The 106,333-nt window shown below is 33.6% G+C and carries 90 protein-coding genes, 2 tRNA genes and 2 pseudogenes; 37 read left to right on the top strand and 57 right to left on the bottom strand.

Annotated features, from left to right (window positions below):
* The 5 genes and pseudogenes from AST99_RS18715 to AST99_RS07380 all read left to right on the top strand — a co-directional run.
* Positions 1-942: pseudogene (locus tag AST99_RS18715) on the top strand (hypothetical protein); the annotation flags it as partial.
* Positions 943-1,126: 184 nt separating this feature from the next.
* The gene (locus tag AST99_RS07395; RefSeq protein ID WP_057780865.1) at positions 1,127-4,603 is read left to right on the top strand and encodes a hypothetical protein; all 3,477 of its coding nucleotides are present in this window, start codon (positions 1,127-1,129) and stop codon (positions 4,601-4,603) included.
* Between the two features lie 19 nt (positions 4,604-4,622).
* A complete protein-coding gene (locus AST99_RS07390) occupies positions 4,623-5,858 on the top strand; it encodes a T9SS type B sorting domain-containing protein (RefSeq protein WP_057780862.1) in 1,236 nt (411 codons plus the stop codon).
* A gap of 1 nt (position 5,859) precedes the next feature.
* A complete protein-coding gene (locus tag AST99_RS07385) occupies positions 5,860-6,804 on the top strand; it encodes a PorP/SprF family type IX secretion system membrane protein (RefSeq protein WP_057780857.1) in 945 nt (314 codons plus the stop codon).
* Between the two features lie 12 nt (positions 6,805-6,816).
* The gene (locus AST99_RS07380) at positions 6,817-8,760 is read left to right on the top strand and encodes an OmpA family protein (protein WP_057780854.1); all 1,944 of its coding nucleotides are present in this window, start codon (positions 6,817-6,819) and stop codon (positions 8,758-8,760) included.
* A gap of 129 nt (positions 8,761-8,889) precedes the next feature.
* Here AST99_RS07380 and AST99_RS07375 read toward each other — a convergent pair whose 3' ends face one another.
* Together AST99_RS07375 and AST99_RS07370 are read right to left on the bottom strand one after the other, a co-directional pair.
* Entirely contained in the window at positions 8,890-9,732 is an 843-nt protein-coding gene (locus AST99_RS07375) for an alpha/beta hydrolase family protein (protein WP_057780851.1), read from the bottom strand.
* 176 nt (positions 9,733-9,908) lie between these two features.
* On the bottom strand, positions 9,909-10,499 hold the full coding sequence (locus AST99_RS07370; protein WP_057780848.1) for a hypothetical protein: 591 nt from the start codon (positions 10,497-10,499) through the stop codon (positions 9,909-9,911).
* A 208-nt stretch (positions 10,500-10,707) separates the two neighbouring features.
* On the opposite strand from AST99_RS07370, the gene AST99_RS07365 reads away from it, so the two are divergent.
* A complete protein-coding gene (locus tag AST99_RS07365; protein ID WP_057780842.1) occupies positions 10,708-11,577 on the top strand; it encodes an AraC family transcriptional regulator in 870 nt (289 codons plus the stop codon).
* 81 nt (positions 11,578-11,658) lie between these two features.
* Here the strand turns inward: AST99_RS07365 and AST99_RS07360 are convergent, their stop codons facing one another.
* From AST99_RS07360 to AST99_RS07340, 5 genes are all read right to left on the bottom strand, one after another.
* Entirely contained in the window at positions 11,659-11,958 is a 300-nt protein-coding gene (locus AST99_RS07360) for an EF-hand domain-containing protein (protein ID WP_057780836.1), read from the bottom strand.
* Between the two features lie 131 nt (positions 11,959-12,089).
* Complete coding sequence (locus AST99_RS07355; protein WP_057780833.1) at positions 12,090-12,743, bottom strand: HD domain-containing protein; 654 nt, start codon at positions 12,741-12,743, stop codon at positions 12,090-12,092.
* Positions 12,744-12,810: 67 nt separating this feature from the next.
* The gene (locus tag AST99_RS07350; protein ID WP_057780830.1) at positions 12,811-13,797 is read right to left on the bottom strand and encodes an acyl-ACP desaturase; all 987 of its coding nucleotides are present in this window, start codon (positions 13,795-13,797) and stop codon (positions 12,811-12,813) included.
* Positions 13,798-13,808: 11 nt separating this feature from the next.
* On the bottom strand, positions 13,809-14,552 hold the full coding sequence (locus tag AST99_RS07345) for a lysophospholipid acyltransferase family protein (protein WP_057780827.1): 744 nt from the start codon (positions 14,550-14,552) through the stop codon (positions 13,809-13,811).
* 93 nt (positions 14,553-14,645) lie between these two features.
* Positions 14,646-15,056 carry a BrxA/BrxB family bacilliredoxin gene (locus AST99_RS07340; protein WP_057780824.1) on the bottom strand — a complete coding sequence of 137 codons (411 nt, stop codon included), beginning with the start codon at positions 15,054-15,056 and terminating at the stop codon, positions 14,646-14,648.
* A gap of 342 nt (positions 15,057-15,398) precedes the next feature.
* Between AST99_RS07340 and AST99_RS07335 the strand changes: the two genes are divergently transcribed.
* Positions 15,399-16,148 carry a DnaJ domain-containing protein gene (locus AST99_RS07335; RefSeq protein ID WP_057780821.1) on the top strand — a complete coding sequence of 250 codons (750 nt, stop codon included), beginning with the start codon at positions 15,399-15,401 and terminating at the stop codon, positions 16,146-16,148.
* Here the strand turns inward: AST99_RS07335 and AST99_RS07330 are convergent.
* Positions 16,141-18,390: a TonB-dependent receptor gene (locus AST99_RS07330; RefSeq protein WP_057780819.1), complete on the bottom strand. Its 2,250-nt coding sequence runs from the start codon at positions 18,388-18,390 to the stop codon at positions 16,141-16,143. The genes AST99_RS07335 and AST99_RS07330 overlap by 8 nt on opposite strands.
* Before the next feature lie 81 nt (positions 18,391-18,471).
* Between AST99_RS07330 and AST99_RS07325 the strand changes: the two genes are divergently transcribed.
* The 3 genes and pseudogenes from AST99_RS07325 (at position 18,472) to feoB (AST99_RS18435) (ending at position 22,370) form a co-directional block, all read left to right on the top strand.
* Entirely contained in the window at positions 18,472-19,143 is a 672-nt protein-coding gene (locus tag AST99_RS07325; protein WP_232301598.1) for a metal-dependent transcriptional regulator, read from the top strand.
* Between the two features lie 2 nt (positions 19,144-19,145).
* Positions 19,146-20,168, top strand: a complete 1,023-nt coding sequence (locus AST99_RS18565) for a metal-dependent transcriptional regulator (protein WP_057780816.1) — start codon at positions 19,146-19,148, stop codon at positions 20,166-20,168.
* Between the two features lie 3 nt (positions 20,169-20,171).
* A pseudogene (gene feoB / locus AST99_RS18435) lies at positions 20,172-22,370 on the top strand (ferrous iron transport protein B).
* 145 nt (positions 22,371-22,515) lie between these two features.
* Here feoB (AST99_RS18435) and AST99_RS18560 read toward each other — a convergent pair.
* The 4 genes from AST99_RS18560 to AST99_RS07295 all read right to left on the bottom strand — a co-directional run bounded on the left by AST99_RS18560 (position 22,516) and on the right by AST99_RS07295 (position 25,769).
* Complete coding sequence (locus AST99_RS18560) at positions 22,516-22,656, bottom strand: FeoB-associated Cys-rich membrane protein (protein WP_103191680.1); 141 nt, start codon at positions 22,654-22,656, stop codon at positions 22,516-22,518.
* 37 nt (positions 22,657-22,693) lie between these two features.
* A complete protein-coding gene (gene feoB / locus AST99_RS07305; RefSeq protein WP_057780806.1) occupies positions 22,694-24,793 on the bottom strand; it encodes a ferrous iron transport protein B in 2,100 nt (699 codons plus the stop codon).
* Positions 24,786-25,022 carry a FeoA family protein gene (locus AST99_RS07300; protein WP_057780803.1) on the bottom strand — a complete coding sequence of 79 codons (237 nt, stop codon included), beginning with the start codon at positions 25,020-25,022 and terminating at the stop codon, positions 24,786-24,788. Before AST99_RS07300 ends, feoB (AST99_RS07305) begins: the two co-directional genes overlap by 8 nt.
* Positions 25,023-25,094: 72 nt before the next feature.
* Positions 25,095-25,769 (bottom strand): SCO family protein, encoded by a 675-nt coding sequence (locus tag AST99_RS07295; RefSeq protein ID WP_057780800.1) that lies wholly within the window; start codon positions 25,767-25,769, stop codon positions 25,095-25,097.
* Positions 25,770-25,938: 169 nt separating this feature from the next.
* Between AST99_RS07295 and rseP the strand changes: the two genes are divergently transcribed.
* Together rseP and AST99_RS07285 are read left to right on the top strand one after the other, a co-directional pair.
* Positions 25,939-27,285, top strand: a complete 1,347-nt coding sequence (gene rseP, locus AST99_RS07290; protein WP_057780797.1) for an RIP metalloprotease RseP — start codon at positions 25,939-25,941, stop codon at positions 27,283-27,285.
* A 77-nt stretch (positions 27,286-27,362) separates the two neighbouring features.
* Positions 27,363-27,436, top strand: a tRNA-Asn gene (locus tag AST99_RS07285).
* 610 nt (positions 27,437-28,046) lie between these two features.
* Here AST99_RS07285 and AST99_RS07280 read toward each other — a convergent pair.
* From AST99_RS07280 to AST99_RS07240, 9 genes are all read right to left on the bottom strand, one after another.
* A complete protein-coding gene (locus tag AST99_RS07280) occupies positions 28,047-30,275 on the bottom strand; it encodes a TonB-dependent receptor (protein WP_057780793.1) in 2,229 nt (742 codons plus the stop codon).
* 161 nt (positions 30,276-30,436) lie between these two features.
* A complete protein-coding gene (locus tag AST99_RS07275) occupies positions 30,437-30,838 on the bottom strand; it encodes a hypothetical protein (RefSeq protein ID WP_157486320.1) in 402 nt (133 codons plus the stop codon).
* A 177-nt stretch (positions 30,839-31,015) separates the two neighbouring features.
* The gene (locus AST99_RS07270; protein WP_057780788.1) at positions 31,016-31,576 is read right to left on the bottom strand and encodes an HPP family protein; all 561 of its coding nucleotides are present in this window, start codon (positions 31,574-31,576) and stop codon (positions 31,016-31,018) included.
* A gap of 40 nt (positions 31,577-31,616) precedes the next feature.
* Positions 31,617-32,546, bottom strand: a complete 930-nt coding sequence (locus tag AST99_RS07265; protein ID WP_057780785.1) for a YeiH family protein — start codon at positions 32,544-32,546, stop codon at positions 31,617-31,619.
* A 75-nt stretch (positions 32,547-32,621) separates the two neighbouring features.
* On the bottom strand, positions 32,622-33,503 hold the full coding sequence (locus AST99_RS07260; protein WP_057780783.1) for a LysR family transcriptional regulator: 882 nt from the start codon (positions 33,501-33,503) through the stop codon (positions 32,622-32,624).
* Positions 33,504-33,635: 132 nt separating this feature from the next.
* Complete coding sequence (locus tag AST99_RS07255; protein WP_057780780.1) at positions 33,636-34,124, bottom strand: hypothetical protein; 489 nt, start codon at positions 34,122-34,124, stop codon at positions 33,636-33,638.
* Positions 34,125-34,272: 148 nt separating this feature from the next.
* Positions 34,273-36,012: a T9SS type A sorting domain-containing protein gene (locus AST99_RS07250; protein WP_057780777.1), complete on the bottom strand. Its 1,740-nt coding sequence runs from the start codon at positions 36,010-36,012 to the stop codon at positions 34,273-34,275.
* Positions 36,013-36,039: 27 nt separating this feature from the next.
* Entirely contained in the window at positions 36,040-36,735 is a 696-nt protein-coding gene (locus AST99_RS07245; protein WP_057780774.1) for a response regulator transcription factor, read from the bottom strand.
* The gene (locus AST99_RS07240) at positions 36,732-38,165 is read right to left on the bottom strand and encodes a sensor histidine kinase (protein ID WP_232301597.1); all 1,434 of its coding nucleotides are present in this window, start codon (positions 38,163-38,165) and stop codon (positions 36,732-36,734) included. The genes AST99_RS07245 and AST99_RS07240 overlap by 4 nt, the downstream gene beginning before the upstream one ends.
* Positions 38,166-38,549: 384 nt before the next feature.
* On the opposite strand from AST99_RS07240, the gene AST99_RS07235 reads away from it, so the two are divergent.
* From AST99_RS07235 to AST99_RS07225, 3 genes are all read left to right on the top strand, one after another.
* On the top strand, positions 38,550-39,065 hold the full coding sequence (locus AST99_RS07235; protein ID WP_057780771.1) for a hypothetical protein: 516 nt from the start codon (positions 38,550-38,552) through the stop codon (positions 39,063-39,065).
* Positions 39,062-39,568, top strand: a complete 507-nt coding sequence (locus AST99_RS07230; protein ID WP_083495623.1) for a nuclear transport factor 2 family protein — start codon at positions 39,062-39,064, stop codon at positions 39,566-39,568. The genes AST99_RS07235 and AST99_RS07230 overlap by 4 nt, the downstream gene beginning before the upstream one ends.
* Before the next feature lie 178 nt (positions 39,569-39,746).
* Positions 39,747-40,214 carry a CBS domain-containing protein gene (locus tag AST99_RS07225; RefSeq protein WP_057780769.1) on the top strand — a complete coding sequence of 156 codons (468 nt, stop codon included), beginning with the start codon at positions 39,747-39,749 and terminating at the stop codon, positions 40,212-40,214.
* 22 nt (positions 40,215-40,236) lie between these two features.
* Here the strand turns inward: AST99_RS07225 and AST99_RS07220 are convergent, their stop codons facing one another.
* Both AST99_RS07220 and AST99_RS07215 read right to left on the bottom strand, forming a co-directional pair.
* Positions 40,237-40,584: a hypothetical protein gene (locus AST99_RS07220; protein ID WP_057780766.1), complete on the bottom strand. Its 348-nt coding sequence runs from the start codon at positions 40,582-40,584 to the stop codon at positions 40,237-40,239.
* 1 nt (position 40,585) lies between these two features.
* Positions 40,586-41,158 carry a hypothetical protein gene (locus tag AST99_RS07215; protein ID WP_057780763.1) on the bottom strand — a complete coding sequence of 191 codons (573 nt, stop codon included), beginning with the start codon at positions 41,156-41,158 and terminating at the stop codon, positions 40,586-40,588.
* 241 nt (positions 41,159-41,399) lie between these two features.
* On the opposite strand from AST99_RS07215, the gene AST99_RS07210 reads away from it, so the two are divergent.
* Entirely contained in the window at positions 41,400-41,735 is a 336-nt protein-coding gene (locus AST99_RS07210; protein WP_057780760.1) for a single-stranded DNA-binding protein, read from the top strand.
* Positions 41,736-41,756: 21 nt separating this feature from the next.
* Here AST99_RS07210 and AST99_RS07205 read toward each other — a convergent pair whose 3' ends face one another.
* The gene (locus AST99_RS07205) at positions 41,757-41,981 is read right to left on the bottom strand and encodes a hypothetical protein (RefSeq protein WP_057780757.1); all 225 of its coding nucleotides are present in this window, start codon (positions 41,979-41,981) and stop codon (positions 41,757-41,759) included.
* 305 nt (positions 41,982-42,286) lie between these two features.
* Between AST99_RS07205 and AST99_RS07200 the strand changes: the two genes are divergently transcribed.
* Positions 42,287-44,872, top strand: coding sequence for a phosphoenolpyruvate carboxylase (locus AST99_RS07200; RefSeq protein WP_057780883.1), 2,586 nt, complete (start codon positions 42,287-42,289; stop codon positions 44,870-44,872).
* Positions 44,873-44,931: 59 nt separating this feature from the next.
* Here the strand turns inward: AST99_RS07200 and AST99_RS07195 are convergent, their stop codons facing one another.
* From AST99_RS07195 to metG, 7 genes are all read right to left on the bottom strand, one after another.
* On the bottom strand, positions 44,932-45,117 hold the full coding sequence (locus AST99_RS07195; protein ID WP_057780755.1) for a hypothetical protein: 186 nt from the start codon (positions 45,115-45,117) through the stop codon (positions 44,932-44,934).
* Between the two features lie 76 nt (positions 45,118-45,193).
* Positions 45,194-45,712, bottom strand: coding sequence for a ferritin (locus AST99_RS07190; protein ID WP_057780752.1), 519 nt, complete (start codon positions 45,710-45,712; stop codon positions 45,194-45,196).
* Between the two features lie 57 nt (positions 45,713-45,769).
* Positions 45,770-46,657: a DMT family transporter gene (locus AST99_RS07185; protein WP_057780749.1), complete on the bottom strand. Its 888-nt coding sequence runs from the start codon at positions 46,655-46,657 to the stop codon at positions 45,770-45,772.
* A 162-nt stretch (positions 46,658-46,819) separates the two neighbouring features.
* Positions 46,820-47,725 (bottom strand): histone deacetylase family protein, encoded by a 906-nt coding sequence (locus tag AST99_RS07180; protein WP_057780746.1) that lies wholly within the window; start codon positions 47,723-47,725, stop codon positions 46,820-46,822.
* A gap of 1 nt (position 47,726) precedes the next feature.
* Complete coding sequence (locus tag AST99_RS07175) at positions 47,727-49,850, bottom strand: Tex family protein (protein WP_057780743.1); 2,124 nt, start codon at positions 49,848-49,850, stop codon at positions 47,727-47,729.
* A 167-nt stretch (positions 49,851-50,017) separates the two neighbouring features.
* On the bottom strand, positions 50,018-50,776 hold the full coding sequence (locus AST99_RS07170; protein WP_057780740.1) for a copper resistance protein NlpE N-terminal domain-containing protein: 759 nt from the start codon (positions 50,774-50,776) through the stop codon (positions 50,018-50,020).
* Between the two features lie 36 nt (positions 50,777-50,812).
* Positions 50,813-52,900 (bottom strand): methionine--tRNA ligase, encoded by a 2,088-nt coding sequence (metG, locus tag AST99_RS07165; protein WP_083495624.1) that lies wholly within the window; start codon positions 52,898-52,900, stop codon positions 50,813-50,815.
* Between the two features lie 49 nt (positions 52,901-52,949).
* Here metG and AST99_RS07160 point away from each other — a divergent pair, with 49 nt between their 5' ends.
* Together AST99_RS07160 and AST99_RS07155 are read left to right on the top strand one after the other, a co-directional pair.
* Positions 52,950-53,978 (top strand): S66 peptidase family protein, encoded by a 1,029-nt coding sequence (locus AST99_RS07160; protein ID WP_083495622.1) that lies wholly within the window; start codon positions 52,950-52,952, stop codon positions 53,976-53,978.
* A 73-nt stretch (positions 53,979-54,051) separates the two neighbouring features.
* Complete coding sequence (locus AST99_RS07155) at positions 54,052-54,672, top strand: hypothetical protein (protein WP_057780734.1); 621 nt, start codon at positions 54,052-54,054, stop codon at positions 54,670-54,672.
* A gap of 70 nt (positions 54,673-54,742) precedes the next feature.
* On the opposite strand, the gene AST99_RS07150 is transcribed toward AST99_RS07155, so the two are convergent.
* The 3 genes from AST99_RS07150 to AST99_RS07140 all read right to left on the bottom strand — a co-directional run bounded on the left by AST99_RS07150 (position 54,743) and on the right by AST99_RS07140 (position 57,401).
* Complete coding sequence (locus AST99_RS07150) at positions 54,743-55,096, bottom strand: hypothetical protein (RefSeq protein WP_057780729.1); 354 nt, start codon at positions 55,094-55,096, stop codon at positions 54,743-54,745.
* Entirely contained in the window at positions 55,093-55,401 is a 309-nt protein-coding gene (locus AST99_RS07145) for a hypothetical protein (RefSeq protein WP_057780728.1), read from the bottom strand. Before AST99_RS07145 ends, AST99_RS07150 begins: the two co-directional genes overlap by 4 nt.
* Before the next feature lie 92 nt (positions 55,402-55,493).
* A complete protein-coding gene (locus tag AST99_RS07140; protein ID WP_057780725.1) occupies positions 55,494-57,401 on the bottom strand; it encodes a S9 family peptidase in 1,908 nt (635 codons plus the stop codon).
* 185 nt (positions 57,402-57,586) lie between these two features.
* Between AST99_RS07140 and AST99_RS07135 the strand changes: the two genes are divergently transcribed.
* The 9 genes from AST99_RS07135 (at position 57,587) to AST99_RS07095 (ending at position 70,247) form a co-directional block, all read left to right on the top strand.
* Positions 57,587-57,946, top strand: a complete 360-nt coding sequence (locus AST99_RS07135; protein WP_057780722.1) for a YraN family protein — start codon at positions 57,587-57,589, stop codon at positions 57,944-57,946.
* 54 nt (positions 57,947-58,000) lie between these two features.
* Positions 58,001-58,963: a D-2-hydroxyacid dehydrogenase gene (locus tag AST99_RS07130; protein WP_057780719.1), complete on the top strand. Its 963-nt coding sequence runs from the start codon at positions 58,001-58,003 to the stop codon at positions 58,961-58,963.
* Positions 58,964-59,398: 435 nt separating this feature from the next.
* Positions 59,399-60,289: a BPSS1187 family protein gene (locus AST99_RS07125; RefSeq protein WP_057780716.1), complete on the top strand. Its 891-nt coding sequence runs from the start codon at positions 59,399-59,401 to the stop codon at positions 60,287-60,289.
* Positions 60,290-60,479: 190 nt separating this feature from the next.
* Positions 60,480-61,853, top strand: coding sequence for a helix-turn-helix transcriptional regulator (locus AST99_RS07120; protein WP_232301596.1), 1,374 nt, complete (start codon positions 60,480-60,482; stop codon positions 61,851-61,853).
* A 323-nt stretch (positions 61,854-62,176) separates the two neighbouring features.
* A complete protein-coding gene (locus AST99_RS07115; RefSeq protein ID WP_057780710.1) occupies positions 62,177-65,332 on the top strand; it encodes a SusC/RagA family TonB-linked outer membrane protein in 3,156 nt (1,051 codons plus the stop codon).
* Between the two features lie 11 nt (positions 65,333-65,343).
* Complete coding sequence (locus AST99_RS07110) at positions 65,344-66,783, top strand: SusD/RagB family nutrient-binding outer membrane lipoprotein (RefSeq protein ID WP_057780707.1); 1,440 nt, start codon at positions 65,344-65,346, stop codon at positions 66,781-66,783.
* 224 nt (positions 66,784-67,007) lie between these two features.
* The gene (locus tag AST99_RS07105) at positions 67,008-68,573 is read left to right on the top strand and encodes a sulfatase (RefSeq protein WP_083495621.1); all 1,566 of its coding nucleotides are present in this window, start codon (positions 67,008-67,010) and stop codon (positions 68,571-68,573) included.
* Positions 68,574-68,586: 13 nt separating this feature from the next.
* Positions 68,587-69,390 (top strand): aspartate/glutamate racemase family protein, encoded by an 804-nt coding sequence (locus AST99_RS07100; protein WP_057780704.1) that lies wholly within the window; start codon positions 68,587-68,589, stop codon positions 69,388-69,390.
* 125 nt (positions 69,391-69,515) lie between these two features.
* Positions 69,516-70,247, top strand: a complete 732-nt coding sequence (locus AST99_RS07095; protein WP_232301595.1) for a GNAT family N-acetyltransferase — start codon at positions 69,516-69,518, stop codon at positions 70,245-70,247.
* Positions 70,248-70,340: 93 nt separating this feature from the next.
* Here AST99_RS07095 and AST99_RS07090 read toward each other — a convergent pair whose 3' ends face one another.
* Positions 70,341-71,642: a TlpA family protein disulfide reductase gene (locus tag AST99_RS07090; RefSeq protein ID WP_057780701.1), complete on the bottom strand. Its 1,302-nt coding sequence runs from the start codon at positions 71,640-71,642 to the stop codon at positions 70,341-70,343.
* 7 nt (positions 71,643-71,649) lie between these two features.
* Positions 71,650-74,997, bottom strand: coding sequence for a transcription-repair coupling factor (gene mfd / locus AST99_RS07085; RefSeq protein ID WP_057780698.1), 3,348 nt, complete (start codon positions 74,995-74,997; stop codon positions 71,650-71,652).
* Positions 74,998-75,173: 176 nt separating this feature from the next.
* Here mfd and AST99_RS07080 point away from each other — a divergent pair, with 176 nt between their 5' ends.
* Complete coding sequence (locus tag AST99_RS07080; protein WP_057780695.1) at positions 75,174-75,602, top strand: tellurite resistance TerB family protein; 429 nt, start codon at positions 75,174-75,176, stop codon at positions 75,600-75,602.
* A gap of 66 nt (positions 75,603-75,668) precedes the next feature.
* On the opposite strand, the gene fbp is transcribed toward AST99_RS07080, so the two are convergent.
* Entirely contained in the window at positions 75,669-76,679 is a 1,011-nt protein-coding gene (fbp, locus tag AST99_RS07075) for a class 1 fructose-bisphosphatase (protein ID WP_057780692.1), read from the bottom strand.
* Positions 76,680-76,792: 113 nt separating this feature from the next.
* Between fbp and AST99_RS07070 the strand changes: the two genes are divergently transcribed.
* The 4 genes from AST99_RS07070 to AST99_RS07055 all read left to right on the top strand — a co-directional run bounded on the left by AST99_RS07070 (position 76,793) and on the right by AST99_RS07055 (position 83,349).
* Positions 76,793-77,272 (top strand): GNAT family N-acetyltransferase, encoded by a 480-nt coding sequence (locus AST99_RS07070; protein WP_057780689.1) that lies wholly within the window; start codon positions 76,793-76,795, stop codon positions 77,270-77,272.
* Positions 77,273-78,520: an aspartate kinase gene (locus tag AST99_RS07065; protein WP_057780687.1), complete on the top strand. Its 1,248-nt coding sequence runs from the start codon at positions 77,273-77,275 to the stop codon at positions 78,518-78,520. It abuts the gene before it with no gap.
* Positions 78,521-78,542: 22 nt separating this feature from the next.
* A complete protein-coding gene (locus AST99_RS07060; protein WP_057780684.1) occupies positions 78,543-80,381 on the top strand; it encodes a GNAT family N-acyltransferase in 1,839 nt (612 codons plus the stop codon).
* Positions 80,382-80,676: 295 nt separating this feature from the next.
* Entirely contained in the window at positions 80,677-83,349 is a 2,673-nt protein-coding gene (locus AST99_RS07055) for an AsmA-like C-terminal region-containing protein (RefSeq protein ID WP_057780681.1), read from the top strand.
* Between the two features lie 107 nt (positions 83,350-83,456).
* On the opposite strand, the gene AST99_RS07050 is transcribed toward AST99_RS07055, so the two are convergent.
* The 6 genes from AST99_RS07050 to AST99_RS07025 form a co-directional block, all read right to left on the bottom strand.
* Complete coding sequence (locus AST99_RS07050) at positions 83,457-83,843, bottom strand: VOC family protein (RefSeq protein WP_057780677.1); 387 nt, start codon at positions 83,841-83,843, stop codon at positions 83,457-83,459.
* 58 nt (positions 83,844-83,901) lie between these two features.
* Complete coding sequence (locus AST99_RS07045; RefSeq protein WP_057780674.1) at positions 83,902-84,354, bottom strand: DUF1801 domain-containing protein; 453 nt, start codon at positions 84,352-84,354, stop codon at positions 83,902-83,904.
* Between the two features lie 37 nt (positions 84,355-84,391).
* Positions 84,392-85,330, bottom strand: a complete 939-nt coding sequence (locus AST99_RS07040) for a 2-hydroxyacid dehydrogenase (RefSeq protein WP_057780670.1) — start codon at positions 85,328-85,330, stop codon at positions 84,392-84,394.
* A gap of 97 nt (positions 85,331-85,427) precedes the next feature.
* Positions 85,428-86,801, bottom strand: a complete 1,374-nt coding sequence (mgtE, locus tag AST99_RS07035; protein WP_083495620.1) for a magnesium transporter — start codon at positions 86,799-86,801, stop codon at positions 85,428-85,430.
* Positions 86,801-87,586: a 16S rRNA (adenine(1518)-N(6)/adenine(1519)-N(6))-dimethyltransferase RsmA gene (gene rsmA / locus AST99_RS07030; RefSeq protein WP_057780667.1), complete on the bottom strand. Its 786-nt coding sequence runs from the start codon at positions 87,584-87,586 to the stop codon at positions 86,801-86,803. Before rsmA ends, mgtE begins: the two co-directional genes overlap by 1 nt.
* A gap of 5 nt (positions 87,587-87,591) precedes the next feature.
* Entirely contained in the window at positions 87,592-87,918 is a 327-nt protein-coding gene (locus AST99_RS07025) for a DUF4286 family protein (RefSeq protein ID WP_057780663.1), read from the bottom strand.
* Positions 87,919-88,189: 271 nt separating this feature from the next.
* On the opposite strand from AST99_RS07025, the gene AST99_RS18935 reads away from it, so the two are divergent.
* Together AST99_RS18935 and AST99_RS18930 are read left to right on the top strand one after the other, a co-directional pair.
* A complete protein-coding gene (locus AST99_RS18935) occupies positions 88,190-88,459 on the top strand; it encodes an RbsD/FucU family protein (protein WP_262487287.1) in 270 nt (89 codons plus the stop codon).
* Positions 88,441-88,620: an RbsD/FucU domain-containing protein gene (locus AST99_RS18930; protein WP_262487286.1), complete on the top strand. Its 180-nt coding sequence runs from the start codon at positions 88,441-88,443 to the stop codon at positions 88,618-88,620. The genes AST99_RS18935 and AST99_RS18930 overlap by 19 nt, the downstream gene beginning before the upstream one ends.
* Here the strand turns inward: AST99_RS18930 and AST99_RS07015 are convergent.
* From AST99_RS07015 to AST99_RS06995, 5 genes are all read right to left on the bottom strand, one after another.
* Entirely contained in the window at positions 88,617-89,138 is a 522-nt protein-coding gene (locus AST99_RS07015; protein WP_057780660.1) for a GNAT family N-acetyltransferase, read from the bottom strand. The two genes, AST99_RS18930 and AST99_RS07015, sit on opposite strands and share 4 nt — an antisense overlap.
* A gap of 3 nt (positions 89,139-89,141) precedes the next feature.
* Entirely contained in the window at positions 89,142-90,929 is a 1,788-nt protein-coding gene (locus AST99_RS07010; protein WP_057780657.1) for a tetratricopeptide repeat protein, read from the bottom strand.
* Positions 90,930-91,366: 437 nt separating this feature from the next.
* Positions 91,367-92,638 (bottom strand): serine--tRNA ligase, encoded by a 1,272-nt coding sequence (gene serS / locus AST99_RS07005; protein WP_057780654.1) that lies wholly within the window; start codon positions 92,636-92,638, stop codon positions 91,367-91,369.
* A gap of 237 nt (positions 92,639-92,875) precedes the next feature.
* The gene (locus AST99_RS07000) at positions 92,876-94,189 is read right to left on the bottom strand and encodes an HTTM domain-containing protein (protein ID WP_057780651.1); all 1,314 of its coding nucleotides are present in this window, start codon (positions 94,187-94,189) and stop codon (positions 92,876-92,878) included.
* Complete coding sequence (locus AST99_RS06995; protein ID WP_057780648.1) at positions 94,179-95,120, bottom strand: bifunctional riboflavin kinase/FAD synthetase; 942 nt, start codon at positions 95,118-95,120, stop codon at positions 94,179-94,181. Before AST99_RS06995 ends, AST99_RS07000 begins: the two co-directional genes overlap by 11 nt.
* 177 nt (positions 95,121-95,297) lie before the next feature.
* Between AST99_RS06995 and AST99_RS06990 the strand changes: the two genes are divergently transcribed.
* Positions 95,298-98,633, top strand: coding sequence for a reprolysin-like metallopeptidase (locus AST99_RS06990; protein ID WP_069727814.1), 3,336 nt, complete (start codon positions 95,298-95,300; stop codon positions 98,631-98,633).
* A gap of 269 nt (positions 98,634-98,902) precedes the next feature.
* Here AST99_RS06990 and AST99_RS06985 read toward each other — a convergent pair whose 3' ends face one another.
* From AST99_RS06985 to AST99_RS06970, 4 genes are all read right to left on the bottom strand, one after another.
* Positions 98,903-100,894 (bottom strand): T9SS type A sorting domain-containing protein, encoded by a 1,992-nt coding sequence (locus AST99_RS06985; RefSeq protein WP_057780641.1) that lies wholly within the window; start codon positions 100,892-100,894, stop codon positions 98,903-98,905.
* 105 nt (positions 100,895-100,999) lie between these two features.
* Positions 101,000-101,632: an aminoacyl-tRNA hydrolase gene (pth, locus tag AST99_RS06980; protein ID WP_057780638.1), complete on the bottom strand. Its 633-nt coding sequence runs from the start codon at positions 101,630-101,632 to the stop codon at positions 101,000-101,002.
* Positions 101,633-101,709: 77 nt separating this feature from the next.
* Positions 101,710-102,321: a 50S ribosomal protein L25/general stress protein Ctc gene (locus tag AST99_RS06975; protein WP_057780635.1), complete on the bottom strand. Its 612-nt coding sequence runs from the start codon at positions 102,319-102,321 to the stop codon at positions 101,710-101,712.
* Positions 102,322-102,350: 29 nt separating this feature from the next.
* Positions 102,351-103,286, bottom strand: coding sequence for a ribose-phosphate pyrophosphokinase (locus AST99_RS06970; RefSeq protein WP_057780868.1), 936 nt, complete (start codon positions 103,284-103,286; stop codon positions 102,351-102,353).
* Positions 103,287-103,452: 166 nt separating this feature from the next.
* Here AST99_RS06970 and AST99_RS06965 point away from each other — a divergent pair.
* A tRNA-Leu gene (locus AST99_RS06965) sits at positions 103,453-103,534 on the top strand.
* A 95-nt stretch (positions 103,535-103,629) separates the two neighbouring features.
* Here AST99_RS06965 and AST99_RS06960 read toward each other — a convergent pair.
* The 5 genes from AST99_RS06960 to AST99_RS18710 all read right to left on the bottom strand — a co-directional run.
* A complete protein-coding gene (locus AST99_RS06960; protein ID WP_057780632.1) occupies positions 103,630-103,926 on the bottom strand; it encodes a hypothetical protein in 297 nt (98 codons plus the stop codon).
* 1 nt (position 103,927) lies between these two features.
* Positions 103,928-104,215 (bottom strand): hypothetical protein, encoded by a 288-nt coding sequence (locus AST99_RS06955; RefSeq protein WP_057780630.1) that lies wholly within the window; start codon positions 104,213-104,215, stop codon positions 103,928-103,930.
* 56 nt (positions 104,216-104,271) lie between these two features.
* A complete protein-coding gene (locus tag AST99_RS06950) occupies positions 104,272-105,306 on the bottom strand; it encodes a hypothetical protein (RefSeq protein ID WP_057780627.1) in 1,035 nt (344 codons plus the stop codon).
* 481 nt (positions 105,307-105,787) lie between these two features.
* Complete coding sequence (locus AST99_RS06940) at positions 105,788-106,057, bottom strand: helix-turn-helix domain-containing protein (protein WP_057780620.1); 270 nt, start codon at positions 106,055-106,057, stop codon at positions 105,788-105,790.
* Positions 106,058-106,151: 94 nt separating this feature from the next.
* Positions 106,152-106,333 (bottom strand): hypothetical protein (locus AST99_RS18710; protein ID WP_198151422.1); only part of this gene is annotated, 182 nt, incomplete at its 5' end.

Genomic DNA, 106,333 nt, shown 5'->3' with positions numbered 1-106,333 from the left:
GCAGGAGAAAAAGGAGATACAGGAGCAGCTGGTCCACAAGGAATTCAAGGAATACAAGGGCCAGCGGGACAAGATGGTGTGGTAGATGCCAAAAATTTAACAGCATCTACAGGTGATAATTCAATAACAGTAACAGATGGAACAGGTGCTACACTAGTAGATACTAATATTAAAGTAACAGATGGCGGAATTATTACTGCGAAGTTAGCAGATGCTGCTGTTACTACTAGTAAAATTAATGATGGTGCGGTAACTGCTCCTAAATTAGATGCCGGTACAGGAGATGCTGGACGTGTAGGTGTAGCAGATGCTCAAGGAGACGTAACTTATCAAAACCTTGATGATTTAATTGATGAACCTTGGAGAAATACAGATGATACTCCTGCAACAGATAGCTCAACAGATATAAATTATATGGGAGGTCGTATAGGTATTGGTACTACTACTCCAACCAATCAATTACACATTGCACCAGCAACAGCAACAGAAGATCCAGTTAAACTAGAAGGATTACAAGCGAGTGCGGATAGTGCAGACAAAGTAATAGTTGCCACGGCAGATGGTGTTTTAAAAACGGTGACTAATAATACGCCTAAGTTTTTCTACATGCCAGCAGTAATCTTTGAAACGACTACAACGGGTACAGGTTTAACACGTAATTTATATGATGATTATAACAAGCAGTTCACAGGACAAGCCTTTGATGTGGCTCATGGTGCTCTAGGATCTTCAATCACGTATACAGGTGGTCTAGTAGGAAGTACAGGTGCTCCAGCAGCAATGGATGTTTATGCAAATACAGAGTTGTACTATTATATATCCTATTACGATCAATCTGTTTTTGCAAATGTATCTATTAGTGATACAGGAGTGTTAAGCTACGATATTATAAGTAGTGCAACATCAACTGCCTATATGAATATCATATTTGTAATTAAATAAAATAAATAGTCTAGACACTGCAATAGTGGTGTCTAGGTTAATTATAACGTGAAGTATAACTATTTAATTTAACCGTATAAAAGTATGTTGAAGTTTAAAATATTAAAACCAGAGGCTGTAAATATTTGCTCTTTAGCGTTTTGTTTTAAAAGTTCTAATGTGCTTGAATATATAAACATACAGCATGAAATTTAATACTACAATACATATTACTATTGGACACTTTAGTAAGCTCATGCTTATTATTGGGATGTTTTTATTAAGCGCACAATCTAAAACTTGGGCACAGACAAAGATGTATGCTGATAATGCAACAGAAGTAAGTACTGATGAAAGAGTTGTTTCTCTCACAGGATGCGGTTTAGCTGGAGCTTTCCCTTGTAATGGACCTACAGTTGTTAACTCAACGAATGCTGAAGGTAATACTACAGACTATTCAAGTTTGTATGCATATGGAGGTTTGGTTGCTGGAGCTGGCTCATACGAAGCAATCATTGAACTAGATTTTCCTACAACTGTATCAGCAAATACCTGGTCGTATGTACGTATAGATACAGATACAGGACTTTTAGATGGGCTTTTAGGTGGTAGTTTAGGTGGCTTGGTGACTGGACTATTAGACGCAACCTTATTAGGTAATCAAGAAATTGTTATTGATGCTCGTTTAAATAACTCATCTGTATTAAGTAGGTCTAGTGAAGCTGGTTTTGATACAAATACCGTAAGGCTAGTAGAAGATGCTAGTGGGTTTACTTATATTGCTATTCGCCCTAGCAGTACTTATAATAATATTCGGATTACACATAAGAAATCTGCATTAGTAGATCTAGGTGGCGAAAAAGAATTAAAAGTATATAACGCTTTTTATTTTGATAGCGTAGGAGGCGAGTGTGGTCGTCCGTTTGCAACTTCTTTTGATGGAGACGGCGGTATTGGTATAAGTTTATTAGATGTTCAAAATCAAAACTTAAATAATGCCATAGATACTGATCTTAATACATATTCTAGTTTACAATCTGGATCGATAGTCGATCTTAGTGTAGCATCTTCATTACAACAAAACTTTTATTTTTCATCTCCAGGTTCAGATGATAATACCTTAAATATTAAAATAGCTTTAGGGTCAAGTGGTCTTGCTAGCGTAGATTTAATAAGTGGTATACAAGTTTTACTTTATGATGAAGATGATGCTTTGATATATACACGTAGTTTACAAAGTGGCTTGCTTAATGATGCAGCTGCCTTAGGTTTATTAGATAATGGAGATCCAATAACAGTTACTTTTGCGCCGGGTATTGCATTTAGTCGTGCTGTGGTAAAATTAAACAGCCTTTTAGGTGTAGATGTAATAGGGGATGGAATAAAAATATATGATGTACAGCGCTATGATGAAGATGTCACCGGTTGCGACAATCCATTAATTGCAGCTTTACCTACTGCTACTACTGGTCCTTTAGAGACGCCTTCTTGTGCTGCTACTTTATTAGATTTTGAAAATGTAGATTTCCCTGGTTATGCTGTTGATGATAATAATGAAAGCTATGCCGTTTTAAATGCAGATGCAGGAAATCTTTTAACAAATAGCGCCTCTGCAGGATATGTAAAAATGGACTTAGGTAGTGTCGCAGCAGACCAAATAACTTACGTACGTATTGGTTATGATGAAGATGTGTTAGATCGTTTATTGGGGGGTACTTTAGGTCAGTTAGTTGGTGATTTGGCAAATGATTTATTATTAGGCAATCAATACATACAAGTACAAGCATATGATGCTGGAGGGACAGAAATATTAGACTTGAATAGTGGAGATTTCTTTGGTGGTGTTAATGGTAATGCTACAGGAAATGTAACCGTAGTTGAAGATAATATAGGGAGACCCTATTTAGCAATTAAACCAAGTGTTGCATATAGCAGTATTCAAATAACAAATCATGTAACAGCAGTATTGCCTACAGGTAAAGAAAGTGCTTTACATGTTTATAATGCTTGTTTTGAAACCGGAATAGATCCTTGTTTTGCTGCAAACTTTACATCGTACACTGGTTCAGGTGTAAGTCTATCTTTAGCAGAACTTTCTGCTGCAGGTGTTACTAATCCTTATAGAGCTATCAATGAAAATTCATCAGATTATTCAGAAATTAATTTAGGAGTAGCGGGGGTAGCTGCAACTGTATATCAATCGGTATACTTTTCACAACCTTCTCAAGCAGGAGATCATGTAAAAGTCAGAATGTCTTTAGAACCTACGTCCTTATTGTCATTAGATATTTTAGGTACTTATAAAATAAAATTCTACAATGGCATTACACAAGTAGGACCAGATTATAATCTGCAAAGTGGCTTAATAAACAACATAGACTTACTTGGTTTATTTGTTGCAGGAGGTAGTGTAACGTTAGATTTTGAGTCGCCAGGTATTTTCGATCGTATAGATGTAGGTTTAGAATCTTTAGTATCTGTAGGAACAACTGCGCCGCCAATGCGTCTGTATGAAGTAAGTCGTTATGGAGATGCATGTCCTATAGTAATTACGCCTTCACCTTTTGAAGAATCTTTATGTCTATCGAAGATAGTAGATTCACAAAATGCAAACGAACTTCAGAATTTAACAGATGAAGACTTTGATAGTTATGCGACGTTAAACTCGGGTGCTGGGTTCCTTTTCGGTTCTAATCAGTTTGAAGGTTTTGTAGAAATGGGGTATGATATAGCCGTTGATGCAGGTGTAACAAGTTACGTTCGTATTGATTTTGATACAACCATTCTTGATGGCTTATTAAGTGGAAGTTTGGGTAATGTGGTTTCGGGGCTATTAGATGGTCTTGTTTTGGGAGATCATTATTTTCAAGTAGATGTAAAAAATAATACGTATGATGGTAATGGAGATGTGACCTCGTCTACCACAATAGCTAGTGCTTCAAGTAATCAAGCAAGTGTTGGAGGGAACGATATGATACGTGTGGTGCAGGATGCCGTAGGTAGATATTATATTGCTGTCACTCCAAATCAGGCCTATAATGCCATTCGTATTACAGATATTACTAATAGTGCTTTGGGGCTTTTAATAGAACCTAATTCGATGAATGTATACGGTATGTGTACTGAAATTAGTGAAGATCGTTGTTTGGATGCTTTTGCAACTTCTTACGAGTATTCTGGGCTAAACTTAAGTGTTAATGATGTTTCTGGAGCAGGAGTCACTAACCCATCTTACGCTATAGACGATAATACACAGCATTACTCAGAGATTAGTAACGGAACTTTAGCAGTAGGAACATCTACCAAGCAATGGATCTTTTTTAATACCGTATCTAACACTACAGATATAGCAGTAATAAATTTCAAAACCGGTGGTGGTGTAATAGATTTAGATGTCCTAGGAGGGTTACAAATTAAAGCCTATTTAGGAAATACTGAGGTTGCCATGTTTGATTTTGGTGATGGAATTATAAATGGTTTAAACGTAATAAACTTACTAAATAATGGAAATACGGTGTCATTAAATTTTAGACCGGGTGTAGATTTTGATAGAATAAGTGTAGGTATTGAAACCTTAGTAGGTGTTTCTGTATTCCCACCAGTTCATCTTTATGGTGTTAATAAATTATGTAATAGCAGCTTTTTAATTACAAATCCGATGATTTACCAAAAAGTAGATTAATCTAATAAAAGGAATCTTTATGCAAAAACAGATATTTTATATAATAATACTTTTTTTTAATATGGGCTTGTTTGCGCAGACCTCAAATAAAGGAGTATTGTCAGTAAGTGAAAATACAACGTTTTCTATAGTAGAAGGCTTTGATAATTTATCGTCAGGTAAATTTTACAATGATGGAGACACCTTTGTGTACAGCGATCTTAATAACGATGGTGTTTTAGATTTTTATGAGAATACCGGTATTACACGATTTATAGGTTCTAGTATTCAGAATATTACAGGGACTGAGGTTAGTTATTTATACAATGTTGTTTTTAATAACAGTAGTAGTGCAGATCCCTTTCATGTGTCGGGCGAAATAAACATAAGTGGTATATCAGATTTTAATCAAGGTATAGTTGATAATGATAATTATGGTGGAGAAATTACATTTAACATTAATGGAAATCATATCAACACTTCAGATATTAGTTATGTAGATGGATTTGTGAACAAATTAGGAGATCAAGAATTTATGTTTCCTATTGGAGACCAAGGTCATTATAGGTTAGCTGGTATATCTGCGCCTGATGATTCAAATGATTTTTTTAGAACGAAATATTATTTTGAAAACTCGAATGATTTGTATTCACACGACTTAAAAGCTGAAAATATAAGAGAAATAGATCCTCTAGAATATTGGGATGTACATAATCTTACAGATAGTCCTGAGGGTTTAATGACGTTTTCCTGGAGAGAGTATTCCATGACAGGCGGTTTAATGCAAGCAGTAGAAAACAATGAGTTAACTATTGTAAGGTGGGATGAGTCTAGTAATATGTGGATAGATGAAGGAGGCGTTATCGATTTTGAAAATCAAACCATTACAACAGATGTGTCAGGTTACGGTATTTTTACTTTTGCCCGTTTAGAAGGAGAACGTGAATTGCCTTGTGCTTTGGTTGTTTATAATTATGTGTCGCCAAATGGTGATGGAAAAAATGACTTTTTCTTTATAGATAAAACGAGCGACGAATGTAATTTAAGTTTAACCGTTCAAGTGTTTAATCGTTGGGGAGTAAAAGTTTATGAAACTAACGATTACGGTGAAAATGGTAATGTTTTTGATGGCCGTTCTTCTGGCCGATTGACAGTAAAAGATTCAGACAAACTACCTGCAAGCACATATTTTTATGTTGTAAAATATAAGGATAGCGATGATGTAGATAGCCAGTCTTATAAACAATCAGGTTTTTTATACTTAACAGATAACTAATATGAACAAAATTATAACGACTTTAAAAAAATCAAAGATACTTACGTTAGTGTTATTATTGGGGCTGTTTTTTATGATGCCCGATATGAAAGCACAACAAGAATCGGAATATACACAATACATGTATAATACAATCTCTGTAAATCCCGCCTATGCAGGATCTAGAGAATCGTTAAGTATGTTGGGTATATATAGAAACCAGTGGGTAGGTTTAGATGGTGCTCCGGAGACTTTAAATTTTTCTGCTCATTCTTCTATAGGTGTTAAAGGTGTAGGTATGGGTTTAGGAGTTACGAGTGATAAAATAGGGCCTTCAACAGAAAGCCTTGTCGCTTTAGACTTTTCTTACACTATTAATTTGGGATACGATTTAAAATTAGCTTTAGGTGTAAAAGGAGGGATTTCTTTATGGGATTTAAATCCTAATAAATTAAATATCTATAATCCAGACGATGTGTCTTTAACAAAGGAAAATTATAGTTCTCCTATAATTGGTACAGGATTGTATTTGTATACAGAAAAATGGTATGTAGGATTGTCTTCTCCAAATTTTTTAGAAACAAAGCACTATGACGATATACAGGCTTCAACATTTACAGAAAAAGCACATTTATATTTAATAGGTGGATATGTTTTTGATGTTAATCCGAGCTTTAAATTAAAACCCGCTTTCTTAGTGAAATCTGTGGTAGGAGCTCCTTTAGCTGTAGACCTCTCTTTAAATACTCTAATTAATAATGGATTAACCCTAGGGTTGTCATACCGATTAGATGCTGCTGTAAGTGCGATGGCAGGCTTTCAAGTCTCAAAGTCTATCATGATTGGTTATGCATATGATTACGATACTACGGAATTAGGAAATTATAATAACGGATCTCATGAAATCCTTTTGCGATTTGAATTAGGTACAAGACGTAGATCTGTTGTGAACCCAAGATTCTTTTAAAAAATATACGCTATGAAAAATAAAATAACCCTATATAGTATTGTTTGGTTTTGCATAACCCTAATTACTATTTCAACTGTTCGCGGACAGGAAAAGAAGTTAATTCAGGCGAGTCAGGATTATGAAAAATTAGATTATGTTAATGCTCAGAAGATTTATTTGTCTGTAGCAGAAAACGGTTACAAGTCTGAAGAATTATACACTAAACTAGCTAACAGTTATTATTTTAATGCACAGTACGATCAGGCTGTAAAATGGTACGATAGTTTGTTTAATATGGTAGAAAAACCTAAAAATAACATTGTTTATTTACGCTATTCTCAGGCCTTAAAAGCAAAAGGACAAGCAGATAAAGCTATGATTTTTTACGATGCTTTTGTGACTGAAAATAATATAAAAGACACTCCGCTTCTGGCTAAAGATTATTTAGAATTAATTAAAAAAAATTCAGGCAGATACACTTTAAAACCGCTTGAGCAAATTTATGATGAAGACAGAATTTCTTTTGGTCATGTTGTGGTTAAGGATACGTTGTATTATGCTTCTACAAAAAAAGCCAAAACATTTCTAAATAAAAAAAGTGCTTGGGACGGTCTGAGTTATTTGTCACTTTATAAAATTAAAATAGATTCTGTTAATCAGGCAAACAGTAACCCTAAAATGCTAAAGGGGCATATTAATGGTAAATTTCATGAGAGTTCTCCCGTCTTTTCATCAGATAATAATACCATGTACTTTACAAGAAGTAATAAAACATTAGAAGCAGATGATGACGATTATAAATTAAAGATTTACCGGTCTGTAAAAGTTAATAACATATGGCAGGAATCTGTAGAGTTGTCTATAAATGATGACGATTTTTCAACTGCTCATCCGGCATTAAATTCAGATGGAACAAAATTATATTTTTCATCAGATAGACCTGGTGGCTATGGAGAATCCGATATTTATGTGTCTATAATTAGTTCGTCTGGTATTATAGGTGCGCCAAAAAATCTAGGACCAGAAATTAATACTAGTGGTAAAGAAACATTTCCTTTTGTTACTGCTAATAATGAACTCTATTTTTCTTCAGATGGTCATTTTGGGTTAGGTGGTTTAGATGTGTTTTATATAAAGATTATTGATAATCATTATGGAAATTTATTAAATATAGGAGAACCTTTAAATTCTTATGCAGACGATTTTGCTTTTGGAATAGATCCAATTTCACAACGTGGATTTATAAGCTCTAACCGTTCAGCTAAAACCGGTGAATTTGTATACGATAACATATTTGCATTTAAAGAAACGGCTCCTATAGTAGACTTATATTTTTCTGAAATAGAAGGAGTGGTAACAGATAAACAAACGGGCTTACCCATTTCTGGAGCTTCGGTAAGTTTAAGTAATCGGGATGGTGAATTTTTTGCTAAGGTATTTACAGACGATAAAGGTTTTTACAAAGTAGAAACTAAAAAATTTCAGTCTTATCTAATCAAGGCAGAAAAAGAACGGTACGATACCGATGAAAATATCTCAGAATCTAATCAAGATAGTCAAAATATAGATTTTCAGTTGCAGCAAAATATAGTAGATCTTGAGCCTGGTATGGATTTAGCCGATGTATTAAATATACCAATTATTTATTTCGATTACGATAAATCTAACATTCGTGAAGATGCAGAAGTTGAATTACAAAAAATACTAGTCGCATTACATGAGTATCCTAATTTAAAGCTAGAAATCCGATCGCATACAGATAGTCGTGGTAGTGATGCTTATAATTTGAAATTGTCTTCTAGTCGTGCGCAATCTACTTTAGAATATTTGGTAAGCAGAGATATAGATAAGGATAGATTACTCGCCAAAGGTTTTGGTGAAACTCAATTAGTAAATGGATGTTCTAATGGTGTAGATTGTTCAGAACCTGAACACGAAAACAATAGACGAAGTGAATTTATTATTATAGAATAATGTTTAATGGCCCTCTTTTATGTAATCTCACACGTATTTAGATAGATTAATAGCATAGAAAAATCTTCTTATATTTTGATAGATTAATAGCACTTAAAAGGGGGCTCATTAAAATATTATAAAGTAAATTTATTTGTTCAAGAATGTAATGATGCCCTCTATAACCTCTTGTAGTTCTTGAGATAATGTGTCTTTCTCCCAAGGGTGAACCGTTTCAAAAACATGGTTAGCACCTTTAATAATTTTTAATTCACTATTGGGGTTCCATTCGTGTAAATTATATGCTTCTTCAATACGTACACTTGTATCTGCATCTCCATGAATTATAAGATGTGGAATTTTTAAATGCTGTGCTGCACGTTTAATTGTTAAGCGATCTTCATTAGCTTTAAAGTCTTCAAAGAACTGATAATAATGCGGCATATCTTGTTTGGTTCTGCCATTAACAACATATTCTACACCGTTTGTTTTCCATAGTTCTAAAGCGTCTCCGCTAGACATTCTAGATGCATAATCGCTTACTCCTGCTAAACTGATTAATCTTGTAATTCTCGGATCTTCTTCTGCTTTTATAGTGACTATTCCGCCACCACGACTGTGACCAACTAAATTGATGTTTTGAATATCTGCTTCCGTTTTAAAGCTATTGTTTACGGTAACCCAATCAATCACATCTTTTAAGTCGTCCAATTCAATAGAATAATTGTTAGCTCCAAAAGCATCCAAATCAGGAAAATCTATGGGTTGATCTACTGTGCCGCCATTATGAGAGAAATTGAATTTAATAAAGAAAAATCCAGCATTAGCAAAATGCTCTGCCATCACATTCCATGCGCCCCAATCTTTAAAGCCTTTGTAGCCGTGGCAAAAGATAACTATAGGTTTTGGTGTGTTGTTTTCTGTGAAGAATATATCGGTAACAATAGGTTTGTTGTGTGTTCCAGGGATAAGAGTGTTTGTAATATGTTTCATAATTAGACTATACTTTTAGTTAAAGCTAAGGGTTATAAAATTAAAATTTTATAATTGCTTGTTAAAAGATTTACCTGAAAAAAGGGCATAAAAAAAGAGTGAGATAACCAGTCCCACTCTTACAAACAAACTAACTAATTGACATAGTTTAACTAACTATCTATTTAAAATTAAAACTATATTTTAAATTGCTCAACGTAATTTCTCCCGTTAGCATTTATAATAACTTTATAACTACCAGAACGTTTTTCAGCTAAGCTGTAAATACGGTTAATATCTGTAGTATTTGAAAATGTTTCAGAATGAATGATGTTAAAATCTGAGTTGTTAGACGTGTAATAAATTTTTACATCAACGTCTTCTTTGTTTAAGTCTAATTTAGAAACATAAATTTTGTTTTCTTTAAACTTAATTACTGGCTTAAAAATGCTTTTCTCTTCAGATTTATTGAAAGTAACATTTCCTAAAGACACGGTAAAAGGCATGATTTCAATTTCGAAACCTTTTTCATGTTCAAAAGAGTACTGACCATCAGGTAATGCTGTTAAATCGAATTTGTTATTGTAAAGACCAGTAGTCTTAATTGTAGTATTGTATAAAATAGAACCGTAAGCATCTTTAATTGCTAATTCTTGTCCTTCTTTGACATTGTTAAGCGTTAAAACAACTTCTGATTTGTTTTCTGCAACAATATCATTATTAGATGTGTTTGCAAAACCAGAGATTCCTGCTAACATGTAAATACTAAATACAAATACTTTTTTCATAACACCAAATTTTATAACTTGATTACATGACAAAGGTAGGCGGGTAGTATAATCTAGAAAACATCGATATTGGCTATTATATATGCTATATTAACTGTAAATAAATTGTTAAGGATGTCTTATGTTAAAATAACATACATTAGGGTTAATTATACACATGCTATACCATATACATTTTGTATTTTTGCCATATAAATGAAAACGTCTAATGAAGTTAAAACCAACTTACGAAAAGGTAACACCAAGTTTTGGAAGCTCGTTGGTGGTAAGGCAACATACGCAAGAAGCCCACAAGAGTAAGGCTTTTTGGCATTTTCATCCGGAATTAGAGTTAGTGTATGTTAATAAAGGACAAGGGAAAAGACATATTGGAAATCACTTATCTTACTTTAATAATAGCCAACTTATCCTTATAGGTTCTAATTTACCCCATAATGGGTTTGCAGATAGACTTACTGCAAGAGGTTCTGAAACCATTGTACAATTTTTACCTAATTTTTTAGGCGATACATTTCTTAAGCTTCCCGAAGTAGAACGTATTGCTATGCTTTTTGAGCGTGCTAAAAAAGGTGTGTTATTTAAACCTGAAACGAAATTAGTTGTTGGTCCTAAAATAGAATCTTTAATAGAATATCAGGGGTTTAACCGTGTTTTAAAATTGTTAGAAATTTTAAACGACTTAGCCATGTCTGAACATTACAGCTTGTTAAATGTAGATGGTGTAGCTTTTGAAACGGAACCGCAAGACAGTGCTAAGGTTGATGTTATTTTTAGATATATAAATAACAATTTTCAGAATCATATTAGTTTGGAAGAGATTGCAGATCAGGCAAACATGACGGTTCCTGCATTTTGTAGATTCTTTAAAAAAGCAACCGGAAAAACCTTTACTAAATTAGTAAATGAATACCGTGTAGTGCATGCGACTAAATTGCTGCAAGAAAGTGAAATGAGTATTACAGATATTTGTTTTGAATGTGGATTTAATAACTTTTCACATTTTAATAAATTCTTTAATGAAATTACCGGAACGAGTGCCTCTAAATATAGAAGTGAGATGACACGTATTATTCAATAAATTTAATAGATTATCACTATAAATAGGAAAACCTTCAAGCTAAAATAGTTTGAAGGTTTTTTTATGTTCAGGCAGACATGTTTATTCGTTCGTTTTGCCTTTTCTTTTTGGTTGATTTTTCAATTCCTCTAGTGTCAATTCACCATTAGAATCACTATCTATTTTTGCAAAGTTTGCTTCTAAAACTTCTGCATCCATTTCTTTTTTTCTTTTTACAGATTTAAACTCGTCTAAAGATATTGTGCCATTTTTATCTGTATCCATGCGCTCTAACATTTTTTCAGGATTTGGCTCTCTTTTTTTCTCTTGAGCTTGAACAGTAAATGATGCCATAAAAAAAGCTAAGCTTAGCATGGCGAATGTTAATGTTTTTAATTTCATCTTAAATGGTTTTAATTGTTGTTGATATTATACCTTAAGACCATAAAAAGCGAGAATAGTTTAACACGAAAATAAATATTTTTGAAGCTTATACCGTGTTGGAAATCTTTGGATTATATAGATGAACTAAATTATTTATCACCATTCCATTCGGCATAAAACTGATCTAAAAAACCGACCATATAATCGTGGCGTTGTGCAGCAATTTTTTTACCAGTTTCTGTATTTAATTTATCTTTTAAGAGCAGCAATTTTTCGTAAAAATGATTTATTGTTGGGGCTGTGGAAGCTTTATATTCTGCTTTAGTCATATTTAAATTTGGCGTGATTTCTGGATCGTAAATGGCACGATTTTTAAAGCCACCGTAATTAAAGGTTCTGGCAATACCAATAGCACCAATAGCGTCTAAACGGTCCGCGTCTTGAACAACATCTAATTCTGCCGATGAGAATGTCGCTTCAAAATGTCCGCCTTTAAACGAAATATTTTCAATAATACAAATAACATGCTCAATAGTAGCATGTTCTACCTGTATTTCTTTTAAAAATGTACTTGCAACTTTTGGTCCTACAGTTTCATCTCCATCATGAAATTTGCTGTCTGCTATATCGTGTAGTAAAGCGCCAAGCTCTACAACAAACATATCCACATTTTCTGTTTTAGCGATTAGTTTCGCGTTTTTGTAAACCCGTTCTATATGAAACCAATCGTGGCCACCTTCGGCACCTTCTAACTGTTGTTTTACAAAGTCTATTGTGGCTTGTATTTGTTGTTCTTTTGTCATGGCTATAAAAGTAAAAATTCCTAACTGAGACAGAAAGGAATTTTTATATTTTAAAATATGGTATGTGTTATAATTTTGCAGGTTCTACCCATTTAAATTCAAACGAATTTTCTGGCACTTTCATGCGTTCTGCAATACGTGTCATCCTACTTGGAAGTTTGATAAGGTAATCTCTTGCCTTTTCGGCTTCGTCTGTTAAACCTGTTACTTTTTCTATTTCCCAGCGTTTAAGTAGTTTCTGAAGAATTTCTATATAATCCATAGATGTGTAAACGCCAATACGTTGTGCTGTATTCGAAAATTCCTCAAAAGCAGAACTTATTTGTCCGCCAGATTCTCTTAAAAAATGAGCTGGCATTGTAATTTTTTGTTTCATCATATAGTGAAACGCCATCATCATTTGGCTAGGATCTACTTTAAAAATGCGTTCTACAAATTCGCTATAGGCATTGTGGTGTCTCATTTCGTCTCCAGAAATAATACGACACATTTTGCTTAATTGTTTGTTTCCGCGTTCTTTAGCGAGTTTAGCAACTCTGTTATGAGAAATGTAGGTTGCCAACTCTTGGAAACTTGTGTATACAAAGTTTTTGTATGGATCGCGATCTGTACCAATGTCAAAACCATCAGAAATTAAATACTGTGTAGTTTTTTCAATTTCACGCATATTTACACGTCCAGAAAGGTAAAGGTATTTGTTTAAAACATCTCCGTGTCTGTTTTCTTCTGCAGTCCAATGGCGCACCCATTTAGACCAACCGTTACGTTCTATTTGTCCAACACCTTCTACATCCATTAACCAGGATTCGTAGGTTGGTAAGGCTTCTTCAGTAATCATATCTCCAACTAAAACAACCCAGAAATCGTAAGGTAAATCTTTAGCTAATTCTCTTATTTCTTTAACTTCCTCAAAAAAGTTTGGACCTTCAGAATTTGGTAAAAAATCTGTAGGTTGCCATATGGTTTCTGTCGGAATTAAATATTTTTCTATTAAAGCGTCTACGTCTTTTTCTAAAAACTGCATCACTTCTAACCTTACATTTTTTAATGACATAATGTTAAGTTTTAATGGTTTATACTTTGTGTTACAGTGTGTTCAATTTCGTCAATTAAAGTGTCTGTAGTGCCCGTAAAGGTAGATAAATTTATGGGTTTATGAATAGTTAATGTAATATGAGCGCCTAATCCCATAGGGAATTTACCATATTTTAACGTTTTCCATGAGTTATTTATGGTTAATGGTATGACGGTTGCAGTCGGTATATTTTTTATTAAGGTTTGCAAGCCACGACGTTGAAACGGTTTAGGAACACCATCTTTACTTCGGGTGCCTTCAGGAAATATTACAGCCGCATATTTCTTTTCATTTATAAATTCTGAAAATTCATTGATTGCACGTATAGATTGTCTCGGGTTTTTACGATCTATTAAAGCAGAACCACCATGACGTAAATTATAAGATACACTTGGTATGCCTTTGCCTAATTCTATCTTACTAATAAATTTAGGGTGATACTCTCTCATGTACCAAAGTATTGGAGAAATATCGTACATGCTTTGGTGGTTAGAGACAATAATTAAAGGTTTGTCTTTAGGGATCTCGGCATCAAAAGTATTGGTATACGTAAAACGCGTGCCTAAAATATTTAAGCAACGCAATAATGTAAACTGTAATGCATTTACACTGTGTTGTAAGGCGCTGTAACCAAATACACGATGACTAATCCATAGTATCGGATGAAAAATACTTATGGATAATAAAAAAGCAAAAGCATATAATACAGTTAAAGGATACGCTAATAGTTTCATTAAATAGTTTTTGGACGGTTTGGATTTAGCAAAAATAAGATATAAAAAAAAACCACGCTAAAAGCGTGGTTTATATTTTTTACACAATATAATCTAGCAAACTTGGTTGTAAGCATCTTTAAGATTATCTGCAATCATTTCAGCAGGACGTCCCTCAATGTGGTGACGCTCTAACATGTGTACTAATTCACCGTCTTTAAATAAAGCAATAGAAGGAGAGCTTGGAGGAAAAGGAATCATATGTCCTCTTGCTGCGTCTACCGCATCTTTATCTACACCTGCAAAAACAGTAACTAAATGATCTGGTTTTTTATCGTTTTGTATGCTCATGCTTGCCCCTGGACGTGCATTTGCTGCAGCACAACCACAAACCGAATTTACAACCACTAAAGTTGTACCTTCCTTTGCTAAAGCTGCATCTACAGCCTCGGCAGTATGTAATTCTTCAAAACCAACTTTGGTTAAATCTTCGCGCATTGGTTTTACTAATTCTGCTGGATACATATTTTTTAAATTTTTTGTTTATTATATAAAGAGCAAATATACATAATAAAAAAAGAAATAATTACCACTTTAACGTAACCTAAAGAAGCTTAATGTTATCTTGTTTTTGGGCGTTTCCTTGCTTGGGCAAGGTCGGGCTATACGCTATATCTTTTTGTTTTTAAGGAAACAAAAAGGATGCCGCTGCTATCCCTAACGCAGAAATTAAGGTAGAATATTATTAAATAATTAGTTGTAGTTGTAATATGAGGTTGGGAATATCAATTTGTACAGAGGCTGATAAACTAAAAAGGCCACACTTAAAACTACAAGTAGTATATTTGCGCCAACAAAAATAAAAATATGGGTATTTCAAAATGGTTAGGAGCTACTTTAGGTATGTCGTTTGGCGGACCAATAGGAGCTATTCTAGGATTTGCATTAGGTAGTATGGTTGATGGCTTTTCTGACGGCAGTATTAAAGTTAATACGGGTTCTCCTTACGGTGCGCCTGCACCAACAAGAACAAAATCTAGCGAATTCGAAGTGAGTTTATTAATACTTGCTGCCATAGTTATAAAAGCCGACGGAATTAGCGATAAGCGGGAATTAGATTATGTACGTGCACAATTTGTAGGTATGTATGGTAAGGACCGTGCTAACGAAGCTTTTAAATTATTCAAAAATATAAGTCAACAAAAAGATATTCCTGTTCGCGACGTGTGTTTCCAGATAAAACAAATGATGGATCATCCGTCTCGTCTACAATTATTACATTTCTTATTCGGAATTGCTAAAGCAGATGGTAATGTTAGTCAGGTTGAAGTAGATACTATTTATACCATTTCTAACTATTTAGGTATTCGTGCAATAGATTTTGAAAGCATTAAGGCTATGTTTTACAACAGTAGCGATAATGCTTATAAAATTCTTGAAATTGAAAAATCTGCGACTAACGACGAGGTTAAAAAAGCCTATCGTAAAATGGCTAAAAAATACCATCCAGATAAAGTGCTTCATTTGGGAGAAGAATATCAGAAAGGTGCCGAAGAAAAATTCCGTCAGGTACAAGAAGCCTACGATCAGCTTCAGAAAGAACGTGGTTTTATCTAAGGTTGTATCGTAATCCTAGAAATAATCTACGCCCTTGATTAGGTGCGTATACATAGGTTGGATCAAATGTTAGTGCGTACGGATTGTCTGCTGTCGCAATAACATCTCCGTTGTTATCAAATTCAACATTCTTATCAAAAGGATCGTCTGCTCTTGCTATAATAAACGGGTTTCCTTTATTAGGCGTCCAATCTAGTATGTTTTTTACACCGCCATAAATTTCAAAATCTGCAAGGGTATAAGTTGCTTGAATGTTTTGTATGCTCCAAACTGGCGAGTATTCAGAACGCGGATCTAAATCACTTAACAGTGGTAAGCGCATGGGGCCGTAAATATTTCCCGTATAATCTAAAGCAATTTTAGGATTGTAAAAAGTATAGCTTACACCCCAAGTACCAGAAAAACTTTCGGTTAATATTTGTTTAGAGGTTTCTCCGTCTTCAGTTTGTGTTACATCCTGAAGCGTAGCGCCTACTAATACTTTTAATCCGTTGGTAAAACTAATATCTAAATTTGCGCTAACTCCTGTTGTAATGGCATGTCCGTCTAAATTATCGTAAATAATTTCATTCGGATTGGTGTCGTAATCTGGTAAAATAACATTCGTAAAATACGTGTACCAAGCCGACGCATCGATAGTGAAAATGTTATGGTTTTTGGTGTAAAAAGTTTTTAAGTAATTAAAGTTGATGTTGTAAGAACGTTCAGGTTCTAATTCTTCAGCAATAATAACATCTCTTGCTCCTGTTAATGCCGCGTGTTCTTCTGTAAATAAATTTACAACTCTAAACCCTGTTCCTGCATTAAAGCGTAAAATAGTTTCGTTATCAGATTTGTATTTATATGCTATTCGGGGCGTAAAAATAGAACCGTGGCGTTCGTCGTAATCGTAACGCGCTCCAAGAAGTAAGTTGCTTTTAGAATTAAATGCAATGTTGTCTTGTATAAATACAGAAGGAATCGTAACCTCGTCGGCCGTATCTGTAGCAGTTGTATTGTCGTTATAATAATTGTAGCGTGCTGCAGTACCTACTAGAATATCATGTTTATTATAGGTTTTATACCACGTTAGCTGTGTAAAACCAATGCGTTGTTGTGCTAAATATGGCGTGTCTCCGTATACCGAATTTTGATCGTGATCTGTATACGAAAATTGTAAAAACATATTTTCTTTTACTGGTAATTGGTAATTTCCTAGCAGTTCGTAACGTGTGGTGTAAATGCTTTCTCCGTACACTTCGTCTCCGCCACGGTAACTTTTGTTCCATTGCATTTCACCTCCCCAACGATCTTCATAAAAGAAACGTCCAGCAACATCGAACACTCGATTATTTTTTCGTTTATAATTCCATTTTTGAAATACAGAAATGCGATCCTGTAAGGTAAGATCTGTAAAATTGTCGTTATTATTGTCAATCGGATTGCTATAATTAAAGTAGTTAACGCCGACTAAAAGTGAGGTTTTGTCTGAGATATTGGCTTTAAAACCCAGATCTGCATTCACTTCTCCCCAAGAGGTTACAAAGCCGTCTGCAAAAATTTTTGAAGCTTTATCTGGACTTTTGGTAATCACATTTATTAAACCTCCAACAGCCTCACTACCGTATAAAGAAGATGCGGGACCTTTTACAATTTCAATTTGTTCTATAAGAGAATTGGGTATTCCAGAAAGACCGTAAACGGTAGATAAGCCACTAACAATGGGCATACCGTCTATTAAGACTAAAGTATATGGACCTTCTAAACCGTTAATATGAATGTCGCCAGTATTACACACATTACAATTAATTTGTGGTCTTACACCATTTACATTTTGCATGGCTTCAAATATACTGGGTGTTGGATTCTTTTTTAGGAATGTTGTCGAGTATACTTCAACAGGAACAGGGCTGTCTCGTCTGCTTATGGGTTTTAAGGTTCCAGAAATTACAATTTCATCTAGAGATTCGCTTTCATTTAAATCAAAATTTAAAACGGTGCTTGGTTTGGAGATAGTTAAACGCTGTTTTTTTGTTTTAAACCCAGTAAACGATGCGTAAATCGTATACGTGTCATAATTTAAGTCTGTTATGGTGTAATTTCCATTTTTATCTGTGGTCGATCCTTTGGTTGTATTGCCTAAGTATACGTTTACAAATGCTAAAGGTTCGCCTTCAGATGTTATTTTGCCAGTAATGCTGCCTTTGTTCTGAGCGTAAATGCTAGAAAGAGAAAATGTAAAGAGTAGAAATAGTAGTCTCATAAAAATAATTTTACGCAAATGTAAATAAATATTTAGTCTAACCTAAAAATTTATTTGTATTCAAGTAAATTGTGTATCTTTGTGATAAATACATATTTAGTGGTTACATTATCTGAAGAGAATTATTTAAAGGCAATCTATCATTTAGGAAAACAAGGATCGGTTGCGGTTAGTACAAATGCTATAGCAGAAAAAATAGAATCTAAGGCCTCATCTGTTACCGATATGGTTAAAAAATTAGCGGAAAAGGATTTGGCTAATTATGTGAAATACCAAGGTGTTACTTTAACAGAAAAAGGGCGCTTAATTGCTGCGTTGGTTATTAGAAAACACAGACTTTGGGAAGTATTTTTAGTAGAGAAATTAAATTTTACTTGGGACGAGGTGCATGATGTTGCAGAGCAATTAGAACATATAAAATCATTAAAGTTAGTTAACGAATTAGATCGGTTTTTAGGTTGTCCAACTCACGACCCTCATGGTGATCCCATTCCTGATAAAGATGGAAATTATGCGCCCATAAAAAGCGTGAATATTTTAGAGATAAAGAAGGGGGAACAAGGGGTTTTGGCCTTAGTAAAAAATTCGTCTGATGCGTTTTTAAAATATCTAAACAAAAACAATTTAGCGTTAGGAGATGTTATAAAGGTTGTAGATTTTGAGCCTTTTGATAAATCTTTAACCATAGAAACCGCTCATCAAAAAATGATAATTTCTAATGAAGTCGCTAAGAATTTATATTTAAGACTATAACCATGGAAACATACAGCCCAATATTTGCACTAGTCATATTCTTTATAGCGGTAGCGCTATTATATGTTTTATTTAGACCTGTAAAAGGGTGGTTTTGGATTATAAAAAAAGCATTTCATACCAACGAAAAAGTCATTATTGAAGATGTCTTAAAGCAACTTTATCATTTTGAGACTTCAAAAAATAAAGTTGATATGAAAACGTTGGTTCAGGTTTTAGATTTTAAACATGCAGATATTGTAGAGGCCATTAAAAAAATGACTATAAATGACTTAATCTATTCTGAATCTGATGTTTTAAAATTAACTGAAGAAGGTCGAGATTATGCATTGCGTATAGTGCGTGTTCACCGTTTATGGGAACGCTATTTAGCAGATAAAACAGGGATTCATAAAAAAGAATGGCACGATAGAGCAGAGTCTATGGAGCATCGCTTAAGTCATGATGAAGCTGAAGAGTTAGCAGCACATTTGGGGCACCCTAAATTCGATCCTCATGGCGATCCCATTCCTACAAAGACAGGGAAAATGGCTTCTGTACATGGAGTAGAATTACCACTTTTACCAATAGGGTCTGTTGGTAAAATTACGCATATTGAAGATGAGCCTGAAGTTATATATAAGCAAATTTTAGCCGAGCATATTTACATGGGCTCTATGCTTAAAGTTATAGAAAACAATGCTACGCGAATTGTATTTGAGTCTGAAGGCGAGGTGTTTAAATTAGCACCTATAGTGGCGGCGAATTTAACCGTTGCGCTGATAGAAAAAGAAGTAGTTTTAGAAGACAATGTAGCGCGCTTATCTAGTTTAAAAATCAATGAAACGGCAAAAATTTTAGGAATTTCTAGAGAAAATAGAGGAGAAAGTAGAAGGCGATTATTAGATCTTGGTTTTGTAAAAGGGTCTAGTGTTAGTATCGATTTGTTAAACCCGTTAGGGAATCCTAATGCCTATTTAATTAAAGGAACTTCTATTGCATTACGAAAAGATCAAGCGTCAAAAATCTTAATAAAAAAAGATTAAATTATGGAAACGAATGTTAAAAGTGCTTGTGAAACCTGTGGACTATACAACAAAGCGGGTTTAAAAAAGCTAGGTATACATACAGATAATTTTGATTTTGTTGTGGCCTTAGCAGGAAATCCAAATACTGGAAAAAGTACGGTTTTTAATGCCTTAACAGGATTAAAACAACATACAGGAAACTGGCCAGGAAAAACGGTAACGCGGGCAGAAGGTGGGTTTGAGTATAATACGCAAAAATATAAGTTGGTCGATTTGCCAGGAACATATTCCTTATTATCAACGTCTGAAGATGAGGAAACCGCACGAGATTTTATACTCTTCGGAAAACCAGATGTAACTGTTATCGTTGCTGATGCTAATCGATTAGAACGGAATTTAAATTTGGTACTTCAAATTCTAGAGATTACAGATAAAGCGGTTTTGTGTTTAAACTTAATGGATGAAGCTGAACGCAATAAAGTTGATATAGATATAAGAACACTGTCTCGTGATTTGGGAATTCCGGTAGTGCCAACAAGTGCTAGGTTTAATCGCGGTATTCCAGAATTAATACAAACAATTAGTGAAATTGCAAGTGGAAAAATTGTTTGTAAGCCGCATCGTATTAAAAATGTTCCGAAAAATATAGAAAAGGCCGTGAAAACCTTAACTGAAAATATTGAAAAAGAGTTTCCAAATATTCCTAATAGTCGTTGGATTGCATTTAGGTTGTTAGAAGGAGACAAACAAATTATTAACGCCCTAAGAACTGGAGAGTTTATATAAACGTTCAAGACAATGAAAGATAATAATATAGATCATATCATCGAGCTCTCTAATGAGTTACGTTGGCAAATAGGGGATGAGTTTCACGATAATCTTACCGAAAGTATTTATGCCGATGCCGCCGAGATTGTTAAGGATTCGGTTAAAACTCAAGACGGAGAAAAGCGCTTTCGTTTAGATGCTAAAATAGATAAAATTGTGACGAGTAAAACATGGGGATTTCCCATTATGTTTTTAATTCTCGGAACGGTCTTGTGGCTAACTATCGTTGGAGCTAATTATCCATCGTCTTTACTGGCTAGTTTGCTTTTAGATACGGTGCATCCTATTTTACGCAGTGGTGCAGATAGTGTGCAAATGCCTTGGTGGTTATCTGGGTTTTTAATAGATGGTGTGTATTTGGCTGTCGCATGGGTTATTGCGGTAATGTTGCCGCCTATGGCTATATTTTTTCCCATGTTTACACTTTTAGAAGATTTTGGTTACTTACCAAGAGTTGCCTTTAATTTAGATTCTCTATTTAATAAATCTGGAGCGCACGGTAAACAGGCGTTAACTATGAGTATGGGGTTTGGTTGTAATGCCGCCGGTGTGGTTGCTACTCGAATTATTGATAGTCCGCGAGAGCGTTTAATCGCTATCATAACAAATAATTTTTCCTTATGTAATGGGCGTTGGCCAACTCAGATATTAATAGCCACTATTTTTATAGGTGCAGTTGTGCCTAAATCACTTTCAAGTTTCGCGTCATTATTGGCGGTTATTGGGATTGCCGTATTGGGCATGGCATTTATGTTTGGTGTGTCTTGGGCTTTGTCTAAAACCGTATTAAGAGGAGAAGTCTCTACGTTTAATTTAGAGTTGCCACCTTATCGTCCGCCACGTTTTTGGAAAACCATTTACACGTCTTTAATAGATAGAACTGCTATTGTATTGTGGCGTGCTATTGTTTTTGCTGCGCCTGCAGGCGCTGTAATATGGTTAATTTCTAACATTCATGTAGGCGGAGATGAAACCATTGCCGCTTGGTTAATTAATGGTATGGATGGCTTTGGCTTTCTGTTAGGCTTAAATGGCGTTATTTTATTAGCATATATTGTGGCTATTCCAGCTAACGAAATTGTAATTCCAACTATTCTAATGCTTACTGTAATGGTAACAGGAATTGGTGGAGGTGCAGGAGCAGGAGTAATGTTTGAATTGGATTCGATTAATGCAACTGGAGATATTTTAAAAGCCGGAGGGTGGACTTTATTAACGGCTATAAATTTGATGCTATTTAGTTTGCTTCACAATCCGTGTAGTACAACAATATATACCATTTATAAAGAAACTAATAGTGTGAAGTGGACCACAGTTGCTTCTGTTATGCCCGTTATTTTAGGTTTTGTTGTGACGTTCTTGGTCGCACAAATCTGGAGACTTATATTTTAAAAACGCTACCGTATATTGTAGTGTAATTCATCATAGATTTTCTTGTTTAATATGATTGGTATCAAACAAGGAAATCTATGTGTTTTTTAAAGAAGATTGCTCTCTGTTGAAATGTAACAGAACAGTGTAGTGTAGTGTGTTTAATTTAAGCGCAGCCGCATCCGTTACCATCTGAACCACATGCTTTTTTAGATTTCCTTTTTTTCCAGAAAAACTTTTTTATCATGAATGCTACGGCAATACCTAAGGCTGAAAAAACTAATATGTTTTGTATGATGGTGTTCATAATTAACTAGTCGTTTTAATTTTGAAATCTTTCAGAATTATTTTAAAACCTGAAACGCAATTAATGCGGTTACATAAGCTAAGCCTGTCATAAAAAACAATTGTAAAGCAGGCCATTTCCAGCTGTTGGTTTCGCGTTTTACTATGGCCAAAGTACTCATACATTGCATGGCAAAGGCATAAAATAATAAAAGCGATATCCCAGATGCAAAGTTAAAAAGTGGTCCACCTAAAATAGGATTAACTTCTCCTGCCATTCTGTTTTTTATGGTTTCTTCTTGGTCGCTACCTACGCTATAAATAGTAGCTAAAGTACCTACAAATACTTCGCGTGCTGCGAACGAACTTACAATCGCGATTCCTATTTTCCAATCGTAACCAAGCGGGCTAATGACTGGTTCTATGGCGTGTCCAGCAATTCCGATATAAGAATGTTCTAATTTGTAAGAATCTATTTTATGATCTAAATCTTCTTGCGATAAGTTAACTGAAGCATATTTTTCAGTCATGATAGATTCTGCTTCATTAAAATGTTCACCTGGACCGTAAGAGGCTAAAAACCATAAAATAATTGAAATGGCAAGTATAATTTTACCAGCTCCAAATACAAACGATTTTGTTTTTTCAAGAACGGTTAAAGCTACGTTTTTAAATAAAGGCATTTTGTAATTCGGCATTTCGACTACAAAAAACGTTTTACTTTTAAGTTTCATTACGCGGTCTAAAACGTAAGCGGCGCAAATGGCTGTGGCAAACCCTAATAAGTATAACAGCATTAATGTAAGTGCTTGGTATCCTAGACCTAAAAAGGTGCCTTCAGGAATAACTAACGAAATAATAATAAGATATACTGGTAATCTCGCTGCACAGGTTGTAAATGGTGTAACAAGTATAGTGATTAGTCGTTCTTTCCAACTTTCAATATTTCTAGTCGCCATAATGGCTGGAATAGCACAAGCAGTACCCGAAATTAATGGGACAACACTTTTCCCGCTTAATCCAAATCGGCGCATAATGCGATCCATTAAAAAAACCACACGACTCATGTAACCGCTTTCTTCTAAAATAGAAATAAATAGAAATAGAAAGGCAATTTGTGGGATGAAAATAACGACACCACCTAAACCTGGAATAATGCCTTCGGCCAATAAGTTTGTGAATACTCCGGCAGGGAGTGAGTTTTTAACCCATTCGCCTAAAGACGCAAAAGACGAATCGATAAAATCCATTGGTATGCTAGACCAATCGTAAATCGCTTGAAAAATTAGTAATAATATGAAAAAGAATATCACATAACCCCAAACTTTATGCGTTAGTATACGATCTAATTTTGCTCTTAAATCTGTGGCTTGAGATGGGTCTATAGTTTGTCCTTTCTTAAGCGTATTGTTTATAAACTGATAGCGTTTTATGGTTTCTTTTTGTTGTAAACGCTTCAGGTCTGTCTTGCTCTTTGTTTTAAAATCTGCAACAGCATCAAATTCGTTTCTATCTGTTTTTCCAAAATTTGCATCTTGGGTAATAACTAACCACAGTTTATATAATAATTGATTTGGAAATACTTGTTGTAAGCGCTCAAAGTAAGCGCTGTCAATTTCTGATGCGTTTAAGCACGGTGTTGTAGATTGGTCTTTGTAGTTGGCAATAAGTTCTTTAATTTGTTCTATGCCTTCATTCTTACGTGTGCTAACTACTGCAATTTTTGTTTTTAATTCAGCTTCTAAAAAAGGGATATCTAAAGAGATGCCTTTTCTAGACATTCTGTCGGCCATATTAATAACCAAAATTGTTGGTATTTCAAGGTCTTTAATTTGCGTGAATAAAAGTAAATTTCGTTTCAAATTTTCAACATCACTAACTACAATAGCAATGTCTGGAAAATCTTTGCCCTTTTTATTTAGAAGAAGTTCTATAACAACATTTTCATCTAAAGATGAAGCGTTTAAACTATAGGTTCCAGGAAGATCTATAATATGGGCTTTTACACCACGTGGTAATTTGCAAATACCTTCTTTTTTTTCAACAGTAATACCGGGGTAATTACCTACTTTTTGATACAAACCTGTTAAGGCATTAAATACCGAAGTTTTACCCGTGTTTGGATTTCCTATTAAAGCAACATTAATTTGTTTACTCATGCGATAATTTTTCAATTAAAATATGGCTTGCAGTCTCTTTTCTAATTGCTAAATGCGATCCATTTATGTTTAAATAAATGGGGTCTTTAAACGGTGCAATTTGCACAAGTTCGACTTGATTGCCAGGAAGACAACCCATTTCCAATAATTTTAATGGAATTTGTGTAGATGAAACATCAGTAATAACAGCTGTTTCTCCGCGTTTTAGATGTGCTAAAGTTGTTTGCAAACTTATTTAGATTGATTTTAAAGAAGCAAAAGTAATGTAAAAAGTCATGGTAAAAAAAAATTAACAAGAAAACTACTTTTTATATTCTTTTTTTAAGGTTTTAATATCGCTTAATAACTGTTCGATGGCCTCTGGGTCTGTGCCGTCGTAATATCCGCGAATTTGTTTTTTCTTATCTATAAGCATGAAATTTTCGGTATGAATCATGTCGTACTCATCGCCATTTCCAACTGTTTTTACAGCCATATAACTTTTCCTTGCTAACTCATAGATCTGTTTTTTATCGCCTGTAACTAAATTCCATTTGGTATCATTTACACCTTTTTTTAAAGCATAACGCTTTAACTGTGCAACGGTGTCTATTTGTGGAGTAACAGAATGAGACAATAACATAACATCGTCATCATTTATAGTGGCTTTTTGGATTTTAGCCATATGGTCTGTCATTATCGGACAAATAGTTTGGCAGGTGGTAAAAAAGAAATCGGCTACGTAAATTTTGTCTTTATAATCGGCTTGAGTTATCGTTTTTCCGTTCTGATTGATGAGACTAAAATCGGCAATTTTATGATACTTTCTAACATCATAGAGTGTACTGTCTACTAACTCTTGGTCTACTTGTGCAGGTTGATAAATAGGAAGTGGTTTTTCGACATCTAAGATGTTGTAAATAATTGCAATAATAACCATGGATATTATGGCAAAAACAATGGCGAAATATCTGTAAGCCTTAAAAAATGATAACATGTTTTGATTGTAAATCGTGAGTTTAGCAAAAATACGAGTAAAATTAAGTTTAAAGAAGTCCTTTTTATAATAAAACCATGTTAAAAAAAGAAGGGTAAAGGGTGTTTATATTTTTTTACCACTTTAAAAAATGTATTTTTGCGCGTTAAAATATAACTGTATAAACTACATGGAGTTTCTAATTAAGATTTCTCAATTTTTATTAAGCCTTTCTTTACTTATTGTTTTACACGAGTTGGGTCATTTTATTCCTGCAAAACTATTTAAAACACGCGTTGAAAAATTCTACTTGTTTTTCGATGTTAAGTTTTCTCTATTTAAAAAGAAAATAGGAGATACTGTATACGGTATTGGATGGTTGCCTTTAGGTGGTTACGTTAAAATATCTGGAATGATAGACGAGAGTATGGATAAAGAGCAAATGGCTTTACCTCCACAACCTTGGGAATTTAGAAGCAAACCAGCATGGCAACGTTTAATTATTATGCTTGGAGGTGTAACGGTTAATTTTATTCTTGCTGCACTTATTTATATGGTTATGGCTTTTGCTTATGGAGAAACAGATATCGCTACAAGCAGTATTACAGACGGGTATTTGGTAACAAACCCTATTCTTGAAAACATGGGAGCTAAAACAGGAGATAACGTAATCGCTATTAATGGAGAAGCTGTTACGGGATATTCTAACATGAGATCTAAGTTAATTGAAGCTAAAACGATCACTATAGAGCGAAACGGCGAACAAAAGACATTAACAACTCCAGAAGATTTCTTAGGACAATTAAGTACTAGCGACGATAGAACATTTTTTGAATTACGTATGCCTTTTGTAGTGGCTCAAGTTCCAGATTCTTCTGCAAATAAAGGAGTAGACTTAAAACAGGGTGATATTATTACAGCTGTAAACAATACAAAATTGAAATATTTTGATGAGTTTGAACCTATTTTAGAAGCGTCTAAAGGCAAAACAGTAAACGTAGAAGTATTAAGAGATAAAGAAACATTTACGAGATCACTTAAAGTGAGTGAAGATGGTAAATTTGGTATCGCATATTACCCTACAGCTAGTGCAGAAACGTTAAAAGCATTAGGCTACTACGACATTGTAACTAAAACTTATGGTTTTGGAGAAAGTATTGGAGTAGGAGCATTAGAGTTTAAAAATCAAATTGTAGGCTATTGGGCGCAATTAGGAATGATTTTTAATCCAAATACAGGCGCATATAAGGGTGTAGGTGGCTTTAAAGCTATTTTTGATATATTTCCTAGTTCTTGGAGTTGGCAACAATTTTGGGGTATTACAGCATTTTTATCTGTAATGTTAGGGGTGTTAAACTTATTACCAATTCCTGCATTAGATGGTGGACATGTGATGTTTTTATTGTACGAAATGATCTCTGGGCGTAAGCCAAGCGATAAATTTTTAGAATATGCACAAATGGTTGGATTCTTCTTACTTATTGCTTTAGTGCTGTTTGCAAACGGAAATGACATCTTTAAAGCCTTGTTCAAATAAAAAAATAAAAAAAAACTTAAAAAAAGTTTGTGCAATTGATATAAAGCTCTATATTTGCACTCGCTAATGCAAAACACTCCTTCTTAGCTCAGTTGGTTAGAGCATCTGACTGTTAATCAGAGGGTCCTTGGTTCGAGCCCAAGAGAGGGAGCAAAGCTAGCTAAAAGCCTTACAGAAATGTAAGGCTTTTTTTATGCGTTATAGTTTCTGAGGGTTGTGAATGCAGGGACTATAAGGGATTGTAGCGGTTCTAACGTGAAATGTGTTGTTCTTTATATTGCACAACTTGTTAAGTTTTTATTTAAAAAAAAGGTGTCCTATTAGGTATCCATTAAAATTTCTGGGTATTCCTTTTTGAAACCTGAATTGTGAGCCAATTGTTTAACTAAATTCAATTGGAAATGAAATATCAAGGAGTTATACTTTTGTTCTGTACAACGAGACTATTTATAATAGCATGTGATTAATTGGTTTAAAAAGATTTTATTTGTTGAAAAAATTTGATCTTTTTATAAAAAAATCTCACAACCTGACAAACATCATATATTAAAGGAATTTTAGGTTGTATTTTTGAAATGTGTTTTTTAGGAAACGATTAGCCTGAAAAATTAACTGGCAAATTTTTTGATTATTATTTCTTTTAACCTTCAGCTTAATGGTATTGAGCTGAAGGTTTTTTATTAGATGCCAGTCTTTAAGTATAAAAAAAATGGCTACCTAAAACTAGGTAGCCATTGTAAATATATAGTCTTGTAAACGGTTTAAAACGTTAGTGCTATTTTACCACGAATATAGAAAGGTGTTCCTGGTGTAAAGTGAATTTCTTCAACAGATTCTGGTTCGTCAAACAATCTACTTTCTGTTGCAAATTGGGTTTCATTCCATTCGGTATCGAATACGTTTTCAACAATAACACTGTAGGTCCAATTCTTCCAAGTGTAGTTAATGTTAAGGTCGCTTACAAAATAGCCTTCAGCAACAATAGAGTTGTCTTCGTTTGCAGGTCTATCGTCTACGTATCTGTAATTAATACCTCCGGAAAAACGGCCAAGGTTTTCTATAGATATTCCACCGGCAGAGGTAAAGTCTGGCGCTAACGGGATGTAATTTTCACCCTCTGGATCGTCAATACTTCTTCCGTGAGAATAGTTAACATCTGCAAAAAGATACAGCCAATCTAAAGCTTGGTATCGTGCTCCAAAATCTACACCTAAACGTTCTGTTTTTCCGCTAGGTTCAACAATGGCTGCATCTCCAACATATACAAATTCCTGTTCTAAAAATAAATACCATAAGCTAGCATTTATTGCTAAACGATCTGTAGGTTTAAGAATAGTACCTAAATCTGCACCATATGCTGCAGGAAGTATAGATTTTCCGTTATTAGCAATTACTACTCTGGTGTCGTTAGAGTGAAAGCCCATTCCTGCTTTTAAGAATAATTGTGTGTTCTTGTTAAGCGAATATATGGTGTTTAATTTTGGACTTACACGCACCTTAGTTTCGGCTTCATCACTATAAGTTTCCGAAAGTTGATCTTCGTATTGAAATTTAAAATAATCTAATCTGGCAGAAGGGTTAAAAGTCCACTTTCCTGTTTTAAATTCAGTATTTAAAAAGGCATAAGTATTTACTTCGTCTACATCTCCTAAAGATTTGTATTCTAAAACAGTTTTTCTGTTTAAAGTATGCGATAATTCAACATCGTCTGCATTGTCGTATCTAAAACCAATTCCTGCTTGGTATTTAAACATGGTGTGGTCTCCTAATTCTATATTTCTATGTTCGTAAACCGTGTTTGCTCCTGTGGTTACTCTATTTTCAAATTGCTTAATCTGATCGCCATTAACGGGATCGTCTAAGAAAAAGGTAAAGTTAGAGTACAGCTCAAAGTTATATTGAGACACATAAGCAGAGGTTTTAAATGATTGATTGTCGTCTATCACTTTAACATGGTTTATTAATAGGTTTGTACGGCTTGTTTCTCCTCCTTCAGTATCGTCTATAGATCCAAATCTGTCAATACTACCATCGTCTATAGCGCGCTGCGGAATTTGCCCTGAAGCATCCCATTTACTTTGAAAATGAGAAGCTGTAAAAGTTAATTCCTGATCTCCTGCTAATTTGTAATTGTAACGTCCTAAAACATTAAAACGGCTAAAGTTTTGAGGAGAATCGAATGGGCCATCCGTTAACGATAGTTCTGAGGCGATATACGCATTGCTGGTCTCGTTGTTTAATACATTAAACATTCCCATAATACGGTTCGAATTAAACTGTCCTGCTTCTACAGACATGTAATTTTTGTCAATAGTCTTTTTCAGTCCTAAATTAACATATCCAGCGGTAGTGAAATTTCCTTTATCGGCGTAGTAAGGTCCTTTTCCAAAGTTAATATTGTCTATAGTTTCTGGAATTACAAAGTGCAAATCTGAGTATCCTTGCCCATGTGCATGCGATACCATGTTTACAGGTAACCCATCTACGGTTAGGTTAATATCTGTACCGTGATCAATATCGAAACCTCTTAAGAAAATTTGTTCTGCTTTTCCGCCACCTGCATGCTGACCAATAATAAGTCCAGGTACTTTTCTTAAAATGTCTTGAGATGATTTTACAGGATCTTTTTGTACATCTATGTTCACAAATTTACTTAAAGCATCTATTTCTGCTACCAACATAACCTGATCTAATGAGATGTTTGCAGGTGTTAGGGTAACCGAAATTGGTTGTTGTAAATCTGATGCTGTAACGCGTATAACTTTAGGTTCGTATCCCAAACGCGAAAGATATAATGTGTCGTTAACATTGGTTTTGGTTAGTGTAAACGCTCCAGTTTGCGAGCTGTGCGTGTGTATTTCGGTGGTTTTATTAAAAATACTCACTTCTTCTACGGGTTTGTTTTCGCCATTTACGATAGTTCCCGAGATTTGTTGTGCGTAAATTATACTAGTGAGCAGCAAGGTGCATGCTGTTAAAAAATGTTTCATTTTATTTCATAATTTGGTTGTCTTCTTTTTAAGGAAGAATTAATATGTGGTGGTTGTCAATGTATCGGTACTTTTAGGCAATTAAAAGTAGCCTGATTTTAGACGGTTTACGTATACTTACGAAAAACATCTAAACAGGGTTTTACATCAACTCAAATATGTTATGAAATATATTGTGGAGGTGGAGAAAGTGTAGGTAAATTTATAGTATACAAATGTAAGTAGGTGTACCAAGTGTGTTTTGAAACTGTACTAAACTCAATACTTTTAAAATTGAATTCTGATGTTAGTACGTGCTTGTCTATTTCTGTTTTATAAATCGATTTCTGATGCTCTTTTTGTTTGTCTGTAGATGATAAAATATCGTTTAAAACAGCAAGTAAATTGTGAGTGTGATTAGGAATTACTTTTCCAGTACTACTATGGGTGTGATTGGCTAAAGGAGGTGTTTTAGAGGTAATGTGTTTCCCGAAAGCATCATGATTATGAACGTTAGTAAGCACTGTAGTGTTTTTGTGTGAATGCATACGATCTTCGACATAATGCGATACGGTGTGAAGCATATTAAACACAGAATGTTTTAATGGAGAGATGATATAGCATATTGCCATGGCAAAAATGAAACAACGAAATGCCAGGACTTTTATATTTAACTGTGTTTTCAATAAAAAACAATAAAATTGAAGGGCGAAAATACATAATATTTTAAATCATAGACATAGGGCAATGTTTTATTTGCGTTATTGTTTGTAGGGGTATTGCCTATGTCTGGCAAATTTATTTGTAATATAAGCAGTTATAAATAAAATTAGTACACCAATACAAACAGGGTTAATAACATATAGAAAACCTAAATCTTTAATTTCAAGACTACCAATATTCGCTATTAAAGCAGTAGCTCCTCCTGGCGGATGCATTGTTTTTGTGATTTGCATAATTACAATTGCAACAGATACTGCCAACCCACAAGCGAGCCAATTTAATTCTGCATATGGAATTAATTTGGCTACAGTTACACCTACAATTGCACTTAGAAAATGACCACCAATTAAATTACGAGGCTGTGCTAATGCACTACTAGTTGCACCATAAATAAGTACTGCAGACGCTCCGAACGATCCAATTAAAAAGGTATTGTCTATAGATGTTAGCGTTATACTCTGCAAGCTTCCAATTAGAGAAATTCCTATAAACGCTCCAATAAATGTCCAAAGATGATCAATAGGATCTATTGCTGTTTGTTTTAAAACAATATGTCTTGCTTTGCGATATGTTTTGCGTTGATTTGTTTTATTAACCATAGTGATAAATGGATGTTATTAAAAAATATGATGTGCATGTTTAAGGTAAAATGAATAGTATATAGCCTAATGAGATTACAGAAACAAATATCCAAAGTGTAGTTGCAAAAAGTATAGGTTTCCAGCCTGTGGTTTTCAAATCTTTAATAGACATTGTGGTTCCTACTAAAAATAATGTCACTACAAGTAAATGCTTAGATATTAATACAAAAACATTTGTTATAGACTCAGGTAATAAATTGGCACTATGTACTAAAATGGCAGCTATAAACAGTAGAATAAATAATGGAAATTTTATTTTCTGACCACTATTTTTAAACAATAACATAGAAACAACAGACATTGGAATAATCCATAAGGTTCTAGATAGTTTTACTGTTGTAGCAATATTTAAAGCTTCCTCGCCATAACTTAATGCTGCGCCAACTACAGAACTTGTATCGTGAATAGCCACTGCACACCATAATCCAAACTGATGTTGGTTTAAACCAATTAGGTGTCCGAAAAAAGGAAAAACAATTAAAGCCACCGCATTTAAAAAGAAAACAACACCTAAAGCCATAGTAATGGTTTTGGTATCGGCTTTAATAATTGGTGAAATAGCGGCTATTGCACTACCACCGCAAATAGACGTTCCTGAGGTAATAAGATGTCCAAGAGATTTATCTAAATGTAAATAGCGCGATAATATTAAGCCAAAGCTAACAGTTAAAAAAACGCAGAATAATGTAAGTCCGAAACTAGAAATACTAGTCTGAATGGTTTCTACCAAGGCCATTCCAAAACCCAAACCAACTACGGCTATTTTTAAAAGGAAATGAATGCTTTTCTGACTTTTTTCTAAAAAGGGATGTTTAAAAAACAGTGTGAAAATAAATCCCAAAGCGAGTGCTATCGGACTTGAAATGTAACCTGCTAATGCAAGTGCAATAACAGCGAAAAAATATATTTTAGATAAGTGAGTTTGCATTGTATCTTATTTTTATACAAAGATACAGTGGTGTTATAATTAAAATGCAATGAAATAAGTTATAGGTAATAACCTTTAGTTATGGTTAAGTTTAACTAGTTTTTCGAAAAAATCTTTTGTTTTAGATTGGTAACCTTGTCTTGATACAAAATAGAACCAACGCTCAAAATTAAAATTTTGAATATCTATAACTTTAAGTTTATTGTTTAGTAAATCGTCGCTAACAGAATGTATAGAAAGTAAAGCGTAACTTCTGGAGTGATATAGGTAATTTTTAATGGCAATGGTACTTTGTAAGGTAACATTAGATTTTAAATGCTTAATGCCATATTCCTGAAGTTTTTTATAAATAATTTCTCTGGTTCCAGAACCGTATTCACGTTCTACTATAGGTAGATTTTCCAAATCACTTAGTTGTAAAACACCGGTTTTAAACTTCGGATTGTTAGCACTTGTAACCAAAACAATTTCGTCTTTTATAAATTTTTTATAATGTAATTGTTTGTTGTGGCTACTTCCTTCAATAATTCCAAAATCTAATTGCGAGCTGGTAATTAAATGTTCTATCTGCTCGGTGTTCCCGCTGACTAACTGAATGGTTGTATGTGGTGTATTTTTTTCAGATTTAGCTAATATTTGAGGCAGAATAAAATCGGCTAGAGTAGTACTCGCTCCAAACTTTATGTGTTTTTCTTCATCTTTATTTAAAGTTAGAAAATGATTGTCTAAATCGGCATGAAGAGCTAAAATTTTATCGACATATTCTAAAAAATCGAGGCCGTCTTCGGTGAGTTCTATATGATTTCCTAAACGTATAAAAAAAGTCTTTTTATAGGTATCTTCTAAGGTGCGAATGGTTTTAGAGACGGCAGGTTGGGACAAGTTTAAAACTTCTGCAGATTTTGTAAAGCTTAAGTGTGAAGCAACCTCTTTGAATATTTTAAATTTAATTTTCATAGGGAATAGTATGGGCAGAACAATTTACTAAATCGGATTCGGTTTTAAATGAAAAAACAAAATCGGTTTAGATGGAATCCAAACCGATTTTGTGAATTTTTATGGTTTCTAGCAGGCTAAAAACTCTACGATTTAAAGCGTTTCAAAATTATCTATATCTGTAGCCTGAATAATATCGTCGTAGTTTTCTATATCAAGCCCATTAATATAGTCTGCAGGGACAACCACTACTCTAAAAAATTGATTTTGCGTCCATACGTCGTCTAGTACTCCTAAGTCAAAAGTAGCATCTAAGAAGATTCTAAAATCAGTATCGGTAAAATCGTAATTATAGGTTAATACGCCACCATCATCAAAGAATTGAGTTTGTGGAACCAATCTCCAGATTTCTGTACCATCTACGGTTTCCCAAGACATGTAAACTAATACCACGTCTGATGGGACAATAGTAAAGCCGTAAGTTTGTGTAATTTCGTAATTGTTTGCCGCATTAAAATCCAGTTCAATTTCAAAAGCTGGAGCAACTTCTCCATCTACGCCGTCTACACCTGGAATTCCTTGATCTCCTTCGCAAGAGGTTAATGCTAATGCTAAGCAAAATAGTGCTATAATATGTTTCATGTTTTTAATTTTTGAACGATAAAGGTCGTTGTTTTATTTTAAAAATAAGATTATTTAACTGAAGCCGCAACTTTTTAATACTAGGATTACAATGCAAAACGGGGAAAACAACCGTTTTCCCCGCTACAATTAAACTTAAAAAATAATCTTATAATTTTACAAACTTTTTAGAGAACGATGCATTTCCATTAGAGAATGATGCCAAATACATTCCTGGTTTTAATTGAGAGACATCGATATTTCCATTACCAAAAGCTCCTGTTTTTATTAATTGCCCAGAGACTGAGTAGATTTTGTAAGTACTAATAACTGATGCGTTACTAGTGGTTACATTTAATATATTTCTTGCTGGGTTTGGGTAAATAGATGTGTTTACGCTTAACACATTATCTTTTACACTTAAAGTAGCTAAAGAAAAACGAGTAGTATACATGTCCATAAATCCGCCACCGTTATTAGTTGCTTCATCTTTACCTTCAAAAGGGTTAAGATCTATTGTAGAACTTGTAAAAGTTCCTGAAAGTAAAACTTCATTATTATTGTTAAAATTGATAAGTCCGCCAGCATCTGGTCCGTTTCCTCCAAATATATAGTGGCTTAAATAGTTTCCGTTAGAATCTAATTCTAATAAATAGTTGTCTGTGAAATAAAAAGAATTTCCTTGAGACACGCCTTCTCCATTATCAAAATCTACACTACCATTAAAATTTCCTGCAATGTAAATATTGTTATTGTGTGGGTTTACTTTAACGTCGTTCATATCTTCTATGCTACCAGATGTATAGTTGCTACCAATAGTGTAAGAAAACTGATATTCTCCACTAGCATTATATTTACTCATAAATCCAGCATAAATTCCATCAGGTGTTATAATGTCTGTACCTTCTCCAGGATTAAAATCTGTTGCGCTTGTAAAAAAACCAGTAATAAAAATATCGTCTGTATGAGAAACAAATAAACTTTTTGGATCGTCTATATCGTTACCTCCAAAGCTTTTTCCCCACACATAGTTTCCATCTTTAGTTAGTTTAGTTAAAAAGACATCACGTCCGCCATTAGATGTATAAGAAGCTGTACCAGTTTCACTAGGGTCTAAATCTACTGTACCTTCATAATAACCTGTTAATATGATGTTTTCATTCGAGTCGAATGATATTCCTGAAATACAATTGTGTCCGGTTGCAGGGATTGTTTTTACCCAAACAAAATCTCCGTTAGTATCAAGTTTTAATAAGTATCCGTCAAATTTAGCTCCCTCTGTACTAGAATACATAGTTAAATCTACGTCTGGAGATGGATCGAAATCTGCATATACAAATCGTCCGCCAACATATACATTGCCTTCGTTGTCTGATGTAATCGTGAAGGTGTCTTCATTAGCTAATCCTTCTGTGTTACTAATTTGTTTCGCCCAAATAAAGTCACCATCGTTAGTTAATTTAATAATAAACGTGTCTCGAGATAAAATTGCACTTGGTTGTTTTAATAAAAATACTCCTTCTCCCGGATCTGCATCAAAGGCATCTTCTCTATCTCCGCCTTGAAAATAACCAGTTATTAAAATGTTATCGTCTTTATCTATAGTAACGGCAAGTGTAACGTCATCTGCCCAACCTCCAAAATCTTTAGCCCAAACAGGTTCTCCGTTGCTGTTGTACTTTGTTAAGTAACCATCTGCATTACCTCCGGTAAAGCCTATGGTTGTTGTTCCAAAATCGAAACCGCTGCTATAAAAACCTACAGTGTATAAGTTGTCTTTACTGTCTTGAGCAGTTCTGTATTGGTTGTCTATATAATAGCCTCCAAAAGACGAGGCGTTTAAGAATTCTTGAGCCGTAATTATAGGACTTACGAATACGACACTTAGTAAAAGTAAAATTTTCTTCATATTTGTTCTTTTTGGTTGTTATTGGTGTTATTTGTCTATGTTAAATTCTAATCCAATGCCGCGTACACTTGTTATGGCAATGCTAGTATCATCTTTAAAAAGTTTTCTCACACGGCTAATAAAGACATCCATACTACGACCAGAAAAGAAATCGCTTTTGTTCCAAACTTTGGCTAAAATGAGATCTCTTGGGATTAATTGATTTTTGTGTTCGAAAAAGAATGCAATTAATTGAGCTTCTTTTTCTGTTAGTTTTACGGTGTCTTTGCCATATGTTAATTCTAAATTTTTAAAATCGAATTGATATTTTCCTATGGCAATTATTTCAGAATCAAAATTTTTGAACTCTAGTGTTTGTTGTTCTGTACGTTTGATGATATTTTTTATGCGCAGAATAAGTTCTTCTACCTCAAAGGGTTTAACGATATAGTCGTCTGCTCCCAGTTTCAAGCCTTTTAAACGGTCTTCTTTTGTTTTCCTTGCCGTTACAAAAAGAAATGGCGTTTTGCCATTAATGTTTTCCATTTTGTGTGCTAATGAGAAACCGTCAAGTACAGGCATCATAACATCTAAAATACATATATCGAATAGTTCAGTCTTAAATGCATTTAATGCTTCATCGCCATTTAGAGCCCATGTAACATGGAATTTGTTAAGCTCTAAATATTGCTTTAGGGTTGCGCCTAAATCAAAATCGTCTTCTGCTAATAAAATTCTTTTCATGGCTGTTGTGTTGGAATTTTAATGATAAATGTGGATCCTTCTTTTATTTTACTTTTTACACTTAATTCGCCTTTATGAACTTTTATAATTTGGTTACTGTAATAAAGTCCAAGGCCTAAACCTTTGTAATTGTGTCTGTCTTTTTCACTGATACGGTAGAATTTTTCGAATATCTGTTTTTTGTATTTAGAAGACATGCCTATACCATTGTCTTTAATGTAAATAATATGCAAACGACTTTCTTTATCGAATATATAAGTGAATTCTATTTTTTTACCTCCGTATTTTACGGCGTTATTTAAAATGTTTAATAGTGCTGTTCCTAAGTAAAATTTATCTGCTAAAATGGAGACTTCATTTTTTTCTATGTTCTTTATAAATTCAATGTCTGTTGCAGACGACATTTTAAAGTCTTCGACTAAGTTGTTTAGGAAATTATATGGGAAAAATTCCTCTTCATTCAGTTTAATATCTTCAGAACTTACACTGTTGCTTAAAAATTCATCTACTATGTTTTGAAGTCTTCTGTTTTGCCTATTTATAGTTTTTATAGTGTCTTCGGCAATGGCTTTATCATCTTGAGCAAATCTATTAGTAAGTGTCTTTGTAGCTATGGCTAAGGTAGAAAGTGGTGTTTTTAACTCGTGTGTAATGTTATTGATAAAATCAGTTTTTATTTCGGCGAGTTTTTTCTGTTTAAGAAGATTGTAAATAGAATAATACAATAAGCTGAGTACAAAAATGAAGAGTAAAACAGAGATGAATAATAAACCAGCCATCACTTTTAGAACATTCTGTTTCCAGTTCAGAATATTCATGTATATAGAGGTTTTAAAATTTAAACCAAAGGCATCTGGATTGCCTTCGTTTATAAAATCGTGGTCTTGTTGCCAAGTAGAATTATTAATTAAAATAGCCTCTGTAGAGTCAAAGTTTTCTCCTAAAAGAAAGATATTGTTATCTTTTTGTACAAAGTCGGTTTTTAAACCTAGACTATCTACTATCTGAATTTGTGTAACAATTATCTTGCATTTAATGTCTGCTTTTAAATTGTTTTTTTTAATTTCTTCATTATAAAAGTCATTAAACAAGACGTTTATAGGTTCTACTTTTTCTTTTAGATTTTCGAGTACTTGTGGTTTGGTGATTTGCCCTTTTTTATAAGATTCTAATTGCTTAAGAAAATCGTTTCTGTAATCCCACATTAAAGAGTCTACTTGCTTTTGGCCGTAGATTACTGCAATTGCATTTCTAGCATCTATAGTAAATGCGCTTTTTTTTAATTCGTAAGTATTGTAAATTAAATAGCCTTGTATAGCCGTAAGGGCTAACAAAGTTATAATGGCGCCAAGAATTAAAATTTTGGATTTCAATTGCATAGCGGTAAATTTATAGAAATAGATGCCAAGGGAGTCTTTTACGTTTTTCATTAACTTATTATTAACCTACATTTTTGTAGTTTTAAATATACAATTTTACGTCATATTACTCTAGATGTCAGTACGTTTTGAGCTTTAGTGGTTTAGGCTGTTTTAATAAGGATTGTATTGGTGTAAAATGGAAGTGTTTCAGTTTAAAAATACCCCATTTTTTTTGTAAATTTTTAAACAGATTTTAAGTTTAAACGGTATTACAGCCATTAACTAAAACAGCTTTTAAATTATTATAATTAATATCGTAGCAATACCGTCTGCATCATCATATATTTGTCTTAAGTAAATAATGCGTTTAAGTTTGTGTCTGCACAACTTTAAGAGATCGGATATTAAGCTATGTTCAATGTCCTTTTTTTAATAGTTTATAGAATTTTTAAAATGAAAAAAGTTAGTATTATATTTCTGTGCCTGTGCCTGTGCTTATGGGCATGTAATACAGAAGAGAAAAAAGAAAAAAAAGAAGTTGAGGTGCCTGTGTCTGCATTGGTTTTACAAGACGATATTGTGAAACTTGAATATGTAGATTACGGATTAGACGCTAAAGCAAAATCTGATATCGAATCTTTAGAAAGTTTTATGGAGTTAGAAACTATTATGGCAGAGCTTAAGTCTGGTAATTTGTCGTATTTTCAAGGACAATCTAAGCCTATAGTGTCATTAATGAAAGATTTAAGAGAAGGCATTCCTGATATTATAGATTCACCATCTATACAGGCGCGATTAATCTCTTTAGAAACAAAAATGCTAAAGTTACAGAGTGTTTTAAATTTACGTAATATCGAAAAAGACGTACAGTTAGAATATGTTAAAGAAGCTTTAGTGGCGTATTCAAATTTAAATCTTCAGATTAATAAAAAATATGAGAAAGACGCTCAGGAAATTGAAAAACCATGATGCATATCAAAAAAATATTAGTTTTAATATTACTGTGTATAGTTGGTGTAAATAGTATTCAGGCTCAGGATATTGATGCTGAAAAGCATATACGTCTAAATTTAGATACTTGGCACAAAGCTGCAGCAGAAGCACAGTTTGATGCTTATTTTAATTTAATGACCACAGATGCTGTGTTTGTAGGTACAGATGCTTCAGAGCATTGGGATCTTGAAGCTTTTAAAGCCTATAGTAAACCGCATTTTGATGCTGGTAAAGCTTGGAGTTTTTCTGCTTTAGAACGACATATATACCTTGCTAATGCAACTTTAGCTTGGTTTGACGAATTATTAACTACTCAAATGGGAGTATGTAGAGGATCTGGTGTCATGAAATTAGAAAACGGATCTTGGAAAGTGGCACATTATGTTTTATCTGCAACCATTCCTAATAATAAAATGAATGCTGTTTCTGCTCTAAAGTCTAAAGACGATTCAGATATTATCTCTGCTTTTTCTCGCTAGCAATTTATGTGTAATGGATTATTTAACATTCTTTACATGTCTGATAATATGTTAATTTTTGAATCAAATAATTGGTTAATTAATAAAATTTTAGTATTAAATTTAGTTAATACGTAAAAATGAGTTAGGTTAATTCGTTATTATTCAGTAGCTTTAGTTTTAATTTAAAAAAAACGATATGGCTATTAAAAGTTTTGTAGGATCCAGGAAGAAACAATTAAAGGAAGTAGATTATGTTCCAGTTCGGGTTAGTGATTATATGAGTCGAGAACTTATAACATTTAAACCAGAACAAATGGTGGAAGACGTTATCGATAAATTAATTAGTAATAAGATTTCTGGTGGTCCGGTAGTAAATGATAATTACGAGTTAATCGGAATTATTTCTGAAGGAGATTGTTTAAAGCAAATTAGTGATAGTAGATATTACAATATGCCAATGGAACAACATAAGGTAGAGACGCGCATGATGCGAAATGTTGAAACTATAGATGGTAATATGAATATATTTGATGCAGCAAATAAATTTTTAGAATCTAAAAGGCGTCGTTTTCCAATTGTTATAGAAGGTAAATTGGTAGGACAAATAAGCCAAAAAGATATATTAAAAGCAGCATTAACTTTAAAAGGGCACAATTGGAAATAGATCGTGAGCCTGTTCCGATTTGTTATTCTCGTTTCACTAAAGCATAGTAATCGCTCTCTAGTGGCAAGTAGCCTTGGTTATACACGAAATAATACGTTGTACCTGCTTTAGTGGTATATATACTTGTAAATAAACTAAAATCGAACCCTAAATTAAGCAGTTTTAATTTAGTGGTTTTTGTTTTTTGGTCTGGGTTTAAAGCTTCTAAAATCCTATAATTCTTACGTAATTTATTATTTGTATTCCGAATTAAGTTTTTACTATCCTTGTTTATTTGGTTGTTATAGGCGTTTCTGCAATAATCGTTACAAAATTTTTTGTCCGATCTGCCTATAATTTTTTCACCACATTCTAAACAAGTTTTAGTCATATTAAAATAATTTTGATACACCTAGTGCTAATACCCAAGAGTCGTAAGCATCAAAGCGAACGTCATAGCCTATAGCAGCTCCTAATTCAAAAGCTTTTGGTAATTCTAAACTATATTCTACTTCACCTCTTATAAGAAATAGATCTTCTTCTTTTGCAAATTCTTCTCCAACACCCAACATAAATGTAAAGTGTTCTCCTGGTTTATACGCAGCCATTAAAGCTGGTGCTATTGGCAATTCACGTTCTAAGATTTCAACTTCACCATCTTCACCTTCTTCATGCACTTCGTACGTCTCTAATATAAAATCTGTATGAAGTCCAACACCCCAAGTTTCGTTAATCCAATAATTATAATTTAAACTTACCATAGGTACAACTAACCAATCTTTGCCTTCAGCATGGTGGCCTTGATAAATGTGAGCATGGCCAATCATAGCTCCTATTTGATGGTGTTCAAAGGTTTCACTTTCTTCAAACTCCATTTCAGTATCTTGATTGTCTTCATGTTCTTGTGCGTAGGTGGAGTATGCTGCAAATTGAAGTAAAATAAAGAATAGTAATATGTTTTTCATGGTTGGTTGTTTTAAAAAATAAAGTTAAAGAATATTCGGTTTTCAGTTCCATAAAAGTTAAATATTTTTTTACTGAATAAAGGACTTATACTTTTAATCTTATGCGTTTACAAACGACTACAATCGGTTGTAAACGAGTTTAATTAGTTATTAACCGATTGCTTTTTGGTTTGTCATTCATCTTTGCAGTGTCTTAAAGTATTAAGATGGTATTAACTGTTTAACATTAAAATTTATAATTATGAGCACACTTAGAAACAAAGTACAGTTGATTGGTAATTTAGGAAACGATCCAGAAATTATTAATTTAGAATCAGGAAGCACATTAGCAAAATTCTCTATCGCTACTAACGAAAGTTATAAGAATAAATCTGGCGAAAAGGTAACCGATACACAATGGCATAACGTTGTCGCTTGGGGAGCAACCGCTAAATTGATAGAAAATTATTTAACGAAAGGGAAAGAGGTTGCTATAGAAGGCAAGTTAACTTCTAGAAGTTACGATACTAAAGACGGGGAAAAACGATTTGTAACCGAAGTGGTCTGCAATGAAATTATGATGTTGGGAAAACATTAAATAGTCTAAAGAGAGGATAATCTAAAGCGTTTGTCCTCTTTCTTTTTCCTTTTTCTTTTTTTTATCACGAAAAATTCTAAAAAGCATAAATATGGTAAATAGAATTAAAACAGGTAGAATGATCACTAAATCTATCCTTATATAAGCCGTGTCTTGTGCATTAGCCCAATTCATTACTATAATTTCCCAAATTATAAAGGCTAACCAACAAATACCTAATATGATTTTTGATTTTTTCTTGCGCATGTTTTAACTTTTTTTAGAAATGCATTTTACAAATAAAAAGGAATTTCAATTGAAGAGTATTTCACTCTACTTTACGCCATAATTATATGGTGCTGATATAAAAATATATCAATTTCTTTCATAATATTTTAAACTTTTGTTAAAAATTAATGAATATTAATAAATAATTACATTGAAATTGTCGTGTTTATTTATAATAATTAGGCTTACGGTTGGTATATCTTAAAATTACGTAAATTTTGTAATATATGATAGTCTTTCGGTTAACCTTTAGTATTTTTATGAAAAATAAAGAAGTTAAAACAATGTCTGTACAACCAAAATTAACCAGATTTAATCAGAATGTATTATCTAAGTATCAGATATACAATAGTATTTTCATGACGTTACCGTTTGACTCGATTACAAAAACGGGTGTTTTATTACCACTTTTTCATGAAACATGTGAAAAAGGGTTTAAAAATGGAGATAATCCCACAACGATTGTTGAGTCTTTTTTTGAGAAATATCAAGCGAGACGCTCAGATGAAAGTCAAATAAATTTATTATTCAGATTTATTCAATATATAGAAAGACAAGTCGTATTATTTGATGCTATTGAAGATGCTGCTTTCCCAGTTGTAAATAACATGGAAGGTATTGGTACATTGCGTAGTTTAAAAGAAACGGCGAGCTCTGAAAATAGAACAGAACTCTTAAAACAATATCTTGAAGAATTTAAAGTACGTATTGTACTTACAGCGCATCCAACGCAATTCTATCCAGGTTCTGTTTTAGGAATTATAACTGATTTAACAACGGCCATCCAAGAAAACGATTTGTTGTTAATAAACGATTTGTTAGCGCAATTAGGAAAAACACCTTTTTATAAGCATACAAAACCAACACCTTACGATGAGGCTATTAGTTTAATATGGTATCTAGAAAATGTGTTTTATTATTCGTTTGGATCTATATACGATTATATTCAACAAAATATATTTGATAATAAGGAAATAGATAATGATATTTTAAATATCGGATTCTGGCCAGGAGGAGACCGTGATGGAAACCCGTTCGTAACTCCAGAAATTACATTAAAAGTTGCCGATCGTTTAAAGCAAACTGTAATAAAAAACTACTATCGTGATTCACGCCGTTTAAAACGTAGATTAACATTTACAGGTGTAGAAGAGCGTATCTCTTTAATTGAAGAGAAGTTATACAAACAAATGATAGATGTTAAAGACAACTCTATTATTTCTTTACAAGAGTTAGAGTCGGAATTACATTTAATTAAAGAAACATTAATAGAAAAGCACCAATCACTTTACGTGACAGAAGTGCAAAGTTTTATTAATAAAATAAAATTATTCGGATTCCATTTTGCTGCTTTAGATATCAGACAAGATAGCCGTGCGCACGATCAGGTATTTACAGATATGGTGGATACATTGATTGCTTCTGGAAGTGATATTTTTCCAGCAAACTACAACAGTTTATCGCAAGAAGAACAAGTTGCTATTTTATCTAAAGTAGAAGGCGCTGTAGATATGTCAATTTTCGAAGGAGAAGATGTATTAAAGACCTTAAACTCTATGGTTGCGATTAAGCAAATCCAAGATCATAATGGTGAACAAGCTGCAAATAGATATATTATTAGTAACAACCAAACCACTTTAAACGTAATGCAGTTGTTTGCTATGTTGAAATTAGTAGCGTTCCATGATAAATTAACGGTAGATATTGGTCCGTTATTTGAAACGATTACCGATTTAAAAAATGCCCATTTAGTGATGGAGGAATTGTATACAAATCCTGCTTATAGTGCGCATTTAAAATCTAGAGGAAACAGACAAACCATAATGTTAGGATTCTCTGATGGTACAAAAGATGGAGGATACCTAATGGCAAACTGGGCAATCTTTAAAGCGAAAGAACGTTTAACAGAAATATCTAGAAAATATGATGTTACCGTGTTATTCTTCGATGGTCGTGGTGGACCTCCTGCACGTGGTGGAGGAAAAACACACCAATTCTATGCTTCTTTAGGACCTACAATTGAAGATAAAGAAGTGCAATTGACTATACAAGGACAAACCATTAGTTCTAATTTCGGAACTTTAGATTCGTCTCAATATAACTTAGAACAATTAATTAGTTCGGGAATTTATAACCGTTTAAACGATACGAATGCAGCCATGTCTGAAGACAATACTGTTGTAATGAATGATTTAGCCGAAATTAGTTTAAAAACATATGTCGACTTTAAAAATCACCCGATGTTTGTGCCGTATTTAGAGCGTATGAGTACGTTAAAATACTATGCTAAAACAAATATTGGTAGTCGTCCGTCTAAACGTGGTAAGTCTGATGCTTTAGTTTTTGAAGATTTAAGAGCCATTCCTTTTGTAGGGTCTTGGAGCCAATTAAAACAAAACGTACCAGGATTCTTTGGTGTAGGAACAGCATTAAAGAAATATGATGAAGCCGGAGAGTTTGATAAAGTTATAGCGCTTTACAAATCTTCTAGTTTCTTTAAAACGCTAATTGAAAACAGTATGATGTCGCTTTCTAAATCGTTCTTCGATTTAACTAAGTACATGGCAGATGATGCTGAGTTTGGCGATTTTTGGAGAATTATTCATGCAGAGTATGAGCTTACAAAAGGGTTACTTTTAAAACTTACAGGCTATGAAAAACTAATGGAAGATGAGCCTGCTGGTAAAGCGTCTATTGAAATTAGAGAAGCTATTGTTTTACCATTGTTAACCATTCAGCAATTTGCTTTAAGAAAGATTCAAGAATTAGAAAAAGCAGAAGTTAGAGACGAGGAGCAAATTAAAATTTATGAAGCCTTAGTCACACGTTCATTATTCGGAAATATTAATGCGAGTAGAAATTCGGCTTAATAGCAGAATGACATAAAAACAGAAAAGCCTCAAAATTTAAATTTTGAGGCTTTTTATATTTATGCAACTTTTTGAAGCAAATCGAAACACGGACATTTACTACAGCGTTTCTTTTCAGACTTTAAATATTTATCACAACATTTAGTTTTGCATTTACTAGAGACTTTAACTCCAGCATTTAGTAAAACTGCTTTTGCTTTTTTAAGTTCTTTCTTTTTAACTTTCTTGTCTTTTTTCTTGCCCAAAACTAATGTCTGTTAGTTGTTTAGGTTCCAAAAATAATTATTTTTACTTAATCTAAATAAGATTAATTGTTAAAGTTTACTCCGGACTAATTGTCGAGGCTGTACTCACTGTAATTTGATCAATATCTCTATCAAATAAATACAATCCACCTTTGTCGTCTCCAATTAAATTAATTTTGTCTAAAATGGTTCTGGCCATAGCTTCTTCTTCAATCTGCTCTGCAACATACCATTGTAGGAAATTATGAGTAGCATAATCGCGCTGTTCTAGAGAGATATGTACCAATTCATTAATGCTTTCGCTAACAAACACCTCATGCTTGAATAACATTTCAAACATCTCTTTAAAAGATTTAAAGGTTACGTTTGGTGCTTTTAATTCAGAAATAAAGGCATGTCCTCCGCGTTCGTTTACAAACTTTACAAGTTTTAGCATATGCTCACGCTCTTCATCAGATTGTTTGTACATAAAATTAGATACACCTTCTAAACCTTTTACTTCGGCCCAACAGGCCATGGCCAAATATATTTGAGACGATTCTGCCTCTACTCTAATTTGTTTATTTAGAGCGTCTTCTATAACTTTTGATAACATATTATTTCGTTTTTAACAAAGTTATAGATAAAACTGTTTCGTCTTTAATAAAAACACTTAATGTTTTCCTTTTTTAAAGATTCTAAATAAAGATATATATTTTGTGTAAAAGGTAATACGAATACCAAAAAGGAGAATTATTCCTCCAATCATCATTTGTAATGTAATGGTTTCATTCAAGAAAATCCAAGCTAAAATCGACGCTAAGATGGCTTGCCCTAATAAACTTACAGAAACTCGTGTAGCTCGCATATGTTTCGTAGCATAACTAATAAGTAACCAAGCTAACAACTGACAAATAAGACCTTGAATAAGTAGAACAAGCCATCCCATGTTCGAAAATCCGCTAAACGGTTGTCCCATCATTAGGCTTAAAAGTCCTAATGCCATGGCAGAAGACACCACACTAATAGTCATAAACGTTAACACATCTGTCTCTTCTAAAACCGTCTTGCTGGTTAACATATACACGGCATATAACATGCCAGATAATATGGCGAAAAAGAAAGCTAAGTCGAAATCTAAATTAATAAAAAACTGAAACCCAACTAAAGTCACCATTCCAATAATAGCGATTACAGTGCCAATCCAAAAATTGCGAACGGGTTTATCTTTTAAAAATAAAAAGGCTCCAATACCAACCCAAACAGGAGATAAATTGGTTAATAGGGTGGCTTGTGTTGCAGAAGATTCCTGAATAGCAATGTTCCATACGCCAACATCTAAACCAAAAACGACTCCACAAAGGGATGCTAAAAGCAACATTTTGGTTGAGGGAATTTTTAATTGTTTAGTGATTAACACGTAAGGCAAAATGATAGCCGAGGCAATGGCCATTCTGTAGAATGCAGAGATTAATCCTGGCGTTAAACTTAAACGCACTAATACAGGAAATATAGAAATGCATATTATTCCGACTACAAGAGCTATTCTAGGTTTTGTCATAACAATTTTATTATAAAAAAGCGAGTAAAAATATGCTGTTAATTTTTATAAAATTGATACTAAATAATCTGTGTTTAATGGTATGTTATCCTGATTTTAAATTTACATCAGATATTTAAAAATATGTTTTATAAGTCTGATTAGTAAAAGGTTGTGTTGCTTCTAGAAGTAAAGTTCTTGTGCTAATCTAAATGTATTGGTATGGGCTTCTATTATGGTTTTAATATCTGGAGAATATCCGCCACCCATACTACACATAACTGGAATTTCATGGCGTTTACACGTTTCTAAAACAAATCGATCTCTCGCTTTACATCCCGCAATAGAGAGTCCTAATTTTCCTAATTTGTCAGAAGCAATAACATCTACACCACATAAATAAAATATAAAATCGGGTTGTTGTTCGGTTATTAATTTGGGTAAGGTCTGTTTTAAAATCTCTAGATACGTTGCGTCGTTTGTGTTGTCATCCAGTTCAATGTCTAAATCGCTTTGTTCTTTTTCAAACGGGTAATTATTTTTACCATGCATTGAGAAGGTAAATACACGTGGCTCGTCCTGAAAAATTTCTGCTGTGCCGTTACCTTGGTGCACATCTAAATCGACAATAAGTACCCGTTTAGAAATATTTTGGTCTAATATATGTTTGGCTGCTATAGCTTGGTCGTTTAACATGCAAAAGCCTTCGCCGTGGCTAGAGTAGGCGTGATGTGTGCCTCCGGCAATATTCATGGCAATACCGTATTGAAGTGCATAAGCAGTAGCTTGTAAAGTCCCTGAAGCTATACATATTTCACGCGCTATTAAGCGTTCACTTAATAAAAAGCCAATTTTAAGTGCCGCCTGATGACTGAGTGTTAGGTTTAATAAATCGTAAAAATATTCAGCATCATGAACTTCTAAAATTTGCTTATGATTTTGTAACAGTTCAGGTTCAAAGAAATTCTCTTCGGCACAAGTCCCTTCATACATCAATTGCAACTGCAAAAGTTCATATTTTTCCATAGGAAACCGATGTCCTTTTTTAAGCGGATGATTATAATAGGGATGATAAGCAATCTTTAGCATACTATTTATGGAGCTTAAGTTGAATGCGTTTTCGGGCGACATCTACTTCTAACACTTTAACAATAATTTGCTGATGTAAACTAACATGCTCACTCACATCACTCACAAAAGCATCAGCTAAATTTGAAATATGTATCAAACCACTTTCTTTAATTCCGATATCTACAAAACACCCAAAATTGGTGATGTTGTTTACAATTCCTGGAAGTAATTGCCCTTCGGTAACATCTGCGATGGTTTTAATATCCTGATTAAACGTAAAGACTTTGGCTTGTTGCCTAATATCTAATCCTGGTTTTTCTAATTCCTTAATTATATCTTGTAACGTAGGTAATCCAATAGTGTCTGAACAATAGGAGTTTAAGTTTATCTTTTGAAGGATGGTCGAATTTCCGATTAATTCTGAAATGCTTTTACCAGCATCTTTTGCCATTCGTTTTATTAAGTCGTAACGTTCTGGATGTACTGCAGAATCGTCTAACGGATTCTTAGCATCTTTAATTCTTAAAAAACCAGCACCTTGTTCGAAGGCTTTATCTCCTAAACGCGGTACTTTTTTTATGGCCGTACGTGTCGCAAATGCACCGTGTGCAGTTCTGTAATTCACAATATTTTCGGCTAGTTTTGGTCCAATTCCCGATACATAGCTTAATAAAGATGTACTCGCTGTGTTTACGTTTACACCAACGGCATTAACACAATTTTCGACCACTAAATCTAAACTGCCTTTTAGTTTAGACTGGTCCACATCGTGCTGATATTGTCCAACACCTATAGATTTAGCATCGATTTTAACCAATTCGGCAAGCGGGTCTTGTAAGCGACGACCAATAGAAACAGAACCTCTTACGGTGACATCGTAATTTGGAAATTCGTCTCGTGCAATTTTTGAAGCCGAATAGATAGAAGCACCAGCTTCACTAACCACAAATACTTGTATGTCGGTTTTAAAATGAATTCTGCGAATTAAAGTTTCGGTCTCTCTAGAAGCCGTACCGTTACCAATAGCAATGGCTTCAATTTTATAGGCTTCAACCATGGTGCTTATTTTTTTTATCGCTCCCGTGGCATCATTTTTAGGTGGATGCGGATAAATGGTTTCGTTATATTTTAAATCGCCTTGCGCATCTAAGCACACAATTTTACAACCAGTTCTAAATCCAGGGTCGATGGCTAAAACGCGCTTTTCTCCTAAAGGTGAACCTAGCAATAATTGTTTTAAATTCTTTGCAAAAACCTGTATTGCAGATTCGTCTGCTTTATCTTTTGCTTTCTGAAGCGCTTCATTGGTTAAAGCAGGTAACAACAAACGTTTGTAAGCATCTTTTATAGCTGTAGTAATTTCATCTGCGCAAGCATTACGGGAACGGATGATGCGGTTTTCCATTTTTGCTAAAACTGCATCGTCATCAATCGCGATTTTTACACGAATAAACCCTTCCTTTTCTGCTCTTAAAATGGCCAATAATCTATGAGACGGAATACGACTTAGTGCTTCGGTCCAATCAAAATAATCTCTGAATTTTTGAGCTTTTTCATCTTCTGCTTTTGTTTTAACCACTTTGGTTGTAATGGTTGCATAACGGTCGAGTTGATAGCGGATGTTATTTCTAATATCTGTGCGTTCATTAATCCATTCCGAAATAATATGACGTGCACCTTCTAGAGCATCTTCCACTGATGCAACATCATTTTTTACATATTTAAAAGCAATAGATTCTACGTCGTTTGCATTCTGGCTCATTATAATTTTAGCCAAAGGTTCCAAGCCAAATTGTCTTGCTTTTTCCGCTTTCGTTTTTCTGCTTTTTTTATAGGGGAGATAGATGTCTTCTAGCGTTATTAAATCTGTTGTAGATTCAATTTTTTTCTGAAGTTCGGGAGTTAAAACGTCTTGTTCTTCAAGGGCTTTTAAAATGGTTAGTTTTCTTTTTTCTAACGTTTCGAAAGCTTCTTTATATTTTACAATATCTGCAATTTGTACTTCGTCTAAGTTTCCTGTTAATTCTTTTCTGTAGCGCGAAATAAACGGAATGGTACAGTCGTCTTCTAAGAGTTTTAAAGTGTTTTTTACACCGGTTTCAGGAAGTTGAGTTTGTGAAATAATATATTTTAGAATAGACATATTTTAATTTTGAAAATAGATTGTAAAGATAAGGTCTTCGACTGAAACACATTTTGTTTTTTGAAAATTATAATGCCATTTATAAGTCCAAAGTGAAGCAAAATAAAAAGACCTCACTAATCATAATTAGTGAGGTCTTTAAATGTATAATTTTTGGTAAAAAATGTTTAGTTTACAAAGTAATCTATTTCAAATTTTGCCATAGTCGCCATGCGACCTTTGTTTAAGTTTAGTACACCGTTTACTAGAGTATAATTGTCTGCCATTTCAAGCACTTGCATAAATTCATTTTCAATGGTCATATTCGGACACGCCATCATGGTGTGCATCATTTTAGAGAATTTTACACGGTTGCCTTCTAATAACTCGTATTCGCCTCCAAACCCATTACAGCTAGTGTTTCCGCTTACACGATTGTCTGCTGCGCCTAGTATTAAATAAGGCTGCTTAGGTGCATTTTCAATAACTTTACCTCTAAGTTCAACTAACTTCCAAGGCAAGTCTTTTAAAGTATCTGCGCCTTGTTGTTTTAAAATATATTTGTCGGCTAAGTCTCCTGTGATTTTCTTTCCATTCAAATCTAAATGCGTCAGTGTGTGTTCTCCAACAAAATAATCGTTAGACGCCGTGTCTGTTTTTAAAGTCACTGTGTTCCCTGCTTTATTCCAAGAAAAAGAACCGTTTTCGGTAGAAACATCTGTCGATTTTCCTAAATACTGAGTATTCTTAGTAAACGTTAAATCGTTATTTAGCGTAATTACAGTTTTTATACCTTCGCAATCGGCACATGGCGTTGTACCCACGTAAGTACCATTCCAATCTAAATTAGACATACTATTATCTGAATTAAGTGCTGCGTTTTTATTTGTTTTACAACTCACAATTAAAACGGCAATCATTAAAAATGGCACTATTTTTTTTATCATAATATTCTAGTTTAAAAGGTTTATATGGAAAACCGCCTAACTAATTTGCAATCCGTTTGTCACTCCTTTTTCATCAGGATTAACGAAAACCAATTTGCCTTCAGCAGTTTCAGTCATTAAAATCATGCCTTCGCTATCTACACCACGTAACGCTCTTGGCGCTAAGTTTACCAATACCGTTACACGTTTACCAACAACATCTTCCGGTTTAAAACTTTCTGCAATTCCAGAAACAATAGTTCTTACATCTAGTCCGGTGTCTACTTTTAAAACCAGTAGTTTTTTAGCCTTCGGCATTTTCTCTGCTTCTAAAATCGTGCCAACACGTAAATCTAATTTAGAGAAATCGTCGAAAGTGATGGTATCTTTTTGAGGTTCAACAACTTTGTTTGCTGCTTCGTTTGCCTTTTTACTTGCAATTAATTTATCTAATTGATTTTGAATGGTATCATCTTCAATTTTAGTAAATAGTAATTCAGCTTTTCCTATTTGATGTCCAGCCGGAACTAATACTTCTTTAGTTGAAATGCTATCCCAAGTATTTTCATCTGAAAGGTTTAAAATGCCTTTTAATTTAGCTGAAGTAAATGGTAAAAATGGTTCGCAAAGTGTTGCTAAACCTGATGCTATTTGAAGCGCTACAAACATGATGGTTTGCGTACGAGCTTCATCTACTTTAATTTTTTTCCAAGGCTCTTCGTCTGCTAGATATTTATTTCCAAGACGTGCTAAATTCATTAACTCCTGACTTCCTTCACGGAAACGGTAGCGTTCTATAGAACTTGAAATTACCGACGGATATGCTTTTAATGCGGCTAAAGTTTCTTCATCTATGTCTGAGAAATCACCAGGTGTAGGGATAACACCGTTGTAATATTTATTTGTTAAAACCACTACGCGGTTAATAAAGTTTCCGAAAATAGCAACCAATTCGTTGTTGTTTCTAGCTTGGAAATCTTTCCAAGTAAAGTCGTTATCTTTAGTTTCTGGAGCATTTGCTGTTAAGGCATAACGCAATACATCTTGTTGTCCAGGAAAATCTTCTAAGTATTCTGGTAACCACACGGCCCAGTTTTTGGAGGTCGATAATTTGTTACCCTCTAAGTTTAAAAATTCGTTAGCAGGTACATTTTCTGGTAAAATATAAGAGCCTTCAGCTTTTAGCATAGCAGGGAAAATAATACAGTGAAACACAATATTATCTTTCCCGATAAAGTGCACTAACGTGGTGTCTTTATCTTTCCAATACGGTTCCCAATCTTTTCCTTCGCGAGCCGCCCATTCTTTGGTAGACGAGATGTAACCAATAGGTGCATCAAACCAAACATACAATACTTTTCCCTCGGCACCTTCTACAGGCACAGGAATTCCCCAATCTAAATCGCGGGTTACGGCACGAGGTCTTAATCCATCGTCAATCCAAGATTTTACTTGTCCGTAAACATTAGGTTTCCAGTCTTTTTTGTGCCCTTTTAAAATCCAATCTTTTAAAAAGTCTTCATGCTTATCTAAAGGTAAAAACCAGTGTTTGGTTTGTTTTAAAGTCGGTACATTTCCTGTGATAGCCGATTTAGGATTAATTAAATCTGTAGCGTTTAAACTGCTTCCGCACTTTTCACATTGGTCGCCATAAGCTTCTTCGTTTCCACATTTTGGGCATGTTCCCGTTACAAAACGGTCTGCTAAGAATTGATTCGCTTCTTCGTCGTACAACTGCTCTGTAGTTTCTTCAGTAAATTCTCCTTTATCGTATAAAGTGGTGAAGAATTCTGAAGCCGTGTCATGATGAATTTTTGCAGAAGTTCTCGAGTAATTATCAAAAGAGACACCAAAATCTTCAAACGATGTTTTAATAATCGCATGATATTTATCTACAATATCTTGTGGTGTTACACCTTCTTTTTTCGCTTTAATAGTAATAGGTACGCCGTGTTCGTCACTTCCGCAAATAAAAAGAACATCGTTTCCTGTTAAGCGTAAATATCGTGCATAAATATCTGCAGGTACGTAAACACCGGCTAAGTGGCCAATGTGTATTGGTCCGTTGGTGTATGGTAACGCTGCTGTAATGGTATATCTTTTAGACATGTCTCGTTTCTGTTTTAAAGGCACAAAAGTACGCATTTCATTAACCATTTAGAAAAAAAATGTATTTTTACCAAAAGCACTTTTTATGTCTCTTAATAGAATTTTTTTAGCCCTATTTTTTATTGTTTTCAGTTTAAATATTAGTCCGATAATGGCACAACAATCTTCAGCTCCATCTTTAATGAATTCGCCTAAAACGTATATAAAACCTCCGTATTTAAAAGCTGGAGATACTGTGGCTATTGTAGCTCCTTCTGGTGTGTTAAGAAATAAATATGATGTGATAGAACGTGCACGTGAGTTGTTTAAGAGTTGGGGATTACAAACGGTAGTTGGACCAAATGTATTTAATCAAAACGGACATTTTGCAGGGACCGATGATGAGCGTGCTGCAGATTTCCAGTGGGCTTTAGACGACCCGAAAATTAAAGCCATTTGGTGTGCGCGTGGCGGTTATGGAACCGTTCGTATGATTGATAAGCTAGATTATGCAAAGTTTAAGCTACAGCCAAAATGGGTGATTGGGTATTCTGATATTACTGCTATTCATAATCAAATTCATAATTTAGGTTATGAGTCCATGCACGCCATGATGTGTGTGAGTCTACCTAATGATGAAACGACTATTGCTGAAACAATTTCTACTTTTAAAGATGCTATTTTCGGAAAACAAATATCCTACAGTTTAAAAGGGTCCAATTATAATAAACCAGGTATGGTTACTGCTCCAATTACAGGAGGGAATTTAACTTTATTACACACGATGCTTGGGTCGGAAACTAGTATCGATGCATCTGGAGAAATACTTTTTATTGAAGAAATAGGAGAATATGCTTACCATATAGATCGTATGTTACAGAGTCTAAAACGAGCAGGTTATTTTGAACATTGTAAAGGGATTTTAGTGGGAGATATGAGTAAAGTGAGAAAAAATCCAACTCCTTTTGGTCAAACTATTGAAGAAATAATACTAGAATTAGTTGCTGAATATGATTTTCCTGTGGCGTTTAATATGCCTGCAGGACACGAAAAAGATAATCGTGCTTTAATTTTTGGTAGTACAGTGACATTGAAGGTTGAAAAAAGTGGATCGACTTTAGTGTTTAAGGAGTAGGAATTTTGGTAGGTTTTCTATAAAATTAGAATTTTATATCGATTATAAACAGTATTGACTTGTAGAATGGAATATGACATCTAAGATAGAAATACAAAATTCAATTCATAATTCTTACTCTACAATTGTTAATGAGTGTCGGACTGTCTTAGGTTCGGAACTGCATTATCAAGCTATGGTTTATTCGATTTTAAGAACAAAAGGGAAGGTCCCTATTTCACAAATAGGAATGAATGTAAAAACGTGTATTGAGAATTGTCAAACTGAATTTCTCCAAGAAAGAATTCGCAAAAAAAACATTAAATTTCAATCCATAGATTTGGAGATTATACCGGATATAAGTGTCTATGAAAAATCTATAAATTCTGACTGGAGAAGAAGAAATTTCAAAAATACTTTAAAAAAAACGCTTTATTCTCTAGAAATAAAAGCTTCAGAACGTCATTATAATAGACTTGTTTTTAGTGAGATTAAAAATGATTTATTTAAACTAAAAGCGCAATATGAAGAAACAAAAATTAAGTTTGGTAAATTAATTGGGATTGGTATGTTGATTATTGATACAGCACCTAAATGTGAAGAAAGAATTAGTAAGAGCACGCTTAAGCAATCAATTGATATTGCAAAAGAGTTGAATATTGATATTTGGTATTTTAATCAAGATGAAGTTATTGAATATTTGGCAAAATATTAAATGAGTCTTGGTTATACTGTGTTTTTAAATCTTCAAATTGCTACATTTTCAAATTAAATAATTGTTTCATTTAATACAATCTCTTCTGAAACCTATAAAACACCAAACTACCTAAAGCGTAAAGCCCAACATCAATCAAATCTGCTGTGTATCTTGGATTCCAATTTGGTAAGTAGTATTCAAAAAATACGGCATAAAACACGGTTAGTAACAGTATAGGAAATACTGGTAAATACAATTCGGAATTTTTCTTAATCACACGAACGCCTAATAAGCAGAATGATAACACTATGGGCATGCATAACGCATCGTTCACATAAAAACTAATCCAATCGGGAAGTTGTAACTGGAAAATATTGGCAAAGTAAATAAAACTAGCAATTGCTAGTGCTAATAAAAATAACGGCTGTTTTACAATCCTCATGCAGCTAAAAAGGTGAATAGCCAAGCAAAAAAGGCACCAATGGCCATAACCACCACCACGATACCATTAAAAAATTGAGCGCCAAGGCGTACGACTAAATATTTACTGTTTTTCCCAGATTCTATCCAAGATGGTGATGCTGCTTTTTGGGCCGCCTGACGTTCCTTTCGCTTTTCTTCTTGTGCTTTATGAGCGAGTTCGCGTCGTTTTTTATAAGATAATAAGGTGCCACAGTTCGAACAATGGTCTGCATTGGTATTGTATATTCCGCAATTCGGACATTTTATTTGAACTGTACCACCCATACATTTATCTTGTTTTATGTCTTTTACTTATTTCATTTAAATCGTGATGTAATATAAAAATAGTATCAAGATTGGGTTAACGTAAAAGCGTTTTATAAGGTCTCTTTCAGCCATTTAAAAAATTCGTGTTGCCAAACTAAAGCATTTTGAGGTTGTAATACCCAGTGATTTTCGTCAGGTAAATACAATAATTTACTTTTTATTCCTCGTAATTGTGCTGCTTGGAATGCTGCTAAACCTTGCTCGATAGGTACACGATAATCTTTTCCGCCTTGAATAATTAATATTGGTGTGTCCCATTTGTCAACATGAGTTACCGGATTAAATTCATTAAAAGCTTTTTGAGCAGTAGCATTAGATTTGTCCCAATAATGACCACCAAAATCATGATTTACAAAGAATAATTCTTCAGTGGTTCCAGCCATAGTTCTGGTATCGAAAACACCATCATGAGCAATTAAAGATTTAAAACGCTTGTTGTGAATTCCCGCTAAATAAAATACAGAATATCCACCGTAACTCGCGCCAATAGCTCCTAATCTGTCATTATCTACATACGGTTCTTTGGCAACATCATCTATAGCAGATAGGTAATCGTCCATCACTTGGCCACCCCAATCTTTACTAATAGCTTCATTCCACTCAACACCATGTCCTGGCATTCCACGACGGTTAGGTGCTACAATAATATAGCCTTGAGACGCCATAAGTTGAAAATTCCATCGGTACGAATAAAATTGAGATAAAGGCGATTGTGGTCCACCTTGTGCATAAAGTAAAGTTGGATATTTTTTGGTTGCATCGAAATTAGGCGGTAAAATAACCCACACTAACATTTGTTTATTATCGGTAGTGGTAACATAACGTTTTTCAACCTTAGGTAAATCTAATGTGCTATAAAATTCATCGTTAACAGTGGTGAGTTGTTTAAAAGATTTGTCTTTAAAAGTAAAGGCATAAATTTCACTCGCCTGATTCATATCGCCACGCGTTACAATTAACTTATCATCTAGTTCAGCAACAATACCTCTAACATCAAATTGGCCTTCAGATAATTGTTTCACTACTGGAGCAATGCGTTTTTTACCTGGATAGTTTACTACAAATAGCTGAATGGTTCCATCTACAGCCGCTGTAAAAAACACATGCTTTCCATCTTTACTCCAAGTAAAATTATTAACCGTTCCATCCCATTGCTGCGTTAGATTTTGTTTGATGCCGTTTTCTAGTACAACAATATCATTTTTATCACTTTCGTAACCATCGGTTTTCATTTGCGTCCAAGCTAAAGCACCTTTGCTAGAAAATGCAGGATTGGTGTCGTAACCTTTATTATCTTCAGTAATATTAGTCGTGGTTTTAGTCGCAATATCGTATTTGTAGATATCGGTATTGGTACTCGTCGCGTAGGCTTTTCCTTTTAATTTTTTACTCACATAGTAAATGCTTTTACTGTCTGGCGACCAAATATAGTCTTCGTCTCCGCCAAACGGACGTTGCGGTGTGTAGTAAGGTTCGTTAGGCATAATGTCTGTAGCAGACTCATCATCGGCATCCGCTTTTTTGTAAAATACATGTTCGTAAGAGCCATCGCTCCACGTATCCCAATGGCGATTATCTAAATCGGTAAACACAAAAGCATCTGCTTTATCCAAGTTTTTGTAGATGTCTGTCGCTTTAATATCTTCTAAATGCACCGACTTATGGAAGAGTTTGTAAGCACCGTCAGGCGAAATGTTTTTGTCTGACACTGAAACATCTTCTTTTTTAATTTCTACAGCTTTACCACCATCAACAGGAATTTTAAAGTATGAGGTGTCGTAATTGTTGTTTTCAATGTTTGGAATTTTTACGCTGTAAAAAAGTTGTGCGCCATCTTGCGAAAGCCCCATGACGCTAATACGTTTTACACTCCAAAGGAGTTCTGGGTTCATTACGTTTTGAGCTGTCGATAAATTGCTAGTAATCAAGACTGTTAAGATTAAGATTAATTTCTTCATTTTTATGTTCATTATACAACTCAAATATACGGATTTGAGCTTGTTTCGTTTATTAAAAATAGCATAAAGTCGTCTTGAGACTATTGTGCTTTTTTAATTGAGAATTAAGATTTGAGAACGGTTAGTCTTTTAAAAAAAGATTAATGATTAACTTGTAAATTGAAATGTATTAAGATTTTTAAATCATGGCGAAACATAATGAACTTGGTGAATTAGGTGAAGATATGGCTGTCGATTTTCTGCAGAATACAGGCTATCAGATTTTAGAACGCAATTACCGATATCAAAAAGCTGAGGTCGATATTTTAGCTCAGAAAGACGATATGCTTGCTGTGGTAGAAGTTAAAACACGTTCGTCTTCGTTCTTTGGAGACCCGCAGGATTTTGTAAAACCCAAACAAATTCAGAGATTGGTTACCGCTGTTGATGCTTATATTACAAGCAATAATCTAGATTTAGAAGTCCGTTTTGATATTATCGCAATAGTAAAAACCAAAACTAAATTTGAGTTGGAACACTTAGAAAATGCATTTTATCATTTTTAAAAGCATGTAATATTGAATTAAAGAACATAAGAATCATATAAAATTTAGAATAAAATGAAACTAGTTGTATTAGATGGTTATACTTTAAATCCTGGAGATTTAAGTTGGGACGCTTTAAAAGATTTGGTAGATGTTACTATTCACGAACGTATAAAGTCTGATGAAGCCTCAATACGCGATGCAATAGGAGATGCAGATGCTGTTATTACAAATAAAATTCCATTACAAAAAGCGATGTTAACGCAGTTACCAAATTTAAAATATATAGGCGTTACGGCTACGGGTTATAATATTATAGATGTAGATGCAGCAAAAGAACAAGGTGTAACGGTAACAAATGTACCGGCCTATAGTACAGCTTCGGTAGCCCAATTTACTATGGCGTTGGTGTTGGAATTATGTCACCATGTAGGCGACCATAATGCTGCAGTACAATCTGGACAATGGGAGAACTCTAAAGACTTTTGTTTTTGGAATAGTCCGCTTATTGAATTGGAGGGCAAAACCATAGGAATTATTGGTTTCGGACAAATAGGAAAAGCTGCAGCAGCCCTAGCTCAGGCGTTTGGTTTAAATGTTTTGGTATATAATAGAACGGTGTATCCTGAATATGACACAGAAAGCTGTCGTTTTGTATCTTTAGATGAACTGTTGCAAGCTTCAGATTTTGTAAGCTTACATTGCCCGATGACTCCCGATACTGCAGGAATTATTAATGCTGAAACCCTTTCTAAAATGAAGTCTAGCGCATTTTTAATAAACACCTCTCGTGGCGGATTGGTTGAGGAAGCCGATTTAGCAGAAGCACTCGAGTCTGAAAAAATTGCAGGAGCAGCAGTTGATGTGGTTTCGGAAGAACCTATCGTTTCGGAAAACCCACTATTAGGAGCTAAAAACTGTATCATTACACCCCATATTGCTTGGGCACCGTTAGAGGCTAGACGTCGTTGTTTGCAGATTGCTGTAAATAATGTTGAAACCTATATAAATGGTGAAGCTCAAAATGTGGTGTCTTAAAAATTTAATGATGACTTTTAAATGACCATAACTATATACGAATTATGGCGGTTTGGAGTTAAGCTTTTTGCGAATATTAGATGCTTATTATTTGTGTAACGTTTATAATAACCCGTTTTTAATTACAATTTAACTGTTGTATTAGAGATATTGCTAATTTTAACTGTTATTATGTTGCTTAAAATATTCTGTAAAAAATAGGGATAAACGGATTTTAATGTCGTTTTATTTCATTTCTCATAAAAGTCATGCGTTTACATAGGCTGTAGTATAAGTGTGCACGTTAAAAATGTCTAGTTTTAATTAATTTTTAGTTGTTTTAACAGGAATAAAAAGATACAAGCAGATTAAACATTGGTTTTGCCTGCTAGCTATTTTTAAAGATTTAGATTCCTGTTTTTCAAATTTATTTTTTAAAAATCAAGTAAACATATTATGGTAAAAAAGCTTCTTTTATTAATGCTTATTGTGTGCTTTCACAATCAAAATTTCGCTCAGTCAGAATATCAATTTCCTAATGGATATACTGTTTTAAATATAGAACCGGCTAAAACGGACTCTAGAATTAAAGAGGCTAATACTCCTCATTTAGTTGTTTATAATCAAGCTGCAGAGCAAGGAAAGCTTTTGTTGTTTTTACCAGGTACAAACGGCATAGCAACTAGAGGACCTAAGAGCTTGTTTTCTGTCGCAGTGCATCAAGGTTATCAAGTTATTAACCTGTCTTATATAAACACACCAGCAGTAGCTCAAATTTGTAAAGGCAAAAATTTAGAGAAAAATTCTAAATGCACCAGTGATTTTAGGACGATGCGTATTTATGGTACTAACGATTTTCCACTTATAGAAGATCAAGCTCACGATGCTATAGTAAACAGATTAACGAAATTACTAATCTATCTTTCAGAAGAAGATAAGAACGGACATTGGGAAAAGTATTTAGAAAACGGTAAGCTAAAATGGAGCGAAATTGCAGTTTCAGGACAATCTCAAGGTGGTGGAATGGCTGCTTTTATAGCAAAAGAACATCTTGTGGCTAGAGTAATAGATTTTTCTGGTGGATGGGATTATTCTGCCAAAAAGAAAATCGCAGGATGGTATTCTAACGAAAGTGTGACTCCTTCTAATTTATGGTATGGAACCTATCATGTAACCGAGCCAATGGCTAAAGTTATAGACGCATCTTATAAAGCTATGCAGATTCCAGAAGATCATATTTATCCGTTTAGTCTTCCTGTTCCAGAAGGCAAAAAAGGACATTCAAATGGGGTTAGAAACATTGGTTATGCGGACCAGTGGATAGAATTATTGGGAAAAGGAAATTAAAAGGTGTAATTTATAGAGTAATCTCATAAAAAGACTAAATAATTATTTTTTTGTATAAAAAAGTATGTTGCAAAGTAAGTATTTTTACTCTGTATCATACTTTTTTTTAATGATTGGAGTTATTGTATAAATGAGAGGCCTATATATTACTATATTATTTTTTTTGGTTGTTTCCTCTACTTACGGGAATTTGCAAGAGCAAAAAACAAATTATCAAGATTGGATAAAAGAAGAAAACTCTTTAATTAAAAAAGGACTTTTTGAAGAAGCTCTACTTTTAAATATTGATATTGTAGAAAGTGCCAAAAAAAATAACGATGTCTATACTGTCTCAGTTACGTATATACGTATCGCAAATATTTTATGCACATTTGGTGAACATTTAGAAAGTTTACGGTATTTAGATTTAGCAGATAACTTAATAGATGAAAATGAAAATCTTGATTTAAAAGTTAGGGTTTTGGCTAACTATGCAAGAAATTATGCTGCTTTAAAAATCAATAATAAATCTATAGAGTATTATAATGAGAGTATTAATCTCTGTAAAAAATTACTTCCCGATTACGATTACTTATTGTCTTTTCTATACATCAATAAAGCAGATGCCTTTACAAATACGCCTTATAAATTAGATTCAACATTAGTTTATCTTCACAAGGCTATTAAAATCAGGAAAAACCCGTTTAAGTACGCGGTTGTTGCAAATTATTATTTAAAGAAAGATAAAAATATAGATTCTGCAAGAGCCTACTTAAATAAGAGTAAAAGGTTAATGCAAGTGCGTAATATTTCAGAATATCATAAATCTATAGTATTGCAAGCCGAAGCCAATTATAATAAAGCCATCGGAAACTACGAAGAGGCAATATGTCTGTATGAAAAGTCTATAGAGATTTCTAGAAGTGTTAGAGTTTTAGATAATGTTCAGTTGGCTTATAAATTAATTTCAGAAACCTACTCTCAATTAGAAGATGAAGATCGATCTCATGAATATTTACTAAAATATAGTGTTTTAACAGATAGCTTAAACCTACGTTATAATAAAAATATTGGGAGTGTAATTAGTAACTTCTTAACCGAGCAAGAAAGTGGCTATAAGCAGCAAGAAAAAAAATATAGTGTGCTTATTGTTACTGTGGTATTCTTATTTGTGGGTTCAGTACTTGTAATTGTGTATTACTACAGAAAAAAACGACTTAGAATTGTTGAAGAAAAAGAAAGATTATTAAAGCAAAAACAGCTTGAAAGCGAAAAATTAAAACAGCAATTAAATGAAGCCTTTGAAGAAGTTGTCGGGTTGGCTAAAACTAACGATCCGTCTTTTCTTATCCGTTTTCAAGAAGTTTATCCCCACGTTTGTGCAAACTTATTAAAGGTAAATCCTAAATTGGTGAATACAGAATTAACTTTATGCGCTATGATTTGGCTTAATTTTTCATCAAAAGATATTGCATGCTTCACAAATATTCAGCCAAGAACAGTGCAAACCAAAAAATACAGGTTGCGTAAAAAACTTAATATACCAGAAGACGAAAATATTTATACTTGGATAAAAAGTATATAATATAACGGTCTTAATTTGTCTTTGCCTTTTAATATTTCATACGCTTTTAACATATGTATTGATTTTATAAGGTGTCAATTTTTATAGATTGTCTGCATAAAATAAATAATTTAACAATTTACTGCCCTTTTATTTTATTTCTCACAAAAATTTTGCTGCAAGTCTTAGTGTAGTATAAGTGTACACCTTTAAAACCCCCGTGTTTAAAGGTTTTTTAGTTGTTTTATACTTCATCTGTTAATATTCTCATAATGTTGTTTAACGAAAAGTTAAATTCTAATGTGATCATATTTAAGGTGATTTTATAATAAAAACAACTGTGTATGAAAACAAAAATCTTCAAATTATTAATCTTCTTTATTACGATTCAATTCGGATGTATTCAGTATATATATTCGCAAGAAAATCATATTACGGGTAAGGTGATAGACGAATCCAATATTCCTGTTGCAGGAGTAACGGTTATGATAAAAGGTACTCGGACAGGTGTACAAACAGATTTTGATGGTAATTATTCTATTAAGGCAAATCAAGGGCAAGTTCTCGTGTATTCTTATTTAGGTATGGGAGATCAAGAAAAAACTATTGGTATGTCTACAAAAATAGACGTTACGTTATATGAAGATGCAGAAGCCCTTAATGAGGTTGTGGTGACTGCCATGGGGATAGAACGTGCTGAAAAAACATTAGGATATGCTGTGAGTACAGTAAAGGCCGAAGACTTCGAAGAAGCAAGAGAAACCGATCCTATTCAAGCATTACAAGGTAAACTGTCTGGTGTTCAGATTACCGGCGGAGGTGGAGGAGTGGGGACTTCTACAAAGATAACAGTAAGAGGGCTTACTCGTATATTTGGAGATAATAATCCCTTATGGGTAATAGATGGGGTTCCTATATCTGATAGTAATAGTTCTGACGGTGATATATCAGGAGGAGCAAATTACGGAAACAGAGCCCAAGATATTAATCCAGACGATATTGAAACGCTAACAGTGCTTAAAGGAGCGTCTGCTGCTGCTTTATATGGTTCAAGAGCATCTAATGGTGTTATTGTGGTAACTACTAAAAAAGGAAAAGGAAAGGGTGCAACCATTACTTATAGCTCAACAATGCGTTTTGATAACCCTCTACGACTTCCAGATTTTCAAAACAGTTATGGCCCAGGTAGTCTAGGAGTTTATAATGAGGCTGATGGCGATAATATACAAAACGCTTCTAAAGGTTGGGGACCTGCAATTTCAAGCGGAACAACGTACACAGATTATGCCGGTAATTTACAAACCTTTGAAGCGAATCCAGATCTTCAAAAAGATTTTTATGATTTAGGTTCAACTAGGGTACATAGTTTTTCAATTTCAGGAACTTCAAACGAAGGAAAAAATAATTATAGAGTTAGTACTTCTTATAGTTCGAAAGAAGGAATTTTACCAGGATCGTCTCTTGATAGATTGAATTTAGGACTTAAATCAGGTTCTGAATTCTCCGATAAGTTGAGTTCTGAATTCAGCGTAAATTATATTAATACAGCTATAGAAGGTGCAGTGGCAACAGGAGCAAATGACCCTAATGTATTAACAAGTATTATAAATACTTTACCAAGAGTTACTAATTTAGATGTTTTTAAGCCATGGGTAGCCGACGATGGTGTAACACAGCTAGCTCCTGTTGATGCTGATGGAACCAATAACCCGTATTGGATTGTTAATGAAAATCAAAGAACAGCTGATACCGAAAGATTTTTTGGGAACGTTGCTTTTACTTATAAGCCTATAGATCATTTTTCTATGTTAGGAAGAGTGGGGTATGATACTTACAATACAAAATATTTTAGAAATAATCACAAAGGAACTATAGGGCTTCTTGATGGTAATTACAGACAATCTACGACTAGTAGAAATGAAGTAACTCTAGATTATTTAGCAACTTATGATAATTCTTTTGAAGATTTTGATGTTACTTTAAGAGGAGGTGTACAATGGAATCAACAAACCACTGATGTTATTGGTAATATTGGTACAACTCTTACCATCCCTGAGCTTTTTGATCCAGGTAATGTAGAAAGTAATGTTCCTTTTAACAATTATTCTCAAACACGCATTTTTGGAGCTTTTGGAGATTTTACAATGACTTATAAAAAATGGCTTAGCTTAAATGCAACCGCAAGAAACGATTGGTCTTCTACATTACCAGAAGGTGCTAATAGTTATTTCTATCCATCTGTAGCTTTAAGTTTTGTTTTTACTGATGCCTTTAAAATTGACAGCAATATTTTAAGTTATGGTAAATTAAGAGGGAATTGGGCAAATGTAGGAGGTGATACAAGCGCATATCAATTAGATTATTTGTATTATCCTCAATCAAGTTGGTACGGACAATTTAGTACAAGTGGAACATTCCCTTTTGATGGTCAGCTTGCTTTTTCTGGTCCAAATTCACTGCCAAATGCAACTTTAAAACCAGAAAATCAATTAAGTAAAGAAATAGGTGTTGAATTGGGGTTTTTTAAAAACAGATTAACATTAGATGCAACGTATTATAAGACGAGTACTACTGATCAAATTATAGCATTATCTACTCCCGCTTCAACAGGATATAGTTCAGCATGGACTAATTTAGGAGAAATATCAAACACAGGTTTTGAATTACAATTAGGAATAAAATTAATTAGAGCTAAAGGGTTTAAATGGGACTTAAATTACAATTTCACAACCAATGAAACCATTATTGAAGATTTAGGGGATTTAGATACATATACTATGGCAAGTACCTATAATGGTTTAACAGTAGCTGCCGGACAAGGAGAAAGTATTGGTCTATATGGAAATCGATTTGCTAGAGCTGTAGATGAAAATGGTAATACTATCGAAGATCAGATATTAGTAGGTAGTACGGGTTTACGTTATGAAGGTAATACAGAACGCTTAGGTGATATAATGCCAGACTTCACAATGGGGCTTACTTCTGTATTTAGTTATAAAGGGTGGAGGCTCTCCACAACTTTTGATTGGAAAGAAGGCGGTGTTTTGTATTCGCAAACAGTATCTAATTTAAGAACCAGCGGTTTGGCTGCAGAAACGGCTGTAGATAGAGAAACACTTTTTGTAGATCCAAATACCTTTGTTGATAACGGAGATGGTACTTACTCTGAAAACACAACACCAATACCAAGCGTTCAAAGTTATTGGTCTAACTATTCTGCCGCTAGGATTCATGAAAGTAATACGTTTGATGCTACTTATATAAAATGGAGAGAGATAGCTTTATCTTATTCATTGAATAAAAAACAGTTAGAAAAGATACCTTTTAATGCTTTAAGATTTAGTCTACAAGGAAGAAATTTAGCTCTTTTTAATACGAGTATTCCTCATATTGATCCAGAAACAAATTTGTTTGGCTCAAGTAGTAATGGAGGAGGTATAGAATATAATGGTTTGCCTTCAACAAGTAGTATTGGGTTTGGTGTAAACGTTAAATTTTAAATAAGAAAAAGATGAAGAATACAATCATAAAAGCAAAGTATTTATTTTTATTATCGATAATTACATTCAGCTTAAACGGATGTACTGATGATATAACAGATATTAATGAAGATCCATTAGCAGTAACATCAGTACCACCTTATCTTTTATTTCCTGAGGTAATTGTAAATATGTCTTCGCAAAGAGTTATTGAATTTGCAGGTTCTAATATGCATGCGCAACAATGGGCCGGTAGTGGCGGTACCTGGCTTAGCAGAAGTAGATATACACTTGGAGTTCCTTCAGTAAATAATGCATGGACAAATTGGTATACAACCTGTTTAAAAAATTTATCTTTAGTAGAATTATTAGTTGAAACAGATTACCCAGATGATGTATATATTACTGCTCAAGCAAAAATATTAGAGGGGTTTATTTATTCTAACATCACGCAAGTCTGGGGAGAAGTTCCATTTACCCAAGCAGGAAATCCTGCAGAATATCCATATCCAGAGTTTGATTCTCAAGAAACGGTAATGGAAGGAATTGTAACTTTAATGGATGAAGCTATTGCCATTTTAGAACAAGATGTAGACTCTGATATTGTTGATGATTTAATTTTTGAAGGCGATAAAGAAGCATGGATTCGTTGGGCAAACTCTATTAAGTTAAAAATGCTCATGTTTATGGCAAATATAAAACCTACAGAAGTTTCTGATAGGCTTCAAGAAGTAGCAAACAGCGCGTTAATTCTAACTAACGAACAGGAAGCTAAATTACAATACAGTTCTGAAATTGGTAATGAAAATCCTAAATATACTTTCATAAATAATTATTGGGGTGGAAACATTAATTTATGGTATGCAGGAAAGCCACTTGTAGACCTTATGAACGATTTAGATGATCCTCGTAGAGCAACCTATTTTGATCTGAATATCAATGGTGTGTATGCAGGAATAATTCAAGGGTATACAGGTGTTGCATATATTTCAAAAATTAATGTAGATAATGTTCAAGCAGATACACCCGACAGGTACTCAACAGCATCAGAAACCTATTTTTTATTGGCAGATGCTGCTGCAAATGGATACATTTCAGGAGGTTTAGCTCAAGCTAACACATGGTTTATTGAAGGTGTTACGTTGTCTTTAGATTATTATGATGGTTCCTTGGGGGAGATTGCTCAAACAGATAAAGATACGTATATAGCAAGCTTACCAGATTTATCTACACTAACAACAGATGAAGCACTAGATTATATAAACGACCAGCATTATATCTCTTTATTTGGTAATGGTATAGAAGCGTGGAACTTATGGAAAAGAACCAAGTCGGTAGATTTCGATATTCCAAACCTTTCTGGTGCAACAGATGTAATTAGAAGATATACATATTCTAGCAATGAAGCTGCAGCTAACATAAACATACCTACGGAAGTAACTATAGAAGATCCTATGTGGTTCGAAAAATAAATTTTGAAACGCTAATTTATAGTCAGCTAGTGATATTTTATTTTTTTAGTTAGTCAATGTCTTTTAAATACTTATGAGATAAAACTGGATTTTATAATTACTAGCTGACCATAATTTAATGAAATAAATATGTCTATAAAAGTTTAAAAACAGTCTTATTGGTAATAAGATAAGATTGAAAATAAACACGAATAGCAAGTATTAAATTTTATGTAATAATAATTATGCAAAAAAATATATTTAACTACTTTACATTAATAGCTATTGTGATTTTAAGTGGATGCGAAAAAAAAGCAGACACTAAAGCAGTAAATATAGACATCAATAGGCCAAATATTTTATTTATCCCTATAGATGATCTTAGACCAGAGTTGGGGTGTTATGGTAATAGCGACGTAATATCTCCTAATATTGACAAATTAGCCTCTAATGGTGTTGTCTTTAATCGTGCCTACTGCCAACAAGCGGTATGTACAGCTTCTAGAACAAGTTTATTGACGGGTTTAAGACCCGACTCTACTCAGGTTTGGGATTTAAGAACACACTTTAGAGACCAAATGCCCGACCTGGTTTCTTTACCTCAATTTTTTAAAAATAATGGATATTACAGTGTAGGTTTAGGTAAAACGTTTCATAATACATTACAGGATTCTTTGGCCTGGAATGAGTATTTACATGTCGACGGATTTCCTTTCGATCCAGATGCCGTTTACGTAAACCAAGATAATATTATAGAGCAAAAAGAGCTAGAGTTAAAACGTTTAAAAGCCGGTAGAGCTAAATTTGATAAATATGGTTTTATCTATTCAAAAACCCGATCTAGTGAGATGGGACTTGCAGACGATGATGCTTATTATGATGGCGCTCAAACCACAATGGCAATCAAAAAATTAAGCGAATTAAAATCAAAAAATCAACCTTTCTTTTTATCTGTAGGTTTTTATAAACCACATTTGCCTTTTAATGCTCCCAAAAAGTATTGGGACATGTATAATAGAGAAGATATTAAATTAGCAGATAATCAATTTCAGCCCAAAGATAGCCCGTATTATGCTGTTCACGGAGATGCCGAACTTAGAGGATATATAGATGCTAAAAAGAATTTACCATATCCTATAGATGAACCTTGGGACGAAGACAAACAAAGAGAACTTAAACATGCTTATTATGCTTGTGTCTCCTATATAGATGCGCAAATAGGTAGAATTATGGACGAATTAGACCGTTTAGGGCTTAAAGATAACACCATTGTTGTACTTTGGGGAGATCATGGTTGGAAGCTTGGCGAGCATAATGGTTGGGGAAAACAAACCAATTACGAAATAGATGCTAGAGTGCCTTTAATTATTAGCGGAAATCAAGTCGCTGCTAAAGGCACAATGAGTGAAGCTTTAACAGAATTTGTAGATGTGTATCCTACACTCTGCGATATTACAGGTTTTAATGTGCCAGACTATTTACAAGGCACAAGTTTAAAGCCACTTTTAAAAGACCCAGATGCTAAAGTGAAAAACGCTGCTTACAGTCAGTTTTTACTAGGAAGATATGGTCCGCTTAAAGACAGAGAAGAAGAGCGAATGGGGTATACCATGAGAACAGATCGTTACCGTTATGTCGAGTGGTATTTGTGGAATGCCGATACAAAAGAAAAAGGGGCTTTAATTGGGACAGAACTTTTCGATCATGAACAGGATGATCAGGAGAATTATAATATTGCAAATCAAACAGAACATAAAGCGTTAATCCAGCAATTATCTCAAGAGTTAAAAGCAGGTTTTAGCACTTTGTAAGCTAATATAAAGTATGAAAAAATACATGTACGGACTGTTATTTATAGGACTTACGTCTTATAGCGTTCCAAAAAAACACATTATTACAGATCCAGTAAAATTAGAAGTAAAACAACCTAAAATGAATACATTAGGACTTATAGGCGGAACGTCTTGGCATTCTACCTTAGATTATTATAGTACAATCAATCAGGCGGTAAACGATCATTTTGGTAATAATACAAATCCACCATTATTAGTTTATACGCTTAATCAAGCTGAGGTCCACCGTTTTCAAAGAGAAGATAAATGGGATTCTATTGCAAATATGTTAACCACTGCAGCTATAAGTTTAAATAAGGCAGGAGCACAGTCGGTTATGTTTTGTGCAAACACACCCCATAAAGTATACAATTCAGTACAAGATCAATTGGATTTTCCTGTCATTCATATTGCAGATGTTACAGCAAAAGCCATTCATGAAAAGGCTTTAAAAAAAGTATGCTTTATTGGAACTAAATATAGCATGACAGAAGATTTTATTACAAAAAGAATTGAAGATAATGGTTTAGATGTTCTTGTGCCTGAAGACGATAAAGTAATAGATGAATTACATCGAATTATTATTGAAGAATTAACGTATGGCGAAGTTAAGCCTGAGTCTAAAAAGTATGTCTTAAGTGTTTTAAATGAGATGATAGATGATGGTGCAGAAGGCGTAATTTTAGGCTGTACAGAATTTCCTTTAATGATTTTTAAGGACGACTTAAAAGTTCCCATTTTTGATACCACTAAAATTCACTCCCAATCTGGAGTCGATTATATTTTAAAAGAGTAGGTTTGTTTATGTTATAGTAAACAATTTTGTTAGGCTGAACAGCAATATGCTGTTCAGCTTTTTTTTGCCTTAATCTGATACTAAAACTAAAGATGTTCTTTAAATTTGCCATTGTATAAAAGCGCATGGCCTTTGCTTATTCAGGCTTTTTAAATATTCAATTCATTATAATGATAGATTTAGATCAGCAATTAAAAAATCCAGTTTGGTATGCATTAAAAGAAACTCATAAAAAATTTGCGATTGAATTTGATGGTGTACAATTTTATGATCCTGAGATTTGTACGTTTGGGGCTTTTTTTGAAGAAGAGAAAACAGCGAAAGCTTCAAGTGAATATTCAAAAAAATGTGATAAATTTTTCTTTGTTTCAGAAGATCAAACTCCTTTAATAGATAATAATAAAGTCCGTTTAGAGAAAAAAATTGATGGTTGTCAGATGGTTTTAAATACATTGACTGATGTTTTAATAACAGAACAGATTGTATTGTTAGATGAAACACATCTTGATGAAATTTATGATTTAATTTGGATGGTCATGCCTGGTTTTTATCAGAAAAGGACTTTTAATATGGGTAAATATTTTGGTGTTTTTAAGGATGGTAAGTTAGTTTCAATAGCTGGTCAGCGTATGCAAACTAATCTTTTTATAGAGGTTAGTGCAGTTGTAACACATCCTAATTATACAAGAAAAGGGCTGTCTAAACAATTAATTTCTCATGTTACAAAAGACATTTTAAAAGAAAATAAGACACCTATTTTACATACAAATAAAGGAAACTTGGCTATTTCAATCTATGAAAAATTAGGTTATAAATTAACCAGAGATATGAATTGGTGGTTGTATAACAAGAAATAACATTATATATATCCTGTAGATAAGCAAAAAGCTGAGCAATTTATTATTGCTCAGCTTTTTGCTTTTTAATGCTATTTAGTAAATATCTAGTTTTTATTTTTGAGAGTCTAAGTAGGCTGTTAAAGCTGTTACATCATTTGGTTTAGCAACAATTTTCTTGTCTTTATCTAATACAAAAAACGATGGTGTACTTGAAATACCATAAGCAATAGGAATAGGATTATCCCATTTATTGTACCCGTAAATTTGAGTGAAATCCGGATAATCTACAATGGTTTTTTCCCAATTTTCACGTTCGTCTTCTAGCCCTACAGCTAAAACCTGAATGTTCTTTTTGTTGCTTAAATACGTCTTTAAAACTGGTAATTCTGCTAAACAATGTGAACAGGTGCTACTCCAAAATGTGACAATATAAAAATCTTTTCCGCTAAGCTCACTTAGTTTAGTACTGCCCATTTTAGAAGGCCAAGAGAAATCTGGAGCTGTTGCGCCCATAGCAGTATTCTGAAATGCTTTCATGTCAGACAACAGAATTTCGTCTTTAACAGGATCTAATAATTTCTGAAGGTGTTGTGAGGCAATGTAATTGGTAACCTCTTCATTGTTTTTATTTTTAAATTGATTCCATAACGATTCTAAAATTGATTTCTGAATCGCTTTTTCTTTTGAAGTTATACGCACAACATCATCTATATTGTTTTTATAAGATGTGTTTTTGTGCCCATTATCAACAAAGGTGTAGATGTATTTTATAGCGGCATCCATTAAGAATCCTGAACGTTGTAATACCGGATTACTAAAATCTATCGGATTAAAATAATGGGTTTTATAATTATTAAAGTAGGTTGCAGCATCTTCAAAAGTATTGGGTGTGTAAGTTCTGCTAGCTTTAATAAAATCATATGCTAACATGTCTTTAGACGCTTGTTCTGCTTTTTCTTGTATCTCTTTTAATTCTTTTATACAGGCAGTATATTCGGCTTTGTCTATGTCTTTATCACTGTAAAGGGTGTTAATTTTACCTTTAACAACATACATTTCGTGTTTGTAATTGTTTAGTAAAATATTCTCTTTAGACGCTTGAAAAGACATGCCTTTGTTTGCATTAAAATCGAAAACAACATCTTCATTATTGTAAATAAAATCGAAATTATATTGATCTTGAGGTAATGCATAAACTATGCGATACATACCCGGTTTTACAGAAGCATCTAACAGCATTTCAAAGCGACCATCTACAATGGTGGTGTTGTTAATGTAGACTGTTTTGGCAGGCTCTAGTTTGTATAATAGAGCTGCTTTAAATTGTTTTGCAGGAGAAAACGTACCTGAAATTTTATGCTGTGCAAAGACTAAAGTTGGAAGTAAGACTAGGGCTAATATTAATTTTTTCATGAATGTTTTAATTTAAAATAGGTTTTAGGGCAAGTAAGGCCTGTTTTACAGATTTAATATTGTCGAAGGTAAGTAATAAACGAAGTCCTGCACGAGTTTGTTTTTCCTTCATTTTACATGCTCTTGGATTGGTTTGTACAAATTTTAAAACGTTGGTAAAACTAGAACTTTGGTAGAATGAACTTTTTTGATCGCTCACAAAATAGCCAACCATTTTACCTTGTTTCATAACGAGTTTCTCAATTCCAATTTTTGTTGCAAGCCATTTTACGCGTACACTATTTAAGAGGTCTACAACTTGTATTGGTAATTCACCAAAACGGTCTGTAAGTTCTTTCTCGAAAGTTATTAATTCGTCTTCAGTTTTTAATTGGTTTAGCTGTGTATACAGATTTAAACGTTCGGCAATATTATTTACATAATCGTCTGGGAAAAGCAATTCAAAATCGGTATCTATAGTGATGTCTTTAACGTATTCTTTAGGCTTACCTTCTTCTTCTGGATATAAATCTTTAAACTCGTTTTCTTTTAATTCTTCAATGGCTTCATTTAAAATTTTCTGATAGGTGTCAAATCCAATATCATTTATAAATCCGCTTTGTTCTCCTCCTAATAAATCTCCTGCACCACGAATTTCTAAATCCTTCATGGCAATATTAAATCCGCTTCCTAACTCTGTAAATTGTTCCAGAGCGGTAATACGTTTTCTGGCATCTGCTGTCATAGAAGAATATTCTGGTGTGATGAAATAACAGAATGCTTTTTTGTTACTTCGTCCTACACGACCACGCATTTGGTGTAAATCGCTCAATCCAAAATTATTGGCATTATTTATAAAAATGGTGTTGGCGTTCGGGACATCTAAGCCACTTTCTACAATGGTTGTACTTACTAGTACATCAAAATCACCATTCATAAAAGCAAGCATCAGGTTTTCTAATTTTTTACCTTCCATTTGGCCGTGACCAATACCTACTTTAGCATCGGGAACCAAGCGCTGAATTAAACCGGCAACTTCCTTAATGTTTTCAATACGGTTATGAATGAAATAAATCTGTCCGCCACGCTGAATTTCATAACTCACAGCATCACGAATGGTTTCTTCTTCAAAACGAATTACATTACTTTCAATAGGGTAACGATTAGGTGGAGGTGTTGTAATTACCGATAAATCTCGAGCAGCCATTAAACTAAACTGAAGCGTTCTAGGAATTGGCGTCGCAGTTAATGTAAGTACGTCTACGTTATCTTTTAAAGTCTTAAGTTTTTCTTTTACAGCAACTCCAAACTTTTGTTCTTCATCTACAATTAATAAGCCCAAATCTTTAAAAACAACACTTTTGTTAACCAGTTGATGGGTTCCAATAATAATATCGACATGTCCTTTCTCCAAACGCTCTAATGTGTCGCGCTTTTCTTTAGCCGATCTAAATCGGTTAACATAATCTACCGTAACGGGGAAGTCTTTTAAACGCTCTCTAAAGGTTTTATGATGCTGATATGCTAAAATAGTTGTTGGTACCAAAACGGCCACTTGTTTACCATTATCTACCGCTTTAAAGGCTGCACGAATGGCAACTTCTGTTTTTCCAAATCCAACATCGCCACAAACTAAGCGATCCATAGGGCGTTCGCTTTCCATGTCGTTTTTAATATCGGCAGTAGAGGTGCTTTGATCTGGCGTGTCTTCGTAAATAAAAGAGGCTTCTAGTTCGTGTTGTAAATGGCTATCTGGATTATATTGATAGCCTTTTTCTAACTTACGTTTGGCATATAGTTTAATCAGGTTAAAGGCAATTTCTTTAACACGCGTTTTTGTTTTTTGCTTTAAGACTTTCCATGCGTTACTACCTAGTTTATGAATTTTTGGAGGCTTACCATCTTTACCATTAAACTTGGTAATTTTGTGTAACGCGTGTATACTTAAATATAAAATATCGCGCTCCCCATAAATTAGTTTTATGGCTTCTTGTTTTTTGCCTTCAACATCTATTTTTTGAAGTCCGCCAAAACGTCCTACACCGTGATCGATGTGGGTTACATAATCGCCAATTTCAAGATTGGTCAGTTCTTTTAAAGTGATGGATTGCTTTTTTGCATATCCATTTTTAAGACTGAATTTATGATAACGCTCAAAGATTTGATGGTCTGTATAGCACACCACTTGATTAGTGTGGTCTACAAATCCTTGGTGTAATGAAAGTACTATGGTTTGATAAGACACACCTTGTTCAATGTCTTGAAATATATCGTGAAAACGTTTCGCTTGTTGTTCACTTACACAGGCAATATAATTTGTAAACCCTTTGTTGTGATTGCTATTTAAATCGTCTATTAAAAGGTCGAATTGTTTATTAAATGAAGGCTGAGGTGTCGTGTTAAAAACAATCCCAGTATCTATGCTTTTGGTGAAATAATAACCGCTCCCAAATTCTACGACTGTGAATTTTAAAAGTTGTTTTTTAAGAAGTTCTGAATTGCAAAATAACTCGCTTGGTGTGCCGTGTTTTAAATCGGAATTTAAATTCTCGAAAGCCTCTTCAGCCTTGCCAAAAAGGACATCACTTCCTGAAAATAATAACTGACTGTTTTTAGAAAATACAACCGTTTTGGACGACATATATTTTAGAAAACTTTCGCGGCTTTCGTCTAAAAGTTTGTTCTCAACATTTGGAATAATGCTAATTTTCTTGATCTGTTCTGTAGAGAGTTGCGTTTCTACATCAAACGTTCTTATACTGTCCACATCGTCTCCAAAAAATTCTATACGATAAGGTTCGTCATGAGAGAAAGAAAATACATCTACAATACCACCACGGACAGAAAATTCTCCAGGTTCGGTTACAAAATCGACACGTTTAAATTTATATTCAAATAAAATTTCGTTTACAAAATCTATAGATAGATTATCGTTTACTGCAATTTTAAGGGTGTTGCGTTCTAACTCTTTTTTGGTAACAACTTTTTCAAATAACGCATCGGTATATGTAACGATTATGGCTGGTTTTTTACGCGAATTTATTCGGTTTAAAACTTCGGCACGTAATAATACGTTAGCATTATCGGTTTCTTCAATCTGATAAGGTCTGCGGTAACTTCCAGGATAAAAGAGTACATCCTTAGTGTTTAATAACTGTTCTAAATCGTTTAAATAATAGGCCGCTTCTTCTTTATCATTAAAAATTAATAAGAAAGGTTTTTCTGCATATTTAAAAACTTCGGCGATCACTAAAGAAAACGAAGAGCCTACAAGACCTTTTAAAACCGTTTTACTTTCACTTTTAGAAATGGCAAGTTGCAAATTTTGCGTTTGCAAAGTTTGTGCAAATGTTTGCAAGAGGTTATTTTTACTCAAGGCAATTTATTTTTTGCAAATATAGGGCATGTGTTTATAAATAATGTTAACGATTTATGAAATTAAAAAGGATTGATAATTGAATTTTTATTAAATTTATTAAGAAAATTTACTGATAATTAAATTTATTAACAATTAAAGTTTATTTATATTAGTCGCCTCAAAAAATAAAAGATATGTCTTATTCAAAATTATTTGGTAGCGGATTTACAGAACGTAATAAAGATCATTTTGCGGCGATAGTACATGTGGCTATGGATGACGGTATTATTTCGGCAGAAGAGCGTGCATTTTTAGATCGCGTAGCTACTAATTTACACATAAATGAAAAGGATTACGAACAGATTTTAATTGATTATAAATCTCACCCAATTAATCCTCCTGTAGAATATGATAAGCGTTTAGAGCGTTTATACGATTTGGCACGTATGGTAAATTTAGACCATATAAATGGTGAAAGTGAAATTACTTTACTACGTAAAATGTGTCTTGGTTTAGGTTTTTCTTCTAATCACAGAGCTATTGTAGAAAAGTCTTTAGAACTAGTAGAAAACGACGTAGATTTAGAAACGTTTGTTGCAGAAATGAAAAAAATGAAGAAGTAAGCATTTACTTTCTTCTAATAATAAAAAAAGCGAGCATTTAATAATGCTCGCTTTTTTTATTTGAAATTATTGTTTTGCGTTGCGTTCAAACTCTTCGGCTTTTTCAACCATGTTTTTACTTCCGCATATAAAAGGCACACGTTCGTGTAACTCTGTTGGTTTAATGTCCATAATACGTCTAAAACCGTCGCTGGCTTTTCCGTTAGCTTGTTCTGCTAAGAATGCCATAGGATTACATTCGTATAATAAACGCAATTTACCTTGTGGGTTTTTAGAACTTTTAGGGTATAAATAAATACCACCTTTAATCATGTTTCTATGAAAATCGGATACTAAAGATCCAATGTATCTAGAAGTATACGGTCTGTCGCCTTCTTCTTTTTGGCAATATTTAATGTAATCTTTTATACCTTGAGGGAAATGAATGTAGTTTCCTTCGTTACAAGAATAAATTTGACCATCTTCAGGGAACGACATATCTGGATGCGATAAGTAAAAGGTTCCAATTGCAGGGTTTAATGTAAAACCATTTACACCGGCTCCAGTAGTATATACTAACATGGTAGAGGTTCCGTAAACAACATAACCAGCTGCTACTTGTTGGTGACCTTCTTGTAAGAAATCTTCAATAGTAACAGGAGTTCCTACAGGAGTAACACGTCTGTAAATCGAGAAAATGGTACCTACAGAAACGTTTACATCAATGTTAGAAGATCCATCTAAAGGATCAATTAATACAATGTATTTATTTTGGTTGTTAGAATCTTGACTGTTAATAGTGATAAAATCATCTTCTTCTTCACTCGCAATACCACAAACAATATTTCGTTTTTTTAGTGTTTGTATAAAAATATCATTAGCGTAAACATCTAGTTTTTGTTGGTCTTCACCTTGAATGTTTACATCTCCAGCAGCACCTATGATGTCTACTAATCCTGCTTTATTCACTTCGTGGTTTACAACTTTAGCAGCTAATCGGATAGAATTTAATAATCGTGTTAACTCTCCTGTGGTGTATTTAAAAGCGGTTTGGTTTTCGATAATAAATTCACCTAGTGTTTTGTTCTGTTTTGACATTTGTTGGTAATGTTTGTTTTTTACAAATATCGTGTTTTTTGTTAAACTATAACGTTTGAGTCAAAATTATAATCCATTCATTTTACATATATTTGATGACTTAAAGCATTATTATGAATATTAAAATAAGACCAGCCAAAATTGAAGATATGGCAGGCGTACTTGAACTTATTTACGAATTAGCCATTTACGAAAAAGAGCCTGAAGCTGTAGAAGTTACAGTGAGCGATTTGGAACGCGATGGTTTTGGAGCGCACCCATTATTTACATGTTTTGTAGCAGAAATTGAAGGAGAAATAAAAGGTATTGCTTTGGTTTATAATCGTTATTCGACTTGGAAGGGACCTATTATTCATTTAGAAGATTTAATTGTAAATGAAGCCTATAGAGGTACTGGAGTGGGAACTGCTTTGCTAAACGAAGTTGTTAAATATGGACATAGTAAAGGCGCGAAACGTATTAATTGGGAGGTTATAGATTGGAACGAACCAGCAATTGCTTTTTACGAAAGCAAAGGAGCAACCGTGTTACGGGATTGGGATGTTGTGCAATTAAACGAAGCAGCCATAAAGAATTACATTGATAAGTTGTAAATGAAAATATTTAAATTCGGAGGTGCTTCTGTAAAAGATGCCGAAGGGGTTAAAAACTTGTCTGCAATTTTAAAAGATTACTCTAATGAATATCCTGTTGTAATCATATCTGCAATGGGAAAGATTACAAACGCTTTAGAGGCTGTTGTCTCTAATTATTTGTATTCGAAATCTGAATTGAATGCTTCTATTCATGTGGTTTCAGATTTTCATGAAACCATAATTTCAGATCTGTTTTCAGATAAAAACCATCCTATATTTAATGTCGTTTTAAATTATATAAATGAGTTAAAAACGATTTTAAAAACCAATACGTCTACCGATTATGACTTTGTTTACGATCAGATTATTGGGTTTGGCGAGCTGCTCTCAACAGCTATAGTGAGTGCATACTTAAACAAAATAGGCCTGAACACTACTTGGTTAGATGTGCGTAATTATATACATACAGATGCAAACTTTAGGCGAGCTACTGTGAATTGGGAGGTTACAGAGCGACAGATTTCAATTTTAGCAAACCAAAATACGGTTTTTATAACGCAAGGCTTTTTAGGAAGTGATTCTAAAAATACAACTACTTTAGGACGTGAGGGAAGCGATTATACCGCTGCCATTTTTGCCTATGCGTTACGTGCAGAAAGTGTTACCATTTGGAAAGATGTACCAGGCGTACTTAATGCCGATCCTAGATACTTTAAAGACGCCCAACTGTTAGCACAATTGTCTTATACAGAAGCTATCGAATTAGCGTTTTATGGTGCCAGTGTCATTCATCCTAAAACCTTGCAGCCCTTACAGCGTAGAGGTATTCCGTTGTATGTAAAATCGTTTTTAAATCCAGAAGCTCAGGGTACTGTAGTCAATTCCTGTTTAGGAATTAGTCCAAAAGTACCGTGTTATATTGTTAAAAAACAACAGATATTAATATGTATTTCGTCTTTAGATTTTTCTTACATTGTAGAAGAAAATATTAGCGATATTTTTAATATTTTACATCGCTTTAAAATGAAAGTCGACTTAATTCAGAATTCAGCCATTAGCTTTTCTGTGTGTGTAGAAGATGTTTTTAATAATTTAGAACACGTTTTAGAGCAATTTCGCGTTACTTATAAAGTCTCACATGTTTCTAATGTGGCTTTATACACTGTAAGACATTACGTTACTGACGCTACAGATTCATTTACAAAAAACAAAAACATACTATTACAACAGCGTACACAAGACACGTTACAAATAGTAACTAAATAAACAATTTACTACATTTGCGACCATGGCGAAAAATGATGAAAAGGGATTAGTAACTGCAAATGAAGTCGCAAGTGCTATCAATTTAGATAAATTGGGCTTTCTAGGCACTTTTGTGGGCTGGAGTTTAATGAAGGTTTTAAAAATTTCTGCAATAAATGACTTTTACCTTGAAAATAAACACTTAGAAAACACAGTGTTTTTAGATCGTATTTTAGAGCATTTTGATATCAAATTTGAGATTCCAGAAGAAGATTTAAAACGATTACCAAAAAACGGTGCATTTATTACAGTGTCTAACCATCCCTTAGGAGGTATAGACGGTATTTTACTACTTAAGTTGTTGTTAGAACAACGCGACGACTTTAAAATAATGGCCAATTTTTTACTGAACCGTATCGAGCCTTTGCAGCCATATATTATGCCTGTTAATCCGTTTGAAGATCGAAAAGATGTAAAATCTAGTGTTACAGGTTTTAAACAAGCGTTATTACATTTAAGAGAAGGACACCCGTTAGGATTGTTTCCTGCTGGTGAAGTCTCTACATATCGTGAAGGGAAATTGGTTGTAGATAAACCTTGGGAAGCCACAGCTTTAAAATTAGTAAAACGTGCAGAGGTTCCTGTAGTTCCTATTTATTTTCATGCTAAAAACAGCAAGTTGTTTTACGAAATCTCTAAGCTAAACGATACCTTAAGAACAGCAAAATTACCCTCAGAAGTACTTACTCAAAAACGACGTGTTATTAAAGTAAGAATCGGGAAACCTATTCCGGTATCAGACCAAAAAGAATTTTCAACCTTACCAGAATATAGTGAGTTTTTAAGACGTAAAACGTATATGTTGGCGAATGCCTTCGAAGAAAAATCGACCATTCTTAGAAGTTTAGCGTCTACCATAAATTTAAAGGCAACTAAAGCACCTAAACGTATTGTTACGCCTGGAGATGCCATTTTAATGGAAGAAGAGGTTAAGCAATTACGCGATTTAGACTGTAGGTTACTACAAAGTAAAAATTACGAGGTGTTCTTAGCATCTTCGAGCGATATGCCTACAATTCTTCGTGAAATAGGACGTTTACGCGAAATTACTTTTCGTGAGATTGGAGAAGGGACTAACGAGTCTATAGATTTAGATAAGTTTGATAGTTATTATCACCATATGTTTTTGTGGGACGACGAGCAAAAAGTTATTGCAGGGGCTTATCGCATGGGATTAGGGGCTGAGATATTTAAAAAATATGGTATTGATGGATTTTATCTTCAAGATTTATTCCGTTTCGAACCAGAATTACATAAAATGATGAGCGAGTCTATAGAAATGGGACGCGCTTTTATCATTAAAGAATTTCAGCAAAAACCCATGCCACTTTTCTTGCTTTGGAGAGGTATTGTACATACAACATTGCGTTTTCCAGAACATAAATATTTAATTGGAGGAGTTAGTATTAGTAATCAGTTTTCAAACTTTTCAAAATCGTTAATGATTGAGTTTATGAAATCTCATTATTACGATCCGTATGTGGCGCAATATGTGCATCCTAAAAAAGAATTTAAAGTGAAGCTAAAAGATGCAGATAAAGACTTTGTTTTTGATGCTACAGAAGCCGATTTAAATAAATTCGACAAAATTATTGATGAGGTAGAACCAGGGAATTTAAGATTACCTGTATTGCTTAAAAAGTATATCAAACAAAATGCCAGATTAGTAGCTTTTAATGTCGATCCATTATTTAATAATGCGGTAGATGGTTTAATGTATATTAAAATTGAAGATTTGCCAGAAAGTACTGTGCGTCCTGTAATGGAAGAATTTCAGGCGGAGTTGGAGCGCAAGTTTTCAAATGGTGAACAAGCAACCTAATTGAAAGTTTAATAATTTTTAATAGATAATAAATAAGAAGACTGTCTGTAAAGATGGTCTTTTTTAATAGAGTCAATAATCAGGTCAAAAACATCCTGATGTTCGTGATTATTTCTGTTCTTTTGTATGTTCTTAATTAAAAAAAAAAGAATTGAAACACTTGAAATTATAGCAGCATATTCTCAATTTTGCACAAATAGATAAACTTATATTAAAGTCCTTAAAGAAGTCTGAAAAAGGCCTCATTTTTGTGACAAAATGCAATGCTAAAATATAATTAGTAAATTATTTTAATATGAAAAAAACACTTAAAATAGTAGGAATTGTAATTGGATTACTGATTGTTTTCTTAATAGCAGCTCCCTTTATATTTGAAGGAAAAATACTTGATATTGTAAAAAGTACGGTTAATAAAAATATTGATGCAGAATTCGATTTTGCAGATGCAGATATTAGTTTTATAAGAAATTTTCCAGAAGTTACAGTTTCTGTAAACGACATGAGTATTTTAAATACCGGAACATTTGCTGGCAAAACGTTAGTTGCTGCAAAAAGCGCAAATATTAGCGTGCCGTTTATGCAAATTTTTAATAGCGAAGGTGAATCGTATACTGTAAATTCATTCAGTATAGATGGAGCGGTTGTTAATATTCTTATAGATGAAGATGGTAATGTAAATTACGATATTGCTAAAAAGGATGGAACAGAAGTTCCTGTAACAACGTCAGAAACTCCAGCGAGTACAGTGTCTTTGTCTATTCAGAATTACGACATCTCCAATTCTCAAATTAAATATTACGACGAGCAGGGAAAAATGTATTTTGAATTAAACGATTTTAATCATTCCGGTACAGGAGACCTTTCTGCAGTAAAATCGGAACTGGATACTAAAACCAGCGGACTCGTATCTTTTGATATGGATGGTACCAATTATTTTAAAGACACACCTGTAACGTTAGATGCTAAATTGGGTGTAGATTTAGAACAAAACATATATACGTTTTTAGAAAATAAAGCTGTAATTAATCAATTAGAATTGGTTTTTGATGGAAATGTGAAGTTGAATGACGACAGTCAGGATGTAGCCATTACGTTTAAAACGCCATCATCAGATTTTAAAAACTTCTTAGCTTTAATTCCAAAAGAATATTCTAAAGAGATAGAAAATGTAAATACTACAGGCGATTTTGTAGTGCAAGGAAATTTTAACGGTACTGTAGACGATACGCATATTCCTAAATTTAATATAGATATTACCTCAAATAATGCATCGTTTAAATATCCAGATTTACCACAATCGGTATCTAATATCACCATAGATACTAAGATTGCTAACGAGACTGGGTTATTAGAAAATACCTATGTTAATATAAATGCCTTAACGTTTAAGATTGCACAAGATGTATTTAGTGCTAGTGCTAATATTAAGAATCTAATGGGAAATCCATTGGTTAATGCAAACTTAAAAGGACGTATTAATTTAGGAAATCTATCACAAGCTTATCCTTTTGATGTAGAACAACAAATGCAAGGTGTTTTAGATGCTAACATTGCAACGGCATTCGATATGAAAGCTATAGAAGATGGTCGCTATCAAGACACTAAAAATAGTGGATCGTTAGGATTAAGTGGTTTTGAATTCAATTCTGAAGATCTAACAAATCCAATTCAAATATCTAAAGCTGGATTAACATTCAACACCCAGAATGTTACTTTAAATACGTTTGAAGCAAAAACCGGACAAACAGATCTGTCTGCAAAAGGATCTATAGATAATTTATTGGGTTATATGTTTAACGACCAATTGCTAAAAGGTAACTTTACTTTAAATTCTAACAGGTTTGCGCTTAACGATTTTATGACTGAAAGCGAAAATCCTGAGGATACCGACGCAAATAAAACAACAACAGAGTCAACTTCAGAAATGAATACTACTGAAGCCATAAAAATTCCTGCATTTTTAGACGCTACTATCGTTGCAAAAGCCAATACCGTATTATACGATAATTTAACGTTAAAAGATGCGTCAGGATCTTTACTTGTAAAAGATGAAACCGTAACCTTAAAAGATTTTAAATCGAGCATATTTGGAGGACAAATAGCATTAAATGGAGCGGTGTCTACCAAAGCTGAAACCCCAACGTTTGATGTGAAATTGGGGATGCAAAGTTTTGATATGGCAGAATCTTTTAAAGGGTTAGATATGTTGAAAGCTCTAGCGCCAATAGCTCAAGCTTTTCAAGGTGTTTTAAATTCTAACTTTGAAATAAAAGGAGATTTAAGTAATGAATTTACCCCAAACTTGAGTACACTTTCGGGAAATGCATTGGCAGAAATTCTAGTAAGCGATGTCGATTCTGAAGATAGTAAAGTGTTGAGTACATTGGTAGATCGATTAGAGTTTTTAAATTTTAATGAAGGAGAAACTAAAAAAATAAATACAACCTTAACATTTGATAATGGGCAAGTGAATGTAAAACCGTTTAATCTTAAATTTAAAGATATAGATGTTCAGGTTGCTGGAAGTCATGGTTTTGATCAGACTTTAAATTATAACGCTACATTCGATGTGCCTGCCAAATATCTAGGAAAAGAAGCTCAAAGTTTATTATCAAAATTAAACGATGCTGAAGCAGAAAACATTTCTGTACCTGTTACAGCAAATATTGGTGGAAATGTTGGTAGTCCATCGGTTACTACAGATTTAAGTGCTACTGCAACGGCATTAACCAATAAATTAGTCGAAATGCAGAAAGACAAACTTTTAAATGAAGGGAGTACGAAAGTAAAGGATGCTTTAAGCAATTTTTTAGGAACAAACAGTTCTAAAGATAGTACTACAGTAACGACTGATGCAGCAACAAAAACTAAAGATTCTGTAACTACAGATAACATAAAGAAAGCTGCCGATAATTTATTAAATGGCTTATTCGGAAAGAAAAAAGAAGAGACTAATACAGGAGATTAGATCTACTATAGTCCTAAATAGAGCTCATTTATAATTCAAATAAAAAAAGCTGAAGGTTATACATCTTCAGCTTTTTTTATTTGATAATATTGAGCTTAAAAAATAAATTACTTTAAAGCAGAGTCAATCGGTTCCCAAAGTTCAATTTTAAGACCTTCCGGATCTAGAATCCAACCAAATTTTCCGTAATCGTATTCTTCTATTTCACCAACTACAGTGACGCCTTCTGCCTTTAGTGTTTCTAATAACTCTACTAAATTTTCAACGCGAAAATTCATCATAAAAGGTTTGTCACTGGGCTTAAAATATGCGGTATCTTCTTTAAACGGTGACCATTGTGTGGAGCAATCTGCTCCAGTTTTATCTTTCCACCAAAAGGAACATCCATAGTCGTCTACCGGTAAACCTAAATGTTTGCCATACCATTGTTTTGTAGCTTCTGGGTTTTCAGATTTAAAAAAAATACCTCCTAATCCTGTTACACGTTTTTTCATATCTTCTTATTGTTGTTAATTTTATAGTTTACAAGTTTAAAGTAGGTAGAAATTTAAATTATTTTAGAGTGCTTTTGTATAATTTAATCCATTGTTTGGGAGTCATTCTAGACACTAAATCTCCAATTAAATCATAAGGAATATCGTCTATTTTTTTAAATCGTATACAAATTCTGCCCATATCTAATTTGTATTTGGTGTGTTTTGGGTATTCAGATGTAAACCATTTTAAAAGGGAGTCATCTGCGTAAATGCCGTTGTGATATAGGGCTATATGGTTTTTCTGGGAAGCAATATTTATAAAAGGTAGCGGTAAATCTGGATTGGTATGGTAGCCGCGGGGGTAAAGTTTATGAGGAACCACATAACCAATCATCCCATAACTCATGGTTTCTTGAAAGCCTTTTGGTAAATGGTCTAAAATGACTTGTCGTAATTTAGATATTGCAGCTTTGCGCTTCTCAGGAAGTTTTTTTATATAATCTTCAGGAGTTTCGGCAATGTAGGTCATTAAGTTATTGTTAAGCTATGGTTAAGATAGCTTAAAGTTACGTAAATTTTTTTTGAATTTTATCTACGATAGTTTGTGCTAACTTTTCTTTGCTTTCAATGGTCCATCCGGCAACATGAGGCGTTAGTAAAACATTTTCTGCTTCAATTAAATATTGAAAAGCTTCAGGCATATGGTTTGCAGTAAATAAGTTTTCGAATGATGCTTTTTCGTATTCTAAAACATCTAATCCTGCGCCTAAAATTTGTCCTGATTTTAATGCTGAAACCAAATCGGAAGTGATTACACTTTTTCCTCGGGCTGTATTAAAAAACCAAAACGGTTTCTTGAATCCGTCAATGAATTCTGCATTAATCATGTTTTGAGTTCGTGGTGTTTGTGGAACATGTAAACTCACCACGTCTACTTCATTTTGAAAGGTTTTTAAATCTACTTGCTTGGCATTTTCATTGCCAACACCAGCTTTAATATCGTAACACAACACATTCACATCAAATCCGCGTAGTTTTTTAGAAAATGCATTTCCCATATTACCGTAGCCAATAATACCAACCGTTTTTCCGTCTAACTCTAACCCACGATTGGCTTCGCGTAACCATTGTCCTTGGCGGACTTCCTGATCAGCCTTATTAAGTTTGTTAAATAACGATAAAAGCATGCCTAAGGTGTGTTCGCCTACAGCATTTCTATTGCCTTCGGGCGCAGATATGAGATAGATGCCTTTAGATTCTGCATAATCGCAATCTATGTTTTCTAAACCAGCACCAACACGACCTATAAATTTTAAGTGTGTAGCAGCATCTAGAAATTGCTTATCAATAGTAAAACGACTTCTAATAATAATGCCATCGTATTCATGAATTTTAGCTTCAATTTCTGATTTAGTCGATGTGAAATCGTCGTGATTGGTGAATCCCAAATCGGTTAACTGTTGCTTTAAAAGTGGATGATTACTATCTAAATGAAGAATATTCATAGTACTGAGAAATTAGAGTGCAAATTTACGAACTTTTGTGTTACCGATTAAACGATTTGTTTACTCTCATTTTTAAGTTTTTTTGACCAAAATCAGATTAAAAACCTAACATGGCTTTAGCAATTAAAAAGTAGATTAGTATCCCAAAAACATCGTTACTCGTGGTAATAAATGGTCCAGTGGCTACAGCGGGATCGATGCCGCGTTTATCTAAAATAATAGGTATAAATGTGCCAATTAACGCAGCCATAACAATTACGGCGATAAGTGCTAAACCAATGGTAATAGATACAGTATACGGTGTACCAAAAGCAAAATGGGTTACGCATAAAGCTATTAAGGCAATGGCCAAACCATTAACCAATCCAAGTGTGAATTCTTTAAATAATTGTCTCATTAAACTACTATCCATAGTGTTGTTGGCTAAACCTTGAACGACGATAGCAGACGATTGTACCCCTACATTTCCGGCGGTTGCTTGTATAAGTGGCACGAAGCTTAATAGAATAATATAGTCGCCCATAGCGCCACTAAAACTATTTATAATGCTTGCTGCACCTAAACCTCCAAACATACCAATTAATAACCAAGGTAAACGGGCTTTAGTCAGTTTCCAAATGCTATCATCGGCTTCAACATCTCGTGTAATACCGGCAGCAAGTTGGTAGTCTTTTTCGGCTTCCTCTCGAATAACATCTACAATATCATCAATGGTAATGCGACCTAAAAGGATATGATTTTTATCGACTACAGGAATGGCTTCCAAGTCGTATTTTTGCATAATATTGGCAACTTCTTCAACATCTTCAGTAACATACACATAATCTACTTTAGGAATATACACGTCTGAGATGTGAGCTCGTGGCGAAGCTATTAATAAGTCTTTTAAAGACAAGCGACCTATAAGTTTGTGATTATCATCTACCACATAAATAGAATGCACTCGAGTAACCTCTTCGGCTTGTGCACGCATTTCTTTAACACATTGGGTAACGGTCCAGTTTTCGTTAACTTTTACAAGTTCTTTGGCCATTAATCCACCTGCTACATTATCGTCGTAACGCAATAGGTCTTTAATGTGCTGTGCGTGTTCCTGATCTTCTATGTGGTCGATTACGAGTTGCTGACGGTCATCCGATAATTCTGAAATCATGTCTACCGCATCATCGGTATCCAATTCTTCAATTTCTTCTGCAATTTCTTTAGCAGAAAGGCTGTCAAGAATTTTTTCACGAGTATCCTCATCTAATTCCATCAACACCTCAGATGTCTTCTCGCTATCTAAAAGTTTAATTACATAGGTGGCATGCTCTATGTCTGTTTCTTCCAGAATTTCGGCAATATCAGCGTGGTGATAGTCATTTAAAAGGTCTAAGATGTTTACATCATCTTTAGATTCAATTAATTGCTCCACATTTTCAATAAGTTCGTCACTTATTTTAAACTGAATATTGTCGTCGTTTTCCTCCACTAATTTTGTGATTTAAGGTCGTTTTCTATGCGTTCTGTAAGCGTAATAAATTGCGCTACCGAAAGTTGTTCCGGACGTTTACCAAAGATACTATCTTCTCTTAAACTATCCGATAGATTGAATGTTTTTAAACTGTTACGAAGTGTTTTTCTGCGTTGTTGAAACGCTGCTTTAACTACTTTAAAAAGCATGGCCTCGTTACAGGATAAACTATAGTCTTTTTTACGAGTTAATCGCAATACACCAGAGTCTACTTTTGGCGGCGGATTAAATACCTGAGGCGGTACGGTAAATAAATATTCTGCATCGTAAAATGCTTGTGTTAATACCGATAAAATACCATAAGCTTTACTCCCTTCCTTTTCACAAATACGTTGTGCAACTTCTTTTTGAAACATGCCTGAGAATTCTGGGATTTGATCCCGCATTTCTAAGGTTTTAAACACAATTTGTGTGGAAATATTATACGGGTAATTTCCGATTACAGCAAACGATTCGCCTTTGAATACTTCGTCAATATCGTATTTTAAGAAATCTTTTTCAATAACCCGATCTGCTAAATTTAAATAGTTAACTTTTAAATATTCTACAGATTCAGAATCGATTTCTACTACATAAGTTTTAGTAGGCTTGTCAAGCAAATATTTAGTTAAAACACCCATTCCAGGACCAATTTCTAAAACATTTTTATACCCTTCAAAAGAGAGGGTATTTGCTATTTTTTCAGCAATAGATTCGTCGTTAAGGAAATGTTGTCCTAAATGTTTTTTTGCTTTTACTGTCATCTAAATTAATGTTTGGTTACGCTATACACATCTACAACTTCTAGTTCTGTTCTAAAAGCGAGTACATTTTCTCCGAATTTTTTTAAAGCTTCGGTACGTAGTATTTCTGCAAATTGTGTGTAATATCTATCTAAATCTTCGCGTGTTTTTGCGCGGTATTGTACAGAATAGGTTTTACCTCCCATCTCTTCTTCTACAAGAACGCGAGTCAGTTTGGCTTCGTAAAAGGTGCCAACAGCAAGCACTTGCGGAATATGCTCTTGTTTCATCCAAGTGATCCAGGTATCGTGCACAGCATCACTAACATTAGAGGTTACATTATAAATATACATTGTAATTGAATTTTTTGCAAATAACAACAACTCATCGCCACGAACAAAATGAATTCCTGTTTTTTGGTAAGTTAGGCCTATTTTTTTAAGAAATTTAATGCAATCGCTATTAGTTGTGCGCAGAATAGATATACATCAATAAATTAATGTATTTAGATAGATTATAGTCCATTTTTAATTAATTTTGAAATGATTCTTGTTACACTGAATATTTTTTAGAAGAACTATTTATGTAAAGAATAAGGCATTAGAATAATTAAAAAATAAACCCATGTTAATCGGAATCTCTCCTTTAATTAGTCCAGAATTATTAAAAGTATTAGCCGAAATGGGACATGGTGAAGAAATTGTCTTTGCCGATGCGCATTTTCCTGCGTATACCTATAACACTAAAGTTTTAAGGTTAGATGGTGTAAAGATTCCGGATTTATTAACTGGAGTTTTACCACTTTTTATGTTAGACAGTTACGACCCGTCGCCTTTAATGATGATGGCTGCTGTGGAGATTCCCTTGATGAGGATGTGCAAAACAAATACTTAAAAAGTATACAAAGTGTATATCCAGACGCTCCCGAAATTAAACATATAGAACGTTTTGCTTTTTACGAGCGTACTACTAAAGCGTATGCGGTAGTGGTAACAGGAGAAACAGCTAAATATGGCAATATTATCCTGAAAAAAGGTGTAACCCCTATAGTTTAGTTCTTATTCAAGATTTTAGATAACAGTAGTAATTCCTTTCCATCTGCAAATGGTGTAATCTTTTTTTGATAGGTTAGTCCGAGTTTTTCAAGTAATTTAATAGAATTCGGGTTGTCAGGTGCAACTATGGCGATAATCTCTTTGAGGTTAAATTTTGTTTTAGCTAATTTTAAAATTTCTGAAGCCGATTCAAAGCCGAAACCTTTGCCTTCGTATTCTGGTAAAAATGCAAATCCAATGTCTACGCCATCAAGTTCTGGTCGCTTAATTAGGCCGCAACACCCAATAGTTTTTAAAGGATCAGATTTTAATTGTAGTTTATAAAACCCAAAACCGTTTTCGCGATAGTTTTTTATGTGGTGATTTGTAATATAATCTTCGGCATCTTTAATGGAATGTATGTTACGATCTCCAATAAATTTTAGCCAATTAGGTGTGTTTAATAATTCTATAATAAAAGGGGCATCGTTAGTGTTTAACTCGCTTAAGTATAAACGGGCTGTGGAAGATATATACATGTATTATTGGTTTATAGCATCGCCACGTAACATTCTAAATTGCGATCGGGCTTCTACAAAATAGATGCTATCAGCAAAGTTGAAAATAATATGTTCGTAAAGTGGTTTTGCTTTTTCGGGTAAATTAAGCACCTTGTTGTATAATTCTGCTAAATTAAAATACGCATCGTCTGCCAATAAACCATTCGGATAATTCGCTATTAATTGTAAATAATTTTGTTCAGTTTTAATCTCGTTTTTTTGAGTTTTATATAACAGCGCTTGTTTATAAAGGGCTTGTTCTGCTATAGGTTCTGCGCCATGATTTGCCAATAATGTATCTAATACAATAATAGATTCTAAGGGTTTGTTTTGATAGGCTAACAAATCGGCTTTGGCATATAGTTTCAGTGCAGTTTGTGTAGAATCTTCATACTTATTATCAGATATAAGTAACTTTAAATCTAATGCATCGTTGGCTATTAATTGCGAAGTCGATTGTTTTAAAATGTTTAATTGAGATTCGGCCCATTTAAAGTCGCCTTTATAATAACTGGTTTTTGCAACCCTAAATCTGGCTTCTTGAGATATGGTGCTATTTTTTAAACTACGTTGTATTTGTGTATAGTAAATAAGCGCCTCGTTAAATTTTTCTTGTAAGACTAAAATATCTGCTAATTCTAGCTTGATTTTGGCAGTTTGAGTATCTTTTAAATTCTGATTAAGCGAAGCTTTTAAAAAGGTTTCTGCCTCTTTGGTTTGATGCAAATTAAATGCTAAAAAATGCCCATAAGCAATCTGAAGGTCTAGAGTTTGTGTTAATGTTCCGTAAGTATCAAAAAGTTTTAAGTAATCGGATTGTATCCTTTTGTACTCTTTTTTTGTGGCTAATAGGGTTCTAAATTGTAGTAAACTATAATGCGCTCTAAGTTGCGTGTCAACATCTTGAGAGGTTTCAATAATGTAATTGTAAATGGTTGTAGCGGTATCGTAATCTTCTTCATTTGTCGCAATAGATGCTAAATTTTCCATCCGGTTTAAACTTTCAGGAAGTCTGTTGTAAATTGCTTTTTCTTGAGCAAATGCTTTGTTAAATTCTTTCTGCTGACTAAACAACCAACTTAATAATTCGTTCCAGATTAGATCTGGGTTTTGTTGAATCTTTCTCAGTAACGCTTTTCTAAGTATGCTGTTATTGTCGTTATAAGGATCTTCACTTATAAAATCGCTAAAAATGCGTTTTACATTCTCTTTGTACAACGGATTTTGTTCAATAAAATCAACATAGCTAATAAACATTTTTTCAATATCTCCCTGTTCGCCATAAATACGAGATAACTGCATGGTAAAATCGACCTCACTATTTAAAGACATGGCTTTCTCGTAGCATTGTATAGCATAATCTAATAGTGAATGCGATTCAAACTGTTTAGCAACGGTATACACAAAACTTGTATTTACTTCTATGCTAGACACCGCTTTTTTATAATTTTCGTTGGCTTTAGGTAAATTGTCTTGAAGCTGAAAATTATAACCCAATTCTACCAAGAAGGACGGATATTTAATTCGTGTCATGGTTTCTGTTAAAAACACTTCAGCTGCTTTGTATTGTTGTAATTGCTGATAGGTTTCTACAAGAGCTAATATATAATTGGTATTATTCGGACTTTTATCTGTAAGCTTTTGATAGGAGATAAGCGCTTTTTCAAAATCACCATTTTTAAAATATAATTTGGCAGTATCGTATTCTTGCTTTTCTTGCGAAAACATACAAAAACTTAAAAGCATACAACAAACAAATATAAATCTCATAGTTCTTTTGGGTTGTTGTAAAGATAGGGAAGTACATAAAACAAAAGAAAAATAGGAGTAAGAAAAATGCCTGATAAAAATCAGGCATTTATACCAACCAAAATAAGAGTGCTATTAATCTACTGTCAATTTAAGTATGATTCAATTACTTTGTTGGGTTTTTTTATATTTTAAATGAAATATTTAAACTGAATTTTATATCAATTTCAACAGGTCATTTTTTATTTAAAACTATAAATAATTACTGTTTTTGATCCTAAATATTAGTCTTTTCAAAAACTGTAATTATTTCCGCTTGTACGAACTTCTAAAGAATTATCTAAAAATCAAAATTAAACTTAATATTTTCGTTGAACAACGTACTTTGTTTGTATTTCATCGAAATTATTATGGTTTTCCCGCCTTGTTTTGTAGGAAAATTAATTCAAAAAGACAATTTAGTCTATTATTGAAAATCCTGTATAAGGGACCAAAACCTCCGGAATTACAATTCCGCTCTCTGTCTGGCAATTCTCCAAAATTCCAGCTAAAACTCTAGGCAAAGCTAAAGAGCTTCCATTTAAAGTATGCGCCAATTCATTTTTACCTTCTTTATTCTTGAAACGTAATTTTAAACGATTGGCCTGAAAAGTTTCAAAATTAGATACAGATGAAATTTCTAACCAACGATCTTGTGCCGTAGAGAACACTTCAAAATCGAAAGTTAATGCAGATGTAAATCCTAAATCGCCACCACATAATCTTAAAATTCTGTAAGGTAATTTTAAATCTTCAAGAATAGTTTTTACATGAGCGACCATACCATCTAATGCTTTGTAAGAATCATCTGGATGCTCTACACGTAAAATTTCAACTTTATCAAATTGGTGCAATCTATTTAAACCTCTAACATGTGCACCATAACTTCCTGCTTCACGTCTAAAACAAGGCGTATAACCTGTAATACCAATTGGTAAATCGCTTTCGTTTAAAACCACATCTCTAAAAATGTTAGTTCCTGGTACTTCTGCAGTCGGAATTAAATATAAGTTGTCTGCTGTTACATGGTACATCTGTCCTTCTTTGTCTGGTAACTGTCCTGTACCAAAGCCTGAAGCTTCGTTAACTAAATGTGGTAATTGGTATTCTGTGTAGCCAGCAGCAGTGTTTTTGTCTAAAAAGTAAGCGATCAAAGCACGTTGTAAGCGCGCACCTTTCCCTTTATATACAGGAAATCCAGCACCTGCAATTTTGTTTCCTAGCTCAAAATCTATAATGTCGTATTTTTTTGCTAATTCCCAATGCGGTAAAGCACCATCGTATAATTTAGGAATGTCTCCAGCTCTAAAAATTTCTTCATTATCGTCTTCTGAGTTTCCTGCAGGAACACTATCGTTTGGTACATTTGGAATTTTATAAAGTAACTGGTTTAAAGCTTCAGAAGTGTCGTTTAACGTTTCTGTTAATTCTTTAGATAGTTCTTTTAAAGCGCCACTTTTTCCTTTTAAAATGGTTGCTTTTTGGGTTTCACCACTTTTAAACAAGTTCCCAATTTCTTTGGATAAAGTATTTGCATCTGCTAACGTATTATCCAATTGAGCTTGTGTACTTCTACGTGTTTCGTCAAGGTTTAATACTTCAGCAATCATGTCTGTAGCATCAATGTTTCTCTTGGCTAAATTGGCGATAATACGATCTTTATTATCTCTTATAAATGGTATTTGTAACATCTTGTTTTTTAATTTGGGCGTTTCTTGTTTTTTAACAAGAACAGGCTTTTCGCTATATCTTTTTTACAAGGTAAAGAGTGTTTGTAGTGTATTTAATACACTATAGTTATATCCGAAAAATTTAGGAAAACACAATACAAGTAAAAAAAGGATGCCGCTGCAATCCTTAACGCAGGGTGAAACTTAATTAACAGCAAAAGTAATAAGATTTTAGGTTGAAAGAAATAAAATATAAACCTATTTTGAAGGTAAAATCCAATCGCTATGTTTCCACGGAGACCATTCTACATTGGCAAGGTCTACATCGGGTTTAATAAGCTGTTTTGCAGGTCTTCCATTTACACTAACTCGGGCATTAACATACACAGAAATAGAATCGCCTTTTGCAGCGTAAACTGATTTTAAGTGTTGCGAAAATTGCCATATTACATCGGGTTTACTAGATGCTAATCCTCTTTGTTTATGCGATAAATAATCTTTCAAGCGTACTTGTTCTACCGTGTTTTTTGTGTGATTTTTTATAGTGTATGTTGCTTGTCCTCTTTTAATACGTAACATCATACGCCACGATAAACGATGCCCTTCTTCTGTCCACAACACATTATCTTGTATAAAATGCTGTCTTATAGGAAGTATTAATTGTATTACAAAATACATACCCATTACTCCAAGTGCTACATTTTTATATTTTGGAATAATCACTTCCCCAGCATTGTAAAAGGGTTTTTTGTTTTTAAAAAAGAGGTCGTGAATTTGTTTTGGTTCAAAGAAAAACAAAGCAAATGCCAACGATAAGTAAGGGAAAATACCTACTTGAAAAATAAATGAATTAAATAAGTGAAAGAATATAGAGGCTAAAAAAGCAATTTTTCGAGTACGTTTTATAAGTAGTAACGGAATAATTAAACCATCGAATAAAATCCCTCCATAGGCTAAAAAGTAATGCACCCATTTTTGTTGTAAAAGATCTCCAACTAAAATATAATTAGCTTTCCCTTTCATAAGTACTTCGATTACAGTGGTGTTTAACCAATCGGGATATATTTTAGCAATTGCACCGTAGGTATACACAATAAACATTTGCAATATAAAAACCAGACTACACCATTGTGGCATAGAATTTTGTTTTATATCCGGATTTGCATCCGCATCGAAAGACATGTATTTATGTGCCGGTTGTATGGCCATTAATCCGCTTAGCAGAATTAATAAATAATAGTGATTATTGTAAGACGCTTTTTGCATAAAATAAGTGCCAGCCCAAAGTGCAGTAAATAAAATAGTACTCCATCTGTATTTGTAGCCTACCATAATACATAAGCCAAGTACACCCATAAACCCATAATAAAAATACATACCATTACCGGGCAATGGTTGTAGCCATTCTAAACCAATAAAAGAAAATGTAAAATCTGGATCTATTAAAGTTCTTTTAATCCAGCCTGTAAAAATGGCTCCTACCGTTTCTAAAAAACACAAGAGCCCAAAAATAATTCTGAAAATAATTAAGGCAGAATTGTCTATATGTTTAAAGAGAAATTTATTTATCATTTAATTTAGAAATGAAGTGTAGGGAATCTGCTTGGTCTTGTTGTAGTTGATGCTTAAGCGCCTCGATAGAGTCGAATTTTTTTTCGTCCCTAAGTCTGTGTAACATGTCAATCTTTAATGCGGTGTCGTATAAATTGGCTTTAAAGTCAAAGAAATGAATTTCTATATGCTGTTTTGTGCTATCAGAAATGGTTGGATTGTTTCCAATATTCATCATGCCGAAAACAGTTTTGTTTTCAATTTCAGATTTTACAACATAAACGCCGTGTTTAGGAATGAGTTTATAGGCTTCTTCAATTTTTAAATTTGCTGTAGGATATTGTAATTGTTGTCCTATTTGTTTGCCCTTCACAACAGTACCATTAAGGCAAAACGGATAGCCTAAATAAGTGTTTGCTTTTTCAATAGCTCCATCGGCTAAAGCTTTTCTAATTTTAGTAGAACTAACAGCCACTTCATCTACATCTTCTGCCGATATTTCTTCAACTTCAAAACCGTAAAGCTCTCCAAACTTTCTTAAATCGTCTATGTTGGCAGAACGATTTCTACCAAAGTGATGGTCGTATCCAATAATAACACGTTTTGCTTGTAATTGCTCTAGGAGAATTTTTTTAACAAAATCTTCTGCAGGTAATCTCGAGAACTCTTTTGTAAACTTTTGAACGCACAAATAATCTACTCCAGATTGTTCTAAAATAGCGCTACGTTCTTCAATAGTATTAATTAATTTTATATTGGCATCGTTTTGAAGCACCATTCTTGGGTGTGGAAAAAAAGTGAGTACAACCGACTTTAAATGTGTTTCGTTTGCTGTATTTACAAGGCGTTCTAATATTTTTTGATGCCCTAAATGCACACCGTCAAATGTGCCTATGGTTACTACTGTTGAAATCTTGGAGTCTAGATTGTTAAAGTTTCTGACTTTTTCCATTTATTATAAAGAGTAATCGTTAATTGATTGTTAAAAAGGTTTATTTTAGCACATCTTAAAGTAAACGTTTATAAGATAATACGCAAAGTAAAGCAAAGCTACGTCATGTTTTTACAAAGACCATAATTTTGTGGCATTAAAATGCGGTTTATATACGTAATGGAAAAGATTAAATTTATGAAATACCTTAGCGCAAAGAAGCTTTTCTTGCTTTTAATAGTGTCTCTTCATGTAAGCGTCCTTTTTGCACAATCTCAATCAAATTTTTGGAAAAACTCATCTGCGTCTCGAACAACTTCAGAAGTGTTAAGTCGAAAAACTCATCCTTCTTCTTATCAGGTTTTTGAATTGGATTTGGATACTTTTAGAGCAGCATTATCTCAGGCTCCTTTAAGCGATAACCATAGAAATACATCTGGTGAAATTATAGATTTTCCAATGTCAGACGGTACATTTCAGCAGTTTGAAGTTACAGAATCTTCCATAATGCAGCCAGAACTTGCTGCTAAATTTCCAGATATTAAAACGTATAAAGCTATTGGTGTAGATGATAAAACGGCAACTATGCGATTTAGTATTACCCAAAATGGATTGCATGGATTTTCGCTTTCAGGACAAAGAAGTTCAGAATTTATAGATCCGCAAACTGTAGCTGGAGATACTTATATGGTATACAATAGAACGGCTTTGGGTATAGATGCGCAAGACTTTGAGTGTTTAACCGAGGATAATATTAACTTGGAATCTTTAAAATCTGATACAGCATCTCAGCGTTCCAACACAGACGATAGTGTTTTAAGAACCTTCCGTTTAGCGTTAAGTTGTAATGCAGACTATGGTGCTCTTTTTGCTGGCGATGGTACAGATGTAGAGAAGAAAGCTAATATATTGGCACAAATGGTTATTACCATAAACCGTGTAAACGAAATTTATGAACGCGATTTGGGTATAACATTATCTTTAATAAATAGAAACGACGAGTTGCTGTATTACGATGTAGATACTGATCCTTGGGATACAGAATTTAACAGTAAAACTCAAGAGGTTATCTCTTCAACCTTAGGCGACGAATCTTTATACGATATTGGGCATAATTTTAATACATCTAACGGCGGAAATTCTGGTTGTATAGGTTGTGTATGTGTAGATGCTGTTGCGCCTTATACAAATGAAGTCTCTAAAGGACGTGGATATACAGGATCTACAAATCCTACAGGAGATGCTTTCGATATTGATTATGTGGCTCATGAAATGGGGCATCAATTTGGAGCATGGCATACCATGAATACTTGTGCACGATCTGGAAATGGAATCTCTGAAGTAGAGCCAGCCTCTGGAAGTTCTATTATGGGATATGCGGGTATATGTGGTGTAAATAATGTTCAAGATAATTCTGATGCACATTTTAACTATGTAAACATTCGCGATATTTCTGAAAATATACAGGCCGGAGGTGTAAGTACATGTGCTGAAGAAACCGTTTTAGGCAATACTGCACCTGTTGCAAATGCAGGTCAAGATTATACTATTCCTGTGTCTACGCCATTTGTTTTACATGGAGAAGCATCTGATGTAGATGGAACGTCTACTTTAACATATAATTGGTCTCAAAACGATCCCGAACGTGCGCCTTCAGACGGTGCACCTCAATCTACTTGGGATGTTGGTCCGATGTATCGCTCGATATTACCAACAGATTCTCCTGATCGGTATATGCCAAGTTTGAGTGATGTTGTAGATGGTAATCTTACTCCAACTTGGGAAGTGACACCTTCGGTAGCGCGAACTTTAAATTTTGCTTTAACCGTTAGAGATAATGGAAGTGGTTTTCCTATTGGTATTGGTCAAGTTGATACAGATTTAATGACGGTAACTGTTGTTGATGGGACTCCGTTTAAAGTTACTTATCCAAATGAATCAACGTCGTGGTATGTAGGCATGTCTCGTGAGGTAACTTGGACCGTTGGAGAAACTAATACTGCCCCAATTAATAGTAGTACAGTTATTATTAAATTATCTTTAGACGGCGGATTAACCTATCCGATAACCTTAGCAGAAAACGTAGATAACGATGGTTTAGAAACGATTATAGTTCCAGATTACGAAAGTGATAACTGTAGATTATTGGTTGAAGCAGCAGATAATATTTTCTATGATATCTCTGATGCTGATTTTAGTATTTCAGAATCCGATCCCATTTTTATTCTAGAACAAATAGATCAAGATCCGTTGTATACTGTTTGTGCAAATGTTACAAGTTTAGAACTTCCATTTAAATATACTACTGTGTCTGGATTTGATGAGCTAACAACTTTTAGTGCTTCAAATTTACCATCGGGAGTTATAGCCACCTTTAGTCCAGTATCTGCAACGGTCGATACAGATGTGATTTTAACGCTGACAAATTTTACTCAGAATGCTGTGGGAGTTTATGATGTGAATATTACTGGAACAGCAAATGCTTTAACAACTACTGTTATTGCCTCCGTAGATGTCGTATCGTCAGATCTTGAATCTCCGAAGTTGTTGAGTCCTGAAAATAATGCTTCAAACATTTCTGAAGGGACGATGTTAACTTGGGATGCTTCCGAGGATGCTTTGGAATACGAATTAGAATTATCAACAATTTCAGATTTTTCTTCAGATGTTTTAACATATATTGTTACAGAAACGCAATATGAATTAACAGCTTTAGAAGCTTTATCAACTTATTATTGGCGAGTACGTGCTATAAACGATTGTGATGTTAGCGAAAATTCAGAAAGCTACAGTTTTACTAGCACTGCGTGTACGCATTGCGACTCTTATGGAACAGATACTCTACTCGTACTACAAACTTCTACAACTCGAGTAGTCTTTAATAGTGTAGATAATTCCTCTGGAAAAACAGGGTATAGCGATTATACATCTCTAACAAATTATGTAAAGCGCGGCGAAACTTATCCAATATCTGTATATGTAAATACGTCTGGAAATTATGTAACTAGAACTGCTGTTTGGATTGATTGGAATAACGATTGTGATTTTGATGATGATAATGAATTTTATGATTTAGGTGAAGCTGCTAATGTTACTAACGGACTTGCAGCAAATTCTCCTTTAGAGATTACTGTACCTGATGATGCTGTTTTAAGTGAGCATACAATTATGCGAGTGAGTACTAAATATAGAACCAATCCAGATTCTTGTGAGACCGAATTTGATGGGGAAGTAGAAGATTATAATTTAATTGTACAGCAAACTTTAGGTGTAGAAACGACTGATTTTAATGATTTTAAAATTTGGCCAAACCCTAATACCGGAACATTTACTGTATCGTTATCTGCAACTTCAGATCAAGATGTTAATCTTGTAATGTATGATATAAGAGGACGACAAGTTTATGCGAAATCGTATCAAAGTAGTTATACCTTTAGTCAGCGTATTAATGTAGAACATTTGGCTTCTGGATTGTATGTATTAAAAGTTACAAACGGAACGCAAAGCACGATTAAGAAAATAGTTATAGAGTAAGTAGTGCTTTAAATTTATAAATGATAAAGGTTGTCTGATATGTGTTTTAGACAACCTTTTTTATGGATTACTGTGTGCTGTCTCGTTATTCTAGTAGTAGAAATACAGATTATGAACTCTAGTAGTTTAGCCTTTTTAGACCAGCCTATTCCCTTTGAAATTTTAGTTTTTATTTAGTTTAAAATAGATTCTGTTGTGTAGATTTTAAACAAAAAAAAAGAGGCTTAAATACCATTCAAGCCTCTTTTTTTTAGAACTAATTGTATCTGTTATTCTTTAATGAATCGTAAAGACACTGCATTTACTGCATTAGTAAGTTTTATAAAATATAAACCAGATTGTAATTCAGATGTGCTAACGCTTAAATCTGTAGTAGCACTGATTTGTTTTTGCTTAACTACTTGGCCAAGCATATTATAAATTTGATATTTTGTAGGTAATTCACTTGAATTACTTAGTTTAATATTCAAAATATCTCTAGTTGGATTCGGGTAAAGCGATATACCTGCTGCAAATTCTTTATCGGTAACGGCTAAAGTTTTTGTAGAAATGTTTATTCTATCCTCAGATGTAAAATCACCACCAGAGTAAATAACTGTACCATCATCTGTAGATAATGTGTAGTAGCCTTCTCCGTTAGAACAGCAAATACCATCTCCACCAGTATCGTAAATTACAAATGTGTAACATTCGTCGCTACTTACTTCAAACGTTTCGGTTATGTTAAGGTTACCAAAGTAATTTCCTCCACCTTGCTTAATAACTTCATTGTTGCTGTTTAAGAATTCCCAAGTGGTTTCAGCACCTTCTAAATCTGTTTTAAGATCTAATGTAATTGCTGTTGTTGAAGCGTAAACAGTCGTCATCTGTAAGCTTTCAGAAACATCGTTATTACATGTTCTAGCATCTGTTGTTCCATTCGGACTATTAATACTAATGCTGTATGTAAAATCTATGCTGGTTACTGTAATTGCTGGAAGTGTAATAGTTTCTGATGCGCCTGCAGCAATGTTTCCTGTCCAATTATAATCTGAAGTTGTTCCATCGCTAATTACAGATGTTATTACTAAAGAGTTTAATGTTGTTGTTCCGTAATTAGTTAATTCTACTGTTGCTAAAACTTCAGATCCACAAGCAGGAACATTTATATCTACTAATGTAATACTTGGGTCGTTATCTACAGGGGCTGGAGCTTCTGTTTTGTTAGATGTAACTAAACCTTTACGTCTTGGAGAGTTTTCTAATACAGCTAAAACTCTGTCTTTTTGACCTTCAGTAAATACATTCATACACTCATCGTTAGTATAATCCATGTAGTTTTCTACCATGTCGTAAACCACCTCAGAATCTACTTCGCCAGGACAAGTATCTATTACAGGGCATCCGCTATTAGAGCTTGCTGCTAAAGGTGTATCGTCTACATAATCATCAACAGTACAATCACCATCACCCCAAATGTGTCTTAAACCTAAAAAGTGACCAACTTCGTGAGTCATTGTTCTTCCTTTGTTGTAAGGTGCACTTAAATTGAAAGAACCATCGTTATAATCTTCACTACCAAAAGAATTGTATCTACATACAACACCATCGGTATCTGAATCGTCAGTAAATCCATCTAAACCTTCTAATCCAGATTCTGAAGGAAATTGTGCGTATCCTAATAAATCTGTTCTTGTAAAAGTAATAGACCACATATTCATGTATTGTGTAGGATCCCAAATGGTTGTTGGTTTTACAATATCGTCTATATCTGCGGTGCTCCAACTTTCTTGTCCCATATCTACACGATTAATACCGTTTGTAGGGCAGCCGTCTGGAGTTTGTTGGGCTAAAACAAATTCTATTTCTAAATCTGCACCAGCTGGATTATCGTTAAAACCAGGAGTTCCAGCCATACGTCTAAAATCTTCTGTCATTACTGTTAACTGAGATTGTACTTGGCTATCTGTAATGTTTTCGTCTACCCCGTAATCATCTCCATTATGAATGACGTGAACAACAACAGGAATGGTAATTATGGCTCTTTCTGTTGGTGTTGAAGATCTTTCATTTTTAATTTGCTCTATCTTAGGAGCAATCCAGTTTTCGAACTGTTCGTTACTTAAGCGGTATGGGTTTTTTTCACGGAGTCTGTTTTCACTAGCGATAAAACCGCACTGTTCGCCATCTTCAGGAGAAATTGCTTCATTAGAGTTTTGTGCTTGTGTGCTAAGGGATATTATAGCACAAAGCATAAATAATTTAAAAGTAAAAATTTTCATATGTTAGGATATTAGGTAGTGATAATCACAAATATATTTGATTTTGTGATTAATGGTGAGCTTAGGTATGGTTTTTTGTGTAAATGAAAGGTTAATGGATAAAATTTACTTGCCATTAAAAGTGTTCATTGTATTATTAATACCAGCTGTACCAAAAGATTTTATTAGGGCTATAGATTGGTCTAAACGTTCTGGTAATTTGTCGTTTTCCTCTATGGTCCATTCTCCTAAAACATAATCTATTTGTCTACCTTTACTAAAAGCATCGCTAATACCAAATCTAAAACGATTGTATTTGGTAGTTTGTAATTTTGCCTGAATATCTTTTAAACCGTTGTGGCCACCATCACTACCTTTGCCTTTAAGACGGATACTGCCAAACTCTAAATTTAAATCGTCTGTTATTACTAATAGATTTTCTAAGGGAATATTCTCTTTGGTCATCCAGTATAGTACAGCTTTCCCGCTTAAATTCATAAACGTGCTAGGTTTAAGTAGTATAAAGGTTCTTCCCTTAAATTTGTAGGTTGTAATATCGCCTAATTTTTGAGTTTCGAAAGTTAAGCCTTCTACTTTAGCTAAATGATCTAGTATTTTAAAGCCGATATTATGGCGGGTATTTTCGTAAGTATCACCAATATTTCCTAGGCCAACAATTAAAAATTTCTTCATAGTGTCTTGATGAGGATCTATACTCGGATGTTTCGATTTAAAAAGTGTTTTAAATAAGCCGAACATAGTGTGTTTAAATTTTTGCTAAAATAAAAAAAGCATCCTGAAAACAGAATGCTTTTTAATATTTATAGAACTATAGACTATGCTTCAGTTGCTGCTTCTGGAGTAGCTTCTGCTTCATCTTCTTCATCATCTTCAATAATTGCAGCTCTAGAACGTCTTACTTGGCATACCACAGTGTTATCTGGGTGCATAAATTTGTAAGCTTCGTTTTCTAAAGTTGTAATGTATAATTTACCACCAATTTTAAGCGGAGTAATATCTGCTTCGATAAAATCTGGTAAGTTAGCAGGAAGAGCTTTTACTCTTAAGCTACGTTTGTTTTTACGTAAAACACCACCATTTTTAACACCACGAGAGTTACCAATAAAAGTAACAGGAATGTCCATAGAGATTTCTTTATCATCAAAAGTTTGATAGAAATCTACGTGTATAATTTTATCAGTCACTGGGTGAAATTGAATGTCTTGCATAATAGCATTGAAAGATTCCCCACCAGCTAAAGTAATTACAACTGTATGCGCATTTGGTGTGTATACAAGTTTAGAGAATGCCAATTCTTCTGCTGTAAAATGAACTGGTTTATCTCCTCCGTATAATACGCAAGGAACCTGACCAGCATTACGTAAGGCTTTTGTTGCTTTCTTGCCCACGCTTTCTCTTAGAGATCCGTTGATTGTAATTGATTTCATTTTTATTTATATTAAGTATTAAATTGTATTTACATGACGAATTTTGAACTGATTGATTTGTTGTAGTGTACATTTTGCATCACTGCAGAAAATAAATCGGCACAAGTAAGTACTCTAATTTTATCGCTTTTTTGTGTTAAAGGAATAGAGTCTGTTACTATTAATTCTTGTAATTTAGATTTTTCTAGTTTTTCGTAAGCGTCTCCAGATAAAATAGGATGCGTACAAATAGCTCTTACGCTTAATGCACCACGTTCCATCATTAAATCTGCTGCTTTAGTTAATGTACCAGCGGTATCAACCATATCATCAACTAAAACAACATTTTTACCTGTAACATCTCCAATTAATTCCATGTAAGAAATAACATTGGCCTTAGCACGTTGCTTATAACAAATAACAACATCGCTTTCTAAAGCTTTAGAATACGCATAAGCACGTTTAGAACCTCCCATATCTGGAGATGCAATGGTTAAGTTATCTAAGTTTAGGGATTTTAAATAAGGTAAAAAGATTGTGGAAGCAAAAAGGTGATCGACTGGTTTTTCGAAAAACCCTTGGATTTGATCGGCGTGTAAGTCCATAGTAATAATACGAGTAGCACCTGCTGTTTCAAGCATTTTAGCAACTAATTTGGCTGCAATAGGGACTCTAGGTTTATCTTTACGGTCTTGTCTTGCCCAACCAAAGTAAGGTAAAACTGCGGTAATGTGTCTTGCCGATGCACGTTTAGCAGCATCAATCATTAACAACATTTCCATTAAATTCTGTGGTCCAGGGTGTGTAGAACCAATAATAAAAATACGTGTCCCTCTAATAGACTCTTCATAAGAAGGCTGGAATTCACCATCACTATAGGTAGAGGTAATAACATTTCCAAGGTGTGTACCATAGGAAGCAGCAATTTTCTCTGCTAATTCCCTACTTTGATTACAGGTAAATATTTTAGCTTCAGTTAAAGGCATGTGTAACGTGTTGTTTATTAGGATTAAACACTTCTGGTGTTTTAATTTGGCTGCAAATTTAGGCAATTATTTTAACTACAAAAGAATTATATGCTCTATTTTTTAGGAAGTTTAAATAAAAATGAATTATTTTTGCATCTTCTTAGAATATTGCTTCTATGTATTTGCTCAAGTGGCGGAATTGGTAGACGCGCTGGATTCAAAATCCAGTTCTTTCGGGAGTGTGGGTTCGATTCCCACCTTGAGTACTATAAACCTTGTTAATCGATTGATTAACAAGGTTTATGATTTTTATACAGTTAGTTTTTGTACGGTTTATGTACGGTAAATCTAAAAAAGGCTATTAATCTTCATCAACTTGACTTGCAGTAATCATTATTTCTAAAAAAGTAGGATGTTTAACCTCATTAGCGAAAACAGAATTTTCTGTTTCAATATACCCTTTCTTTATCCATTGTAATAACTCAACTTTACTCTCTCTACTTATATCAGTTTTTCTAGATTGCTTAAATACTTTGTAAAATTCATAATGTATTTCAAAAATAGGACATAATTTACTATCACTGAAAACCTCAAAACAATCGTTTTTCAAGGTCAATAAAATTTCTTCTCTAAGGTCTTTTGTTATTTTTATTCTCATATTATATATCTTTAGTTATTTCATTAATTACGTTTTCTATCTGTTCATCTGTTAATTGGTTGAAATCAACTTTTGTTTGAATACTTTGCATTTTAGGTATAGTGTATTGCATAAACTTCTCTAAGATTTGCAAACGTTCTTTAGGTTCTAGGGCTTTTATATCTTTTTCCATTTGCAAACAGTTGTTTTCTATTAATTGAGATAACCATTGTTTAGCATTTCCAGTAAATTTATTTGGTGTTCCTTTTTTACGTCCACCTGTTTTTGATATTCCTTTAGGTCTAGGCATAATTTCTATTTTTATCTACTTTAGATTGAATTAATTTTAAATTGTATTCCGTTTTTTTAAGTGGTTACTACCTCATCTTTTTCTTTACTTAAAACAGTTGCTGTAATAGAGCGTTTTTCATTATGTTTTGTAAGTGCTTTATGAGTAATGTTTAACCCTATATTTGAAGTGTTAATTATTACACATTTTGAGGGTTCAGAAAGGCGGTTAATTATTACGCACTTTACTATTATATTTTGCCTTATTTCTCTTTGTAAATTCTGGGAATACTTTAGTATAAAATCTTTCAATTTCTTTTTTGGTCGGTCTCTATCTTTTGGGTTTAATTCATAAATCCAATACCGAGGGTTTGAAAATAATTTCAAACTTACTTTTTGACGTTCTGTAAGATTCTTTTTTTCAACCGTGTAGTCATAGTAAACAACCTCATCAAAAGCTTTTAGAAGTAATTCTTTTGCCTTATTCATAGTTTGTACAGAAACATCTTCAAAGGTTCTTATTCCTGTTTCTTTTAGAAATTCGGTTTTTATAATCTTTAGTTCCACACGCAAAGTGTTTTCTTTCATTTGGTACTGGTTTGACTTATTATAAATTTTCAATAAATATCTCTGGTGTTTTACTTGACTAAAATGTTCGTTGTATTTGAATTCAAATAATTTACCCTTGTGAAACAACAACCCTTTTATAAATAACTGAGGATTAAAAACAGGTGTAGAATTTATTCCAAACTCTATATTTTGAAATATCATTTGATGAGGTTTGCAGTTAAAAAGAGTCTTTAAGTGCTGTCTAACTTCAATAATATTATTAATGTTAAATTGATTACCATTAAACCCTTTATAAGTACCATTTTCTTTATAATTGGGTGCTTTTACTTCTTTTATCGAATTATAAAACTTATGAATACTGCCAGTAAATAAAACAATTTCACTCTCGTAAATAACAATTTTACAAAAATGATAATTTGCCGTTTTCTTTGTTGATAGTTCGCCTGTGTTTGAGTTTACAACCGTTTCAAAATCTAGAAAAGGTAAACTACATAGATAGTTAACATCTACATTGTTAAACAATATTTTTACATAATCAATCAATATGTTTTAAATTTGTTTTTAAGGTATGCGTTGCCACAAATACCTAACATTTGAACGTATAAAAGAGGAGGTGAACACTCCTCTTTTTTTTTGTTTTAGTTAGTATATTATATTCCTTAAATCGTTCGTATAGTAGTTATTGAAGTATGTTATTGTCAATATGCTTTCATTACTTGAAAAGTCAAAAATAACAAGGTTTGTTTTGCGATGTGTATCTCCCTTATAGGTGTCACGCTTTGAAGTTCTAAATAGACCTGTAATGTAATTAGTCCATTTGTTACCCTCCCTAATCTTTAACCAAAATGTTGGCATAGATTGAGCACAATTTTGATTTCTACTAATATTTATTAGTGTTGAAAAAACAGGTGTTTCATTACATTTTTGAAGTTCGTAATGTTTCACGCTTTTATACTTACCCTCGTTTATTTCTTTGTAAATGTGAGTAATTTGTTGAGGTGTGTTTTGCGTTGCCATACAATTATTATTTATTAAGTTTAATAATTGATGCTTCGACCTCTGAACGCTTGTAATATACACGCCCTCCAATTTGATAAGATACTAATATTGACTTCTTAGTCCAATTATGGACGCTAGACAAGTCAATTTTAAGCATTTTTGCAACCTCTTGACGCGACAAAAATTCTGCGGGCTCTTCTTTTTCTTGATATGATTTTGTAATATTGATTAAATCTTGCTTAATCTTCTCAATATCATTTAGGAAACTGATTGGTAGTTCTATTTGTACTTGCATCTTTTTAATGTTTTAAGATTAATATGATGCAATATTATTGTAAGAAGTAGATGTGTGTAAAAAGTGTGTAAAGATATTATTACACAATTCACTCTTATTTCAATGTATCTAAGTATTTATTTATAATTTCTTCTCTTACAGGTGTTCGTTTTTGTTGAGTTCCATTAAATAATTCTCGTGCTACCTGTTGGCTACACCCTAAAATATGAGCCATTAAAATATGCTTTTCTGTTTGTGATATATTTCTATTATTAATATTTTTATATAAATCTAACG

Origin of the sequence: Formosa algae (genome assembly GCF_001439665.1) — a bacterium.
Classification (GTDB): domain Bacteria; phylum Bacteroidota; class Bacteroidia; order Flavobacteriales; family Flavobacteriaceae; genus Formosa; species Formosa algae.
Note: the sequence above shows the minus strand (reverse complement) of the source record. Positions and strands in the feature narration are given on the sequence as shown.

Excerpts from the sequence above, each read along its gene's own strand:
- AST99_RS07395 (WP_057780865.1), top strand. The coding sequence starts at position 1,127 with ATGAAATTTAATACTACAATACATATTACTATTGGACACTTTAGTAAG.
- AST99_RS07390 (WP_057780862.1), top strand. The coding sequence starts at position 4,623 with ATGCAAAAACAGATATTTTATATAATAATACTTTTTTTTAATATGGGC.
- AST99_RS07385 (WP_057780857.1), top strand. The coding sequence starts at position 5,860 with ATGAACAAAATTATAACGACTTTAAAAAAATCAAAGATACTTACGTTA.
- AST99_RS07380 (WP_057780854.1), top strand. The coding sequence starts at position 6,817 with ATGAAAAATAAAATAACCCTATATAGTATTGTTTGGTTTTGCATAACC.
- AST99_RS07375 (WP_057780851.1), bottom strand. The coding sequence starts at position 9,732 with ATGAAACATATTACAAACACTCTTATCCCTGGAACACACAACAAACCT.
- AST99_RS07370 (WP_057780848.1), bottom strand. The coding sequence starts at position 10,499 with ATGAAAAAAGTATTTGTATTTAGTATTTACATGTTAGCAGGAATCTCT.
- AST99_RS07365 (WP_057780842.1), top strand. The coding sequence starts at position 10,708 with ATGAAGTTAAAACCAACTTACGAAAAGGTAACACCAAGTTTTGGAAGC.
- AST99_RS07360 (WP_057780836.1), bottom strand. The coding sequence starts at position 11,958 with ATGAAATTAAAAACATTAACATTCGCCATGCTAAGCTTAGCTTTTTTT.
- AST99_RS07355 (WP_057780833.1), bottom strand. The coding sequence starts at position 12,743 with ATGACAAAAGAACAACAAATACAAGCCACAATAGACTTTGTAAAACAA.
- AST99_RS07350 (WP_057780830.1), bottom strand. The coding sequence starts at position 13,797 with ATGTCATTAAAAAATGTAAGGTTAGAAGTGATGCAGTTTTTAGAAAAA.
- AST99_RS07345 (WP_057780827.1), bottom strand. The coding sequence starts at position 14,552 with ATGAAACTATTAGCGTATCCTTTAACTGTATTATATGCTTTTGCTTTT.
- AST99_RS07340 (WP_057780824.1), bottom strand. The coding sequence starts at position 15,056 with ATGTATCCAGCAGAATTAGTAAAACCAATGCGCGAAGATTTAACCAAA.
- AST99_RS07335 (WP_057780821.1), top strand. The coding sequence starts at position 15,399 with ATGGGTATTTCAAAATGGTTAGGAGCTACTTTAGGTATGTCGTTTGGC.
- AST99_RS07330 (WP_057780819.1), bottom strand. The coding sequence starts at position 18,390 with ATGAGACTACTATTTCTACTCTTTACATTTTCTCTTTCTAGCATTTAC.
- AST99_RS18565 (WP_057780816.1), top strand. The coding sequence starts at position 19,146 with ATGGAAACATACAGCCCAATATTTGCACTAGTCATATTCTTTATAGCG.
- AST99_RS18560 (WP_103191680.1), bottom strand. The coding sequence starts at position 22,656 with ATGAACACCATCATACAAAACATATTAGTTTTTTCAGCCTTAGGTATT.
- feoB (WP_057780806.1), bottom strand. The coding sequence starts at position 24,793 with ATGAGTAAACAAATTAATGTTGCTTTAATAGGAAATCCAAACACGGGT.
- AST99_RS07295 (WP_057780800.1), bottom strand. The coding sequence starts at position 25,769 with ATGTTATCATTTTTTAAGGCTTACAGATATTTCGCCATTGTTTTTGCC.
- rseP (WP_057780797.1), top strand. The coding sequence starts at position 25,939 with ATGGAGTTTCTAATTAAGATTTCTCAATTTTTATTAAGCCTTTCTTTA.
- AST99_RS07280 (WP_057780793.1), bottom strand. The coding sequence starts at position 30,275 with ATGAAACATTTTTTAACAGCATGCACCTTGCTGCTCACTAGTATAATT.
- AST99_RS07275 (WP_157486320.1), bottom strand. The coding sequence starts at position 30,838 with ATGCTTCACACCGTATCGCATTATGTCGAAGATCGTATGCATTCACAC.
- AST99_RS07270 (WP_057780788.1), bottom strand. The coding sequence starts at position 31,576 with ATGGTTAATAAAACAAATCAACGCAAAACATATCGCAAAGCAAGACAT.
- AST99_RS07265 (WP_057780785.1), bottom strand. The coding sequence starts at position 32,546 with ATGCAAACTCACTTATCTAAAATATATTTTTTCGCTGTTATTGCACTT.
- AST99_RS07260 (WP_057780783.1), bottom strand. The coding sequence starts at position 33,503 with ATGAAAATTAAATTTAAAATATTCAAAGAGGTTGCTTCACACTTAAGC.
- AST99_RS07255 (WP_057780780.1), bottom strand. The coding sequence starts at position 34,124 with ATGAAACATATTATAGCACTATTTTGCTTAGCATTAGCATTAACCTCT.
- AST99_RS07250 (WP_057780777.1), bottom strand. The coding sequence starts at position 36,012 with ATGAAGAAAATTTTACTTTTACTAAGTGTCGTATTCGTAAGTCCTATA.
- AST99_RS07245 (WP_057780774.1), bottom strand. The coding sequence starts at position 36,735 with ATGAAAAGAATTTTATTAGCAGAAGACGATTTTGATTTAGGCGCAACC.
- AST99_RS07240 (WP_232301597.1), bottom strand. The coding sequence starts at position 38,165 with ATGAAAAACGTAAAAGACTCCCTTGGCATCTATTTCTATAAATTTACC.
- AST99_RS07235 (WP_057780771.1), top strand. The coding sequence starts at position 38,550 with ATGAAAAAAGTTAGTATTATATTTCTGTGCCTGTGCCTGTGCTTATGG.
- AST99_RS07230 (WP_083495623.1), top strand. The coding sequence starts at position 39,062 with ATGATGCATATCAAAAAAATATTAGTTTTAATATTACTGTGTATAGTT.
- AST99_RS07225 (WP_057780769.1), top strand. The coding sequence starts at position 39,747 with ATGGCTATTAAAAGTTTTGTAGGATCCAGGAAGAAACAATTAAAGGAA.
- AST99_RS07220 (WP_057780766.1), bottom strand. The coding sequence starts at position 40,584 with ATGACTAAAACTTGTTTAGAATGTGGTGAAAAAATTATAGGCAGATCG.
- AST99_RS07215 (WP_057780763.1), bottom strand. The coding sequence starts at position 41,158 with ATGAAAAACATATTACTATTCTTTATTTTACTTCAATTTGCAGCATAC.
- AST99_RS07210 (WP_057780760.1), top strand. The coding sequence starts at position 41,400 with ATGAGCACACTTAGAAACAAAGTACAGTTGATTGGTAATTTAGGAAAC.
- AST99_RS07205 (WP_057780757.1), bottom strand. The coding sequence starts at position 41,981 with ATGCGCAAGAAAAAATCAAAAATCATATTAGGTATTTGTTGGTTAGCC.
- AST99_RS07200 (WP_057780883.1), top strand. The coding sequence starts at position 42,287 with ATGTCTGTACAACCAAAATTAACCAGATTTAATCAGAATGTATTATCT.
- AST99_RS07190 (WP_057780752.1), bottom strand. The coding sequence starts at position 45,712 with ATGTTATCAAAAGTTATAGAAGACGCTCTAAATAAACAAATTAGAGTA.
- AST99_RS07185 (WP_057780749.1), bottom strand. The coding sequence starts at position 46,657 with ATGACAAAACCTAGAATAGCTCTTGTAGTCGGAATAATATGCATTTCT.
- AST99_RS07180 (WP_057780746.1), bottom strand. The coding sequence starts at position 47,725 with ATGCTAAAGATTGCTTATCATCCCTATTATAATCATCCGCTTAAAAAA.
- AST99_RS07175 (WP_057780743.1), bottom strand. The coding sequence starts at position 49,850 with ATGTCTATTCTAAAATATATTATTTCACAAACTCAACTTCCTGAAACC.
- AST99_RS07170 (WP_057780740.1), bottom strand. The coding sequence starts at position 50,776 with ATGATAAAAAAAATAGTGCCATTTTTAATGATTGCCGTTTTAATTGTG.
- metG (WP_083495624.1), bottom strand. The coding sequence starts at position 52,900 with ATGCGTACTTTTGTGCCTTTAAAACAGAAACGAGACATGTCTAAAAGA.
- AST99_RS07160 (WP_083495622.1), top strand. The coding sequence starts at position 52,950 with ATGTCTCTTAATAGAATTTTTTTAGCCCTATTTTTTATTGTTTTCAGT.
- AST99_RS07155 (WP_057780734.1), top strand. The coding sequence starts at position 54,052 with ATGACATCTAAGATAGAAATACAAAATTCAATTCATAATTCTTACTCT.
- AST99_RS07150 (WP_057780729.1), bottom strand. The coding sequence starts at position 55,096 with ATGAGGATTGTAAAACAGCCGTTATTTTTATTAGCACTAGCAATTGCT.
- AST99_RS07145 (WP_057780728.1), bottom strand. The coding sequence starts at position 55,401 with ATGGGTGGTACAGTTCAAATAAAATGTCCGAATTGCGGAATATACAAT.
- AST99_RS07140 (WP_057780725.1), bottom strand. The coding sequence starts at position 57,401 with ATGAAGAAATTAATCTTAATCTTAACAGTCTTGATTACTAGCAATTTA.
- AST99_RS07135 (WP_057780722.1), top strand. The coding sequence starts at position 57,587 with ATGGCGAAACATAATGAACTTGGTGAATTAGGTGAAGATATGGCTGTC.
- AST99_RS07130 (WP_057780719.1), top strand. The coding sequence starts at position 58,001 with ATGAAACTAGTTGTATTAGATGGTTATACTTTAAATCCTGGAGATTTA.
- AST99_RS07125 (WP_057780716.1), top strand. The coding sequence starts at position 59,399 with ATGGTAAAAAAGCTTCTTTTATTAATGCTTATTGTGTGCTTTCACAAT.
- AST99_RS07115 (WP_057780710.1), top strand. The coding sequence starts at position 62,177 with ATGAAAACAAAAATCTTCAAATTATTAATCTTCTTTATTACGATTCAA.
- AST99_RS07110 (WP_057780707.1), top strand. The coding sequence starts at position 65,344 with ATGAAGAATACAATCATAAAAGCAAAGTATTTATTTTTATTATCGATA.
- AST99_RS07105 (WP_083495621.1), top strand. The coding sequence starts at position 67,008 with ATGCAAAAAAATATATTTAACTACTTTACATTAATAGCTATTGTGATT.
- AST99_RS07100 (WP_057780704.1), top strand. The coding sequence starts at position 68,587 with ATGAAAAAATACATGTACGGACTGTTATTTATAGGACTTACGTCTTAT.
- AST99_RS07095 (WP_232301595.1), top strand. The coding sequence starts at position 69,516 with ATGGCCTTTGCTTATTCAGGCTTTTTAAATATTCAATTCATTATAATG.
- AST99_RS07090 (WP_057780701.1), bottom strand. The coding sequence starts at position 71,642 with ATGAAAAAATTAATATTAGCCCTAGTCTTACTTCCAACTTTAGTCTTT.
- AST99_RS07080 (WP_057780695.1), top strand. The coding sequence starts at position 75,174 with ATGTCTTATTCAAAATTATTTGGTAGCGGATTTACAGAACGTAATAAA.
- fbp (WP_057780692.1), bottom strand. The coding sequence starts at position 76,679 with ATGTCAAAACAGAACAAAACACTAGGTGAATTTATTATCGAAAACCAA.
- AST99_RS07070 (WP_057780689.1), top strand. The coding sequence starts at position 76,793 with ATGAATATTAAAATAAGACCAGCCAAAATTGAAGATATGGCAGGCGTA.
- AST99_RS07065 (WP_057780687.1), top strand. The coding sequence starts at position 77,273 with ATGAAAATATTTAAATTCGGAGGTGCTTCTGTAAAAGATGCCGAAGGG.
- AST99_RS07060 (WP_057780684.1), top strand. The coding sequence starts at position 78,543 with ATGGCGAAAAATGATGAAAAGGGATTAGTAACTGCAAATGAAGTCGCA.
- AST99_RS07055 (WP_057780681.1), top strand. The coding sequence starts at position 80,677 with ATGAAAAAAACACTTAAAATAGTAGGAATTGTAATTGGATTACTGATT.
- AST99_RS07050 (WP_057780677.1), bottom strand. The coding sequence starts at position 83,843 with ATGAAAAAACGTGTAACAGGATTAGGAGGTATTTTTTTTAAATCTGAA.
- AST99_RS07045 (WP_057780674.1), bottom strand. The coding sequence starts at position 84,354 with ATGACCTACATTGCCGAAACTCCTGAAGATTATATAAAAAAACTTCCT.
- AST99_RS07040 (WP_057780670.1), bottom strand. The coding sequence starts at position 85,330 with ATGAATATTCTTCATTTAGATAGTAATCATCCACTTTTAAAGCAACAG.
- rsmA (WP_057780667.1), bottom strand. The coding sequence starts at position 87,586 with ATGACAGTAAAAGCAAAAAAACATTTAGGACAACATTTCCTTAACGAC.
- AST99_RS07025 (WP_057780663.1), bottom strand. The coding sequence starts at position 87,918 with ATGTATATTTATAATGTAACCTCTAATGTTAGTGATGCTGTGCACGAT.
- AST99_RS18935 (WP_262487287.1), top strand. The coding sequence starts at position 88,190 with ATGTTAATCGGAATCTCTCCTTTAATTAGTCCAGAATTATTAAAAGTA.
- AST99_RS07015 (WP_057780660.1), bottom strand. The coding sequence starts at position 89,138 with ATGTATATATCTTCCACAGCCCGTTTATACTTAAGCGAGTTAAACACT.
- AST99_RS07010 (WP_057780657.1), bottom strand. The coding sequence starts at position 90,929 with ATGAGATTTATATTTGTTTGTTGTATGCTTTTAAGTTTTTGTATGTTT.
- serS (WP_057780654.1), bottom strand. The coding sequence starts at position 92,638 with ATGTTACAAATACCATTTATAAGAGATAATAAAGATCGTATTATCGCC.
- AST99_RS07000 (WP_057780651.1), bottom strand. The coding sequence starts at position 94,189 with ATGATAAATAAATTTCTCTTTAAACATATAGACAATTCTGCCTTAATT.
- AST99_RS06995 (WP_057780648.1), bottom strand. The coding sequence starts at position 95,120 with ATGGAAAAAGTCAGAAACTTTAACAATCTAGACTCCAAGATTTCAACA.
- AST99_RS06990 (WP_069727814.1), top strand. The coding sequence starts at position 95,298 with ATGAAATACCTTAGCGCAAAGAAGCTTTTCTTGCTTTTAATAGTGTCT.
- AST99_RS06985 (WP_057780641.1), bottom strand. The coding sequence starts at position 100,894 with ATGAAAATTTTTACTTTTAAATTATTTATGCTTTGTGCTATAATATCC.
- pth (WP_057780638.1), bottom strand. The coding sequence starts at position 101,632 with ATGTTCGGCTTATTTAAAACACTTTTTAAATCGAAACATCCGAGTATA.
- AST99_RS06975 (WP_057780635.1), bottom strand. The coding sequence starts at position 102,321 with ATGAAATCAATTACAATCAACGGATCTCTAAGAGAAAGCGTGGGCAAG.
- AST99_RS06970 (WP_057780868.1), bottom strand. The coding sequence starts at position 103,286 with ATGCCTTTAACTGAAGCTAAAATATTTACCTGTAATCAAAGTAGGGAA.
- AST99_RS06960 (WP_057780632.1), bottom strand. The coding sequence starts at position 103,926 with ATGAGAATAAAAATAACAAAAGACCTTAGAGAAGAAATTTTATTGACC.
- AST99_RS06955 (WP_057780630.1), bottom strand. The coding sequence starts at position 104,215 with ATGCCTAGACCTAAAGGAATATCAAAAACAGGTGGACGTAAAAAAGGA.
- AST99_RS06940 (WP_057780620.1), bottom strand. The coding sequence starts at position 106,057 with ATGCAAGTACAAATAGAACTACCAATCAGTTTCCTAAATGATATTGAG.